This window comes from Serratia montpellierensis (assembly GCF_020858655.1).
Lineage (GTDB): Bacteria > Pseudomonadota > Gammaproteobacteria > Enterobacterales > Enterobacteriaceae > Serratia > Serratia montpellierensis.
In genome coordinates, this window is record NZ_VOSN01000021.1 from 65571 (window position 1) to 177419 (window position 111849).

General features: G+C 60.7%; 113 protein-coding genes, 1 tRNA gene, 1 other RNA gene and 1 riboswitch (1 of these 116 cut by a window edge). Of the genes, 56 read left to right on the plus strand and 59 right to left on the minus strand.

Going from position 1 to position 111849, the window contains the following annotated elements:
- Positions 1 to 43 precede the first annotated feature (43 nt).
- Positions 44 to 826 carry a 4,5-DOPA-extradiol-dioxygenase gene (gene ygiD / locus FUU19_RS20950; RefSeq protein WP_230489646.1) on the minus strand — a complete coding sequence of 261 codons (783 nt, stop codon included), beginning with the start codon at positions 824 to 826 and terminating at the stop codon, positions 44 to 46.
- A 325-nt stretch (positions 827 to 1151) separates the two neighbouring features.
- Here ygiD and FUU19_RS20955 point away from each other — a divergent pair, with 325 nt between their 5' ends.
- Positions 1152 to 2684, plus strand: a complete 1533-nt coding sequence (locus FUU19_RS20955) for an alkaline phosphatase (protein WP_230489647.1) — start codon at positions 1152 to 1154, stop codon at positions 2682 to 2684.
- Positions 2685 to 2737: 53 nt separating this feature from the next.
- Here the strand turns inward: FUU19_RS20955 and ribB are convergent, their stop codons facing one another.
- Complete coding sequence (ribB, locus tag FUU19_RS20960; RefSeq protein ID WP_004937218.1) at positions 2738 to 3391, minus strand: 3,4-dihydroxy-2-butanone-4-phosphate synthase; 654 nt, start codon at positions 3389 to 3391, stop codon at positions 2738 to 2740.
- A gap of 109 nt (positions 3392 to 3500) precedes the next feature.
- Positions 3501 to 3661, minus strand: a riboswitch (FMN riboswitch).
- Between the two features lie 144 nt (positions 3662 to 3805).
- Between ribB and ubiK the strand changes: the two genes are divergently transcribed.
- Positions 3806 to 4081 carry a ubiquinone biosynthesis accessory factor UbiK gene (gene ubiK, locus FUU19_RS20965; RefSeq protein WP_141972512.1) on the plus strand — a complete coding sequence of 92 codons (276 nt, stop codon included), beginning with the start codon at positions 3806 to 3808 and terminating at the stop codon, positions 4079 to 4081.
- Between the two features lie 51 nt (positions 4082 to 4132).
- Here ubiK and hldE read toward each other — a convergent pair whose 3' ends face one another.
- The 3 genes from hldE to FUU19_RS20980 all read right to left on the minus strand — a co-directional run bounded on the left by hldE (position 4133) and on the right by FUU19_RS20980 (position 9831).
- Entirely contained in the window at positions 4133 to 5563 is a 1431-nt protein-coding gene (gene hldE / locus FUU19_RS20970) for a bifunctional D-glycero-beta-D-manno-heptose-7-phosphate kinase/D-glycero-beta-D-manno-heptose 1-phosphate adenylyltransferase HldE (RefSeq protein ID WP_141972510.1), read from the minus strand.
- A 77-nt stretch (positions 5564 to 5640) separates the two neighbouring features.
- A complete protein-coding gene (gene glnE, locus FUU19_RS20975) occupies positions 5641 to 8478 on the minus strand; it encodes a bifunctional [glutamate--ammonia ligase]-adenylyl-L-tyrosine phosphorylase/[glutamate--ammonia-ligase] adenylyltransferase (protein ID WP_230489648.1) in 2838 nt (945 codons plus the stop codon).
- A 45-nt stretch (positions 8479 to 8523) separates the two neighbouring features.
- Positions 8524 to 9831, minus strand: a complete 1308-nt coding sequence (locus FUU19_RS20980) for a CYTH domain-containing protein (RefSeq protein WP_202670290.1) — start codon at positions 9829 to 9831, stop codon at positions 8524 to 8526.
- A gap of 278 nt (positions 9832 to 10109) precedes the next feature.
- Between FUU19_RS20980 and FUU19_RS20985 the strand changes: the two genes are divergently transcribed.
- Both FUU19_RS20985 and FUU19_RS20990 read left to right on the plus strand, forming a co-directional pair.
- Positions 10110 to 10730, plus strand: coding sequence for a TIGR04211 family SH3 domain-containing protein (locus FUU19_RS20985; protein ID WP_019453078.1), 621 nt, complete (start codon positions 10110 to 10112; stop codon positions 10728 to 10730).
- 122 nt (positions 10731 to 10852) lie between these two features.
- The gene (locus FUU19_RS20990) at positions 10853 to 12097 is read left to right on the plus strand and encodes a multifunctional CCA addition/repair protein (protein ID WP_230489649.1); all 1245 of its coding nucleotides are present in this window, start codon (positions 10853 to 10855) and stop codon (positions 12095 to 12097) included.
- A 39-nt stretch (positions 12098 to 12136) separates the two neighbouring features.
- On the opposite strand, the gene bacA is transcribed toward FUU19_RS20990, so the two are convergent.
- Both bacA and folB read right to left on the minus strand, forming a co-directional pair.
- Positions 12137 to 12961, minus strand: coding sequence for an undecaprenyl-diphosphate phosphatase (bacA, locus tag FUU19_RS20995; RefSeq protein WP_025160107.1), 825 nt, complete (start codon positions 12959 to 12961; stop codon positions 12137 to 12139).
- Positions 12962 to 13093: 132 nt separating this feature from the next.
- Positions 13094 to 13453 (minus strand): bifunctional dihydroneopterin aldolase/7,8-dihydroneopterin epimerase, encoded by a 360-nt coding sequence (gene folB, locus FUU19_RS21000; RefSeq protein ID WP_004937203.1) that lies wholly within the window; start codon positions 13451 to 13453, stop codon positions 13094 to 13096.
- A gap of 107 nt (positions 13454 to 13560) precedes the next feature.
- On the opposite strand from folB, the gene plsY reads away from it, so the two are divergent.
- Complete coding sequence (gene plsY, locus FUU19_RS21005) at positions 13561 to 14205, plus strand: glycerol-3-phosphate 1-O-acyltransferase PlsY (RefSeq protein WP_202670289.1); 645 nt, start codon at positions 13561 to 13563, stop codon at positions 14203 to 14205.
- A 30-nt stretch (positions 14206 to 14235) separates the two neighbouring features.
- Here plsY and tsaD read toward each other — a convergent pair whose 3' ends face one another.
- A complete protein-coding gene (tsaD, locus tag FUU19_RS21010; RefSeq protein ID WP_049198481.1) occupies positions 14236 to 15249 on the minus strand; it encodes a tRNA (adenosine(37)-N6)-threonylcarbamoyltransferase complex transferase subunit TsaD in 1014 nt (337 codons plus the stop codon).
- Positions 15250 to 15574: 325 nt separating this feature from the next.
- Here tsaD and rpsU point away from each other — a divergent pair, with 325 nt between their 5' ends.
- The 3 genes from rpsU to rpoD all read left to right on the plus strand — a co-directional run bounded on the left by rpsU (position 15575) and on the right by rpoD (position 19674).
- Entirely contained in the window at positions 15575 to 15790 is a 216-nt protein-coding gene (rpsU, locus tag FUU19_RS21015) for a 30S ribosomal protein S21 (protein ID WP_001144069.1), read from the plus strand.
- Between the two features lie 136 nt (positions 15791 to 15926).
- Entirely contained in the window at positions 15927 to 17675 is a 1749-nt protein-coding gene (gene dnaG / locus FUU19_RS21020) for a DNA primase (protein WP_025304325.1), read from the plus strand.
- Positions 17676 to 17832: 157 nt separating this feature from the next.
- Positions 17833 to 19674 (plus strand): RNA polymerase sigma factor RpoD, encoded by a 1842-nt coding sequence (gene rpoD, locus FUU19_RS21025; RefSeq protein ID WP_025304326.1) that lies wholly within the window; start codon positions 17833 to 17835, stop codon positions 19672 to 19674.
- A gap of 74 nt (positions 19675 to 19748) precedes the next feature.
- On the opposite strand, the gene mug is transcribed toward rpoD, so the two are convergent.
- Positions 19749 to 20237 (minus strand): G/U mismatch-specific DNA glycosylase, encoded by a 489-nt coding sequence (gene mug, locus FUU19_RS21030; protein WP_141972500.1) that lies wholly within the window; start codon positions 20235 to 20237, stop codon positions 19749 to 19751.
- A gap of 146 nt (positions 20238 to 20383) precedes the next feature.
- Here mug and FUU19_RS21035 point away from each other — a divergent pair.
- Together FUU19_RS21035 and aac(6') are read left to right on the plus strand one after the other, a co-directional pair.
- Positions 20384 to 20459: transfer RNA gene (locus FUU19_RS21035), tRNA-Ile, on the plus strand.
- 122 nt (positions 20460 to 20581) lie between these two features.
- Positions 20582 to 21022, plus strand: a complete 441-nt coding sequence (gene aac(6'), locus FUU19_RS21040) for an aminoglycoside 6'-N-acetyltransferase (RefSeq protein WP_230489650.1) — start codon at positions 20582 to 20584, stop codon at positions 21020 to 21022.
- Here the strand turns inward: aac(6') and FUU19_RS21045 are convergent, their stop codons facing one another.
- Positions 21023 to 21739 carry an HPP family protein gene (locus FUU19_RS21045; RefSeq protein WP_230489651.1) on the minus strand — a complete coding sequence of 239 codons (717 nt, stop codon included), beginning with the start codon at positions 21737 to 21739 and terminating at the stop codon, positions 21023 to 21025.
- Between the two features lie 171 nt (positions 21740 to 21910).
- Here FUU19_RS21045 and yfcF point away from each other — a divergent pair, with 171 nt between their 5' ends.
- Positions 21911 to 22546, plus strand: a complete 636-nt coding sequence (yfcF, locus tag FUU19_RS21050) for a glutathione transferase (protein ID WP_079451626.1) — start codon at positions 21911 to 21913, stop codon at positions 22544 to 22546.
- A gap of 73 nt (positions 22547 to 22619) precedes the next feature.
- Here the strand turns inward: yfcF and FUU19_RS21055 are convergent, their stop codons facing one another.
- The 3 genes from FUU19_RS21055 to FUU19_RS21065 are packed head-to-tail and all read right to left on the minus strand — an operon-like array spanning position 22620 to position 26652.
- Complete coding sequence (locus FUU19_RS21055) at positions 22620 to 23861, minus strand: aromatic amino acid transport family protein (RefSeq protein ID WP_043142048.1); 1242 nt, start codon at positions 23859 to 23861, stop codon at positions 22620 to 22622.
- Between the two features lie 58 nt (positions 23862 to 23919).
- A complete protein-coding gene (locus FUU19_RS21060) occupies positions 23920 to 25374 on the minus strand; it encodes an NAD-dependent succinate-semialdehyde dehydrogenase (RefSeq protein WP_230489652.1) in 1455 nt (484 codons plus the stop codon).
- 12 nt (positions 25375 to 25386) lie between these two features.
- Positions 25387 to 26652, minus strand: a complete 1266-nt coding sequence (locus FUU19_RS21065; RefSeq protein WP_048234933.1) for a 4-aminobutyrate--2-oxoglutarate transaminase — start codon at positions 26650 to 26652, stop codon at positions 25387 to 25389.
- Positions 26653 to 26773: 121 nt separating this feature from the next.
- Here FUU19_RS21065 and pdxR point away from each other — a divergent pair, with 121 nt between their 5' ends.
- Positions 26774 to 28264, plus strand: coding sequence for a MocR-like pyridoxine biosynthesis transcription factor PdxR (pdxR, locus tag FUU19_RS21070; protein ID WP_230489653.1), 1491 nt, complete (start codon positions 26774 to 26776; stop codon positions 28262 to 28264).
- A 15-nt stretch (positions 28265 to 28279) separates the two neighbouring features.
- Here pdxR and FUU19_RS21075 read toward each other — a convergent pair whose 3' ends face one another.
- Positions 28280 to 29899 carry an ABC-F family ATP-binding cassette domain-containing protein gene (locus tag FUU19_RS21075; protein ID WP_230489654.1) on the minus strand — a complete coding sequence of 540 codons (1620 nt, stop codon included), beginning with the start codon at positions 29897 to 29899 and terminating at the stop codon, positions 28280 to 28282.
- 307 nt (positions 29900 to 30206) lie between these two features.
- Here FUU19_RS21075 and FUU19_RS21080 point away from each other — a divergent pair, with 307 nt between their 5' ends.
- Entirely contained in the window at positions 30207 to 32228 is a 2022-nt protein-coding gene (locus tag FUU19_RS21080; protein WP_230507343.1) for an oxidoreductase, read from the plus strand.
- 193 nt (positions 32229 to 32421) lie between these two features.
- Here the strand turns inward: FUU19_RS21080 and rlmG are convergent, their stop codons facing one another.
- Positions 32422 to 33561 carry a 23S rRNA (guanine(1835)-N(2))-methyltransferase RlmG gene (gene rlmG, locus FUU19_RS21085; protein ID WP_230489655.1) on the minus strand — a complete coding sequence of 380 codons (1140 nt, stop codon included), beginning with the start codon at positions 33559 to 33561 and terminating at the stop codon, positions 32422 to 32424.
- A gap of 149 nt (positions 33562 to 33710) precedes the next feature.
- On the opposite strand from rlmG, the gene FUU19_RS21090 reads away from it, so the two are divergent.
- The 5 genes from FUU19_RS21090 to sstT all read left to right on the plus strand — a co-directional run bounded on the left by FUU19_RS21090 (position 33711) and on the right by sstT (position 38701).
- Positions 33711 to 34217 (plus strand): M48 metallopeptidase family protein, encoded by a 507-nt coding sequence (locus FUU19_RS21090; protein ID WP_122016770.1) that lies wholly within the window; start codon positions 33711 to 33713, stop codon positions 34215 to 34217.
- Positions 34218 to 34267: 50 nt separating this feature from the next.
- On the plus strand, positions 34268 to 35248 hold the full coding sequence (locus FUU19_RS21095; protein WP_230489656.1) for a Gfo/Idh/MocA family protein: 981 nt from the start codon (positions 34268 to 34270) through the stop codon (positions 35246 to 35248).
- Between the two features lies 1 nt (position 35249).
- Positions 35250 to 35981: a glutamine amidotransferase gene (locus FUU19_RS21100; protein ID WP_230489657.1), complete on the plus strand. Its 732-nt coding sequence runs from the start codon at positions 35250 to 35252 to the stop codon at positions 35979 to 35981.
- A 252-nt stretch (positions 35982 to 36233) separates the two neighbouring features.
- Entirely contained in the window at positions 36234 to 37202 is a 969-nt protein-coding gene (locus FUU19_RS21105) for a TerC family protein (protein WP_288400076.1), read from the plus strand.
- 263 nt (positions 37203 to 37465) lie between these two features.
- On the plus strand, positions 37466 to 38701 hold the full coding sequence (gene sstT / locus FUU19_RS21110) for a serine/threonine transporter SstT (protein ID WP_230489658.1): 1236 nt from the start codon (positions 37466 to 37468) through the stop codon (positions 38699 to 38701).
- A gap of 53 nt (positions 38702 to 38754) precedes the next feature.
- On the opposite strand, the gene FUU19_RS21115 is transcribed toward sstT, so the two are convergent.
- The 3 genes from FUU19_RS21115 to FUU19_RS21125 are packed head-to-tail and all read right to left on the minus strand — an operon-like array spanning position 38755 to position 41902.
- Positions 38755 to 40242 (minus strand): UxaA family hydrolase, encoded by a 1488-nt coding sequence (locus tag FUU19_RS21115; RefSeq protein ID WP_202670281.1) that lies wholly within the window; start codon positions 40240 to 40242, stop codon positions 38755 to 38757.
- Positions 40243 to 40262: 20 nt separating this feature from the next.
- On the minus strand, positions 40263 to 41675 hold the full coding sequence (uxaC, locus tag FUU19_RS21120) for a glucuronate isomerase (RefSeq protein ID WP_141972434.1): 1413 nt from the start codon (positions 41673 to 41675) through the stop codon (positions 40263 to 40265).
- Positions 41676 to 41734: 59 nt separating this feature from the next.
- Positions 41735 to 41902, minus strand: coding sequence for a hypothetical protein (locus tag FUU19_RS21125; protein WP_185742346.1), 168 nt, complete (start codon positions 41900 to 41902; stop codon positions 41735 to 41737).
- Positions 41903 to 41979: 77 nt separating this feature from the next.
- Between FUU19_RS21125 and FUU19_RS21130 the strand changes: the two genes are divergently transcribed.
- From FUU19_RS21130 to FUU19_RS21180, 11 genes are all read left to right on the plus strand, one after another.
- Entirely contained in the window at positions 41980 to 43278 is a 1299-nt protein-coding gene (locus FUU19_RS21130; RefSeq protein WP_141972432.1) for an MFS transporter, read from the plus strand.
- A 118-nt stretch (positions 43279 to 43396) separates the two neighbouring features.
- Positions 43397 to 44173, plus strand: coding sequence for a transcriptional regulator ExuR (gene exuR, locus FUU19_RS21135; protein WP_025304350.1), 777 nt, complete (start codon positions 43397 to 43399; stop codon positions 44171 to 44173).
- A 186-nt stretch (positions 44174 to 44359) separates the two neighbouring features.
- Positions 44360 to 44806 (plus strand): hypothetical protein, encoded by a 447-nt coding sequence (locus FUU19_RS21140; protein ID WP_060424701.1) that lies wholly within the window; start codon positions 44360 to 44362, stop codon positions 44804 to 44806.
- Between the two features lie 136 nt (positions 44807 to 44942).
- On the plus strand, positions 44943 to 45623 hold the full coding sequence (locus FUU19_RS21145) for a DedA family protein (RefSeq protein WP_049198505.1): 681 nt from the start codon (positions 44943 to 44945) through the stop codon (positions 45621 to 45623).
- Positions 45620 to 45994 carry an EnvZ/OmpR regulon moderator MzrA gene (gene mzrA / locus FUU19_RS21150; protein ID WP_004937130.1) on the plus strand — a complete coding sequence of 125 codons (375 nt, stop codon included), beginning with the start codon at positions 45620 to 45622 and terminating at the stop codon, positions 45992 to 45994. Before FUU19_RS21145 ends, mzrA begins: the two co-directional genes overlap by 4 nt.
- 241 nt (positions 45995 to 46235) lie before the next feature.
- Positions 46236 to 46607: a DUF1090 domain-containing protein gene (locus FUU19_RS21155; protein ID WP_033636105.1), complete on the plus strand. Its 372-nt coding sequence runs from the start codon at positions 46236 to 46238 to the stop codon at positions 46605 to 46607.
- A gap of 164 nt (positions 46608 to 46771) precedes the next feature.
- A complete protein-coding gene (locus FUU19_RS21160; RefSeq protein ID WP_004937125.1) occupies positions 46772 to 47077 on the plus strand; it encodes an ElaB/YgaM/YqjD family protein in 306 nt (101 codons plus the stop codon).
- Positions 47078 to 47079: 2 nt separating this feature from the next.
- Positions 47080 to 47481, plus strand: coding sequence for a phage holin family protein (locus FUU19_RS21165; protein ID WP_015379160.1), 402 nt, complete (start codon positions 47080 to 47082; stop codon positions 47479 to 47481).
- Positions 47478 to 47765 (plus strand): YqjK-like family protein, encoded by a 288-nt coding sequence (locus FUU19_RS21170; protein WP_004937121.1) that lies wholly within the window; start codon positions 47478 to 47480, stop codon positions 47763 to 47765. Before FUU19_RS21165 ends, FUU19_RS21170 begins: the two co-directional genes overlap by 4 nt.
- Before the next feature lie 294 nt (positions 47766 to 48059).
- Entirely contained in the window at positions 48060 to 48455 is a 396-nt protein-coding gene (locus tag FUU19_RS21175; RefSeq protein ID WP_004937119.1) for a DoxX family protein, read from the plus strand.
- Positions 48456 to 48525: 70 nt separating this feature from the next.
- A complete protein-coding gene (locus tag FUU19_RS21180; RefSeq protein WP_141972430.1) occupies positions 48526 to 49512 on the plus strand; it encodes a glutathione S-transferase family protein in 987 nt (328 codons plus the stop codon).
- A 51-nt stretch (positions 49513 to 49563) separates the two neighbouring features.
- On the opposite strand, the gene FUU19_RS21185 is transcribed toward FUU19_RS21180, so the two are convergent.
- Complete coding sequence (locus FUU19_RS21185; RefSeq protein WP_004937113.1) at positions 49564 to 50460, minus strand: LysR family transcriptional regulator; 897 nt, start codon at positions 50458 to 50460, stop codon at positions 49564 to 49566.
- A 107-nt stretch (positions 50461 to 50567) separates the two neighbouring features.
- On the opposite strand from FUU19_RS21185, the gene FUU19_RS21190 reads away from it, so the two are divergent.
- A complete protein-coding gene (locus FUU19_RS21190; RefSeq protein WP_230489659.1) occupies positions 50568 to 51269 on the plus strand; it encodes a pirin family protein in 702 nt (233 codons plus the stop codon).
- A gap of 57 nt (positions 51270 to 51326) precedes the next feature.
- Here the strand turns inward: FUU19_RS21190 and rnpB are convergent.
- An RNA gene (rnpB, locus tag FUU19_RS21195) (RNase P RNA component class A) lies at positions 51327 to 51704 on the minus strand.
- Between the two features lie 41 nt (positions 51705 to 51745).
- A complete protein-coding gene (gene rsmI, locus FUU19_RS21200) occupies positions 51746 to 52609 on the minus strand; it encodes a 16S rRNA (cytidine(1402)-2'-O)-methyltransferase (protein ID WP_004937108.1) in 864 nt (287 codons plus the stop codon).
- 62 nt (positions 52610 to 52671) lie between these two features.
- Here rsmI and FUU19_RS21205 point away from each other — a divergent pair, with 62 nt between their 5' ends.
- Genes FUU19_RS21205 through dolP form a run of 4 tightly spaced genes read left to right on the plus strand, consistent with a single transcriptional unit; the run spans position 52672 to position 56288 of the window.
- Entirely contained in the window at positions 52672 to 54711 is a 2040-nt protein-coding gene (locus tag FUU19_RS21205) for a penicillin-binding protein activator (RefSeq protein ID WP_230489660.1), read from the plus strand.
- Positions 54708 to 55061: a YraN family protein gene (locus FUU19_RS21210; protein WP_094300729.1), complete on the plus strand. Its 354-nt coding sequence runs from the start codon at positions 54708 to 54710 to the stop codon at positions 55059 to 55061. Before FUU19_RS21205 ends, FUU19_RS21210 begins: the two co-directional genes overlap by 4 nt.
- 51 nt (positions 55062 to 55112) lie before the next feature.
- The gene (gene diaA / locus FUU19_RS21215; protein WP_004937103.1) at positions 55113 to 55703 is read left to right on the plus strand and encodes a DnaA initiator-associating protein DiaA; all 591 of its coding nucleotides are present in this window, start codon (positions 55113 to 55115) and stop codon (positions 55701 to 55703) included.
- A gap of 9 nt (positions 55704 to 55712) precedes the next feature.
- Entirely contained in the window at positions 55713 to 56288 is a 576-nt protein-coding gene (dolP, locus tag FUU19_RS21220; RefSeq protein WP_004937101.1) for a division/outer membrane stress-associated lipid-binding lipoprotein, read from the plus strand.
- Positions 56289 to 56328: 40 nt separating this feature from the next.
- Here the strand turns inward: dolP and mtgA are convergent, their stop codons facing one another.
- From mtgA to mnmL, 4 genes are all read right to left on the minus strand, one after another.
- A complete protein-coding gene (gene mtgA, locus FUU19_RS21225) occupies positions 56329 to 57060 on the minus strand; it encodes a monofunctional biosynthetic peptidoglycan transglycosylase (RefSeq protein WP_141972422.1) in 732 nt (243 codons plus the stop codon).
- The gene (gene elbB / locus FUU19_RS21230) at positions 57057 to 57710 is read right to left on the minus strand and encodes an isoprenoid biosynthesis glyoxalase ElbB (protein WP_060448034.1); all 654 of its coding nucleotides are present in this window, start codon (positions 57708 to 57710) and stop codon (positions 57057 to 57059) included. Before elbB ends, mtgA begins: the two co-directional genes overlap by 4 nt.
- A gap of 237 nt (positions 57711 to 57947) precedes the next feature.
- Positions 57948 to 60287, minus strand: a complete 2340-nt coding sequence (arcB, locus tag FUU19_RS21235) for an aerobic respiration two-component sensor histidine kinase ArcB (RefSeq protein WP_141972420.1) — start codon at positions 60285 to 60287, stop codon at positions 57948 to 57950.
- A gap of 92 nt (positions 60288 to 60379) precedes the next feature.
- Positions 60380 to 61318 carry a tRNA modification radical SAM protein MnmL/YtqA gene (gene mnmL / locus FUU19_RS21240; RefSeq protein ID WP_141972418.1) on the minus strand — a complete coding sequence of 313 codons (939 nt, stop codon included), beginning with the start codon at positions 61316 to 61318 and terminating at the stop codon, positions 60380 to 60382.
- 691 nt (positions 61319 to 62009) lie between these two features.
- Here mnmL and gltB point away from each other — a divergent pair.
- The 3 genes from gltB to FUU19_RS21255 all read left to right on the plus strand — a co-directional run bounded on the left by gltB (position 62010) and on the right by FUU19_RS21255 (position 68548).
- Complete coding sequence (gene gltB / locus FUU19_RS21245) at positions 62010 to 66470, plus strand: glutamate synthase large subunit (RefSeq protein ID WP_230507345.1); 4461 nt, start codon at positions 62010 to 62012, stop codon at positions 66468 to 66470.
- 14 nt (positions 66471 to 66484) lie between these two features.
- A complete protein-coding gene (locus FUU19_RS21250; protein ID WP_141972414.1) occupies positions 66485 to 67903 on the plus strand; it encodes a glutamate synthase small subunit in 1419 nt (472 codons plus the stop codon).
- A 165-nt stretch (positions 67904 to 68068) separates the two neighbouring features.
- Positions 68069 to 68548, plus strand: coding sequence for a hypothetical protein (locus tag FUU19_RS21255; protein ID WP_141972412.1), 480 nt, complete (start codon positions 68069 to 68071; stop codon positions 68546 to 68548).
- 64 nt (positions 68549 to 68612) lie between these two features.
- On the opposite strand, the gene sspB is transcribed toward FUU19_RS21255, so the two are convergent.
- The 5 genes from sspB to zapE form a co-directional block, all read right to left on the minus strand.
- Entirely contained in the window at positions 68613 to 69113 is a 501-nt protein-coding gene (sspB, locus tag FUU19_RS21260; RefSeq protein WP_004937084.1) for a ClpXP protease specificity-enhancing factor, read from the minus strand.
- Between the two features lie 5 nt (positions 69114 to 69118).
- Positions 69119 to 69760, minus strand: a complete 642-nt coding sequence (gene sspA, locus FUU19_RS21265) for a stringent starvation protein SspA (RefSeq protein ID WP_025304366.1) — start codon at positions 69758 to 69760, stop codon at positions 69119 to 69121.
- 325 nt (positions 69761 to 70085) lie between these two features.
- Complete coding sequence (rpsI, locus tag FUU19_RS21270; RefSeq protein ID WP_004937080.1) at positions 70086 to 70478, minus strand: 30S ribosomal protein S9; 393 nt, start codon at positions 70476 to 70478, stop codon at positions 70086 to 70088.
- Positions 70479 to 70493: 15 nt separating this feature from the next.
- Positions 70494 to 70922: a 50S ribosomal protein L13 gene (gene rplM / locus FUU19_RS21275; protein ID WP_004937079.1), complete on the minus strand. Its 429-nt coding sequence runs from the start codon at positions 70920 to 70922 to the stop codon at positions 70494 to 70496.
- 264 nt (positions 70923 to 71186) lie between these two features.
- Positions 71187 to 72314, minus strand: coding sequence for a cell division protein ZapE (gene zapE, locus FUU19_RS21280; protein ID WP_197833744.1), 1128 nt, complete (start codon positions 72312 to 72314; stop codon positions 71187 to 71189).
- Between the two features lie 231 nt (positions 72315 to 72545).
- Between zapE and zapG the strand changes: the two genes are divergently transcribed.
- From zapG to degS, 3 genes are all read left to right on the plus strand, one after another.
- Positions 72546 to 72947 (plus strand): Z-ring associated protein ZapG, encoded by a 402-nt coding sequence (gene zapG, locus FUU19_RS21285; protein ID WP_004937074.1) that lies wholly within the window; start codon positions 72546 to 72548, stop codon positions 72945 to 72947.
- 175 nt (positions 72948 to 73122) lie between these two features.
- Positions 73123 to 74493: a serine endoprotease DegQ gene (gene degQ, locus FUU19_RS21290; RefSeq protein WP_230489662.1), complete on the plus strand. Its 1371-nt coding sequence runs from the start codon at positions 73123 to 73125 to the stop codon at positions 74491 to 74493.
- An 88-nt stretch (positions 74494 to 74581) separates the two neighbouring features.
- Positions 74582 to 75640 carry an outer membrane-stress sensor serine endopeptidase DegS gene (gene degS / locus FUU19_RS21295; RefSeq protein WP_019453130.1) on the plus strand — a complete coding sequence of 353 codons (1059 nt, stop codon included), beginning with the start codon at positions 74582 to 74584 and terminating at the stop codon, positions 75638 to 75640.
- 71 nt (positions 75641 to 75711) lie between these two features.
- Here degS and murA read toward each other — a convergent pair whose 3' ends face one another.
- The 7 genes from murA to mlaF all read right to left on the minus strand — a co-directional run bounded on the left by murA (position 75712) and on the right by mlaF (position 80523).
- Positions 75712 to 76971: a UDP-N-acetylglucosamine 1-carboxyvinyltransferase gene (gene murA, locus FUU19_RS21300; protein ID WP_004937068.1), complete on the minus strand. Its 1260-nt coding sequence runs from the start codon at positions 76969 to 76971 to the stop codon at positions 75712 to 75714.
- 55 nt (positions 76972 to 77026) lie between these two features.
- Positions 77027 to 77281, minus strand: coding sequence for a BolA family iron metabolism protein IbaG (gene ibaG / locus FUU19_RS21305; protein WP_025304370.1), 255 nt, complete (start codon positions 77279 to 77281; stop codon positions 77027 to 77029).
- A 140-nt stretch (positions 77282 to 77421) separates the two neighbouring features.
- Positions 77422 to 77724, minus strand: coding sequence for a lipid asymmetry maintenance protein MlaB (mlaB, locus tag FUU19_RS21310; protein WP_141972406.1), 303 nt, complete (start codon positions 77722 to 77724; stop codon positions 77422 to 77424).
- Positions 77724 to 78353: a phospholipid-binding protein MlaC gene (mlaC, locus tag FUU19_RS21315; protein WP_141972404.1), complete on the minus strand. Its 630-nt coding sequence runs from the start codon at positions 78351 to 78353 to the stop codon at positions 77724 to 77726. Before mlaC ends, mlaB begins: the two co-directional genes overlap by 1 nt.
- 14 nt (positions 78354 to 78367) lie before the next feature.
- Positions 78368 to 78916 carry an outer membrane lipid asymmetry maintenance protein MlaD gene (gene mlaD, locus FUU19_RS21320; protein WP_073532022.1) on the minus strand — a complete coding sequence of 183 codons (549 nt, stop codon included), beginning with the start codon at positions 78914 to 78916 and terminating at the stop codon, positions 78368 to 78370.
- 4 nt (positions 78917 to 78920) lie between these two features.
- On the minus strand, positions 78921 to 79703 hold the full coding sequence (mlaE, locus tag FUU19_RS21325; RefSeq protein WP_004937059.1) for a lipid asymmetry maintenance ABC transporter permease subunit MlaE: 783 nt from the start codon (positions 79701 to 79703) through the stop codon (positions 78921 to 78923).
- A gap of 4 nt (positions 79704 to 79707) precedes the next feature.
- Positions 79708 to 80523, minus strand: a complete 816-nt coding sequence (gene mlaF / locus FUU19_RS21330; protein WP_230489664.1) for a phospholipid ABC transporter ATP-binding protein MlaF — start codon at positions 80521 to 80523, stop codon at positions 79708 to 79710.
- 303 nt (positions 80524 to 80826) lie between these two features.
- On the opposite strand from mlaF, the gene FUU19_RS21335 reads away from it, so the two are divergent.
- The 11 genes from FUU19_RS21335 (at position 80827) to npr (ending at position 88861) form a co-directional block, all read left to right on the plus strand.
- Positions 80827 to 81804 carry a calcium/sodium antiporter gene (locus FUU19_RS21335; protein ID WP_025160120.1) on the plus strand — a complete coding sequence of 326 codons (978 nt, stop codon included), beginning with the start codon at positions 80827 to 80829 and terminating at the stop codon, positions 81802 to 81804.
- Positions 81805 to 81820: 16 nt separating this feature from the next.
- A complete protein-coding gene (gene kdsD, locus FUU19_RS21340; protein WP_049198526.1) occupies positions 81821 to 82807 on the plus strand; it encodes an arabinose-5-phosphate isomerase KdsD in 987 nt (328 codons plus the stop codon).
- 17 nt (positions 82808 to 82824) lie between these two features.
- Entirely contained in the window at positions 82825 to 83379 is a 555-nt protein-coding gene (kdsC, locus tag FUU19_RS21345) for a 3-deoxy-manno-octulosonate-8-phosphatase KdsC (RefSeq protein WP_021505108.1), read from the plus strand.
- A complete protein-coding gene (lptC, locus tag FUU19_RS21350) occupies positions 83376 to 83954 on the plus strand; it encodes an LPS export ABC transporter periplasmic protein LptC (RefSeq protein ID WP_016930209.1) in 579 nt (192 codons plus the stop codon). The genes kdsC and lptC overlap by 4 nt, the downstream gene beginning before the upstream one ends.
- Positions 83923 to 84462: a lipopolysaccharide ABC transporter substrate-binding protein LptA gene (gene lptA / locus FUU19_RS21355; protein ID WP_141972400.1), complete on the plus strand. Its 540-nt coding sequence runs from the start codon at positions 83923 to 83925 to the stop codon at positions 84460 to 84462. Before lptC ends, lptA begins: the two co-directional genes overlap by 32 nt.
- 6 nt (positions 84463 to 84468) lie before the next feature.
- On the plus strand, positions 84469 to 85194 hold the full coding sequence (lptB, locus tag FUU19_RS21360) for an LPS export ABC transporter ATP-binding protein (protein ID WP_004937040.1): 726 nt from the start codon (positions 84469 to 84471) through the stop codon (positions 85192 to 85194).
- Positions 85195 to 85246: 52 nt separating this feature from the next.
- Entirely contained in the window at positions 85247 to 86680 is a 1434-nt protein-coding gene (rpoN, locus tag FUU19_RS21365; protein ID WP_197833743.1) for an RNA polymerase factor sigma-54, read from the plus strand.
- A 23-nt stretch (positions 86681 to 86703) separates the two neighbouring features.
- On the plus strand, positions 86704 to 86991 hold the full coding sequence (gene hpf, locus FUU19_RS21370) for a ribosome hibernation promoting factor (RefSeq protein WP_004937038.1): 288 nt from the start codon (positions 86704 to 86706) through the stop codon (positions 86989 to 86991).
- 155 nt (positions 86992 to 87146) lie between these two features.
- Positions 87147 to 87608, plus strand: a complete 462-nt coding sequence (ptsN, locus tag FUU19_RS21375; protein ID WP_016930212.1) for a PTS IIA-like nitrogen regulatory protein PtsN — start codon at positions 87147 to 87149, stop codon at positions 87606 to 87608.
- A gap of 129 nt (positions 87609 to 87737) precedes the next feature.
- Positions 87738 to 88592: an RNase adapter RapZ gene (rapZ, locus tag FUU19_RS21380; protein WP_015379177.1), complete on the plus strand. Its 855-nt coding sequence runs from the start codon at positions 87738 to 87740 to the stop codon at positions 88590 to 88592.
- Positions 88589 to 88861 (plus strand): PTS phosphocarrier protein NPr, encoded by a 273-nt coding sequence (gene npr / locus FUU19_RS21385; RefSeq protein WP_004937034.1) that lies wholly within the window; start codon positions 88589 to 88591, stop codon positions 88859 to 88861. Before rapZ ends, npr begins: the two co-directional genes overlap by 4 nt.
- A gap of 43 nt (positions 88862 to 88904) precedes the next feature.
- Here npr and FUU19_RS21390 read toward each other — a convergent pair whose 3' ends face one another.
- The 10 genes from FUU19_RS21390 to FUU19_RS21435 all read right to left on the minus strand — a co-directional run bounded on the left by FUU19_RS21390 (position 88905) and on the right by FUU19_RS21435 (position 97717).
- Positions 88905 to 90821 carry a BglG family transcription antiterminator gene (locus FUU19_RS21390; protein ID WP_141972396.1) on the minus strand — a complete coding sequence of 639 codons (1917 nt, stop codon included), beginning with the start codon at positions 90819 to 90821 and terminating at the stop codon, positions 88905 to 88907.
- Between the two features lie 51 nt (positions 90822 to 90872).
- Positions 90873 to 92087, minus strand: coding sequence for a lactonase family protein (locus tag FUU19_RS21395; RefSeq protein ID WP_230489666.1), 1215 nt, complete (start codon positions 92085 to 92087; stop codon positions 90873 to 90875).
- A 94-nt stretch (positions 92088 to 92181) separates the two neighbouring features.
- Entirely contained in the window at positions 92182 to 92922 is a 741-nt protein-coding gene (gene dagF, locus FUU19_RS21400; protein ID WP_033648993.1) for a 2-dehydro-3-deoxy-phosphogluconate aldolase, read from the minus strand.
- The gene (locus tag FUU19_RS21405) at positions 92919 to 94037 is read right to left on the minus strand and encodes a DgaE family pyridoxal phosphate-dependent ammonia lyase (protein WP_141972390.1); all 1119 of its coding nucleotides are present in this window, start codon (positions 94035 to 94037) and stop codon (positions 92919 to 92921) included. The genes dagF and FUU19_RS21405 overlap by 4 nt, the downstream gene beginning before the upstream one ends.
- A complete protein-coding gene (locus tag FUU19_RS21410) occupies positions 94021 to 95160 on the minus strand; it encodes an amidohydrolase/deacetylase family metallohydrolase (RefSeq protein WP_230489667.1) in 1140 nt (379 codons plus the stop codon). Before FUU19_RS21410 ends, FUU19_RS21405 begins: the two co-directional genes overlap by 17 nt.
- 63 nt (positions 95161 to 95223) lie before the next feature.
- Positions 95224 to 95874, minus strand: a complete 651-nt coding sequence (locus tag FUU19_RS21415) for a DUF4310 family protein (protein ID WP_004937013.1) — start codon at positions 95872 to 95874, stop codon at positions 95224 to 95226.
- Between the two features lie 11 nt (positions 95875 to 95885).
- A complete protein-coding gene (locus FUU19_RS21420) occupies positions 95886 to 96662 on the minus strand; it encodes a DUF4311 domain-containing protein (RefSeq protein WP_004937006.1) in 777 nt (258 codons plus the stop codon).
- 30 nt (positions 96663 to 96692) lie between these two features.
- Positions 96693 to 96989: a DUF4312 family protein gene (locus tag FUU19_RS21425; RefSeq protein WP_047729783.1), complete on the minus strand. Its 297-nt coding sequence runs from the start codon at positions 96987 to 96989 to the stop codon at positions 96693 to 96695.
- The gene (locus FUU19_RS21430; protein ID WP_004937000.1) at positions 96989 to 97354 is read right to left on the minus strand and encodes a glycine-rich SFCGS family protein; all 366 of its coding nucleotides are present in this window, start codon (positions 97352 to 97354) and stop codon (positions 96989 to 96991) included. Before FUU19_RS21430 ends, FUU19_RS21425 begins: the two co-directional genes overlap by 1 nt.
- A gap of 36 nt (positions 97355 to 97390) precedes the next feature.
- Positions 97391 to 97717, minus strand: coding sequence for a glycine dehydrogenase (locus FUU19_RS21435; protein WP_373275471.1), 327 nt, complete (start codon positions 97715 to 97717; stop codon positions 97391 to 97393).
- Positions 97718 to 98161: 444 nt separating this feature from the next.
- Here FUU19_RS21435 and rnk point away from each other — a divergent pair, with 444 nt between their 5' ends.
- Positions 98162 to 98572 carry a nucleoside diphosphate kinase regulator gene (rnk, locus tag FUU19_RS21440; RefSeq protein ID WP_004936993.1) on the plus strand — a complete coding sequence of 137 codons (411 nt, stop codon included), beginning with the start codon at positions 98162 to 98164 and terminating at the stop codon, positions 98570 to 98572.
- A 37-nt stretch (positions 98573 to 98609) separates the two neighbouring features.
- Here the strand turns inward: rnk and FUU19_RS21445 are convergent, their stop codons facing one another.
- The 3 genes from FUU19_RS21445 to FUU19_RS21455 are packed head-to-tail and all read right to left on the minus strand — an operon-like array spanning position 98610 to position 101723.
- On the minus strand, positions 98610 to 99398 hold the full coding sequence (locus FUU19_RS21445) for a sulfite exporter TauE/SafE family protein (protein ID WP_197833739.1): 789 nt from the start codon (positions 99396 to 99398) through the stop codon (positions 98610 to 98612).
- A complete protein-coding gene (locus FUU19_RS21450; RefSeq protein WP_230489668.1) occupies positions 99391 to 100272 on the minus strand; it encodes a formyltransferase family protein in 882 nt (293 codons plus the stop codon). The genes FUU19_RS21445 and FUU19_RS21450 overlap by 8 nt, the downstream gene beginning before the upstream one ends.
- Positions 100269 to 101723, minus strand: a complete 1455-nt coding sequence (locus FUU19_RS21455; protein ID WP_230489669.1) for an FAD/NAD(P)-binding protein — start codon at positions 101721 to 101723, stop codon at positions 100269 to 100271. The genes FUU19_RS21450 and FUU19_RS21455 overlap by 4 nt, the downstream gene beginning before the upstream one ends.
- Positions 101724 to 102006: 283 nt before the next feature.
- On the opposite strand from FUU19_RS21455, the gene FUU19_RS21460 reads away from it, so the two are divergent.
- Positions 102007 to 102789, plus strand: a complete 783-nt coding sequence (locus FUU19_RS21460; RefSeq protein WP_230489670.1) for an AraC family transcriptional regulator — start codon at positions 102007 to 102009, stop codon at positions 102787 to 102789.
- A gap of 4 nt (positions 102790 to 102793) precedes the next feature.
- Here the strand turns inward: FUU19_RS21460 and cybC are convergent, their stop codons facing one another.
- Both cybC and pmbA read right to left on the minus strand, forming a co-directional pair.
- Positions 102794 to 103180 carry a cytochrome b562 gene (gene cybC, locus FUU19_RS21465; RefSeq protein WP_197780890.1) on the minus strand — a complete coding sequence of 129 codons (387 nt, stop codon included), beginning with the start codon at positions 103178 to 103180 and terminating at the stop codon, positions 102794 to 102796.
- A 138-nt stretch (positions 103181 to 103318) separates the two neighbouring features.
- On the minus strand, positions 103319 to 104659 hold the full coding sequence (gene pmbA, locus FUU19_RS21470; protein WP_230489671.1) for a metalloprotease PmbA: 1341 nt from the start codon (positions 104657 to 104659) through the stop codon (positions 103319 to 103321).
- A 179-nt stretch (positions 104660 to 104838) separates the two neighbouring features.
- Here pmbA and yjgA point away from each other — a divergent pair, with 179 nt between their 5' ends.
- Positions 104839 to 105387, plus strand: coding sequence for a ribosome biogenesis factor YjgA (gene yjgA / locus FUU19_RS21475; RefSeq protein ID WP_230489672.1), 549 nt, complete (start codon positions 104839 to 104841; stop codon positions 105385 to 105387).
- Positions 105388 to 105417: 30 nt separating this feature from the next.
- On the opposite strand, the gene FUU19_RS21480 is transcribed toward yjgA, so the two are convergent.
- The 5 genes from FUU19_RS21480 to aaeX form a co-directional block, all read right to left on the minus strand.
- Positions 105418 to 105717, minus strand: coding sequence for a barstar family protein (locus tag FUU19_RS21480; RefSeq protein WP_141972376.1), 300 nt, complete (start codon positions 105715 to 105717; stop codon positions 105418 to 105420).
- Between the two features lie 5 nt (positions 105718 to 105722).
- A complete protein-coding gene (locus tag FUU19_RS21485) occupies positions 105723 to 106190 on the minus strand; it encodes a ribonuclease (protein WP_141972374.1) in 468 nt (155 codons plus the stop codon).
- Positions 106191 to 106470: 280 nt separating this feature from the next.
- A complete protein-coding gene (gene aaeB, locus FUU19_RS21490) occupies positions 106471 to 108438 on the minus strand; it encodes a p-hydroxybenzoic acid efflux pump subunit AaeB (RefSeq protein WP_230489673.1) in 1968 nt (655 codons plus the stop codon).
- The gene (gene aaeA, locus FUU19_RS21495; protein WP_230507347.1) at positions 108438 to 109376 is read right to left on the minus strand and encodes a p-hydroxybenzoic acid efflux pump subunit AaeA; all 939 of its coding nucleotides are present in this window, start codon (positions 109374 to 109376) and stop codon (positions 108438 to 108440) included. Before aaeA ends, aaeB begins: the two co-directional genes overlap by 1 nt.
- A gap of 7 nt (positions 109377 to 109383) precedes the next feature.
- Positions 109384 to 109587 carry a p-hydroxybenzoic acid efflux pump operon protein AaeX gene (gene aaeX / locus FUU19_RS21500; protein ID WP_004936952.1) on the minus strand — a complete coding sequence of 68 codons (204 nt, stop codon included), beginning with the start codon at positions 109585 to 109587 and terminating at the stop codon, positions 109384 to 109386.
- 314 nt (positions 109588 to 109901) lie between these two features.
- Between aaeX and aaeR the strand changes: the two genes are divergently transcribed.
- Positions 109902 to 110813, plus strand: a complete 912-nt coding sequence (gene aaeR / locus FUU19_RS21505; RefSeq protein WP_230489674.1) for an HTH-type transcriptional activator AaeR — start codon at positions 109902 to 109904, stop codon at positions 110811 to 110813.
- On the opposite strand, the gene FUU19_RS21510 is transcribed toward aaeR, so the two are convergent.
- Positions 110804 to 111148, minus strand: coding sequence for a hypothetical protein (locus FUU19_RS21510; protein WP_197769544.1), 345 nt, complete (start codon positions 111146 to 111148; stop codon positions 110804 to 110806). The two genes, aaeR and FUU19_RS21510, sit on opposite strands and share 10 nt — an antisense overlap.
- Positions 111145 to 111420, minus strand: a complete 276-nt coding sequence (locus FUU19_RS21515) for a zinc ribbon domain-containing protein (RefSeq protein ID WP_060434671.1) — start codon at positions 111418 to 111420, stop codon at positions 111145 to 111147. The genes FUU19_RS21510 and FUU19_RS21515 overlap by 4 nt, the downstream gene beginning before the upstream one ends.
- Before the next feature lie 207 nt (positions 111421 to 111627).
- Between FUU19_RS21515 and uriH the strand changes: the two genes are divergently transcribed.
- Positions 111628 to 111849, plus strand: partial view of a uridine-preferring nucleoside hydrolase UriH gene (uriH, locus tag FUU19_RS21520; protein ID WP_141972354.1) — the 5' end (the start) only. Its footprint extends 720 nt past the window's final position; 222 of the gene's 942 nt are visible here — the first part of the coding sequence; it begins with the start codon at positions 111628 to 111630; its stop codon lies off the right edge, out of view.

A 111849-nucleotide genomic window follows, 5' to 3' on the forward strand; every position in this document is an offset into this window, starting at 1 on the left:
TGCTAACTGACAAGCATTACAGTCTCTGACCGGCGTTTTTTCTTTACCCTACCTGCACCGACAGCATGCTCAGCGCCCCCATTTCGATACCGTCGATCGGCACGCTGATGGCTTCTTTTCCATCCCAGCCGCCGAGCACGTACAGCAACGGCAGATAATGCTCCGGCGTCGGATTCGACAACGCCGCGCCCTCATGGCGCATGAAATCCACCAGCGGGTGGTTGTCGCCCCGATAGCGCAGGTTATCCCGGACAAAGTTATTGAACGATTCCGCCCACGGGTAAGCGCTGGTATCGCCCTGCCATTTCACCATGCGCAGGTTGTGCACCACGTTGCCGCTGGCGACGATCATCACGCCCTCATCGCGCAGCGCAGCGAGTTTGCGGCCCAGTTCATAGTGATAGGCTGCCGGCTGCGTGCCGTCGACGCTGAGCTGCACCACCGGGATATCGGCATTGGGATACATCTTGATCAAGACGCCCCAGGTACCGTGATCCAACCCCCACTCACCGAGATCCGCCGTTACCGGCACCGGCGCCAGGATTTGCTGCAGCTGCGTGGCCAGCGCGGGAGAGCCCGGCGCCGGATAGCGGGTATCAAACAGCGCCTGCGGGAACCCGCCGAAGTCGTGAATGGTTTTGGGTTTTTCCATCGCGGTGACCGCAGTGCCGCGGGTGTACCAATGCGCGGAAACCGCCACGATCGCCTTCGGACGCGGCAATGACTCACCCAACGCACGCCATGCCCGGGTGTAACGGTTGTCTTCCAGCACGTTCATCGGGCTACCGTGGCCAAGAAACAGTGCAGGCATACGAGAGGTGTTCATAGGGGGATCCTTAGTTCAAATTGTGCTATGGCGTTACATTACGCGCTTTGACGCAGCAACACAGCCGGATAACCGTGATGAAGATATTCAATAAATTTGAAATAAAAGCCGAAAAAATAGGCTGGCAAACAAAAAGTTAAAAAATGCATATTTTTCAAATAATTAATAATCAACGTGAATACCATGGCATTACTGCCACACAGATCTAATTTGTGAACAATTTATGTACTTTTTGTTAACACAATCTATACACTCCTCCTTCAGTCGACAGGGTGTTGGCAGCCCGTCGGCGCTACGGGAATCACGTCTCACCAAGGAGGAATTCATGTTCAGACTCACACTGGCAACCCGCCTGGCGCTTTCCATGACCTTGTTCGCCACGGGGGCAGTCGCCGCCGACGCGGTGGACAACGCGCCGCTGACGCAGCGCGAAGACCCTTACTTCCTTCAGGCGCAAGCCCAGCTGCAACAGCGGCTGAAGCAGACGCCAAACACCAACCGTGCCAAAAACGTCATTCTGGTGGTCGGCGACGGCATGGGATTTTCCACCGTGACCGCCGCCCGCATTTTTGAAGGGCAGCAGCGCGGCGTGGACGGTGAGTCCAACGTGCTGGCCTGGGAGGCCTTCCCCTATCTGGCGGCGGCCAAAACCTACTCCGCCGACGCCCAAATCACCGACTCTGCGCCCAGCGCGGTGGCGATGACCACCGGCGTCAAAACCATCAACGACCTGATGGGCCTCAACCATACGGCTACCCTCAACAATTGCGAGGACCAGCAAACCAAGGGCGTCACCACGCTGTGGGAGATGGCCGCAACGCTCGGCATGGCCACCGGCGCCGTGACGACCGCGACCATCACCCACGCCACGCCGGGCGCTACCTATGCCCATATCGCCAACCGCGACTGGGAATCCGACGCCAAAATGCCGGCAGATGCTCTGGCCGCAGGCTGCCGCGACATCGCGCGCCAGCTGGTGGAAATGAAGTACGGCAACGGGCTGAACGTGGCGATGGGCGGTGGGCGCGCCAACTTCCTGCCCGACAGCGTGAGCGATCCGGAATATCCCGCCAAAACAGGCGCCAGAAAGGATGGCCGCGATCTGACGCAGGCCTGGCTGCAGCGCTACGGCGAGCGTGGGCAATACGTATGGAATCAGGCGCAGTTCGATAAAATCGAGCCGGGTAAGGTCGACCACCTGTTGGCCCTGTTCGAACCATCACACATGAACTTCGAGCACGATCGGCGGCAAGACGCGGCGGGAGAACCTTCACTGGCAGAGATGACCGGCAAGGCCATCGATATTCTGGCCAAGAACCCCGAAGGCTACCTGCTGCTGGTGGAGGGTGGACGCATCGATCACGGCAGCCACAACGGTAACGCCTACCGTACGCTGAGCGACGCGGTCGCCCTGAACGAGGCGGTGAAAACCATCGTCGACAAGGTCAATCTGGACGAAACCCTGGTGATCGTGACCGGCGATCACAGCCACACGTTGACCATCGCCGGCTATGCCAAGCGGGGCAATCCTATCCTCGGCATTTCCGTCGGCGTCGACGGCAAACCACGGCTGGGCAGCGACGGCAAGCCTTACACCACCGTCGGCTTCGCCAATGGCCCCGGCGGCACAATCCCGCTGGCCGAACGCCCGACATTGACCATGGAGCAGGCCACCGCGCCCGACTTTATTCAGCCGGCGCTGGTGCCGCTGAAAAGCGAGACGCATGGCGGGGAAGATCTCGGCATCTACGCCATCGGCCCCTGGGCCCATCTGTTCCAGGGTACGGTAGAAGAGAACTACACTTTCCACGTGATGAATTACGCCAGCCGCATCGGCGAACGCCTGTCAAAACGGTAGCCACAAAAAAAGCCGCGTAACGCGGCTTTTTTATCGTTGAAAGCGGCTGGCTATCAGCTGGCTTTTTTCTCGTGCGCCTGGCGGTAGGCCACCAGATCTTCGATGGTCAGCACCACCATGTCGTGCTGTTTGGCGAAGGTAATCACTTCCGGCGCATGCGCCATGCTGCCATCGTCGTTGGTCAGTTCACACAGCACGCCGGCAGGTTTAAAACCGGCCATGGAAACCAGATCGATGGTCGCTTCGGTGTGGCCGCGACGGCTCAGCACGCCGCCCGGCTGCGCACGCAGCGGGAACACGTGGCCCGGACGGTTCAGGTCGCTCGGCTTGGCGCTGTCTGCCACCGCCGCGCGGATGGTGGTCAGGCGATCGGAAGCGGAAACCCCGGTGGTCACGCCCTGCGCCGCTTCGATGGTCACGGTAAAGGCGGTCTGGAACTGGCTGGAGTTATTGGTCACCATCATCGGCAGTTCAAGCTGCTGACGGCGTTCTTCGGTGATGCACAAGCACACGATACCGCTGCCGTGGCGAATGGTCAGCGCCATCTGCTCAACGGTCATGGTTTCCGCGGCGAAGATCATATCACCTTCGTTTTCACGGTTTTCATCATCGAGCACCATTACGCCGCGCCCGTTGCGCAGTGCGTCAATCGCGCGTTCAACGCGTTCTGTCGGCGTGCCGAAGTCTGAAAGTAGCGTCTGATTCATGGTAAAAAACCTCATTAAAAATTATGGATTACCAGAACCAGGGCGATCTTGAGGAGTAGCTAGCAATAGCTAAAAAAATAACGCAAGCGGGCGCATGCCCGGCAGATACCGTTACTCTCTCCCATCCGGACTATAACCGTCGGCCCCGGAATTACACCGGATCTGCTGACCTCTAACCGGCCCTGACAGGCTGCCTGAGCGCTCGCGGGCTTTCACCGTAGAAGGTGATTTACCGCCGGTGGGGACTTTCACCCCGCCCTGAGAATAAGCAGGATGACTATAACGCTAATGGGTAGGCAGGGCAATTGGCAAAAGCACAATTCGGCCACGCGCGGCGAATGCGCTTAATGGTTTATCCGGCGGGCAACTCGCATTACACTAGCGGCAGCTATTAAACTCTGAAAGGGATACGCCATGATTGACCCGAAAAAAATTGAACAAATCGCACGCCAGGTTCATGAGTCCATGCCTAAAGGCGTTCGTGAATTCGGGGAAGACGTTGAGAAAAAAATCCGTCAGGTCCTGCAGTCGCAGCTGACCCGCCTGGATTTGGTTAACCGCGAAGAGTTCGACGTGCAGACTCAGGTGCTGCTGCGCACCCGCGAGAAGCTGGCGCTGTTGGAACAGCGCATGGCCGAGCTGGAAAGCAAGCTGAGCGCGGTGCCGGCGGCCAAGCAGGAAGACGAGTAATTCCCGCCAAGGGCGCGCACCGCGCGCCCTTGTTCTTTACGTCGCCCAGCGTTAGCCGCGCCCGTCTTTGATCGCTTTGATGATGTTGGTGGTCGACAGGCCGTCTTCAAAGTTCAGCACTTTGACATCGCCGCCGTTGGCCCACACTTCCGCACTGCCGGCAATCTCTTCCGGTTTGTAATCGCCGCCTTTCACCAGCAGATCCGGCAGAATGTCGGCGATCAAGCGCTGCGGCGTGTCCTCTTCGAACGGCACCACCCAATCCACCGCTTCCAGCGCGCCCAGCACGATCATGCGATTCTCCAGCGCGTTGACCGGGCGTGTTTCCCCTTTCAGGCGCTTGGTCGACGCATCGCTGTTCACCGCCACGATCAGGCGATCGCCCAGCTTGCGGGCGTTGGCCAGATAAGAGACGTGGCCGGCATGCAAAATGTCGAAGATGCCGTTGGTCATCACCACTTTCTCGCCACGTTGACGCGCCTGCGCCACGGCGTTTTTCAACTGCGCTTCGGTCATCACGCCAAAACCGGTTTCGGCCCGGCCGCGCACCGCGTTTTCCAGCTCGATAGGCGACACGGTGGAGGTACCTAGCTTGCCCACCACCACGCCGGCGGCGGCGTTGGCCAGGAAACAGGACTCTTCCAGCGAGTTACCGGCGGCCAGCGAGGCGGCCAGCACGCCGATCACGGTGTCGCCGGCGCCGGTCACATCAAATACTTCCTGCGCCTGGGTCGGCAAGTGCAGCGGTTCAACGCCCGGCTGCAGCAGCGTCATACCGTGTTCTGAACGGGTGACCAGCAGCGCCGACAGCTCGAAATCCGCCACCAGCTTCATGCCGCGTTCCACCAGTTCGGCTTCATCCTTGCAGTGGCCCACCACCGCTTCGAACTCGGACAGGTTCGGCGTCAGCAGCGTCGCGCCGCGATAGCGCTCGAAATCGGAGCCTTTCGGATCGATCAGCACCGGCACCTTGGCGGCGCGCGCCAATTGGATCATGCCCTGCACCTGGCTGAGCGCGCCCTTGGCGTAATCGGACAGCACCAACGCCCCGATCTGCGGCAGCGCCTGCTGAATGCGCTCCAGCATCGGCTGCGGATCGACGTTGGAGAAGCCTTCTTCGAAGTCGAGACGGATCAGCTGCTGGTTGCGCGACAGCACGCGCAGCTTGGTGATGGTCGGATGGGTCGGCACCGAGACGAAATCGCAGCGCACGTTGACTTCATTCAGCTTGGCGCTCAGCGCCCGCGCCGCATCGTCAATGCCGGTCAGGCCCACCAAGCGGGAAGTGGCGCCCAGCGAAGCGATGTTCATCGCTACGTTAGCCGCGCCGCCGGGACGCTCTTCGATGGTATCGACCTTGACCACCGGCACCGGGGCTTCCGGTGAAATGCGGCTGGTCGGCCCATACCAATAGCGATCCAACATGACGTCACCGACCACCAGCACACCGGCGCGGCGAAAATCAGGCAGCGTAACTTTCATCCGATAACTCCAAAAAAGTACAAAATTTTAGTGGCGCAGATATTACCACAGACCGCCGGAATACCCGCAAAAAGGTATCAATCCAGCCATTTGGCCCAGCTAACGCGCACCTGATCGCGCTCGGCGGCGAACAGCCCGCTGCCGACCTTGCCGGAATGCTCCTGCAGCGCCAGATGGTGGATCTCGTCGCGCATGGTGACATAGGCCTGGGTCAGCGCGCGCGCCTCCTCTTCCGGCATGATGTCGTAATTGGCCATCAGCTCGAAGATGCGCACGTTGTCCGACCAACGCGTCAGCCGCGGTTCACCCGGCGCATAGCGTAAGACCAGATATTGGGCGATAAATTCGATGTCGGTAATGCCGCCCTCATCGGTTTTGATATCAAACAGATCGCGCTGCTTGTTGCCGAGATGATTGCGCATCTTTTCACGCATCTCGCGCACTTCGCGCTTCAGGATCTCCGCATCGCGCGTCTTGCACAGGATCTCGCGCCGGATCGCGTCGAACTGCTGATGCAGCGCCGGATCGCCATGCACGATGCGCGCGCGCACCAGGGCCTGATGCTCCCAGGTCCAGGCTTCGTTTTGCTGGTAGTCGGCGAACGCCTCGACGGTGCTGACCAGCATCCCCGCGGCGCCGGAAGGCCGCAGGCGGGCGTCCACCTCATACAAAATACCGGAGGAGGTGCGGGTGCTGAACAGATGCATCACCCGCTGCGCCAACCGCAGGTAGAACTGACGGCCGTCGATGCAGCGCTCGCCGTCGGTCATCACCTCCGGCGGGCAATCCAGCAGGAATACCAGATCGAGATCGGAACTGTAACCCAGCTCCCAGCCGCCCAGCTTGCCGTAGCCGATCACCGCAAAACCGCGCCCTTCGCGCTCCTGCAGATGGGTCGGCTGGCCGTAGCGCGCCACCATGTCGCTCCAGGCCTGCTGCACCACCGCGTCGATGATCGCCTCCGCCAGATAAGTCAGGTGGTCGCTCACTTTCATCACCGGCAGCGCGCCGGCGATATCCGCCGCGGCGATGCGCAGCTGCTGCGCCTGCTTGAACTGGCGCAGCGCCTCCAGCTTTTGCTCTTCGTCGTCTTCCGGCACCCGCAGCAGGTACTGACGCAGCTCGCTGCGGTAGGCGTCCAGCGCCACCGGCTGATAAAGCGTGGCCGGATCCAGCAGTTCGTCCAGCAACAGCGGGTAACGCGACAGCTGGTTGGCGACCATCGGCGACGCGGCGCACAGGCGGATCAGATGGCTGAGCGCCGCGTGATACTCCACCAGCAGCTCGAGGTAGGTGGTACGGGTGACAATGCTCAGCAGCAGCTGCGCCAGCCGCACCAGCGCGGTCGGCGCGTCCTGCCGCGGGCACACCTCCGCCAGCAGGCGCGGCATCAGCTGATCGAGCACGTCGCGGCCGCGCGGGCCGATGGTGCGTTTGTCGACGTCATGGCGGAAATCGGCGATGGTGCGCAGCATCTGTCGGCGCCCCTCTTCATCGAGGTGCGGCGTCAGCGGCGCCAGCTCGTTTTCCTCCAGCGCGTCCTGCCACAGGCTGTGGTAGTGCTGATAGTCGGGATCTTCGCCGACATCCGGGCTATCGTCGCCGATCAGGTCGTCGAACACCGCACGCACCGCCTGCATGTGTGCGTCCAACGCCGCCATCAGCGCCGCCCAATCCGCCAGCCCCATGCCGTAGGCCAGCCGCGCCTGATCGAGCGCATCCTGCGGCAACGTCTGGGTTTGCTGATCGCCGATCGCCTGCAGCAGATTCTCCAGCCGCCGCAGGAACAGGTAGGCGGCGCTCAGCGCCCGCACCTGCTCGGCCTCCAGCAGCCCCAGTTCACCCACCGCCTGCAGCGTCGGCAGCAGCGAACGCCCCTGCAGCGCCGGCTCGCGGCCGCCGCGGATCAGTTGGAATACCTGGGTAATGAATTCGATTTCGCGAATGCCGCCAGCGCCCAGTTTGATGTTGTCCTTCAGGCCGCGACGCCGCACTTCACGGGCGATCATGCCCTTCATGTTGCGCAGCGACTGGATGACGCTGAAATCGATATAGCGGCGGAACACGAACGGCCGCAGCGTTTTGCGCAGCTCCTGGCTGTAGGCGTCTTCCGCCCCGCCCATCAGGCGCGCCTTCACCATCGCATAGCGCTCCCAGTCGCGCCCCTGCTCCTGATAATAATCTTCCAGCGCCGCGAAACTCATCACCAACGGGCCGCTGTCGCCGAACGGCCGCAGCCGCATGTCGACGCGATAGACAAAACCGTCGATGGTCGGCTGATCCAGCGCCTTGATCAGCCGCTGGCCGAGACGGGTGAAGAACTGGGCGTTGTCCAGCTCGCGCCGTCCGCCTTGGGTCTGGCCGTTTTCCGGGTAGGCGAAGATCAGATCGATATCCGACGAGAAGTTCAGCTCGCCGCCGCCCAGCTTGCCCATGCCGAGGATCAACAGCGGCTGCGGTTCACCGGCGGCGTTGCACGGCGTGCCCCACTCGCGGCAACAGGTTTGGTACAGCCAGTCGCGCGCGCTGACGATCAGCGTCTCCGCCAATCCGCTCAGCTGCAGCAGCGTTTCTTCGGTCGAACACAGCCCCTGCGCCTGCGCCCAGGCGATGCGCACCAGCGTTTCGCGGCGAAACAGACGCAGCGTGCGCATCAGCTGCGCCTCATCACGCACCTCTTCCAGCTCGTCCTGCAGCCAGGCGGCGTAGTGTTGCCACTCGCCGGGCGTCGGCGGCTGTTCGCGCAGCGTCGCCAGCCAGGCCGGCTGGGCAAGCAGCGCGTCGCTGACGAAGTCGCTCGACGCCAGCACCCACTGCTCCTGTTCGTTAAAGACGCTGTCCACGCCGTGAACTTCCTGAAAACGCTGCACAACCTGCTGTGCCTGAGCCTGTAACGCGGCTGAAAGTGGCGACATAGTGTATGACCCGTTCTGCGGCCCACGGCTGGCGGGCCGGCTGGATTAACGAAGCGCGCCGTTTAACCAGAATGGCGCATGCGATAAGGCCTGTTTACGGCTGGCTTCATACCAGCCCTGGCGGCGCTCGCTCAGCGCCGCCTGCAGTTCGCGCCAGGCCTCGATATAAGGCCCGGTCTGCTCGTCGGGGTAGGCGCCCGACAGCAGGACCAGCGCCGAAATCTGACGCGTCAGGCGCGGCAATTGTTCCAGATATTCGTCTTCGTTCAGCATACGGCTGAAGGCTTCTTTCAGCTCCGCACCGCTGCGCCCCAGCATGATGTCGCTGAAGCGTTTGAAAGAACCGTCCAGCTTGGCCTGCCCTTTGGCGTCGATAAACGGCCGCCAGGCGCCGCTCACCAGCCATGATGTGAGCGCTAACTTACATTGCAGGTAGGTGGCGCTATAGCACAGGGTCTCTGGTTGCGCAGCTTTGTCCGCCAACAGCGGTTCGAGCTCGGTCAGGCGGGCGCGCAGATCGGCGCTGGCCTTGCGCGGCACCAGGCCGCCGAAGATCACCAGCGCCTGGCGGATCGTGCCGACCGCTTCGATGACCGCCCCGCGCGCCTGCGCGTCGCCGCGCAGCCACAGCTCCTCGTGGTATTGCCAGTGGCTCAGCGCCAGTTCGAAGGCGGCGATCATCCCCTGCTCCACGGTCGCCTTCGCCGCCGGCTTCAGCACCTGCAGCGAGCGCACCTCGCGCGGCGGATTGCCCTGCGCCAGGTGGTAACCACGCGCCGCCTTGCTCAGGCTGCCCTGACGCAACCCGTCATGAGCCGCCAACTCACCGGCTAATGCCAGCAGATCGGCGGTATTGCCGTTCAGCAGTTCCAGCTCTATCTCACTCAGGGCTTCGCTGAGGTCGCCGGCGCGCACCTCACCCTGGTCCAGGCCAATCTCGATCTCGCTTTGGCCGTAAGTAACCACCCACTTCTCGCGCACGAAATCGGTACGGAACAGCGGTTGCAACGCCTGCTGCAGCGCCGCGATATCGCAATCCTGCGGCCAGATGTCGGCAGGAAACTGTGCCAGCGCCAGCTGCGGTTCGGTAATAGCGACGTTGTATTCCGGACGCTGGTGCAGGCCGCCCACCACTTTACCGGCGGTTTTGATGGTCATCTCATAACGATCGTCGAAACCGCGAATGCGCAGCCCCATATCGTGACGGCGCAGGACGTTGTCGGCCGTTTCGAAGTAAATGTTGGTCAGCTTTTGCGGCGCGGAATGCTGATGCGGCCAGGCGGCAAGCCATTGCGGCAAAGCGGCCACCGCTTGCGGCGCGGCGATAAATTTCAATTCAATTTCAACGGTCATAATTCTTTAACACCAATAAGTTACGCATTCACGTCTGTTTCAGCACGGCGCGCTCGGCCCGCCGTATGCTGCCCAATGACGCACAGTTGCCGTTATCTTACCGCGATTCCCGGCGCCTTAACCCTGCTAACTGTAGAAAAAACCTGTTACGTTATAAAACGCTGCGCAACTCACAGAATTAGCCACAGTAAGATAGTTCTCATTCCGGTTTTGGCGTTGCGTCGTCAGACTGAACGCTCTACTATCGTTCCATAAATTCACCCAGAAACGATGAACTAATGCAGAAATTACGCCTGATTTGCCTTGCCGCGCTGAGCTTCAGCATCACTTGGGCCGCACATGCCGAAGATAAACGCTATATCTCCGATGAGTTAAGCACTTACGTCCATAGCGGCCCAGGTAATCAGTACCGTATTGTCGGCACTCTGAACGCCGGTGAAGAAGTCACCCTGCTGAGCGTCAACGACAGCACCAACTACGGCCAGATCCGCGATCCGAAAGGCCGCACCACCTGGATCCCGCTCGACCAGCTCAGCCAGACGCCAAGCCTGCGCACTCGCGTGCCCGAGCTGGAACAGCAGGTGAAAACCCTGACCGACAAGCTGGCCAACATCGACAACACCTGGAACCAGCGCACCTCGGAAATGCAGGAGAAAGTCGCGGGCAGCGACAGCACCATCAGCAGCCTGCAGAAGGAAAACCAGGATCTGAAAAACCAGCTGGTGGTCGCGCAGAAGAAGGTCAACGCCGTTAACCTGCAGCTCGACGACAAGCAGCGCACCATTATTCTGCAGTGGTTCATGTACGGCGGCGGCGTTGCCGGCGTCGGTTTGCTGCTGGGCCTGCTGTTGCCGCACCTGATCCCGCGCCGCAAGAACAACAATCGCTGGATGAACTGATCTCAGTATCGTTCAGTTTGAGTATGGGCGCCTGCGGGCGCCCTTTTCATTGGTGCCGACATCCCGCGGCCAATTCATGTAATCTGATAGACAGAGCCTTACACGATATTCAGGAGTCAACAGTGCAGATTTATCTGGTCGGCGGCGCCGTTCGCGACAGCCTGCTCAACATCCCGGTGGTCGATCATGATTGGGTGGTGGTGGGCGCCACGCCGGCGGAGCTGCTGGCATTGGGCTATCAGCAGGTCGGCAAAGATTTCCCGGTGTTCCTCAACCCCGATTCTCATGAGGAGTACGCGCTGGCGCGCACCGAGCGCAAATCCGGCCAGGGGTACACCGGTTTTACCTGCTATGCCGCGCCGGACGTGACGCTGGAAGAAGATCTGCTGCGGCGCGATCTGACCATCAACGCCATCGCCCGCTCCGCCAAAGGGGAGCTGATTGACCCATACGGCGGCGTGGCCGACCTGCAGGCGCGCGTGCTGCGCCACGTTTCCGACGCTTTCGGCGAAGATCCGCTGCGCGTACTGCGCGTGGCCCGCTTCGCCGCTCGCTTCGCCCACCTGGGTTTTCACATCGCCGACGAAACGCTCGCGCTGATGCGCCAGATGGCGCACGGCGGTGAACTGGCTGCGCTGACCGCCGAACGCGTCTGGAAGGAAACCGAAAAGGCGCTGCAAAGCCAGAGCCCGCAGGTCTATTTTCAGGTGTTGCGCGACTGCGATGCGCTGGCGGTGCTGTTCCCGGAAATCGACGCGCTGTTCGGCGTACCGGCCCCCGCCAAGTGGCACCCGGAGATCGACACCGGCGTACACACGCTGATGGCGCTGGCGATTGCCGCCCGCCTCACGCCGGAGGTGGACGTGCGCTTCGCCACGTTGTGCCACGATCTTGGCAAAGGATTGACGCCAAAAGAGTTCTGGCCGCATCACCACGGCCACGGCCCGGCGGGCGTGCAGCTGGTCGAGGCGCTGTGCCAGCGGCTGCGGGTGCCCAACCCGGTGCGCGACCTGAGCAAGCTGGTGGCCGAGTACCATGATTTGATCCACACCGTGAACAAGCTGCGGCCGGAGACCCTGCTGAAGCTGTTCGACGCCATCGATGTCTGGCGCAAACCCCAGAGGCTGGAGCAGATGATCCTGACCAGCGAAGCAGACGCGCGCGGACGCACCGGCTTTGAGGAGAATCCTTATCCGCAGGGCGACTATCTGCGCCAGGCATATCAGGTGGCGAACGCGGTATCGATTAAAGAAGTGGTGGCCAGCGGGCTGCAGGGCACCGCGATCCGCGACGAGCTCAAACGCCGTCGCCAGCAGGCGCTGGCCGACTGGAAGCTCAGCCAAACGATTATCAAGGATCAGGCATAAAAAAACCCCGCAGAGCGGGGTTTTTTCTTGGTATCGGGCTTACAGGAATACCATATAAACCACGGCTGCCACGATAAAGCGGTAGATGGCGAACGGCACGAACGAGATGCGTTTGATCAGCGACAGGAAGGTCTTGATTGCAATCAGCGCCACCACGAAGGCTGTAATGAAACCGACGGCAAACATCGGCAGATCGCCCCAGGTCAGGAAGTGCAGGCTCTTGTACAGATCCAGGCCGCTGGCGCCAATCATCATCGGCACAGCCAAAATGAAGGAGAACTCGGACGCCGCATAGCGGTTCACGCCCACCAGCATGCCGCCGGCGATAGTGGAACCCGAACGGGAGAAGCCCGGCCACAACGCCAGACACTGGAAGCAGCCGATCATGAACGCCTGGCGGTAGGTGATGTCATCCAGCCCTTCCGCGCTCGGTTTCTTCGGCTTCAGCCATTCCGCCGCCAGCAACAGCAGGCCGCCGACCACCAACGCGTACATCACGTTTTTCGGCGCGAACAGCGACTTGATGAAATCATGGAAGGCCAGGCCCAGCACCACCGCCGGGATCATCGCCAGCAGAATGTGCCCCAGCTTCAGCTGACCGCTGGTTTTGCCCTCGTGCTCCACCGGCTTGCCGCCGAAATGGATGCCGATCAGGCCGAACAGCCGGCGCCAGAACATCACAACGACGGCCAGGATCGACCCCAGTTGGATGATGACTTCAAAGGTTTTGGCTTTGTCGCCGGTAAAGCCCAGCCACTCGCCAACGATAATCATATGCCCGGTGGAAGACACCGGCAGAAATTCGGTTAACCCTTCGACAACCCCAAGAACAAACGCAATAAACAGTGAATGCATGTCAGCCATGTGCTTCGCTCACCCTATAAAATAACGGCTATCACATAAAAAAGCGGCAGTGCTTAAAGACAATGCCGCTAAAACAATTCTCAGGATTAAGACCAGGTTAACGGTCTTTCGTTGCAAGCAGATGACATAAAATCATGCGGGACGAGTGCCGCGCTCAATGATCACGCCGACCCGATTGGCATGTGCTACAGCGCCCGGTTTGCTGACCTTAATACGGACCCAGGGGGAATTGAAGCGCTGAAGCAAAATTTCAGATATTTCCTCTGCCACCCGCTCCACCAGCGCAAAACGGTTCGACTCCACGTGCTGGATCACGGCGTCGCTGACGTCGGCATAGCTCAGACAGTCAGTTACGTCGTCGCTGGCGGCGGCCGGCCGGTTATCCCAGCCCATTTCGATATCGAACACCAGCTTCTGACGAATGCCCTGTTCCCACTCATAAACGCCAATGGTGGTAATTACGGTAAGCTCTTCAATAAATACGATATCCATCACGTCATTCTCTGTTTTTGGCCTTGCCGGATACCACTTCCAGCGGAATGTGCGTATTATCCATAGATGTTGCGAGTAAAACGACCATTATTAAACGGAACCGCGTTATGAGTGCTACCGCGCTTGGCATGATTATCTTCGCGTATCTGTGCGGCTCGATTTCGAGCGCGATCCTGGTTTGCCGGATCGCCAGGCTGCCGGACCCGCGTGAGCATGGCTCAGGAAACCCCGGGGCGACCAACGTCCTGCGCATCGGCGGCCGGCTGGCGGCGGCGGCGGTGCTGGTGTTCGATATTCTGAAAGGGATGTTGCCGGTCTGGCTGGCCTACAAACTTGATGTACCACCGCTGTACCTCGGCCTGACGGCGATCGCCGCCTGTCTGGGGCACATCTATCCGGTGTTCTTCCACTTCCGCGGCGGTAAGGGTGTGGCGACGGCGTTTGGCGCCATCGCGCCTATCGGCTGGGATCTGACCGGCCTGATGACCGGCACCTGGCTGCTGACGGTGCTGCTCAGCGGCTACTCTTCGCTCGGCGCCATCGTCAGCGCGCTGATCGCCCCGTTCTACGTCTGGTGGTTCAAACCGCAGTTCACCTTCCCGGTAGCGATGCTCTCCTGCCTGATCCTGATGCGGCATCACGACAATATTCAGCGCCTGTGGCGCGGCCAGGAAGGCAAGATTTGGGGCAAATTCCGCAAGAAGAAAAACGACGCGGATGCGGATAACGGCGATCGGCCGAAAGACGAATAACAGAAGGGCCGGATTATCCGGCCCTTTGCTTTATACCGCAGGCAGTTCCGCCAGCGGCCAGCGCGGCCGCACCGAAACGCTCAGCTCCGGGCTGGCGCCGCTCTTCAGGCGCACCATGCCGGCATAGGCGATCATCGCGCCGTTGTCGGTGCAAAATTCCGGGCGGGCATAGAATACTTCCCCACCACGCTTGTGCATCATCTCCGCCAGCTTGGCGCGCAACGTGCGGTTGGCGCTCACGCCGCCGGCCATCACCAGACGTTTGAAGCCGGTTTGCTCCAGCGCGCGTTTGCATTTGATCGCCAGCGTATCCACCACCGCATCTTCGAAAGCACGGGCGATGTCGGCACGCGTCTGATCGTCGTTGCCGTTGGAGCGAATGGTGTTGGCGGCGAAGGTTTTCAACCCGGAGAAGCTGAAGTCCAGCCCCGGACGATCGGTCATCGGCCGCGGGAAGGTGAAGCGCCCCGCCGTGCCCTGCTGCGCCATCTTCGACAGCATCGGCCCGCCGGGATAATCCAGGCCGAGCAGCTTGGCGGTTTTGTCGAACGCTTCGCCGGCGGCATCGTCGATCGACTCGCCCAGCAGTTCATACTCACCGATGCCGGTGACGCTGATCAGCTGAGTGTGGCCGCCGGAGACCAGCAGCGCGACGAACGGGAACGCCGGCGGGTTGTCTTCCAGCATCGGCGCCAGCAGGTGGCCTTCCATGTGGTGCACCGGCACTGCCGGCACGTTCCAGGCGAACGCCAGCGCGCGCCCCACGGTAGCGCCGACCAGCAGCGCGCCCACCAGGCCCGGCCCGGCGGTATAGGCCACGCCGTCGATGTCGGCCGGGGTCAGGTTGGCCTCTTTCAGCGCCGCCTGAATCAGCGGCACGGTTTTGCGCACGTGATCGCGGGAGGCCAGTTCCGGCACTACGCCGCCGTAGTCGGCGTGCAGCTTCACCTGGCTGTATAATTGGTTGGCCAACAAACCGGTTTGATCGTCATACACTGCAATTCCGGTTTCATCGCAGGACGTTTCTATACCCAGTACTCGCATTACATTTCCCATCATTCACGTGCGGCCGCCAGTCTACCACATTCCGCCGCATTTACCGCCGGTGCCGCGCATCTTGTCACCGGCCCGCACCTATGTCGATGATTCATCCAGAAAATGCCCAGGCGATTAAACACGAGCATTTTTTTCTGATTAGTCTATAATCAGCGCCCGGTGCAAAATTGCGCACGTTGCAGCAGAGCGACGCGGGTTTCAATTTGCGGTGATGCTTTACAAAGCAGCATCCATTGGAGTAAAATTCCGCACCATTTTGAAAAGGCTGGCGCTTGGCCAGCAACAAACCGAATTTTATTGAGGTGAGAGGCACATGCCGGTAATTAAAGTACGTGAAAACGAGCCATTTGACGTTGCTCTGCGTCGTTTCAAACGCTCTTGCGAAAAAGCGGGTGTTTTAGCTGAAGTTCGTCGTCGTGAGTTTTATGAAAAACCAACTACCGAACGTAAACGCGCTAAAGCTTCTGCTGTGAAACGTCACGCGAAGAAACTGGCTCGCGAAAACGCACGCCGCACTCGTCTGTATTAATTCTTCGGGGGCAACCCCACCGCGTGAATTTCTGATTTTCAAAATCGCGCAGACCGAGTAGTTGCATACGAAGGCCGTGCTTTCCGAAAGGAATGCGCGGCTTGTTCTCGTTTATAGGCTAATGAAGTAAGGGCTTATGGCTGGACGAATTCCGCGCGTATTTATCAATGACTTGCTGGCTCGCACCGACATCGTCGATCTGATCGATGCCCGCGTGAAGCTCAAGAAGCAAGGCAAGAACTACCACGCGTGCTGTCCGTTCCACCACGAAAAGACGCCTTCCTTTACCGTTAATGGCGAAAAGCAGTTTTATCACTGTTTTGGGTGTGGTGCGCACGGCAACGCCGTCGACTTTTTGATGAATTACGACCGACTCGAGTTTGTCGAAACCATCGAAGAATTGGCGACCATGCACGGGCTGGAAGTGCCTTACGAAGCGGGCACCGGGCCAACCCAGATCGAACGCCATCAGCGCCAGAGCCTGTACCAACTGATGGAACAGCTCAGCGCGTTCTATCAACAGTCACTGCAGCAGTCCTCCGGGGCGCCGGCGCGCAGCTATTTGCAGCAGCGCGGATTAAGTGACGACGTTATTCGCCATTTCGCCATCGGCTTCGCGCCGGCGGGATGGGACAACGCCCTGAAGCGTTTCGGCCGCGACGCCGACTCGCGCCGCGCATTGAACGATGCCGGCATGCTGGTGACTAACGATCAGGGGCGTTCGTATGACCGCTTCCGCGAACGGGTGATGTTCCCCATCCGCGACAAGCGCGGGCGCGTGATCGCCTTCGGCGGCCGCGTGCTGGGCGACGGTATGCCGAAGTACCTGAACTCGCCGGAAACCGAAGTTTTCCATAAGGGCCGCCAGCTGTACGGCCTGTATGAAGCACAGCAGAACCACCCTACCCTCCAGCGGCTGCTGGTGGTGGAAGGGTATATGGACGTGGTGGCGTTGGCGCAATTCGGCATCGATTATGCCGTCGCCTCGCTCGGAACCTCGACGACGGCTGAACACATTCAGCTGCTGTTCCGCGCTACCGACAACGTCGTCTGCTGTTACGACGGCGACCGCGCCGGCCGCGAAGCGGCCTGGCGGGCGCTGGAAACCGCGCTGCCGTACCTGAACGACGGGCGCCAGCTGCGGTTCATGTTTTTGCCCGACGGTGAAGACCCGGACACCCTGGTGCGCAAAGAAGGTAAAGAAGCCTTCGAACAGCGAATGGAGCAGGCGCAGCCGCTGTCCACGTTCCTGTTCGAAAGCCTGCTGCCGCAGGTGGATCTGAGCAGCCCGGACGGGCGCGCCAAGCTGAGCACGCTGGCGCTGCCGCTGATTACTCAGGTGCCGGGCGAAACGTTGCGCTTGTACCTGCGTCAGGAGCTCGGCAACAAGCTGGGGCTGCTGGACGACAGCCAGCTCGACAAGCTGATGCCCAAGCAGGCGGAAAATGCGAATCCTTATCAGGCGCCCCAGCTAAAACGCACAACCATGCGTATACTGATAGGGTTACTGGTGCAAAATCCGCAGTTGGCTACACTTATCCCTTCGCTTGAAGGGTTGGAGCAGACTAAACAGGCGGGATTGCCGCTGTTCGTCGAACTGGTGCAGACCTGTTTGGCGCAGCCGGGCCTGACGACCGGGCAATTGCTGGAGCTGTATCGCGACAACAAATTCAGCCAGCAGCTTGAAACCTTGGCGACATGGAACCATATGATCGTTGAGGACATGGTCGAACAGACCTTTTTGGATACGTTGGCCAGCCTGTACGACTCGGTACTCGAGCAACGGCTGGAAACGCTGATCGCCCAGGCCAGAACGCGCGGCCTGAGCCCGGAGGAACGTGAGGAAGTCCGTTCTCTCAACCAGGTTTTAGCGAAGAAAAACTGAATACCAAACGGCTTAAGTGCCGATAATTGCGAGGGCAGAGCCCTGCACAGTGCCGCCATAGTGGGCCGCGGCGATAACGAAAACGCCCCAAATGCTATTGTTGGCGGTTTCGCCGACCGACACCAACCTAAATACTCTGAAGTGTGGATACCGTCTTATGGAGCAAAACCCGCAGTCACAGCTGAAGCTACTTGTCACCCGTGGTAAGGAGCAAGGCTATCTGACCTATGCTGAGGTCAATGACCATCTGCCGGAAGATATCGTCGACTCCGATCAGATCGAAGACATCATCCAGATGATTAACGACATGGGCATCCAGGTGATGGAAGAAGCACCGGACGCCGATGACCTGCTGCTCGCCGAAAACTCGAACAGCACGGACGAAGATGCGGAAGAAGCCGCCGCACAGGTTCTGTCCAGCGTGGAATCCGAAATCGGCCGCACCACCGACCCGGTGCGCATGTACATGCGCGAAATGGGTACCGTCGAACTGCTGACGCGCGAAGGCGAAATCGACATCGCCAAGCGCATCGAAGACGGCATCAACCAGGTGCAGTGCTCGGTTGCCGAATACCCGGAAGCCATCACCTACCTGCTTGAGCAGTACGATCGCGTCGAAGCGGGCGAAGCGCGCCTGTCGGATCTGATCACCGGCTTCGTCGATCCTAACGCGGAAGAGGACATCGCCCCTACCGCGACCCACATCGGTTCTGAACTGTCGAGCGAAGAGCAAGACGACGACGAAGAAGATGAGGACGCCGAAGACGACGACACCGAAGACGACAACAGCATCGATCCTGAGCTGGCGCGTCAGAAGTTCGCCGAGCTGCGCGATCAGTATGAAGCGACGCGTCTGGTGATCAAAAAGAACGGCCGCAGCCACGCCAGCGCAGCGGACGAGATCCTGAAGCTGTCTGAAGTGTTCAAGCAGTTCCGCCTGGTGCCGAAGCAGTTCGACTTCCTGGTCAACAGCATGCGCACCATGATGGACCGCGTTCGCACCCAGGAACGCATCATCATGAAGCTGTGCGTTGAACAGTGCAAAATGCCGAAGAAAAACTTCGTCACCCTGTTCGCCGGCAACGAAACCAGCGATTCCTGGTTCGAAGCCGCACTGGCGATGGCCAAGCCATGGTCGGAAAAGCTGAAAGACGTGGCTGAAGACGTGCAGCGCAGCCTGCAGAAACTGCGTCAGATCGAAGAAGAAACCGGCCTGACCATCGAGCAGGTCAAAGACATCAACCGTCGCATGTCGATCGGTGAAGCGAAAGCCCGCCGCGCGAAGAAAGAGATGGTTGAGGCCAACCTGCGTCTGGTTATTTCCATCGCCAAGAAATACACCAACCGCGGCCTGCAGTTCCTGGATCTGATCCAGGAAGGCAACATCGGCCTGATGAAAGCGGTAGACAAGTTCGAATACCGCCGCGGCTACAAGTTCTCGACGTACGCCACCTGGTGGATCCGTCAGGCTATCACCCGCTCCATCGCCGACCAGGCGCGCACCATCCGTATTCCGGTGCATATGATTGAGACCATCAACAAGCTCAACCGTATTTCACGCCAGATGCTGCAAGAGATGGGCCGCGAGCCGACGCCGGAAGAGCTGGCCGAGCGCATGCTGATGCCGGAAGACAAGATCCGCAAGGTGCTGAAGATCGCCAAAGAGCCAATCTCGATGGAAACGCCGATCGGCGACGACGAAGATTCGCATCTGGGCGATTTCATCGAGGATACCACCCTCGAGCTGCCGCTGGATTCCGCGACTTCGGAAAGCCTGCGTTCCGCTACCCACGACGTGCTGGCCGGCCTGACCGCGCGCGAAGCGAAAGTGCTGCGCATGCGTTTCGGCATCGACATGAACACCGACCACACGCTGGAAGAGGTAGGCAAGCAGTTTGACGTTACCCGTGAGCGTATTCGTCAGATCGAAGCCAAGGCGCTGCGCAAGCTGCGTCACCCAAGCCGCTCCGAAGTGCTGCGCAGCTTCCTGGACGACTAAGTCCGGCTGCCGTACCAAAAACAAAAACCCCGGCCTGCCGGGGTTTTTTTATGCCCTGAATATGCCCCGCCGCATCATTGCAACGCCAGGAACAGCTCGCGATAGCTGGCGGTAAGCTGCTCCAGCGTGGCGCGGTTCAATCCGCTGGGGTTAGGCAATACCCACACCTCGGTTTCCCCCAGCATCAGCGCCTGCTTGCCCCAGGGCGCGTTTTTCACCCCGAAGGCGGTGGTGAACGCCTGCTTGCCCAAAATCGCCAGCGCGCGCGGCTGATAGCGCAGGATTTTCTCTTGCAGCGCCTCACCGCCGCTGCGCAGCTCGTCGCGCGACAGCTCGCTGGCCGCCACCGTCGGGCGCGCCACCAGCGCGGTAATGCCGCAGCCGTTATCCTTCAGCTGCTGCCACTGCTCCGGCGCCAGCTGGCGCTCGGTAAAGCCGGCCTGATGGATCACCTTCCAGAAGCGATTGCTGCCGTTGGCGAAAGGGTAGCCCTGATGGGCGGAAGAAAGGCCGGGGTTGATGCCGCAAAACACCACCCGCAGGTTAGGCGCCAGAAGTTCCATGAGTGTCGTGAGTCCATTACAGGAATTTACTGCGGTTATCGCAAAATCCGCCAGCAATTACAACAGGCTAGAACTGTGCAGAAAAGCAACATACGGGCGGGTAACAGTAGACCGATGCTTAAGGATTCCCTATAATCTCGCGGCTTGGCCCCTTAGCTCAGTGGTTAGAGCAGGCGACTCATAATCGCTTGGTCGTTGGTTCAAGCCCAACAGGGGCCACCAAATTTTAGCTGTTTTCACAGCCTTACAAGCCATCCTGTCCGGGATGGCTTTTTTGTTTCCCGCCGCCGTGCCACACTTCCCTCTCGGCATACCTGATTTATTCCGACTCATAAGGACCCCGCATGATCGTCAACTGCGACCACGACAACCTCGACGCCTGGCTGGCGCTGCGCTCGGCGCTGTGGCCCACCTGCCCGTTGGAAGAGCACCGCGCGGAGATGCGCGAGATACTGGCTTCGCCGCACCACACCGCGTTTATGGCGCGGGGGCTGGACGGCGCTTTCGTTGGCTTTGCCGAGGTCGCACTGCGCTACGATTACGTCAACGGCTGCGAATCGTCGCCGGTGGCGTTTTTGGAAGGGATTTTTACCGTCGAGCGCGCCCGCCGCCAGGGCTGGGCGGCGCGTCTGATCGCGCAGGTGCAGGAGTGGGCCAAGCAACAGGGGTGCAGCGAGCTGGCGTCGGATACCGACATCGCCAATCTGGACTCCCAACGCCTGCATGCGGCGCTGGGCTTTGCCGAAACGGAACGGGTGGTGTTTTACCGCAAAACGCTGGGCTGATCAGGCGATCTTGCTTTGCCGCTGATGCGCCAACTGCTCGGCGCGCAGCAGGATCTCCTGCAGATCGTCCTCGTCGATATCGAACAGATCCCCCTCCATCAGCGCCTCGTGCAGATCGGCGCGGGTGATGGAAACGGCATCGATCGGCAGATTGGCCGGCTTGGCCTCCGCCGGCGCCAGCGCGTGCGGGTAGCGTCGCCCGGCCAGGTTATTGAACAGAATGGCCAGCGCCGCCAGCAGCACCGAGTTCAGCAGCACCGGGTACAGTACGAAGTCATAGCCCATCTGGTGAATGCCGGGGCCGCCGAGGATGGCGGTCAGCGCCACCGCGCCGCCGGGTGGATGCAGGCAACGCAGCTTGAACATCAGGCCGATGGCCAGCGCCGCCGCGACGCCGCAGGCCAGGCCCGGATCGGGGATCAGCAGACCGGCGCTGACGCCCACCGTCGCCGCCACCGCATTGCCGCCGACGATCGACCAGGGCTGCGCCAGCGGGCTGTTGGGCACGCCGAACAGCAACACCGCCGAAGCGCCCATCGGCGCGATAAACCACAGGTTCACCTCACCCAAAATGAAGTGGCTGATCCAACCGGCGAGCATCAGCCCCAAACCGGCGCCGACGCTGGAAATCAGCATCTCTCGCTTGCCCACCGCCAGCGGGTGCGGCCACAGGCGCGCGCATCCCACTTTTACTCGTTCTATCCACTGCGTCTTCATGTTACCCAATACGGCTCAATTCACTTGTTGGCAACAAATATATCACATCACCCTGAAGGAACTCACGGCGCCGTAAACCGCGCCGCTCAAGAACTTTTAGGCTAACAGATTGATTTTTAGCCTCCCCTCGACAATGATGAATGTTCCCCCCTTAACCCCGAGGAACCGCCGATGTCTCAACCGATCACCGAGCTTTATACCGACAGTGAATTTTTCAGCCCGTACGCCATGTCCGCCTTTGTCGTGCTGACGGAAAAAGGCATTCCGTTCACCGTGAAGCCGGTGAATCTGGCGAAAGAAGAGAACAAAGAGGCGGCCTACGCGGCGCTGTCGCTCACCCGCCGGGTGCCGACGCTGGCGATCGGCGAGTTCCAGCTCTCGGAGTCTTCGGCGATCGCCGAATACCTGGAAGACATCCATCCGGCCCACGCCGTGTACCCGCGTGACGTGAAGCTGCGCGCCAAGGCGCGCGAGATCCAGGCCTGGCTGCGTAGCGATCTGCTGCCGATCCGCGCCGAGCGCTCTACCGAGGTGGTATTCAACAACGGCAAGTTCCCGCCGCTGTCCGAAGCCGCGCAGGAGGCCGCGCGCAAGCTGATCGCCGCCGTGGAAAAGCTGCTGAGCCACGGGCAGGATAATCTGTTCAGGGAGTGGTGCATCGCCGACACCGATCTGGCGCTGATGCTCAACCGGCTGGTGATGCACGGCGATCCGGTGCCGGAGCGCGTGCGCCACTATGCGCACAAGCAGTGGCAGCGCCCGTCGGTGCAGGCGTGGCTGGCATTGTCGGAAAAACGGCGCGCCTGAGAAAAAAATCGGCGGCCACGACGCCGCCGTTCTCAATGCCGAGAAACAACATCACTGCTTGAGGGAAGGCAAATCACCATCCAGAGGGCAGATAGCCTAACAATGAAGCGATGGCGTACACCGCGCTGGCCAGATACAGCAACACAATGCTGACCTGCAGCAACGGGTGCGTGATCCAGTTGCACTGCCAGCGCGGGGTCTGGTCGCCCTGTTTGCGCGCGCCGCGCAGGATCAGCATCGGCATGATCGACAGGATCACCCCGCTGAACACCCCGGCGAAGTAGAGCGCGTTGACGAACGACACTAGGCCGCTGTAGGCCAGCACGAACGGCGGCACCACCACCAACAGCAGCACGCCGAAGCGGCGCAGCGGCAGCTCGTCATTGCCCAGCCGAAACTTGTCGAAAATATTGGTCAGGAAGCTGCCGCCCAATCCCCAGTACGAGGTCAGCATCGCGCACAGCGCGAAGATGTTGGCGGAGAAGAACGCCCACTGCCCCAGCGCCTGGCCCCAGGAAATGGTGGCCACGTCGGAGATGTCATCCAGCCCGCTGAGCGCGATCACCGACATCGGCACCGCCGCCAGCAAAATGAAGGTCACCACCATGCCGACGATGATCGCCTTCGGCAGTTGCTCCGGCTTGTCGGCGAAGCCGCGCGCCATCTCCGGCACGATGTACTGCGCCGAGAAGCAGAACACCACCACGTTGAACACCGGCACCATATAGCGCCAGTCGCCGTCCAGCAGGTTGCGCATCTGGGTAGTGTCTTTCAGCAGCGTCGCCGCCACCAGCGCGGTCAGCATCACCACCATGCCGATGCTGATAAACTTCTCGCCGCGGCCGATCGCTTTCAAACCGAGGTACAGCACGCCGGCGGCGGGCACGAAGAACAGCAGGCTGCCCAGCGCCGGCGAGATGCCGAACAGCGATTGCAGCAGCTTGCCGCTGCCGGTCATGTAGGCGGTAAGCGCCCCGACGCTGTTGACGCACACCGAAGCGAACATCAGCCAGGCGCCCAGGCCGCCGACATAGCGCTTCGCCAGCCCGCTCAGTTGCAGATGTGCGCGGGTGCGCAGCGTGGATTCGGCGACGTACAGCATGGTGATGGTGGTCAGGCTCCCCACCAGCACCAGCCAGAACAGCAGCGGCAGGAAACCGGCCTTGCTGGAGGCGTAGGCGATGGAGAGCACCCCGGCGCCGATGTTGGTGCCGACGATCATCGCCACCCCTTCGAGGAAACTTAACGATTTGGCGGGTGCAGGTGCTCGCACCCCGGCGGCAAGCGCCGGAGAAACAGAGATATTATCAGACATGCATCATCCTTTATCGCCCGGCGACGCTGGCCGCCGGGATGGGTTAACGTCCTGACGCTCAACAGCTCACATCGATACACAGGTATTTCAGCTCCAGATATTCTTCTATCCCGTAGCGCGATCCTTCACGCCCGAGCCCTGACTGTTTCACGCCGCCGAACGGCGCCACTTCGTTGGAAATCAGCCCGGTGTTGATGCCGACCATGCCGTACTCCAGCGCTTCCGGCACGCGCCATTGACGCGCGGCGTTCTGCGTGAACAGGTAGGCGGCCAGGCCGAATTCGGTGTCGTTGGCCATGGCGATGGCTTCCGCTTCATCATGGAAGCGAAACAGCGGCGCCACCGGCCCGAAGGTCTCTTCTTTGGCAAAGCGCATCTTCTGCGTTACGCCGGTCACCACCGTCGGCTGGAAGAAGGTGCCGCCGAGCGCGTGCGGCTGGCCGCCGGTGGCGATCTGTGCCCCTTTGATCAGCGCGTCGTCGATATGGCTCTGCACCTTCGCTACCGCATCGCTGTCGATCAGCGGCCCCTGGGTGGTGCCTTCCTGGCTGCCGTCGCCGACTTTCAACTGCTCGACCGCCGCCACCAGTTTCTCCGCCAGCCGCTCGTAGATGCCGTCCTGCACGTAGATGCGGTTGGCGCAGACGCAGGTCTGGCCGCTGTTGCGGAACTTGGAGGCCATGATGCCCGCCACCGCCGCGTCCAGATTGGCGTCGTCGAACACGATGAACGGCGCGTTACCGCCCAGCTCCAGCGACAGTTTCTTGATGCTCGGCGCGCACTGCGCCATCAGGATGCGGCCAACCTCGGTCGAACCGGTAAAGCTCAGCTTGCGCACCACCGGGCTGTCGCACAGCACCTTGCCCACCTGCGCCGCTTCGCCGGTCACCACCTGCAACACGCCGGCGGGAATACCGGCGTCCTGCGCCAGCTTGGCCAGCGCCAGCGCGGTCAGCGGCGTTTGCTCGGCCGGTTTGACGATGATGGCGCAACCGGCCGCCAGCGCCGGCGCCACCTTGCGGGTGATCATGGCCGCCGGGAAATTCCACGGGGTGATGGCCGCGCACACGCCGATCGGCTGCTTCACCACCACCAGACGCTGCGAAGCCTGCGGCGCCTGCAATACCGCGCCGTCCACCCGCTTGGCCTCTTCGGCGAACCAGGTGATGAACGACGCGGCGTACGCCACTTCGCCGCGCGCTTCCGCCAGCGATTTGCCCTGCTCGGCGGTCATCAGCTGCGCCAGATCTTCCTGTGCGGCCAGCACCTTGTCGGCCCAGGCCAACAGCAGCGCGGAACGCTGCTTGGCGGTCAGCTGTTTCCACTCGTTTTGCGCCCGCTGCGCCGCCGCGATCGCCTGCTGGGTTTCCTCTTCGCTGACCAGCGGAATGCTGGCCAGTTCGGCGCCGGTGGCCGGGTTGATCACCGCTTCGCGCTTGCCGCTCAGGGCATCGCACCATTCGCCGTTGATCAGACACTGGCTGCGCAGCAGCTCGGGATTATTCAATTTCATGCCGTTCGCTCCTTAGTGAGCCAGCGCGCGGGACAGGATGCCCATCGCCTTGGTGAACTGATCGTCCGGGATGGTCAGCGGGTACAGGAAGCGGATCACGTTGCCGTTCACGCCGCAGCTCAGCAGCAGCAGCCCTTCCTCCATCGCCTTCTGCTGCACCTGACGGGTGATATCGGCTGAAGGTTTACCGGTAGCCGGATCGTTGAACTCCACCGCCACCATCGAGCCTTGCGCGCGCACATCGGCGATCGCCGGGCTGGTTTTGCGCGCCTGCTGCAACACTTCCACCAGGTGCTGCCCCAAGCGCTGGGCGCGCTGACACAGCTGCTCTTCGTCGATCACGTCCAGCACCGCGTGCGCCGCGGCCACCGCCAGTGGGTTACCGGCGTAGGTACCGCCCAGCCCGCCCGGCGCCGGCGCGTCCATCACCTCGGCGCGGCCCGCCACCGCCGACAGCGGCATACCGCCCGCCAGGCTTTTCGCCATGGTGATCAGATCCGGTTTAACGCTGTAGTGCTCCATAGCGAACAGCTTGCCGGTACGGGCGAAGCCGGTCTGCACTTCGTCGGCGATCAGCAGAATGCCATGCTGGTCGCACAGCGCACGCAGCGCCTGCATGAATTCGGCCGGCGCCACGTTGAAGCCGCCTTCGCCCTGCACCGGCTCCAGCACAATGGCCGCCACCTGCTTGGGATCGATATCCGCTTTAAACAGGCGATCCAGGCTGTTCATCGCGTCTTCGGTGGTCACGCCGTACAGCGCGTTCGGGTACTGGCCGTGAAACACCGAGCCGGGGAATGGGCCAAAGCCCAGTTTGTAAGGCGCCACTTTGCCGGTCAGCGCCATGGTCATATAGGTACGGCCGTGGAAACCACCGCCGAAGGTGATCAAGCCCGGACGGCCGGTGTAAGCGCGGGCGATCTTCACCGCGTTTTCCACCGCTTCCGCGCCGGTGGTGAAGAAGGCGGTTTTACACGGGCCGGCGATCGGCGCGCGCTGGTTGATGCGCTCCGCCAACGAAACATAGCTTTCGTAAGGAACGATCTGATAGGCGGTGTGGGTGAAAGCCTGCAACTGCTTTTCAATCGCGGCGATCACCTTTGGGTGGCGGTGGCCGGTGTTCAGCACGGCGATCCCCGAGGCGAAGTCGATCACTTCTTTGCCTTCCACATCCCACAGCGTGGCGTTCTCTGCGCGCTCGGCGTAAAAACCACACATCACGCCCACTCCGCGCGGGGTGGCGTCCTGACGGCGTTGGTTCAATTCTGCGTTTTTCATGCTGTTCTCTCCGGTCGGTGCCAGTTACACGTTTCGTTCACATTCGTGAAACAATGCCGTTTATTTACACAGGATGTGGCCCTATAATCGAGTGCCAGTTACGAATAATTGAGGGATCCAATTGCGCTCATTGAGTGGTGATCTGTTGCTGCAGCGCCTCGGCGAGCAGCCCGATGACAAGCTGCACAAGCGGCTTTACAACGCGATCCGCACCAGCATTCTCGACGGCAGCCTGCCGCCCTCCAGCCGCCTGCCCGCCTCACGCGATCTGGCGCAGGAGCTCAGCCTGTCCCGCAACACCGTGTTAACCGTTTATGAACAACTGCTGGCGGAAGGCTACGTGTCGGCGCGTGCCGGCAGCGGCACCTTCGTCGCCGACACGGTGCCGGACAGCTGCCTCTCCACCGGCGGCGTCCCGGCGGACGGCAGCGGGCAACCGCGCCGCGTCGAACTGTCGGAACGCGGCGCCACGCTGCTGCACCACGCCAGCGCCAGCCCCAAACAGTGGGGGGCATTCATTCCCGGCGTGCCCGACGTCAACGCCTTTCCCCATCAGCTGTTCAGCAAGATCCAGGCACGCCTCAGCCGCCGCCCGGCGCCGCAGCGGCTGACCTACAGCAATCAGGGCGGCAGCCCGGAGCTGCAGCATGCGTTGGTGGAGTATTTACGGGTGGCGCGCTCGGTGCGCTGCTCGCCGGAACAGATCCTGATCACCGAAGGCATCCATCAGGCGATCGATCTGGTGACGCGCATGTTGTGCAATCCGGGGGATGACGCCTGGATCGAAGAGCCGGGCTATTGGGGGATCCGCAATATCCTGCGCATCAATGCGCTGAACATCTGCCCGCTGGCGGTGGACGAGGCCGGGCTGGTGCCGCCGGAGCAACCGACCACCCCGCCGCGGCTAATCTTCGTCACCCCGTCACACCAGTATCCGCTCGGCTCGGTGATGAGCCTGGCGCGCCGCCAACGGCTGCTGGCGCTGGCGCGCAACGCCGGCGGCTGGATCGTCGAGGATGACTACGACAGCGAATTCCGCTTTTCCGGCCAACCGATCCCGGCGTTGCAAGGGCTGGAGGCCGATGCGCCGGTGATTTACATCGGCACCTTCAGCAAAACGCTCTACCCGGCGCTGCGCCTCGGCTATGTGGTGTTGCCGCCGCCGCTGGTGCAGGCGCTGAAAACCGCCCACGCCGAGCTGTACCGCGGCGGGCACCTGCTGATCCAGAGCGCGCTGGCGGAGTTTATTCAAGAGGGGCACTACACCGCACATATCCGCCGCATGCGGTTGCTGTACGCCCGGCGGCGCGCCTTCCTGACCGGATTGATCGAACAGCATCTCGGCAAACAGGCGCTCAGCGAATTCAACAGCAACGCCGGATTGCACCTGATCCTCAACCTGCCGGACGAGGCCGACGACGTGGCGATCGCCGCCGCCGCCGGCGCGCAGGGGGTGCTGGTGCGGCCGCTGTCGCGCTACTACATGCTGCCCAACCGCCGGCGCGGCCTGCTGATGGGGTTTGCCTGCGTACCGGAAGAGCAGATGGCCGCGGCCTTCACCCAGCTGCTGGCCTGCATCAACACGCCCGAGGTGAAAAAGGCGGCCCCCTAGGGCCGCCTTCGCGCGTTACCAGGCCTGAAGCCGCCAGCCGTCCATCTGTCGCTGCAGACGGTGTGTCGGCCGCAGCGCCTGCAGGAAGTCTTCGTCGTGCGACACCACCAGCATCGCGCCGGGGAAATCCGCCAGGGCGGTTTCGATCGCCAGCGACGACGCCAGATCCAGGTGGTTGGTCGGCTCGTCCAGCAACAGCAGCTGCGCCGGTTGTCGCCGCCACAGCGCACAGGCCAACGCCGCCTTGAGCCGTTCGCCGCCGCTCAGCGAGCCCAGCGGCAGCGCGATGCGATCCGCGCCAAGCTGCAACTGCGCCAACCGGGTGCGCAACGCGCCTTCCGCCAACGGTGAATCCTGCAGCCCCAGATGCTCCATCACCGACAGATTCGGGTCGAGCTGCGACAGGGTTTGATCGAGGTAGGCCGTCGACAGCGGGCAATGACAATGGCCGGAAAGCGCCGTCAGCTGACCGAGAACGGTCTTCAGTAAGGTGGACTTGCCACAGCCGTTGGGGCCGGTCAACGCCACGCGCATCGGGCCGTCGATACGCAGATCCAGCGGCGGCGCGCTGACGAACGGCAGCTGCAGCTGCTCGAGCACCAGCACCTGCTTGTTCGCGCTCACTTCGCTGCCCGGCAGCGCCAGCAACACCGGCTGCTCCTCTTCCACCCGCTGATAGGCTTCGCGCACCGCCGCATCGAGGCTGTCGCGCTGATCCTGATGCTGTTTGCGCAGCGTGCCAAGGCTCTCCTTCGCCGCCGACTTGTAGGCCACCCGCTCAAAAGAGGCGATATTCAGCGTATCGACGACGCGCAGCGTTTGCGCCGAGCGCCGCTGGCTCATGTCGTGCTCTTTCTGCTGGCGAGCGCGGGTGCGGCGACGCTCCTCGCGCGCATGCTCCAGATCGGCGCGCGCCGCCTGCTGTTCCGTGTCGCGCTGGCGCCGGTAGTCATCGTAGTTGCCGCCGTAGCTGCGCAGCGCACCGGGTGTCAGTTCGACAATGCGCTCCATGCGCGCCAGCAGCTGCCGGTCATGGCTGGCGATCAGCAGCCCGCCGCGCCACTGATCCAGCTGCTGATACAGCCAGGCACGCCCGACGCTGTCGAGGTGGTTGGTCGGTTCGTCCAGCAGCAGAAAATCCGCTTCGCCCAGCAACGCGCCGCACAGCGCCGCGCGCATCCGCTCGCCGCCGCTCAGAGAGCTTGCGGATCGCAACGGATCGAAGGCCGGCAGCCCGGCGGTGACAAAGGCGTTTTGCAGACGATCGTTGAGATCCCACCGCCCTTCCAGACGATCGATATCGTCCGCTAGCGGCTGCCCCTGCTCGAGACGCGCCAGCGCGGCGAACACCTCGCCATAGCCCAGCAGCTGGGCCAGCGTGGTGTCCGCGGCGATCTCCGGCTGCTGCGCAACGTAAGCCAATGCGGCATGGGATTCGACGTGCCCGTTACCCGGCCGATCCCGCCCGGCGATCAGACGCAGCAGCTGAGTTTTGCCGACGCCGTTGCGCCCCACCAGGCCGCAGCGCTGCCGATCGAAAGCGAGATCCAGCGGGCCGAACAGCGTTTCGCCGTCAGCAAATTGGCAGGTCAGTTGATGTAAAACGAAATAAGGGGACTGCGCAAAATGAGCCATAAGCACTCCTGAATGAGATCAAAACATCCCCACAGGGCGCGAGAGCGCACAGCGTGGGACCAGATATCAACAGGTGTGGGTGTTCATTTTCGGTTATGGCTCCGCAGAGAGAAGGAATTTACAACGCGCAAAGGTTAACCGATCTTTTGTTCGTTATGCAAACAGAGTCTGAGATTCATGACGTCTATCACATTCGGTGCAACGCAGATTCCCAAGCGGCGCGACAACGGCTAGATTTATCTCATCCGACCACTTGTGTTCACATAATTATAACAACGGGCCCCGATTTCACCCGATGGAGAGTGCAATGAGCAATTACCCTCACCTGCTGGCGCCGCTGGATCTCGGCTTCACCACCCTGAAAAACCGGGTGCTGATGGGATCGATGCATACCGGCCTGGAAGAGCTGCCCGACGGCCCGCAGCGGCTGGCCGCGTTCTATGCCGAGCGCGCCGCCGCCGGCGTGGCGCTGATCGTCACCGGCGGCATTGCCCCGAACGAACAGGGCGTGGTCTTTCGCGGCGGTTCGATCCTCAACAGCGAGGAGCAATTGCCTCATCACCGCCCGGTGACCGAAGCCGTCCACCGGGCGGGCGGCAAAATTGCGCTGCAGATCCTGCACACCGGCCGCTACAGCTATCAACCCAAGCTGGTGGCCCCTTCCGCGCTGCAGGCGCCGATCAACCCGTTTACGCCGAGCGCGCTCAGCACGGCAGACATTGAGCAGACCATCGCCGACTTCGCCCGCTGCGCGGCGCTGGCGCAGCAGGCCGGCTATGACGGCGTTGAGGTGATGGGATCCGAAGGCTACCTGATCAACCAATTCTTGACGACGCGCACCAATCAGCGCGACGACCAATGGGGCGGCAGCTTCACCAACCGCATGCGGTTCGCCGTCGAGACCGTCAGGGCGGTGCGCCAGGCCGTGGGCCCGGAATTCATTCTGATCTACCGGCTCTCGATGCTCGATCTGGTGGAGGACGGCTCCAGTTGGCAGGAGATCGAACAGCTGGCGCTGGCGGTCGAACAGGCGGGCGCCACGATCATCAATACCGGCATCGGCTGGCACGAAGCGCGCATCCCGACCATCGCCACCATGGTGCCACGCGCCGGGTTCAGCTGGGTGACCCGCAAGCTGATGGGCAAGGTCAGCATCCCGCTGATCACCACCAACCGCATCAACGATCCGGCGGTGGCCGAGCAGGTGCTGGCGGACGGCTGCGCCGACATGGTGTCGATGGCGCGCCCGTTCCTCGCCGACGCCGCCTTTGTGCAGAAAGCCGCCGAGGGGCGCGCCGACGAGATCAATACCTGCATCGGTTGCAACCAGGCCTGCCTCGACCAGATATTTGAAGGTAAGCTGACCTCCTGCCTGGTCAATCCGCGCGCCTGCCGCGAAACCGAAATGCCGTTGACGATGGCGGAGAAACCGAAAAAGCTGGCGGTGATCGGCGCCGGCCCCGCCGGGCTGGCGTTTGCCACCACCGCCGCCAGCCGTGGCCATCAGGTGACGCTGTTCGACGCCGCCGATCTGCTCGGCGGCCAGTTCAACATCGCCAAACAAATCCCCGGCAAGGAAGAATTCCATGAAACCCTGCGTTACTTCCGCCGCCAGCTGGCGCTGCGTGAAGTGACGGTCAGGTTGGGCGTCAAGGTCGAGGCGGCGGATTTAAGCGAATTCGACGAAGTGATCCTCGCCTGCGGCATCGTGCCGCGCACCCCGGACATCCCCGGCATCGGGCACGCCAAGGTGCTGAGCTATCTGGACGTGCTGCGCGATAAAAAACCGGTCGGCCAGCGCGTGGCGATCATCGGCGCCGGCGGCATCGGCTTCGACACCGCCGAGTACCTCAGCCAGCACGGCGTATCCAGCAGTTTGGACCAGGCGGAATTCAACCGCGAATGGGGCATTGATGGCCGCCTTGAGCAACGCGGCGGGCTGGCGGCGCAAGGCCCGCAGGCGCCACGCGCCGCGCGGCAGATCTACCTGTTGCAGCGTAAAACCAGCAAGGTAGGCGAAGGCCTGGGGAAAACTACCGGTTGGATCCACCGCGCCAGCCTGGCAATGCGCGGCGTGAAGATGCTCAATAGCGTCAACTATCGGCTGATCGACGATGAAGGGCTGCACATCACCCGCGCCGAGCAGGAAAGTTGCCTGCCGGTGGACACGGTGATCGTCTGCGCCGGGCAGGAGCCGCGCCGCGAATTGCAGCAGCCGCTGCTGGCGATGGGGAAAACCGTGCACCTGATCGGCGGCGCCGACGTGGCCGCCGAGCTGGACGCCCGCCGTGCGATCGATCAGGGTACGCGGCTGGCGATGTCACTGTAAAAAAAGGGGCGCCCGGCGCCCCTGATATTGATGACAAACCTCATCCCCATGCCGGGTAGGCAGAGACCAGCGAAAAGAAAACAAGGAAAATCAATTTATTGATTTTCGGCTGATAACCACAAAGGGGGAAAAACCACGCTTTTTCCCCCTTTGTCTACAGACTGAGGGGCGCCCGGCGCCCCTTTTTATTCACTCAGCGACGCGCGCCGGATTTCACCGCTTTCAGGATCACGAACTTCTTGTTCGAGGCCACCAGCGTGCAGTTGCCGAACAGACGCTTGAGCTTGTGATGGTAGTCAAGGTGACGGTTGCCGACGATGCGCAGTTCGCCGCCCACCTGCAGGCAGCGCTTGGCGTCGCAGAACATCTGCCAGGCGGTATGATCGGTAATGGCGTGCTGCTGGTGGAACGGCGGGTTACACAGCACCGCCTGCACGCTTTCGCGCTCGATGCCCGCCAGCGCGTTGTTCACCTCAAACTGACAGCGATCCAGCTCTTGCGGCAGGTTGTGCTCCACATTCAGCTCGCTGGAAGCCACCGCCATGTAAGATTCATCGACGAAGGTCATCTGCGCTTCCGGGTTTTGCGCCAGCGCCGCCAGGCCAATCACGCCGTTGCCGCAGCCCAGATCGATGATATGGCCGTTCAGGCCACGCGGCAGATGATCCAGGAACAGGCGCGCGCCGATATCCAGGCTGCCACGCGAGAAGACGTTGGCGTGGTTGTGGATCAGCCAATCGGTGCCGTCCAGCGTCCAGTTGGTGGTTTCCGCTGCCGCCGGCGGGACGATGTCCGCCGCCTGACAGAAGATCAGGCGCGCTTTCTTCCACGCCAGGCTGGTGCGCGTCGGGCCCAGCACCTTTTCAAACAGCTGCATCGTCGAGGTATGCACGTCGCGCGCCTTGGCGCCGGCGACGATCAGCGTGTCTTCGGTCACAACGTGGCGCAGCGCGCGCAGCTGCTGCTCCAGTAGAGCCAGCGCCTTCGGCACGCGAATCAGCACCACCGCCGGCGCCGCCGGCAGCTCGGCCAGGCTGTCCAACAGGGTGACCTGTTCAGGATCCAATCCGTTGAGCTTCAGGTTGTGACGCGTCGCCAGCTGGCTCATGTACGAGTCGCTGACGCTGTAAGGGCGATGCGCGTGCAGCGCACAGGCCAGGGTGCCGAAGTTATCGTTGAAAATCAGCACCGGGCGGCCGCCGATATCTACGTTTTCAAGCTGTTGCAGCAGATATTCGTCCGCCGCTTCCCACGCCTGCAGCTGGGTGGATTCTTCCTGTTGGGGATAACGCTCCAGCTCAAGTTGCTGTGTTCCCAGATCGAGTTGGCTCATTGCCCCTCCTGACTGATAAAATTTGGGCTGTTTATCCCCTAAAAACGCCCGTCAGTAAAATGTTTTTTCGGATAAATTGCGTATGTCAGGATTTGAGCGAAAAAACAGCATAGAATGACCGGCTGAATGGCCGTTGATACGGAACAAGAATGTCTGAATTGACCTACCTGCAAGGCTACCCAACGCATCTGCAAAGCCAGGTGCAACAACTGATCCACCAAAACCGACTGGGAGACGTGCTGCTGCAGCGCTATCCGCAGGTGCACGACTGCACCACCGATAAGTCGCTGTATCAGTTTACCGTCGATCTGAAAAACCAGTATCTGCGCAACGCCCAGCCGCTGAGCAAGGTGGCCTACGACAGCAAGATCCACGTCATGAAGCACGCGCTTGGCCTGCATACCGCCATCTCACGCGTGCAGGGCGGCAAGCTGAAGGCCAAGGCAGAAATCCGCGTGGCGACGGTGTTCAAAGTCGCGCCCGAGCCCTTCCTGCGCATGATCGTGGTGCATGAGCTGGCACACCTGAAAGAGAAAGATCACAACAAAGCGTTCTACAGTCTGTGCTGCCATATGGAGCCGAATTACCACCAATTGGAGTTTGATACCCGGCTGTATCTGACGCACCTTTCGCTGTTCGGCGAGCTGTATGCATAGCGAGTGAGGGCGTGATAATCTGCGGTTTTAAGCCTGGACCGGAGCTCGCCATGATTCGCTTTGCCGTCGTCGGCACCAACTGGATAACGGAACGTTTTATCGATGCCGCCCATGAAAGCGGCAAACTCACGCTGAGCGCCGTGTATTCACGCTCGCTGGAACAGGCGCAGGCGTTTGGCGCCAACTATCAGGTCACGCAGTTTTTCGACTCGCTCGAGGCGATGGCCCAGTCCGACGCCATAGACGCGGTGTATATCGCCAGCCCCAACGCCCTGCACTGCCCGCAATCGCTGCTGTTCCTGCGCCATAAAAAGCACGTGATCTGCGAAAAACCGCTGGCCTCCAACCAACGCGAAGCGGAACAGCTGGTAGCCTGCGCGCGGGAAAACCAGGTGGTGCTGTTCGAGGCGTTCAAAAGCGCCTATCTGCCGAATTTTCTGGCGCTGCAACAGGCATTGCCGAAAATCGGCCGGCTGCGCAAAGCCTTCATCAACTATTGCCAATACTCTTCGCGCTATCCGCGCTACCTGGCCGGCGAGAATCCCAACACCTTTAACCCCCAGTTCTCCAACGGCTCGATCATGGACATCGGCTACTACTGCCTGGCCAGCGCGGTGGCGCTGTTCGGTGCGCCGCAGTCGGTGCTGGCCAGCGCCACGCTGCTCGATACCGGCGTAGACGCCCACGGCACCGTCTGCCTGAACTACGGCGATTTCGACGTCACGCTTTCCCATTCCAAGGTCAGCGACTCGGCGATCCCCAGCGAGATCCAGGGAGAGGAAGGCACGCTGATTATCGACAAGATTTCCGAGTGCCAGGGCGTGGCACTGACGCCGCGCGGCGGCAACCGCCAGGATCTGAGCCAACCGCAGCACATCAACACCATGCTGTATGAAGCACTGGCCTTTGCCAAGCTGATTGAGAAACGTCAGGTGGAACATCCGGGGCTGGAGAATTCGCTGATCGTCGCCCGCCTGCTGACCGACATCCGCCGCCAGACCGGCGTCGTCTTCCCCGCCGACGGAGAATGAGATGAAACCGCTGCTCGTGATGCAAACCGGCGACGCACCGCAGGCCATTCGCCAGGAACTGGCTAACTTTGAAGGTATGTTCCTGCAACAGGGCAACATCGACGCTGAACGCGCGCACATCGTGCATCTGCCCGCCGGCGAGCGGCCGTTGCCGCCGGCCGCCTATTGCGGCGTGGTCATCACCGGCTCGCCAGCGATGGTGACCGAACGGCTGCCGTGGAGCGAGGAAGCCGCCGAATGGCTGCGTCAGGCGATGGCGCTCAAACTGCCGCTGTTCGGTGTCTGCTACGGCCACCAGCTGTTGGCCTACGCACTCGGCGGCGAAGTGGGCTATCACCCGCAGGGTATGGAGGTGGGTACGCTGGAGATCGAACTGCTGCCCGCCGCGGCCGAAGACCGGCGGCTCACCCTGCTGCCGCCGCGCTTCAAAGCCAACCTGATCCATTCGCAGAGCGTACTGACGCCGCCCGCCGGCGCGCAGACGCTGGCGCGTTCGCAGCAGGATGCGCACCAGATCCTGCGCTATGGCGATCATGCCCTGACCACCCAGTTCCACCCGGAATTCAACGGCGCGGTGATGAGCCAGTATCTGCAGTGGCTCGGCGAACTGCATCCCGAGCAGCAGGCCCGCTATCAACAGCAACAACAACAGGTTAGCGACACGCCGTTCAGCCGCCTGCTGCTGCAGGGATTCGTCGTCAGCCTCGGCGCGCAAAAAGCGATGGCCAGCTAACGCGATTCACGTTGACCGCCGACACATTTTGCATTACTTTCTGCTCTGCAAAGGGGAGTAACTTCATTGCCGGTCAATCGTCATTACGATGCGCAAGCATCCGGTTACCGGGCAACCTGATGTCAAAGGTGTAATCACCTTCATCAACGTTGTAAGTGAGACCTTGCCGGAAGGCGAGGTTTGCTTGCAGCGTTCACAGAGCGGCTGGCGTCTTCCGACGTTGGCCGTTTTTGTTTTTGAAGGATACCTCTGATGATGAATTCCGTTGGCACACCGTGGTTATGGGGCAGCTTCGCCGCCGTCATAGTCGTGATGCTCGCAATCGACCTCCTGTTGCAGGGCCGTAAAGGCGCGCACACCATGACCCTGAAGCAGGCCGCCAGCTGGTCGCTGGTGTGGGTCAGCCTCTCTCTGCTGTTCAATTTCGGTTTCTGGTACTACCTGAATGAAACCGCCGGGCGCGCCGTCGCCGATACCCAGGCGCTGGCCTTCCTGACCGGCTACCTGATCGAAAAAGCGCTGGCGGTGGATAACGTGTTCGTTTGGCTGATGCTGTTCAGCTACTTCGCCGTGCCGGCCAACCTGCAGCGGCGGGTATTGATTTACGGCGTGCTGGGCGCGATCGTGCTGCGTACCCTCATGATCTTCGCCGGCAGCTGGCTGGTCAGCCAGTTCCAGTGGCTGCTGTATCTGTTCGGCGCTTTCCTGCTGTTCACCGGTATCAAGATGGCGCTGGCGAAGGAGGATGACTCGGCGATCGGCGACAAGCCGCTGGTGAAATGGCTGCGCAGCCGGCTGCGCATGACCGACAGCCTGGAAGGCGAGCGCTTCTTCGTGCGCCGCAACGGCATCCTGTTCGCCACCCCGCTGGTGCTGGTGCTGATCCTGGTCGAACTGAGTGACGTGATCTTCGCGGTAGACAGCATCCCGGCGATCTTCGCCGTGACCACTGACCCATTCATCGTGCTGACCTCTAACCTGTTCGCCATCATGGGCCTGCGCGCCATGTACTTCCTGCTGGCCAACGTGGCGGAACGTTTCTCGATGCTGAAATACGGCCTGTCGGTGATCCTGGTGTTTATCGGTATCAAGATGCTGATTATCGACGTCTTCCACATCCCGATCGGCCTATCGCTCGGCGTGGTGGCGGGCATCCTGACGCTCACTTTGGTGATCAACGCCTGGGTCAATCATCGCAACGATCGTCTGGCCAAGAAATAACCACAATCTGTTATCCGGGGCGCTAGTCGCCCCGCGATTGTTTGGCAATTCCCCCAAAACGCCAAACGTTATTGCGATCACACAAATGTAAACAGTATGTTATCAAGTGTTGATCCGCGCTCAGAATTTCACCCTCGCCTCTTTCCAACCTCATTCGATTACTGAATACTGATTCGGCAAACACACTTAGTTACAGAATCATATAAAGCTGCCCGGCGTCGTTCCCGCCGCGGCGGCCAGATAACATCAGGAAGAGAAGCACTATGCAAAAACTACTACAAAGGATTACTCAGGGCAGCCTGGTCAAACAAATCATGGTCGGCCTGGTGGCCGGCATTCTGGTGGCGCTGGTTTCGCCGGCGGCCGCAGCGGCCGTCGGCCTGCTCGGCACCCTGTTCGTCGGCGCGCTGAAAGCGGTAGCGCCGCTGCTGGTGCTGATACTGGTGATGGCATCGATCGCCAACCATAAGCAGGGACAGAAAACCAACATTCGCCCCATTCTGTTCCTCTACCTGCTGGGCACCTTCGCCGCGGCGCTGGTGGCGGTCCTCGTCAGCTTTATCTTCCCTTCCACGCTGGCGCTGACCACCGGCGCGACCGACATCACCCCGCCAGGCGGCATCGTGGACGTGATGAAAGGCCTGCTGCTGAGCGTAGTGGCCAACCCGTTCCATGCGCTGATTAACGCCAACTACATTGGCATTCTGGCGTGGGCCGTCGGGCTGGGGCTGGCGCTGCGCCACGCTTCCGACACCACCAAGGGGCTGATCAACGACATGTCCCATGCGGTTACGCTGGTGGTGCGCGCGGTGATCCGCTGTGCGCCGCTCGGCATCTTCGGCCTGGTAGCTTCCACGCTGGCGGAAACCGGCTTCGGCGTGCTGTGGGGCTACGCCCAGTTGCTGATGGTGCTGCTCGGCTGCATGCTGCTGGTGGCGCTGGTGCTCAACCCGCTGATCGTTTACTGGAAAATCCGCCGCAATCCGTATCCGCTGGTGTTCGCCTGCCTGCGCGAGAGCGGCGTGACCGCCTTCTTCACCCGCAGCTCAGCCGCCAACATTCCGGTGAACATGGAGCTGTGCAAGAAGCTGAACCTGAATGAGGACACCTACTCGGTTTCTATCCCGCTGGGCGCCACCATCAACATGGCCGGCGCGGCGATCACCATCACCGTGCTGACGCTGGCGGCGGTGAACACGCTGGGCATCGCGGTGGACGTCCCGACCGCCCTGCTGCTGAGCGTGGTGGCCGCCCTGTGCGCCTGCGGCGCCTCCGGCGTGGCCGGCGGCTCGCTGCTGCTGATTCCGCTGGCGTGCAACATGTTCGGCATTCCGAACGACGTGGCGATGCAGGTGGTAGCCGTCGGCTTTATCATCGGCGTGCTGCAGGATTCGGCGGAAACCGCCCTCAACTCCTCCACCGACGTGCTGTTCACCGCCGCCGCCTGCCAGGCGGAAGACCAACGGTTGGCGAACGAAGACCCGCTGAAGGTGCGTTAATCCCGCCTTGCTTCATAAAAAAGGCGCTCCTTAGAGCGCCTTTTTCGTCAGCCTTACAGCGTCACTCCACTTTTAAAGATCGCCAGCTCGCGGAAGTCGTTGGTTTCATTACGCGCCGGGCGGCCGTTGGCGATCTCGACAATCAGATCGACGAAGCGGCCGAGCAAGGTCTCCATCGCCACGCCGTGGATCAGCCCGCCGGCGTCGAAATCGATCCAGTGCGGCTTCTTCGCCGCCAGCTCGCTGTTGGTGGCCAGCTTCACCGTCGGCACAAAGCCGCCGTACGGCGTACCTCGCCCGGTGCTGAACAGCACCATATGGCAGCCGGCACCGGCCAGCGCGCTGGTCGCCACCGCATCGTTGCCCGGCGCGCTGAGCAGATTCAGCCCCGGCACACGCAGCCGCTCGCCGTATTTCAGCACGTCTACCACCTGGCTTAGCCCCGCTTTTTGGGTGCAGCCGAGCGATTTCTCCTCCAGCGTAGTGATGCCGCCGGCCTTGTTGCCCGGCGACGGATTCTCATAAATTGGCTGTTGATGGGCGATGAAATAGCGTTTGAAATCGTTGATCATATCGACGGTTTTGTCGAAAGTTTCCCCATCGCGGCAGCGGCTCATCAGAATGCGCTCGGCACCGAACATCTCCGGCACTTCGGTCAGCACCGTGGTGCCGCCGTTGGCGATCACGTAATCAGAAAACAGCCCCAGAAGCGGGTTGGCGGTAATGCCCGACAATCCGTCCGAACCGCCGCACTCCAGGCCGAACTTCAGCTCGCTCAGGCGGCCCGGCTCGCGGCGATCGTGGCGCATCTCCCGGTACAGCTCGTGCAGCAGCGCCAACCCGGCCTCCACCTCGTCATCCTGCTGTTGGCACACCATAAAACGCAGCCGCCGCTCGTCCTCTATCTCCAGCGTGGCGCGAAAGGCATCCACCTGATTGTTCTCGCACCCCAGTCCGATCACCAGCACCGCGCCGGCGTTGGGATGACGCGCCATGTTCTGCAGCATGATGCGGGTGTTGGCATGATCCTGCCCCAGCTGCGAGCAGCCGAACGGATGGCTGAACAGATGCACGCCGTCGATCCCCTCCGCCTGCGTTTGCTGCAAAAAGCGCTGCTGGATCTGGCGGGCGATGCCGTTGACGCAGCCGACGGTCGGCACGATCCACAGTTCATTACGGATCCCCACTTCGCCGCCGGCCCGACGGTACAGCTGCACCTCGCGATCCGCCGCCTGCGGCGGCAGCGCCGGGAACTGCGGCTGGTAACGGTAGCTGTCCAGATCGCTCAGGTTGGTTTTGGCGTTTTGCGAATGAATATGCTCTCCAGGCGCAATGGCCGCGAGCGCATGGCCGATCGGCTGGCCGTATTTGATGATGTCCTCACCCTCGGCAATCGGGCCGAGCGCAAACTTGTGCCCGCGCGCCACCGGCTGCGCCAGCGGAACGGATACGCCCGCCAGCTCAACCGTTTCTCCGGCCGCCAGGTCGCGCAGCGCTACCGCCACGTTATCCTGCTCGTGAATCTTTATCGTACTTTGCATAAACCGATCCCAGATAACGGCTACGCCAGGTCAATGGCGAAATAGTCTTTGGCGTTGTCGAAGCAGATGTTTTTCACCATCTCGCCCAGCAGCGCGATATCGGCCGGCGCTTCGCCGTCCGTTACCCAACGACCGATCATCTGGCAAAGAATGCGGCGGAAGTATTCATGACGCGTGTACGACAGGAAACTGCGACTGTCGGTCAGCATGCCGACGAAGCGGCTCAACAGCCCGAGCTGCGCCAGCTGCGTCATTTGGCGCTGCATGCCATCCTTCTGATCGTTGAACCACCAGCCGGAGCCGAACTGCATCTTGCCCGGCGTGCCTTCCCCCTGGAAATTGCCGATCATGGTGCCGATCACTTCGTTATCGCGCGGGTTGAGGCAATAGAGAATGGTTTTCGGCAGGCCGCCCTGCCGCGCCTGGGCATCCAGCAACCGCGACAGCGGCTCCGCCAGCGGCCGATCGTTGATCGAGTCGAAGCCGATATCCGGCCCGACGGCGGCCAGCATGCGGCTGTTGTTATTACGCAGCGCGCCGATGTGATACTGCTGCACCCAGCTGCGGCGCCGGTATTCGCCGGCCAGGAACAGCAGCACCGCGCTTTTGAACTGCGCGCTCTGTTCCGGCGTCGGCAGCTCACCGTTCAGGCGACGCAGCAGGATCGCATCCAGCGTCGCTTCATCGGCCTCACCGAACACCACCACGTCCAGCGCATGGTCGGCCACCTTGCAGCCGTGGGCGGCGAAGTGATCCATGCGCTTGTACAGGGCGTCGCACAGCGTGCTGAAGCGGCCGATGGCGGTGTCCGCCGCCGCCTCCAGCTGCCGCAGATAGTCGTTGAAGCCGGGCGCATCGATGGCGAAGGCTTTGTCCGGCCGCCAGCTCGGCAGCACCTTGATATCGAAGCTATGATCCTCGGCGATCGCCCGATGGTGGCGCAGATCGTCAATCGGATCGTCGGTGGTGCCGACCATTTTCACGTTCATCTGCCGCATGATGCCGCGCGCACGAAACTCATCCTGCGCCAGCAGCGCATTGCCGCGCTGCCAGATCTCATCCGCCGTGCTCGGCGACAGCAGCGTTCCGGTGATGCCGAACGGCCGGCGCAGCTCCAGATGCGTCCAGTGATAGAGCGGGTTGCCGATGGTGTGCGGCACCGTGGCGGCCCAGGCGTCGAATTTCTCGCGATCGCCCGCATCGCCGGTGCACAGCCGCTCTGCCACGCCGTTGGTGCGCATCGCCCGCCATTTGTAGTGATCGCCCCGCAGCCAGATATCGTACAGGTTGCTGAAGCGGGTATTCTCCGCAATCTGCTGTGGCGGCAAATGGCAGTGGTAGTCGAAAATCGGCTGCTGCGCCGCGTAGTCATGGTACAAACGCCGGGCAAATTCGCTGTCCAGCAGGAAATCTTCGCTCAAAAACGTCGCCATCTCGGGCTCCTTACCTTACTTACTTGCCGTGCGGCACAGGGATCGAATCACAAAAGTTATCACACCAATTTTAGCGAGCGTCCAGCAAATTTTTCCCGCCATCTGCCGTTTTGCTGTCCTTCAATCCCTTTTTCGCTCAGTTTTACGGCAAATTTGCGGCATAAACGCCCTATTTCACCGGCGACAGTATCGCTCAGGCGAATAATTCCTTTTGTGATATCACTCAACTTTTAAACCTGTATGACAGGTTATTGTCTCGCCAGCCGCATCGCCGGCCATACCTTCAAACGGGGAGACATTTCGGATGCGTAAAATTAAAGGGTTACGCTGGTACATGATCGGGCTGGTGACCGTCGGCACCGTGCTGGGTTACCTGACCCGCAACGCCATCGCCGTGGCGGCGCCGACGCTGGAAGATACGCTGCACATCACCACCCAGCAGTATTCCTATATCGTCGCCGCCTATTCCGCCTGCTACACCGTGATGCAGCCGGTGGCGGGCTATGTGTTGGACGTGCTCGGCACCAAGGTCGGTTACGCCATGTTCGCCATTCTTTGGGCGGTGTTCTGTATGGGCACCGCGCTGGCCAACAGTTGGGGCGGACTGGCGCTGGCGCGCGGCGCGGTCGGCATGGCCGAGGCGGCGATGATCCCCGCCGGGCTGAAGGCCAGCAGCGAGTGGTTTCCGGCCAAAGAGCGTTCGATCGCCGTCGGCTATTTCAACGTCGGTTCGTCGATCGGCGGCATGATCGCCCCGCCGCTGGTGGTCTGGGCCATCGTGGCGCACAGCTGGGAGATGGCGTTCATCATCACCGGCGTGCTGAGCCTGATCTGGGCCATCTGCTGGCTGCTGTTCTACAAGCACCCGAAAGATCAGAAGAAACTGAGCCAGGAAGAGCGCCGTTACATCCTCGAAGGCCAGGAAGCGCAGCACCAGACCTCTAACGCCAAAAAGATGTCCGCCTGGCAGATCCTGCGCAACCGCCAGTTCTGGGGCATCGCGCTGCCGCGCTTTCTGGCGGAACCGGCCTGGGGCACCTTCAACGCCTGGATCCCGCTGTTCATGTTCAAGGCCTACGGCTTTAATCTGAAAGAGATCGCCATGTTCGCCTGGATGCCGATGCTGTTCGCCGATCTCGGCTGCATCGTCGGTGGTTATCTGCCACCGCTGTTCCAGAAGTATTTCAAGGTCAATCTGATCGTCTCGCGCAAGCTGGTGGTGACGATGGGCGCGGTGTTGATGATCGGCCCCGGCATGATCGGCCTGTTCACCAGCCCTTACGCGGCTATCGCGCTGCTGTGCGTCGGGGGCTTCGCCCATCAGGCGCTGTCCGGCGCGTTGATCACCCTCTCTTCCGACGTGTTCGGCCGCAATGAGGTGGCAACCGCCAACGGGCTGACCGGCATGGCGGCCTGGACCGCCAGCACGCTGTTCGCCCTGGTGGTCGGCGCCCTGGCGGACACCCTCGGCTTCAGCCCGCTGTTCGCCGCGCTGTCGGTGTTCGACATTCTCGGCGCCATCGTCATCTGGACGGTGTTGCAAAACCGCCCGGCCGCCGAACCGCAACCCGCCGCGCTGCAGCCCACCCCGGCGCGCAGCTGATCCCCCGCCCGGCCGCTGCGCCGGGCCCCTTGCTCCTCTGGCAGCGGTGCCGAATAAGTGGTATAACAAATCCGATGGCCACGCGCCCCTTCCCACCGCACCGTATAGAGCATTCACTATGGAATTCACTGAAACCAGACGCCTGTACCAGCAACTGGCCGCCGAGCTGAAGCAACGCATCGAAAGCGGCCGTTATCCGGTAGGCGACAAACTGCCGGCCGAGCGATACATCGCCGAAGAGATGAATGTCAGCCGCACCGTGGTGCGCGAGGCGATCATCATGCTGGAAGTCGAAGGCTATGTGGACGTGCGCAAGGGATCCGGGATCCACGTGGTGTCCAACCAGCAAAAACACCTGGTGGTGCCGGGCGACAGCATCGAGTTCGCCACCGCCGGCCCGTTTGAGCTGCTGCAGGCGCGCCAACTGATAGAAAGCAACATCGCCGAATTTGCCGCCACCCAGGTGACCAAGCAGGATATCGTGCAACTGATGGAGATCCAGGAGCATGCCCGCAAAGAGGATCGTTTCCGCGACTCGCAGTGGGATCTGAAGTTCCACGTGCAGGTGGCGCTGGCCACCCAGAACACCGCCATGGCCACCATCGTGGAAAAAATGTGGGTGCAGCGGGTCAACAACCCTTACTGGAAGAAACTGCACGAGCATATCGACGAACGTTCGATCGCCAGCTGGTGCGACGATCACGATCAGATCCTCAAGGCGCTGATGCGCAAAGATCCTTACGCCGCCAAACTGGCGATGTGGCAGCACCTGGAAAACACCAAGCAGATGCTGTTCAACGCCACCAGCGACGACTTCGAATACAACGCCGATCGCTACCTGTTCGCCGAGAATCCGGTGGTGCATCTGGATGGCGTGGGCCACGAGCCGAAATAGCCACGGCGGTCAAAAACCGTCGGCTTATGTCAGGTAATGTAAAATCCGCTGAATCGATGCCGGAACCGCCGTTTGCCGTGTACTATTTCACCGTCGGCAACGTAGATTTCCCTGTTGCCAATCGTGCTATTTTGGTAGAGTTAGCCCACTTTTTTACCCATTGCTGCGGGGGCGGGACGCGAATAAATGCGCTGGTTGTTTGCCATGCTGATTGCTGTTTTCTGCTGGACCGGTTCGGTCTCCGGCCAACAGCTATGCGTGGCGTCACCCAAGCCAACCCCCAGTGCGCTGAGCAGCCTGCCGCTGCTGGCGGAGCCGGCGCTTTCCCCCTATGATCATGTGTATCGGGCGCCGGCCGAAGCGCGCCGCAAAGCCCCCGGCAAGCTGCCGCTGCTGCTGCCCAGAGCGCACTCTTTCCCCGGTTCGCTGCTCGCGTCCTCCCTGACGGCACCGGTCTATACCCTGGCCGCAGAGCCGGGCTACCGAATTCGTTTCCCCCGCCAGGACACCCCGGCCCCCAACCGGCTTGCCCAGGTCGACTGGACGCTGGACGCCTCCAGGCAACAGAGCCGGCAGGCCGGCTGGAAAGAAAGCAACATGCAGTACCGTGGCACGCTGACTTACCACCTATGACCGGTGTCGCACCGCTTAGAAACCTTAAAGCAACGCCGTTTCATCGTTATCAGCATTCAGGATCGCCGCGCGCTTTCAGCCCACGCCCGCTCCGCCGCTGAGATAAAAATAAACAATGACGTTTTAGGAACACCGGATGGATATCATTAAAGAACTGATACATGCCTTGTGGCAGCAGGATTTTGAGACGCTGGCGAACCCTTCGTTGGTGTGGACCCTCTACATTCTGCTGTTCATGATCCTGTTTTTGGAAAACGGCCTGCTGCCGGCCGCTTTCCTGCCGGGCGACAGCCTGCTGATCCTGGTTGGCGTGCTGATCGCCAAAGGCACCATGGGCTTCCCGCTGACCATCGTCATCCTGACCGTCGCCGCCAGCCTGGGGTGCTGGGTCAGCTATATACAGGGCCGATGGCTCGGCAATACGCGAACGGTGCAAGGCTGGCTTTCGCACCTGCCGGCCCACTACCATCAGCGCGCTCACAACCTGTTCCACCGCCACGGGCTTTCCGCCCTGCTGGTCGGCCGCTTCCTGGCCTTCGTGCGCACCCTGCTGCCGACCATCGCCGGCCTGTCCGGCCTGAGCAACGCGCGCTTCCAGTTCTTCAACTGGATGAGCGGCCTGCTGTGGGTCTTGATCCTGACGACGCTGGGCTTCGCGCTGGGGAAAACCCCGGTGTTCCGCAAGTATGAAGATCAGCTGATGTTCTGCCTGATGATGTTGCCGCTGGTGTTGCTGGTGGTCGGGCTGGTCGGCTCGCTGATCGTGCTGTGGCGCAAAAAACGCGCCGGCAGCCAGAATCCGGGGAAAGGGGCGTGACAGCAAAGCGCCCGCGCTGGCAATACGTCTTGATGATCGCGCTCGCCCTGCTGGCGTTGGCGACGCTGTTGGTGCCCTGCATGGTGCGCACCGAGAGCGAGCTGCGCATTCGCGCCAGCCAGCAAGGGCTGTCGCTGCCCGACGGTTTTTACGTCTATCAGCGCCTGGATGAGCGCGGCATCCGCATCAAAAGCATTACGCCGGAAGGCGATGGCCTGGTCATCCGTCTGGATTCGCCGGAGCAGCAATTGCTGGCGCGCGAAGCGCTGCAAACCATCCTGCCGCCCGGTTACCACATCGCGTTGAGCGAGTCCCCCGTGCCGTCGCATTGGGTACGCGAATTTGCGCGTTCCCCACTCAATCTGGGATAATCCCCTTCATATGAAGGGGTTTCCTTTCATTGCCATTATCTTCATTTTCATTCGCATCGATTAGCTCAAAAATCAATCAGTCTGCACTAAGTCACGGCTGATTCTTTGGGGGCACGCCGGTTTCATGACTATGCTGAAGGGTAACTTCAGCCGGCGATGAACGCCCTCCTCTCGCGCTGCCGCCTTCGGCAGTCAGGAAAGCGGATGCCTGTTCAGGCATCCCATGAAAAGGAACTGAAAGATGAAATTACGCCATTCACTGTTACTGCTGTTGCCACTCTGTACGCTGCCGGCGCTCGCTTCGGCCGCTGAGGGCGGCTGCGCCGCCAAAGCGCAAGACATCCAGCAGCAAATCGACTACGCCACCCAACACGGCAACACCCACCGCGTGGACGGGCTGAAAAAAGCGCTGAGCGAAGTGCAGACTCACTGTACTGAAGCCGGCCTGCAGGCCGAACGCCAGAAAAATATCGCGGAGAAGCAGCGCAAGGTCGACGAGCGCCGGCAGGAACTGAAAGAAGCACAGCAAACCGGCAAGCTGGACAAGGTCGCCAAGAAGCAGCAAAAGCTGGCGGAAGCGCAGGCTGAGCTGAAACGCGCCCAGGCGGAATAATTTTTTTACACTAGCGGATTTATCGATGAGAGCCCCATCACACGGGATTTCTTAAGCATATGGAATTGATGCCTGGTGTTATCTGCTGGCCATCACCCCTTTGCTCCGGCGAAAAAATCCGCTATGTTAAAAGTCTGTCGAAATAAACGTTAAGGAATAATCACATGGCACATGATTCAAATGCAGAAAATTTACGCGCTGAACTGAAGTCCTTAGCCGATACGCTGGAGGAAGTGCTGAACTCCTCCACCGACAAGCCGAAAGCTGAGCTGGAGAAGCTGCGTTCGAAAGCGGAAGGCGCGCTGAAAGAGACCCGCGCTCGCCTGAGCGACGCCGGTGACAAGTTGGCTTCGCAAACCAAACAGATCGCCGGCCAGGCCGACGACTACGTGCGCGACAACCCGTGGACCGGCATCGGTATCGGCGCGGCGGTCGGCGTTGTGCTGGGCGTGCTGCTCGCGCGTCGCTAATCATGGCTGAACAACCGCAAGTGCGCGCGCAGGGCCCCGCTAAAGGGGTCCTGGATATCGGTCAGCGCATCATCACGATCCTGGTCGGCATGGTGGAAACCCGTGTCCGACTGGCGGTGGTCGAGCTGGAAGAGGAGAAAGCCAATCTCATTCAGCTGCTGATCATGGCCGGTATGACGCTGCTGTTCACCGCCTTCGGTTTGATGAGCCTGCTGATCCTGATCTTCTGGGCCATCGATCCGGTCTACCGGCTGGTGGCGCTGGGTGCCACGACCGGCGTGCTGCTGTTCCTGGCCGTGGTCGGCACCATCTGGACGCTGGTCAAGGCCCGTCGCACCACGCTGCTCGGCGCCACGCGCAAACAGCTGGAACTCGACCGCGCCGAACTGGAGCGCGAGCCATGAGCCGCCGCCGCTATCTGGAATGGAAAAAAGAGAGGCTGATTCGCCAGATCCAGCAGCAACGCCTGGATCTGGCCGAACACAAGTCTCTGTGGCTGGAAAAGACCGAGCGCATCGACCGCGGCTGGCAGACGGTGTTTGGCCTGCGCCGCTATCTGGTGCTCGGTTCCAGCGTCATGGCATTGTACGGCATCCGCCACCCCAGCAAGATGATCCGCTGGTCGCGTCGCGCTTTCGGCGCTTGGAGCGCTATCCGTCTGTTTAAAAAGACCTTCTCCGCCAAGTAAGCCCCACGTTTTTCCTTCAAACATCCTGTTGCTCCGCCCTCGTTTTCCCCCTAAAACAGCGCCGCTTATCCCGAGGGCCGGGCAACCTGCTGACTGGCGGCAATTTATTAGCACGCTAAAGATTCAGATTTTTTGAAAAATTACGACAGTTTTACTTGCTAACAACCTGAGCACTTCCCGCTTAACATTCACTCCATCAATTCGAGACGGAGCGGACAGGGTAAGAAACCCGCTACACCGCCCGTTGATATGACTACCGCCGAACAGGCGCACAAAAACACTTTGGAGTAGATGATGAAAAAATTAGAAGATACAGGTTTGCTGGTTGCTCGTATTCTGATGCCAATCCTGTTTATCGTGGCAGGCTACGGCAAAATGGGTGACGCTTATGCCGGTACCCAACAGTACATGCAATCGATGGGCGTGCCTGGCTTCTTGCTGCCGCTGACCATCCTGCTGGAATTTGGCGGCGGTCTGGCGATCCTGTTCGGTTTCCTGACCCGCACCGTGGCGCTGTTCACTGCCGGTTTCACCATTCTGACCGCGCTGCTGTTCCACACTGACTTTGCGGAAGGCGTAAACCAGCTGATGTTCATGAAAAACCTGACCATCGCCGGCGGCTTCATCGTGTTGGCGGTCGCAGGCCCAGGCGGCTTCAGCATCGACCGTCTTCTGAACAAGAAATGGTAATCTAAACTGTCATTCAGGGCCCGGCATGCCGGGCCCTGTCGCTTTTCACTCGGACACCAAGGAGATTCCCATGGGACAACTCGTCGATGGCGTTTGGCAAGACATCTGGTATGACACGAAATCTACCGGCGGCCGTTTCAAACGTTCAACCGCTCAGTTTCGCAATTGGGTGACCGCCGACGGTCAGCCGGGCGAACACGGCGCGGGCGGCTTCCAGGCCGAAGCGGGCCGTTATCACCTGTACGTTTCCCTCGCCTGCCCCTGGGCGCACCGCACGCTGCTGATGCGCAAACTGAAAGGGCTGGAGCAGATCATTCCGGTCTCGGTGGTGCACCCGCTGATGCTGGAAAACGGCTGGACCTTCGGCCAGGATTTTCCTGAAACCACCGGCGATCCGCTGTATCACGCCGACTTCCTGTACCAAATCTACCTGCGGGCCGATCCGCACTACAGCGGGCGCGTGACCGTGCCGGTACTGTGGGATAAACAGCGGCAAACCATCGTCAGCAACGAATCCGCCGATATCATTCGCATGTTCAACAGCGCGTTTGACGGCGTGGGCGCTCGGGCGGGGGACTACTACCCGACCGCGCTGCGCGGCAAGATCGATGAGCTGAACGGTTGGATTTACGATCAGGTGAACAACGGCGTGTACAAGGCCGGTTTCGCCACCAGCCAGGAAGCCTATGACGAAGCGGTCAACGGGGTCTTCAACGCGCTGGAGCGCCTGGAGCAGATCCTGGGGCAGCATCGCTACCTGACCGGCGATCGGCTGACCGAAGCCGACCTGCGTCTGTGGACCACGCTGGTGCGTTTCGATCCGGTGTACGTCACCCACTTCAAGTGCGACAAACACCGCATCAGCGACTATCTGAACCTGTACGGTTTCCTGCGCGACATCTACCAGATGCCGGGCATCGCCGAAACGGTCAGCCTGCCGCACATTCGCAACCACTACTACCGCAGCCACGCCACCATCAACCCGCACGGCATCATTTCCATCGGGCCGGCGCAGGATCTGGACGAGCCGCACGGCCGCGACCAGCGCTTCGGCTAAGGCAAAAAAAATCCCCTTGCCGCCCGGCAAGGGGATGTCATCCCACCAACGTTAACGCTGTGCGAACAGGCGCGGAATTTCGCGCAGGAACCAGGCTTTCGCCTCCCCCATGCTGTCGCGCCGCCAGGCCATGATGATATCGGCTTCGCGGCTGTATTCCGGCCCCACCACGCGCAGCCGCCCGGCTTCGATATCTTTCTCCACCATCGGGTACGGCATGGTCGCCACCCCCAACCCGGCCAGCAGCGCCAGACGTTTGTCTTCAATGGTGCTCACCGTCAGACGCTGCTGCTTATCCAGCAGCTGTACGGTCAACACCGGGCGCTCGCGGGCGGTATCCGCCACCGCGATGCCGCGGTACTTCACGCGGGTCACCTCGGATAATGGCTCCGGCTCCTGGTGGATCGGGTGATCCGGCGCGGCAACGTAGACACTCATCACCTTGTACAGTTTGCGGGTGTTGATCTCCGACGACGCGCGAAAATGCATGTCCGGCGCGATCACGATGTCGGCGCGCCCCTGCTCCAGCCGTTCCCAGGCGCCCGCCAGCACCTCGGTGAAAATCGACACCTGGGTGTTGGCCTTCAGCGCCAGTTTGTCCACCAGCGGGAACAGCAGGCTCGGCGGCGACAGCGCTTCGCTGACGATAGTCAGGTGAGTTTCCCAACCGCGCGCCAACGCCTCGGCGTCGGTGGTCAGCTTGTCGGCCGCCTCCAGCAACACCCGCCCGCGCTCCAGCAACATGCGCCCCACATTGGTGAACTTGGTGCGGTGGCCCGAACGGTCGAACAGCACCACGTCCAATTCTTCTTCCAATTTTTGCATGGTGTAGCTGAGCGCCGACGGCACCCGGCCCAATTCGTCGGCGGCCGCGGCGAAGCTGCCGCGCCGGTCGATCGCGTCCATCACTCTCAGCGCTTCAAGCGTGAGCGCCCGATCTCTGGCCATCACATCCCTCTGTCAGGAAATTTGAATATGCCGACCAGATTAACTGGCTAACAATCCGACGTCCAGATGCTTACCATTTGGATAATGAATTTAGAGAGCCGATTGCCATGATTACATGCAGAACAGCACAACAATGCGGGCAAGCTGACTTTGGTTGGCTGCAGGCTCGCTACACCTTTTCCTTTGGTCACTACTTCGATCCCAAACTGATGGGCTACGCGTCGCTGCGGGTGCTGAATCAGGAGGTGCTGGCGCCGGGCGCGTCGTTCCAGCCGCGCACCTATCCCAGCGTGGATATCCTGAACCTGATCCTGCAGGGCGAGGCGGAATACCGCGACAGCGACGGCAACGCCGCGCGCGCCAAAGCCGGCGAAGCGCTGCTGCTGGCCACCCAGCCAGGCCTGAGCTACAGCGAACAGAACGTCAGCAGCGATACGCCGCTGACCCGCCTGCAGCTGTGGCTGGATGCCTGCCCGGAACGCAACAACGAGCGCGTGCAGCGCCTGGCGCTGCCGGCGGCGGGCAACCTGCTGCTGGCCTCGCCGGACGGCGAGCAGGGCAGCCTGCAGCTGCGCCAGCAGGTCTGGATCCACCATCTCGATCTGCAGCCGGGCGAAGAACACACGCTGACGATTAACGGACCGCGCGCCTATTTGCAGTCGATTCACGGCACCATCGCCGCCACCGGCGAGCGCCACGACGAACAGCGTCTGACCTGCGGCGACGGCGCCTTCGTGCGCGAGGAGAATCGCCTGACGATCCGCGCCGAGACGCCGCTGCGCGCGCTGCTGATAGACCTGCCGGTGTAAGCCGGCCGGAAAACGAAAAACCCCGCGCAACTGGCGTTGCGCGGGGTTTTCTTTTGTCGAGGGAGTTGACCGGTAAGCCGGGTTCTGTCGTGGACAGTCATTCCTCTAGGCCAGCAATCGCTCACTGGCTCAAGCAGCCTACCCGGGTTCAGTACGGGCCGTACCATGTGAACCCCTATTTGGCCTTGCTCCGGGTGGAGTTTACCGTGCCACGAACTGTTGCCAGCCGCGCGGTGCGCTCTTACCGCACCCTTTCACCCTTACCTGATCCCGCTTGCGCGGGCCATCGGCGGTTTGCTCTCTGTTGCACTAGTCGTAGGCTTGCGCCTCCCAGGCGTTACCTGGCACCCTGCCCTATGGAGCCCGGACTTTCCTCCCCTCCATCTGTCTCCCCGAAGAGGACGGCAATGAAGCGGCGACTGTCTGGTCAACTCCGGCGCGGATAGTAGCGTCGCGGCGGCGGCAGGTCAACCGCTTTACGGTTGTTGTTGCTCCAGCGCGTGCTTATACAGCGCATTTTTCTTCACGCCGTGGATTTCCGCCGCCAGCGCCGCCGCCTTTTTCAGCGGCAGCTCTTTTTGCAGCAGCGCCAGCGTGCGCAGCGCCTCGAGCGGCAACGCATCCTCCTGCGCCTTGTGGCCTTCGACGATCAGCACCATCTCACCGCGGCGGCGTACTTCATCTTCCTGCACCCACGCCAGCAGCTCACCCACCGGCGCCCCGTGGATAGACTCCCAGGTTTTGGTCAGCTCGCGCGCCAGCACCACATAACGCTGCGGGCCCCAGACGGTGACCATGTCCTGCAAACTTTCCAGCAGGCGGTGGGTGGATTCGTAGAAAATCAGCGTGCGCGGTTCCTCCGCCAGCGCCATCAGCGTATCCTTGCGCCCCTTGGTTTTCGCCGGCAGGAAGCCTTCATAGCAGAAACGGTCGGAGGCGACGCCCGCGGCGCACAGCGCGGTAGTGGCGGCGCAGGCGCCCGGCAGCGGCACCACGCGAATGCCGGCCTCACGGCAGCGGCGCACCAGGTGGTAACCGGGATCGTTGATCAGCGGCGTGCCGGCATCGGACACCAGCGCGATGCTCTGGCCTTCCTGCAGTTTCGCCAGCAGTTGATCGGCCTTTTGCTGTTCGTTGTGGTCATGCAGCGCGAACAGACGCGCGTTGATCGCGAAGTGTTGCAACAGCAATCCGGTATGGCGCGTGTCTTCCGCCGCGATCAGATCAACGCTTTTCAGTACCTCTAACGCGCGGTGGGTGATATCGCCCAGATTGCCGATTGGAGTGGGCACCACATACAGCGTTGATGCAGAAATGACTGATTGTTGGTGTTGATTCATTGTTTCATCCGGGTTGCCGATTTAATATTGAGCATCTTGAAAAAAACATCACTGGATACAGTATGCTTTCCTCAACATTCGTTCGTACCAAAGCAGGGCGTTCCAAGCCTGTCCGACTTACCGCAGTCATCGCGGCCGCCCTTTTCCTGGCAGGCTGTCCAAGTCGGGCCCCGCAAACGCCGCCCGCCAATATACAGGACGAAGCGAGCGCCAGCTCCGATTACTACCTGCAGCAGTTGCAGCAAAGCAGCGATGATAACAAGGCTGACTGGCAATTACTTGCTATTCGCGCCTTGCTGCGTGAAGGAAAACTGCCGCAGGCCGGCGACCAGTTGAACCAGCTGCCGAAAAACCTCAGCGGTGCGCAGCAGACTGAACGCCAGTTGCTGACCGCCGAACTGCAGATCGCCAACAAGAGCTACGTCAGCGCCCGCAGCACGCTGGGCCACCTGGACAGCGGTTCGCTGTCGCCGAATCAGAAGGTGCGCTACTACCAGGCGCAGATCGCCGCCAATCAGGGCAAAGCGTCGCTGCCATTGATCCGCGCCTATATCGCTCAGGAGCCGTTGCTGACCGGCAAACCGCACCAGGACAATCTGGATCAAACCTGGCAGGCGCTGCTGCAGCTGACGCCGCAGGAGATGAACAGCCTGGTGATCAACGCCGATGAGAACGTGCTGCAAGGCTGGCTGGATCTGCTGCGCGTCTATCAGGACAACAAGCAGGATCCCGATCTGCTGAAGGCCGGCATCAAAGACTGGCAGAACCGTTATCCGAAAAACCCGGCGGCCAAAACGCTGCCGGCTCGCCTGAACCAGGTGCTGAACTTCACCCAGGCCTCCACCTCGAAAATCGCCCTGCTGCTGCCGTTGAACGGCCAGGCGAAAGTGTTCGCCGACGCCATCCAGCAAGGTTTCGAAGCGGCGAAAAACGGCGGTTCCATGCCGGCGCCGCAGCCGCAAGCCGCGCAACCGGCCAGCGTGCCAGCCCCAACGGCGCAGGCCGATCAGGCTGCCGCGGGTGACATCAACGCCAACGGCGCGGTCAGCCCTTCGGCGCAAGAGAGCCAGCCTGCCGTGACCGCCGCGCAGCCGGCGGCGCCGTCCAGCGCGCCGGTAACGCCGCTGCAGGCCGCCAACGCGCAGGTCAAAGTGTACGACACCACCAGCCAGCCGCTGGCCGCCTTGCTGAGCCAGGCGCAGCAGGATGGCGCCACTCTGGTGGTCGGGCCGCTGCTGAAAGAGAACGTCGATCAGCTGTCCGCCAGCACCACCACGCTGAACGTGCTGGCGCTCAACCAGCCGGAAACGCCGAAGGACAACCTGAACATCTGTTACTTCGCCCTGTCGCCGGAAGATGAAGCGCGCGACGCCGCACGCCACATCTGGGAACAGCAGAAGCGTCAACCGCTGCTGCTGGTGCCGCGCGGCGCCTTCGGCGATCGCGTCGCCAAGGCCTTTAACCAGGAATGGCAGAAGCAAGGCGGGCAAACTGTGCTGCGTCAGGACATCGGCTCCGCCGGCGAACTTCGCCAGATGGTCAACAGCGGCGGCATCCGCATGACCGGCACGCCGATATCGAGCGCCCCGGCGCCGCAGAGCGTGACCATCGCCGGGCTGACCATTCCGGCACCGCCGAGCGACATCCCCGCCGCGACCGGCGGCAGCGTCGACGCGGTGTATATCGTCGCCACCCAGTCTCAGCTGACGCTGATCAAACCGATGATCGACATGGCCACCAGCTCGCGCGGCAAGCCGGCGATGTACGCCAGCTCGCGCAGCTACCAGGCCGGCGCCGGCCCGGACTTCCGTCTGGAAATGGAAGGCCTGCAGTTCAGCGACATCCCGCTGCTGGCCGGTTCAAACCCTCAGCTGTTGCAGCAGGCCAGCGCGCGCTTCCGCAACGACTACTCACTGGTGCGCCTGTATGCGATGGGGATGGATGCCTGGACATTGGCCAACCACTTTGCTGAAATGCGCCAGCTGCCGGGCTTCCAGGTTTCCGGCACCACCGGTACGCTGAGCGCGTCGCCGAACTGCGTGATCAACCGCAAGCTGCCTTGGCTGCAATACCGTCAGGGTACGGTCGTTCCGGTCTCTTGAACCCACGCGCCTCCGGGGCGGGCTATGAGTTACTGGCCCGCCGTCACCTGGAACACGCCGGGCTCACCTTCTGCGCCGCCAACGTCGCAGTGCGCGGCGGTGAGCTCGACCTCATCATGCGCGACGGCGCCACCTGGGTGTTCGTCGAAGTGCGCTACCGCCGCAACGACGCCTTCGGCGGCGCGGCCGCCAGCGTCACCTTTCGCAAACAACAGCGGTTGCTGCATGCCGCCGCCGTCTGGCTGGCGGGGCGCGGAGCCAGTTTTGACACATCATCTTGCCGTTTTGATGTTTTGGCCATTACCGGTAGCCAGTTAGAATGGATACCCAACGCCTTCAATGCGGATTAATCGGGGTTTTGCGGCGCAGACCGGCCCTTTGACTTAGTGGATTAATACAACGTGCTGGATAGAATTAAAGTCTGTTTTACCGAAAGCATCCAAACCCAGATCGCAGCGGCGGAAGCATTGCCGGACGCCATTTCCCGCGCTGCGATGACGCTGGTTCAATCCTTACTCAACGGCAACAAAATCCTGTGCTGCGGCAACGGCACCTCGGCGGCCAACGCGCAGCACTTCGCCGCCAGCATGATCAACCGTTTTGAAACCGAGCGCCCCAGCCTGCCGGCCATCGCGCTCAACGCCGACAACGTGGTGCTGACGGCGATCAGCAACGATCGGCTGCACGACGAAGTGTACGCCAAGCAGGTGCGCGCACTCGGGCACACCGGTGACGTACTGCTGGCGATTTCCACCCGCGGCAACAGCCGTGATATTGTGAAAGCGGTCGAGGCGGCCGTCACGCGCGATATGACCATCGTCGCGCTCACCGGCTACGACGGCGGCGAGCTGGCCGGGTTGCTCGGCCAGCAGGATGTCGAGATCCGCATCCCGTCGCACCGCAGCTCGCGCATTCAGGAAATGCATATGCTGACCGTAAACTGCCTGTGCGACCTGATAGACAATACGTTATTCCCCCACCAGGACGATTAAGGAACTGAGATGAAGCTAAAAGCCACATTTGCAGTGCTGTCCAGCGCCCTGCTGTTGCAAGGCTGTATCGCCGGCGTCGTCGTCGGTAGTGCAGCCGTCGCAACCAAAACCGCCACCGACCCGCGCAGCGTCGGGACCCAGGTGGATGACGGCACGCTGGAAGCCAGGGTCGAAAGCGCCCTGAGCAAAGACCAGCAGTTGAAGAAAGATGCCCGGGTGGTCGCCACCGCCTATCAGGGCAAGGTGCTGTTGACCGGCCAGTCGCCTAACGCCGATCTCACCGCGCGCGCCAAGCAGATCGCCATGGGCGTGGAAGGCACGACCGAAGTGTATAACGAGATCCGTCAGGGCACGCCGGTCAGCCTGAGCACCGCGTCCTCCGACACCTGGATCACCACCAAGGTGCGTTCGCAGCTGCTCACCAGCGATACGGTGAAATCGTCCAACGTGAAAGTGACTACCGAAAACGGCGAAGTGTTCTTGCTGGGCCTGGTCACGCAGCAGGAAGGGCAGTCTGCGGCGCAGATCGCCAGCCAGGTCAGCGGCGTGAAACACGTCACCACCGCCTTTACCTATGTGAAGTAATCCGTTCTGGTGGGAGCGGCACCGTGCCGTTCCCGCCCGTTTAATCCAGCTTGTTCTCGCTTAAAAACGTTTCCCCACCCAGCTGCCGCATCTGGCGCATGATCCACTGCTGTCGCTGTATCACATAACCGGACGGCGCATCGGCCCTGAAGCGATGCGGATTCGGCAATACCGCCGCCAACAGCGCCGCTTCCGCCGCGCTGAGCCGTTTGGCCGGCTTATGGAAAAAGCGTTGTGAAGCCTCTTCAACGCCAAACACCCCGTCGCCGAACTCGACGATGTTCAGATACACCGTCAGAATGCGCCGCTTGGTCCACACCAGCTCGATGCCCGACGTCAATCCGGCCTCCAGCCCTTTGCGCAGCCAGCTGCGGCCATCCCACAGAAACAGGTTCTTGGCGGTTTGCTGCGACAGCGTGGACGCACCGCGGATGCGCGTCGGGCGCTTCTCGTTGTGGCTGAGCGCCTTTTCAATGGCCGCCACGTCGAAGCCCCAATGGTCTGGAAACTTCTGATCCTCCGCCGCCATCACCGCCAGCGCCATTTGCGGCGAGATGTCGTCCATCGACACCCAGTCCGAATGGGCGACGTAACCGAAATCGCCGCTCAGCCAGGCGCTGACTTGCCGCTCCACCATCACGGCGGAAAACGGCACCGGCAGGAAGGCGAAGGCCACAATACCCAACACCCACAGGCCGAGAATCGCGATGACGCCGCGCTTCAGCCAATACCACGGGCGCAGCCGCCGCCATCCGCCGAGCGATTTTCTCATTCAGCCAGTTCCAGCACCCGCGCCACCAGCTTATCGATGCCGAGGGCCGCCTGCGCGATCGACGGCGCCAGCATATAGGCCGGCGTGGTCACGATCTTGTGCTCGCTGTCCACCACGATGTCGTCCACCGGGCAAATCACCGGCTCGCCGCCCATGGCGTCAATCACTTCTCCCAGGTCCGGATCGTTGCCAATGGTCAGCCGCGCTTGTTGATCCAGCAGTTTCGGCAACAGCGCCGGCGCGATGCACATCAGGCCAATTGGTTTGTTGGCCTTATGCATCTCGCGCGTCAGACGCGCCAAATCTTCATCGACCCAACATTCCGCGCCGGCTTCGGCGAAATTGCTGAGGTTCTTGGCGGCACCGAAGCCGCCGGGCACGATCAGCGCATCCAGCTGCGCGGCCTCCGCCAGCGCCAGCGGCTGCACCGCACCGCGGGCAATGCGCGCCGATTCAATCAGGACATTGCGCGATTCCGCCATCTCCTCACCTGATAAGTGATTAATAACATGGCATTGTGGCTTATCAGGCGCAAAGCACACCGCCTGCGCGCCGGCACGGTCCAACGCCAGCAGTGTCAGCACCGCTTCATGGATCTCCGTACCGTCATAAACGCCGCTGCCGCTGAGGACGACACCCACCTTTTTCATCACTCTTACTCCTGTCGCTGCTGTCAACTGGTTCGTGCTCGGAGTTGACAAACACTAATCTACATCACACATTTTAATGAATCTTCTAACAAGAGCGCTTACATTTGCTATGTTGTTGGCTGTATGATGTTTAGGAATTCGCTACAACCTGCTCGACCAGAACACTGAAACCAATACGCAGGTTCACAATTTCCCTGGTGTTGGCGCAATATTCGCGCACCCCGGCTTAGGTCGGGGTCATTTTTTTTCAGCGTTCTCTACCCAAGCCCGCAGTACCTGCACGTCGTTGCGCCACTCTTGCTTCAACTCATCCACCCAATCCTGCACGTTATCCCACCAGGCCGGCAGCGTCGGCGTTTGAATCTGTTGCGCCAGCTGCTGCAGGTGGCGCAGACCGACCGAACCGGCGGCACCCTTGATCTTGTGCCCTTCCTCGGTGATGCCTTTCTGATCGCGCGCCGTCATGTTGGAATCCAGCACCGCCAGATAGCCCGGCATCATCTGTTCGAACATCTCCAGGCTTTGGTGGATCAGCTGCGGGCCAACCAGGTCCATGTACTGTTCCAGCATCGCGGTATCGAGTAACGACTCATTAATCTGCATCGCCTTGTGCTCCGTTTTCTTTGAAGTGTGAGAAGGTTGATGATCCCAATAGTGTTTGATGACCTGGGTCAACGCCGGCACCGACAGCGGCTTGCTCAGCACATCGTCCATGCCCGCCTCGAGGTACTCTTTTTTGTCTTTCAGCACGTTGGCGGTCAGGGCCACCAGCGGCGGCAGCGCCTGCCCGGCGTAGCGCTCGCGCAGTACCCGGGCGATGTCCAGCCCGGTCATGTCCGGCAGCTGAATGTCCAGCAGCACCAGATCGAACTCGTCCGGGTCGAACATCGCCAGCGCGTCGTGGCCGTTCATCGCCACCTCGACGCTGTTGCCCAGCTTTTCCAGCACCGAACGCGCCACGATCACGTTCAGCTCGATATCCTCCACCAGCAGGATGTGCAGCGCCGGCAACGGCAGCTCCTCTTCCTCCGGCGCCGCGCTGGCGGCTTCCTGCACCGCCGGCGCCTGAATGGTCAGGGTGAAGCAAGAACCGTGCCCTTGTTCGCTGCGTACGGTGATGTCGCCACCCATGCTCTGCGCCAGTCGCTTGGAGACCGCCAGCCCGATGCCGGTGCCGGTGGCCGGGCGGCCGCCGCGCTGATCTTTCACCTGGTAATACATGGCGAAGATCTTGTCCTGCTCGTCCTGCGGGATGCCCATGCCCGAGTCTTCCACCTCGAACACCAGCTTCTCCTGCGCCTCGCGCCGCACGCGCACCACGATTTGCCCCTGCTGGGTGAATTTCACCGCGTTACCGATCAGGTTCCACAGAATCTGCCGCAGGCGCGTACCGTCGGTCACGATCTGCTGCGGCAGCGGCGTCTGCGGCTCCATGATGAACTGCAGCCCTTTCGGCTGTGCCAACAGGCCGGAGAGGTTCTCCAGATCCGCCAGGAAGCCGGTAAAGTCCACCGGCTGGTTGTCGAGCTGCACCTTGCGCCGCTCGAGCTTATCCATTTCGATAATGTCGTTGAAGATATTGCCAAGGGTGATGGCGCTGACGTGAATGGTCTTCAGGTATTTCAGCTGCTCGTCGTTCAATTCAGTATCGAGCAAAATGCGGCTCAGGCCGACGATGCCATTAAGCGGCGTACGCAGCTCGTGGCTGATCGTGGAGATAAAGGTAGTCTTCTCCCTGCTGGCGTTCTCCAGCGCGTCCTGGTAGCGCTTACGCTCGGTAATATCGCGGCCGAAGCCCATCAGCCCGTGGCGTTTGCCCACCCGGTCGTAAAACGGGACCTTGCGTAGCTCGAAACAGGCCTTGCGGCCGTCGGGATACACCAGCCACTGTTCGTAGGTCAGCGAGACGTTGTGGCGGAACACCTTCTCGTCGGTCTCAATGACCTTTTCGGCGATCTCCTGGCCGTAGACGTCGAACGGCGTCAGGCCGATCAGCTGCTTCTCACTCTTGCCGGTCAGCAGCTCCATCGCGCGGTTGCAGCCGGAAAATTCTTTGTCTTCGTTGCGGTAGTAGACCAGATCCGGCGAGGCATCGAGGAAGGAACGCAGCAGCGCCGATTGCTGGCCCAGCTCAATCTGCGCCAGTTCACGCTGTTCCATCTCTTCCGTCAGCTTCTCCATCACCTGCAGGCGCTCTTCTTCCGCCTTGATGCGATCGGCGATCTCCTGGTTCAGCTGGCTGATATTGTCTTTGAGCTGCTGATTGAGCTCCAGATCGCGGTGGCGCATCTCTTCCAGCTTGTCCACCAGCCGCGCCAGCCGCTGGCGCGACTCCTCCAGCTGCTCCACTACCACCGAGAGGAAGTAGACCGCCCACGGGGTGATCAACAGGCCGAAGAAGATCGAACGCACCACGTCGATGCTTTCCACTTCGCCGCGCAGCAGCATGGTCACCGCCATCTGCACCACCATCGCCAGCACCACCAGCGCCGAGGCCAGCAGCAGCGAGAAGCGCACCAACCCCAGTTTCACCATTAAATCGACGTAGTACTGGGCCAACACCCGGATTTGCTTCATAGCGGCTCCCATCAGACACAATCTTTTGAATCATACCGTAAAACCGCGGTGAGATAAGGCGGCAAACGCCGAAGTGTGGCAAAGATTGCACTTCAGAGCGGCATTCCAGGGCGGTAGCGCCGCTTTTCATCCAGCGCGCTGCCCTGCCCGCCGTATTGCTGCAGATAAGCGCCCACCGCCTGCATGCCGCTCCAGCGGTTTTCGCACCACAGCGGCGCCAGCAACGTGGGCCGGCGGGCGCTGGCGGACAGGCGGTGATACACCACCTCGCCAGGCGTGTGGCGGATCATCTCCCCGGCGCTGGCGGCGTAGTCTTCCAGCGCCAGTTCGGGCAAACGCCCGGCGCGCCACGCGCGGGCCAGGGTACTGCCGGTAACGACGTGCAGCGGATGCAGCTTGATGCCATCCACGCCGGACGCCACCACCCGCCGCAACGTGAGCAGATGATCGCGCCGGGTTTCTCCCGGCAGTCCGACGATCAGATGGCAGCACACCTTCAGTCCGCGCTGTCGGGCCCGTTGCGCCGTCTGTTGATAGCAGCGGAAGTCATGGCCGCGGTTGATGCGCTTCAGTGTTTTATCGTGCGCCGTCTGCAGCCCCAGCTCCAGCCACACTTCATAGCCCTCGTCACGGTACCCCGTCAGCAGATCCAATGCGGCGGGCGGCACGCAGTCCGGCCGGGTGCCGACGCACAGGCCGACCATCTCGCTCTGCGCCAACGCTTGCCGATACATCGACGCCAGCAGTTCGACCTCCGCATAGGTGCTGGTATAGGCCTGGAAATAGGCCAGATAGCGCCGCGCCCGGTTGACCCGTGCGGCCTGCTGCGCCAGCTGTTCGGCGATGCTCTGCCGCTGCATCGCCTCATCGGCGAACGAAGCGACGTTGCAGAACGTACAGCCGCCGCGCCCCAACGTACCGTCGCGGTTAGGGCAGCTGAATCCGCCGTGCAGCGTGAGTTTATGGATCTTTTCGCCATAGCGGCGCTGGAGATCTGCGCCAAACATATTGACTAATTGCGGCAACTGCATAATCTTGGTGATTCTCTGTGTTCAAAGCCGCGATGCTAATAAGAAACGGCTTTTCCCGCGATGACAGAGATCAACGCTTTCCCCGCAAGGCGCCACCAGGCATAACTATTCACCATAAACGCAAATCAATTCACTATAATTCTGATGAATTATTCTAATCGTCGCGCAACCGTTAACGGCAATATGACAATGCGGTGAAAAACAGTGACAAACATCAACAAAGAAATATCTTATAGAATAAAATTCTGCTATTACCCCTCGCACTAGCATGGTGCAGAGATTAAGGGGTTGCACTATAGTGAGACAGCTCACACTTCTGTGGGGATCGGCGTTGCCCCACGATAGTGCAAAAATGCATTAAATTCTTTATATTTCAAACAAATAAACATCATCAATTCGATAAGAATCTATCTTAAGCCCACATTTGACCTGCGAATTCTTTCTCGCTAAGTTGGAAGTCCGCTGGAAGCTTTCTGGACGGGCAAACGTCTCGTCATATTTATGCAGTAATTGAAGACTCCCTCTTAAAACAAGTCCTATACCACTTGTGAGACCGTCACGAGAGGCCATTGATGGAGGGCGGAAAAGCAGATTGGCGGGGTTAACTTGCTGATTGGACTTCTGCCTGAAATTGGGAAGCCCCCTCGCAGTAGGTTGTGAGAGTCACGCAGAGCCTGGGGAGGTTCACGATATGTTGTACGATAAATCCCAAGAGAGGGACAACTGTGGTTTCGGCCTGATCGCCCACATAGAAGGCGAACCTAGCCACAAGGTGGTGCGCACCGCCATTCACGCGCTGGCCCGCATGCAGCACCGCGGCGCGATCCTGGCCGACGGCAAGACCGGCGACGGCTGCGGCCTGTTGCTGCAAAAACCCGATCGCTTCTTCCGCATGGTGGCGGAAGAACGCGGCTGGCGTTTGGCCAAGAACTACGCCGTCGGCATGATGTTCCTCAGCCAGAATGAAGAGGAAGCGCGCCTCAGCCGCCGCATCGTGGAAGAAGAGCTGCAAAACGAAACGCTGTCGATCGTCGGCTGGCGTGAAGTGCCGACCAACCCGGACGTGCTGGGTGAAATCGCCCTCTCCTCCCTGCCACGCATCGAGCAAATCTTCGTTAACGCCCCGGCCGGCTGGCGCCCGCGCGATATGGAACGCCGCCTGTTCGTGGCGCGCCGCCGCATCGAGAAACGCGTGCAGGACAACAGTTTCTACGTCTGCAGCTTCTCCAACCTGGTGACGATCTATAAAGGCCTGTGCATGCCTGCGGATCTGCCGCGCTTCTATCTCGATCTGGCGGACCTGCGCCTGGAATCGGCCATTTGCCTGTTCCACCAGCGCTTCTCCACCAACACCGTGCCGCGCTGGCCGCTGGCTCAGCCGTTCCGCTACCTGGCGCACAACGGCGAAATCAACACCATCACCGGCAACCGCCAGTGGGCGCGTGCCCGTACCTACAAATTCCAAACGCCGCTGATCCCGGATCTGCAGGCCGCCGCGCCGTTCGTCAACGAAACCGGCTCCGACTCCAGCTCGCTGGACAACATGCTGGAGCTGCTGTTGGCGGGCGGGATGGATCTCATTCGCGCCATGCGTCTGCTGGTGCCGCCGGCCTGGCAGAACAACCCGGACATGGATGGCGATCTGCGCGCCTTCTTCGACTTCAACTCGATGCACATGGAGCCGTGGGACGGCCCGGCCGGCATCGTGATGTCCGACGGCCGCTACGCCGCCTGTAACCTCGATCGCAACGGCCTGCGCCCGGCGCGCTACGTGATCACCAAAGACAAGCTGATCACCTGCGCCTCCGAAGTCGGCATCTGGGATTACCAGCCGGATGAAGTGGTTGAAAAAGGCCGCGTCGGCCCCGGCGAGCTGATGGTGATCGACACCCGCAGCGGCCGCATTCTGCACTCGGCAGAAACCGACAACGATCTGAAAAGCCGCCATCCGTATAAAGAGTGGATGGAGAAAAACGTCAAACGCCTGGTGCCGTTCGAAGATCTGCCGGACGATCAGGTCGGCAGCCGCGAGCTCGACGACGCGCAGCTCGAAACCTACCAGAAACAGTTCGGCTACAGCAGCGAAGAGCTGGATCAGGTGATCCGCGTGCTGGGCGAGATTGGCCAGGAAGCCACCGGTTCGATGGGCGACGATACCCCGTTCGCCGTGCTCTCCAGCCGGCCGCGCATCGTTTACGACTACTTCCGCCAGCAGTTCGCGCAGGTCACCAACCCGCCGATCGATCCGCTGCGCGAAGCGCACGTCATGTCGCTGGCCACCAGCATCGGCCGTGAAATGAACGTGTTCTGCGAAGCCGAAGGCCAGGCGCACCGTCTGAGCTTCAAATCGCCAATCCTGCTGTACTCCGATTTCAAACAGCTCACCACGCTGGAAGGCGAATACTATCGCGCCGAGACCCTCGATCTGACCTTCGATCCGCAGCAGCAGGATCTGGAGCAGACCATTCGCGCCCTGTGCGACGAAGCGGAACGTAAGGTGCGCGAAGGCGCAGTGCTGTTGGTGCTGTCCGACCGCGCCATCGCGCCCAGCCGCCTGCCGGTACCGGCTCCGATGGCCGTTGGCGCCGTGCAAACCCGCCTGGTGGAGAAAAGCCTGCGCTGCGACGCCAACCTGATCGTTGAAACCGCCAGCGCCCGCGATCCGCACCACTTCGCCGTGCTGCTCGGCTTCGGCGCGACCGCCATCTACCCGTACCTGGCCTATGAAACCCTGGCCAAGCTGGTGGACAGCCAGGCGATCGACAAGAAATACCGCGACGTGATGCTGAACTACCGCAACGGCATCAACAAAGGCCTGTACAAGATCATGTCCAAAATGGGCATCTCGACCATCGCCTCTTACCGCTGCTCCAAGCTGTTCGAAGCGGTCGGCCTGCACCGCGATCTGGCGGATCTGTGCTTCCAGGGCGTGGTCAGCCGCATCGGCGGCGCCAGCTTCAGCGATTTCCAGCAGGATCTGCAGAACCTCTCCAAGCGGGCCTGGCTGAAACGCAAGCCGCTGGAGCAAGGCGGCCTGCTGAAGTTCGTGCACGGCGGCGAATACCACGCCTACAACCCGGACGTGGTGAACTCGCTGCAAAAAGCGGTGCACAGCGGGGAATACAGCGACTATCAGGCCTACGCCAAGCTGGTGAACGAGCGGCCGGTCGCCATGCTGCGCGATCTGCTGGCCATCACGCCGAAAGGTGAACCGATCCCGGTCGATCAGGTCGAACCGGCGGAGTCGCTGTTCAAACGCTTCGACACCGCGGCGATGTCGATCGGCGCACTGAGCCCGGAGGCGCACGAGTCGCTGGCGATCGCCATGAACGGCCTCGGCGGCTTCTCCAACTCCGGCGAAGGCGGCGAAGATCCGGCGCGTTACCGCACCAACAAGGTGTCGCGCATCAAGCAGGTGGCCTCCGGCCGCTTCGGCGTGACGCCGGCCTACCTGGTGAACGCCGACGTGATCCAGATTAAGGTGGCGCAGGGCGCCAAGCCGGGCGAAGGCGGCCAGCTGCCGGGCGACAAAGTCACTCCGTACATCGCCAGATTGCGTTATTCGGTGCCGGGCGTAACGCTGATCTCCCCGCCGCCGCACCACGACATCTACTCGATCGAAGATCTGGCACAGCTGATCTTCGACCTGAAGCAGGTCAACCCGAAGGCGGTGATCTCGGTGAAACTGGTGTCCGAACCGGGCGTCGGCACCATCGCCACCGGCGTGGCGAAAGCCTATGCCGATCTCATCACCATCGCCGGTTACGACGGCGGCACCGGCGCCAGCCCGCTGTCCTCGGTGAAATACGCCGGCTGTCCGTGGGAGCTGGGCCTGGTGGAAACCCAGCAGGCGCTGGTGGCCAACGGCCTGCGCCACAAGATCCGCCTGCAGGTGGACGGCGGCCTGAAAACCGGCGTGGACATCGTCAAGGCGGCGATCCTGGGCGCGGAAAGCTTCGGCTTCGGCACCGGGCCAATGGTGGCGCTGGGCTGCAAATACCTGCGCATCTGCCATCTCAACAACTGCGCGACCGGCGTCGCGACCCAGGACGACAAGCTGCGCCGCGATCACTACCACGGCCTGCCGGAACGCGTGACGAATTACTTCCAGTTTATCGCGCGTGAAACCCGCGAGATCATGGCGCAACTGGGCGTGAGCCAACTGGTGGATCTGATCGGCCGCACCGAGTTCCTGACCGAGCTGGACGGCATCTCTGCCAAGCAGAACAAGCTGGATCTGTCGCCGCTGCTGAAAACCGCCACGCCGCATCCGGGCAAAGCGGTGTACTGCACCGAAAGCAGCAACCCGGCGTTCGACAAGGGCCTGCTGAACAAAGAGCTGCTGGCGCAGGCGCAGCCGTACATCGAAGCGAAGCAGGGTAAAACCTTCTACTTCGACATTCGCAACACCGACCGCTCCGTGGGCGCCATGCTGTCCGGCGCTATCGCCGACGTGCACGGCGATCAGGGCATGGCGGCCGATCCGATCAAGGCGCACTTCTCCGGCACCGCCGGGCAGAGCTTCGGCGTCTGGAACGCCGGCGGCGTCGAGCTGACCCTGACCGGCGACGCCAATGACTATGTCGGCAAAGGCATGGCCGGCGGCAGCATCGCGGTACGTCCGCCGATCGGCTCCGCCTTCCGCAGCCATGAAGCCAGCATCGTCGGCAACACCTGCCTGTACGGCGCCACCGGCGGCAAGCTGTTCGCCGCCGGCCGCGCGGGCGAACGCTTCGCGGTGCGCAACTCCGGCGCCATCACCGTGGTGGAAGGCATCGGTGACAACGGCTGCGAATACATGACCGGCGGCATCGTCTGCGTCCTGGGTAAAACCGGCATCAACTTCGGTGCGGGCATGACCGGCGGCTTCGCCTACGTGCTGGACGAAGACGGCGAGTTCCGCAAGCGCGTGAACCCGGAGCTGGTGGAAGTGCTGGATGTCGATCAGTTGGCGATCCATGAGGAGCACCTGCGCGGCCTGATCACCGAACACGTGCAGGCGACCGGCTCTTCCCGCGCGGAAGAGATCCTGGCCAACTGGCCGGAATGGGCGCCGAAGTTCGCCTTGGTCAAACCGAAGTCCAGCGATGTCAAAGCGCTGTTGGGTCACCGTAGCCGTTCCGCAGCCGAGCTGCGGGTGCAGGCGCAGTAAGAGGTAGGTCATTAATGAGCCAGAACGTTTACCAATTTATCGACCTGCAGCGTGTTGATCCGCCAAAGAAACCGCTGAAGATCCGCAAAATCGAGTTCGTCGAGATCTACGAACCGTTTTCGGAAACCCAGGCCAAGGCCCAGGCGGACCGCTGTCTGTCCTGCGGTAACCCGTATTGCGAGTGGAAGTGCCCGGTGCACAACTACATCCCGAACTGGCTGAAACTGGCCAACGAAGGCCGCATCATGGAAGCGGCGGACCTGGCGCATCAGACCAACAGCCTGCCGGAAGTGTGCGGCCGCGTATGCCCGCAGGATCGCCTGTGCGAAGGCTCCTGCACCCTGAACGACGAGTTCGGCGCAGTCACCATCGGCAATATCGAGCGCTACATCAGCGATAAGGCCATCGAAATGGGCTGGAAGCCGGACATGTCGCACGTGCAGCCGACCGGCAAGCGCGTGGCGATCGTCGGTGCCGGTCCTGCCGGGCTGGCCTGCGCCGACGTGCTTACCCGCAACGGCGTCAAGGCGGTGGTGTATGACCGTCATCCTGAAATCGGCGGCCTGCTGACCTTCGGTATCCCGGCCTTCAAGCTGGAAAAGGAAGTGATGGTCAAACGCCGGGGCATTTTCAGCGAGATGGGCATCGAGTTCCAGCTGAACACCGAAGTGGGCAAAGACATCAGCATGGAGACCTTGCTGAGCGAGTACGATGCGGTGTTCCTCGGCGTCGGCACCTATCAGTCGATGCGCGGCGGCCTGGAGAACGAGGAGGCGCAGGGCGTGTACGACGCGCTGCCATTCCTGATCGCCAACACCAAGCAGCTGATGGGGTATGAAACCGAGCAGCACGAGCCTTACGTCAGCATGGAAGGCAAGCGGGTGGTGGTGCTGGGCGGCGGCGATACCGCCATGGACTGCGTGCGCACCTCGGTGCGTCAGGGCGCGACGCAGGTCGTCTGCGCCTACCGCCGCGACGAAGCCAACATGCCGGGTTCCAAACGCGAAGTGAAGAACGCGCGGGAAGAAGGGGTGGACTTCCAGTTTAACCTGCAGCCGCTGAGCATCGAGCTGAACAGCGCCGGCCGCGTGGCCGGGGTGAAAATGGTGCGCACTCAGCTGGGCGCACCGGATGCCAACGGCCGTCAGGCGGCGGAGCAGGTGCCGGGTTCCGAACACGTGATCGACGCCGACGCGGTGGTGATGGCGTTCGGCTTCCGCCCACACCGTATGGACTGGCTGGCGGCGCACGACGTGCAGCTCGATAAACAGGGCCGCATCCTGGCACCGGAAGGCAGCGACAACGCGTTCCAGACCAGCAATCCGAAAATCTTCGCCGGCGGCGACGCGGTGCGCGGTTCCGACCTGGTGGTGACGGCGATCGCCGAAGGCCGCAAGGCGGCAGACGGCATCATGAACTACCTGGAAGTGTAAACCTCCCGCACCACCAAAGGCCCGACACATTGCCGGGCCTCTGTTTTTAGCCTGCCACGCTTTGTAACAACCTCCCCCCACCTCACCGCTTCAACACGCTATAGTATTGAGTTAGCACCATTGCGGGGCGCGGCTGCGCCTGATACCGAGATAAGGATAGCGAACATGAAATGCTCCATTTCCCTGTTGGCCGGCGCACTGCTGGCCGTCAGTTTCAGCGCTTCAGCCATGGCGCCGGATTCGCAGGAGGTCGGTTATAATATCGAAGCGCGCGGCGCGCGGCCGGTCGTGGCTCAGTTGGGCAAGGCCGGGCAGTTTAACGCCGTGGAAAACAGCATCCGGCTGGGGGACGACAGCTGGATTGCCCTGGCCCCCAAGCTGGCCGGCGGCGGCAATCCCGGCTTTACCGCCGGCATCAAATCGGCCCTCTCCGCAGCCCTGATCTACAATCCGGCGGCGGTGTTGCAGGCGCTCAACAAAGGCAACGATCTGCCACTCAATGACATTTGCACCGCGCCGCCGGAAGTGCAAGGCGACACCGCCATCACCAGCTTCCGCCAGCGCGCAACCCGTGCCCTCTCTACCGTGCGCGTAGGCGATCTCAGCGCGCCGCGCGATGCCTGCATTGCCGCCTTGAAAGGCTGATCCGCTTCTACCGGGCAAAAAAAAAAGCACCCCATGGGGTGCTTGTTCGTTTGTGCTCGCGGGATTATTTCACCACGCGCAGCGCCGGGCGGCCACCGCGCGGCGGCTGTGGCGGTTCGTCGTCCGGACCGTTGTCTTCTGCGGTATCCGGGCGATCGCCGTCGATCACCGACATCAAGGTTTCCGAAGGGATCGTCTCATTGTCCAGACCTTCAAACACGCCTTCGCTCTCGTCGTAGGCGGCTTCCGGTTCGAACATCGTGCCGGCGCCGTTTTCACGCGCATAAATCGCCAGTACGGCTGCCATCGGCACCGAAACCTGACGCGGCACGCCGCCGAAACGTGCGTTAAACTGCACGTCTTCGTTGCCAAGCGCCAGGTTGCCCACCGCGCGCGGCGCGATATTCAGCACGATCTGGCCATCACGCGCGAACTCCATCGGCACCTGAACATCCGGGCGAGTCACGTCGACCACCAGGTGCGGCGTCAGCTGGTTATCCAACAGCCAGTCGTAGAACGCCCGCAGCAGATACGGGCGACGCGGCGTCATCTGAGACATGTCCATCGCGCTTAGCCCCGGGTTTGCAGGCGCATTTCACGCTCGGCTTCGGTCAGGGAAGCCAGGAAAGCGTCACGTTCGAAGACGCGGGTCATGTAGCCTTTCAGCTCTTTAGAGCCGGCGCCGCTCAATTCGATGCCCAGCTGCGGCAGACGCCACAACAGCGGTGCCAGGTAGCAATCCACCAGGCTGAACTCTTCGCTCATGAAATACGGCGTCTGGCCGAAGATAGGCGCGATCGCCAACAGCTCTTCACGCAGCTGACGACGGGCGGATTCCGCTTCCTGACCGCTGCTCTTCTCGATCTTGTCCATCAGCGAGTACCAGTTCTTCTCGATGCGCAGCATCATCAGACGGCTCTCGCCACGGGCAACCGGGTAAACCGGCATAAGCGGCGGGTGTGGGAAACGCTCATCCAGGTATTCCATGATGATGCGGGATTCATACAGGGTCAGTTCGCGATCGACCAGCGTAGGCACCGTCTGGTAAGGATTGAGGTCAATCAGATCTTGCGGCAGGTTATCCATTTCGACCTGCTCGATCTCGACGCTGACACCTTTCTCCGCCAGTACGATACGTACTTGATGGCTAAAAATGTCGGTCGGGCCAGAGAACAGCGTCATTACCGAACGTTTGTTGGCAGCGACAGCCATGAAAACCTCCAAGTTATCTAGAAAATACTGCGAATAGCCAACTGACAGGCTGCTATCCTGAATAATCTTGCCGCAGGCCGGCAGCACGCAGCGCGACCCGAGCCCATGAAAAACCGGCCCAGGAGGTCAACTGCACGGCGAACAGGCGCAAAAGTGGGTGATAGTTTACCAGATTTTGCTTGTTTTGTGGGGACGGTGCGGTGAATTCATGTTGAATTGTCTGATATGCCACAGATTTTAGTCGGGGACGGCGGATTTCAGGCATAAAAAAACCCGGTGAAGCACCGGGTTTTTTGCGTAAATCGCACTGCCGAAGCAGCGAAAATTAACGCTTGGAGAACTGCGGACGACGACGTGCTTTACGCAGGCCGACTTTCTTACGTTCAACCTGACGAGCGTCACGGGTGACGAAGCCAGCTTTACGCAGTTCAGAACGCAGAGTCTCATCGTACTCCATCAGTGCACGGGTGATACCGTGACGGATAGCGCCAGCTTGACCGGAGATACCACCACCTTTAACGGTGATGTACAGGTCCAGTTTGCCAACCATGTCGACCAGCTCCAGCGGCTGACGAACTACCATGCGGGCAGTTTCGCGACCGAAGTACTGTTCCAGGCTGCGCTGGTTGATAACGATGTTACCGTTGCCCGGCTTGATGAAGACGCGAGCGGCGGAGCTTTTGCGGCGACCAGTGCCGTAGTATTGATTTTCAGCCATTGCCATTAATCCCGATTAAATGTCCAGAACTTGCGGTTGCTGTGCCGCGTGATTGTGCTCGGTGCCCGCGTAAACTTTCAGTTTACGGAACATAGCACGACCCAGCGGGCCCTTTGGCAGCATGCCTTTAACCGCGATTTCAATCACGCGCTCAGGACGGCGGGCAATCATCTCTTCAAAGGTCGCTTGCTTGATACCACCGATGTGGCCGGTGTGGTGGTAGTACACTTTGTCTGTACGCTTGTTGCCGGTTACAGCAACTTTGTCAGCGTTCAGAACGATGATGTAATCACCGGTATCCACGTGCGGGGTGTATTCCGCTTTATGCTTGCCGCGCAGGCGACGAGCCAGTTCAGTAGCGAGACGGCCTAAAGTTTTACCATCTGCATCAACAACGTACCAGTCGCGTTTTACGGTTTCTGGTTTAGCTGTAAAAGTTTTCATTAGAAAGCTTACCCAATAATTAGTTACACGTTGGTGAACACCCAAACGCTCGAAAACAGTTGAGGCTCACACGACCATACAAGTCCAGCAAACCTACCCCTTCGAATAGCCATTGCCGGCACTATAAAGTTTTTGGGAAAAAAAACTTTGTTGTAACGTGGGGTCGCAAGATTATAGAGAAGTCGCTCACAAAGATCGAACGGTTTTTGAATAGAAAATAAATTTATCGCCGGCGGCGGGCAACCGGCGATAGGCCCGACGGGCTCAGGGCAGATGCGGCAGCTTGAGGTACTCTTCACTCTGCATTTCCTGCAGGCGCGACAGGCAGCGCTGATACTCGAACTTCAGCCGCTCCCCCTGGTAGATCTCGAACATCGACACCTCGGCACCGATCACCAGCTTGACGTGACGCTCGTAGAATTCGTCCACCAGCGCCAGGAAACGGCGCGCGGTATTCTCTTTCAGCGGCCCCATCACCTGCACATTATACAGGATCACGCTGTGATACAGCCGCGACAGCGCAATGTAGTCCAGTTGGCTGCGCGCCTCTTCGCACAGCGTGTGGAAATCCACCGCCAGCACGCCGTCCACCGAACGAATCGCCTGCAGCGGCCGATGGTTGATCTGCAGCATCGGCGCCTCCTCCCCCGCCTTGCCCGCCAGCTTGACGAACATCCGGTCCAGCGTTTCGCGCGTCTGGTCGCTCAGCGGCGTCAGGTAGAGGTGCGCCTGGGTCAGAGTACGCAGACGATAATCGATACCGGCGTCGACGTTCATCACGTCGCAGTACTCATTGATCAGATCGATAGCCGGCAGGAAACGCGCCCGCTGCAGACCGTTGTGGTACAGATCGTCCGGCGGGATGTTCGACGTGGCCACCAGCGTGATGCCGCGCGCGAACAGCGCCTGCAGCAGCGTGGCCAGTAGCATGGCGTCGGTGATGTCGGACACGAAGAATTCGTCGAAGCACAACACATCGGTCTCGGCCTTGAAGCCGTCGGCGACGATTTCCAGCGGGTTTTCCCGCCCTTGCAACTCGGTCAGTTCTTCATGCACCCGCAGCATGAAGCGGTGGAAGTGCAGACGCATTTTGCGATCGCCCGGCAGGCTGTGGAAGAACATGTCCATCAACCAGGTTTTGCCGCGCCCGACGCCGCCCCACATATACAGCCCCTGCACCGGACGCTGCGGCGCCGTTTCGCCGCCCTTGCCCAGCAAGCGATTGAGCTTGCCGCGCAGCCCGCCGGTCGGCGCGCTCGCCGCAGGCTTTTGCAGCAGGGCCTGATAAATGCGATCCAGTTGAGTAACGGCCCGACGTTGAACCTCATCGGCCTGATATTCCCCCGCGTCCAGCGCCTGCTGGTAGCGAGATAACGGTGATAGTGCCTGCATCTGTTCGATGTTCCCTAAGAACGCTTAGAAATTATTTAGCCAACGTTGGCGGCAAGTTGATGCCGATTCGCACCGTTATCGCCACAAATGCCCGCTGCGGGCGCCGCTGAAAACCCTGTAAAAATTAGGTGGAAGCGCATCAGGATTCCACTCGGACAAGGTTAACGGTTATAGTGGATATTATTAAGTGAAAAATCCCTGCGGAACAACGAAGTCAAAATAGGAGTCATCATGACCTGGGAGTATGCGCTGATTGGTTTGGTCGTCGGTATCGTGATTGGTGCGGTGGCGATGCGTTTTGGCAACCGTAAATTACGTCAACAACAAGTCCTGCAGAACGAATTGGACAAGAGCAAAACCGAGCTGGAAGAGTACCGTCAGGAGCTGGTCGGCCACTTTGCCCGCAGCGCCGAGCTGCTGGACAACATGGCACGCGATTATCGTCAGCTGTATCAGCACATGGCGAAAAGCTCCAACAACCTGCTGCCGGACCTGCCGATGCAGGAAAATCCGTTCCGCTATCGCCTGACCGAAGCGGAAGCAGACAACGATCAGGCGCCGGTGGAAATGCCGCGCGACTATTCGGAAGGCGCCTCCGGCCTGCTGCGCGGCCAAAGCGCGCGCCGCGACTAATATCCCTTCGCCCGCGGGGCCACCCGCGGGTTTTCCCCCGTTTACCGTCTTGACCTTCCCTCGTATTACCTTTACTGAACTTTGCACGCAAATTCACGGTCTTACCCTTCACTATGACAAGGTGATTGCCTTATCATCAAATTTTCATCGGCAGGTATTGAGAGAGTTATCATCAATGAAGAAAAAGTCTTTAATTCTTAGTGCATTGGCAATTAGCCTCGGCCTGACGCTCAGCTCCGTACCGGTGGCCAACGCGGCCCTGCCCGTTGCCGTTCCGGGGCAGCCGCTGCCGAGCCTGGCACCGATGCTGGAAAAAGTCCTGCCCGCCGTAGTGAGCGTGCATGTCGCTGGCACTCAGGTGCAGCGTCAACAGTTGCCGGAAGAGTTCAAACGCTTCTTCGGCCCTAACTTCCCCGGCCAACAGCAGAGCTCCCGCCCGTTTGAAGGGCTGGGTTCCGGCGTCATCATCGACGCCACCAAAGGCTATGTGCTGACCAACAACCACGTCATCAACAACGCCGATAAAATCCGCGTGCAGTTGAACGACGGGCGCGAGCTGGACGCCAAGCTGGTTGGCCGCGATGAGCAATCCGATATCGCCTTGCTGCAGCTCAGCGACACCAAAAACCTGACCGCCATCAAGATGGCCGACTCCGATCAGCTGCGCGTCGGCGACTTTGCCGTCGCGGTCGGCAACCCGTTCGGCCTGGGCCAAACCGCTACCTCCGGCATTATCTCGGCGCTGGGGCGTTCCGGCCTGAATCTGGAAGGGCTGGAAAACTTCATTCAGACCGACGCCTCGATCAACCGCGGTAACTCCGGCGGCGCGCTGGTTAATCTGAATGGTGAGCTGATCGGCATCAATACCGCCATTTTGGCACCGAGCGGCGGCAACGTCGGCATCGGCTTCGCTATTCCGAGCAATATGGCGCAGAACCTGAGCCAGCAGCTGATTGAATTCGGCGAAGTGAAACGCGGCCTGCTGGGCATCAAGGGCAGCGAAATGACTCCGGATATGGCCAAAGCCTTCAACACCGACGCACAGCGCGGCGCCTTCGTCAGCGAAGTGTTGCCGAAATCCGCCGCCGCCAAGGCCGGCATCAAGGCCGGCGATATTCTGGTTTCCGTCGACGGTAAACCGGTGAGCAGCTTCGCTGAGCTGCGCGCCAAGGTGGGCACCACCGCGCCGGGCAAAACCCTCAAAGTGGGCCTGCTGCGCGACGGCAAACCGCAGGAAGTCTCGGTCACGCTGGACAACAGCGAGAGCGCCTCGACCAATGCCGAAACGCTGTCGCCGGCGCTGCAGGGCGTTTCCCTCAGCAACGGTGCGCTGCCGACTGGCGACAAAGGCGTGAAGGTGGAAAACGTGGACAAAGGCTCGACGGCGGCGCAAATCGGCCTGCAAAAAGGCGACGTGATCATCGGCGTCAACCGTCAGCGCGTGGACAGCATCACCGCGCTGCGCAAGGTGCTGGAAGCCAAACCACCGGTGATGGCGCTCAATATCGTACGCGGTAACGAAACCATTTATCTGCTGCTGCGTTAATTTGTGCAAAAACCGGGCTCGGTGACATACTGCGCCCGGTTAACTCATGCTATCCTCCGAGCATCGTTCACCACACCACGAAAACTCCATGTTTGCTAAGCTCTTGCGTTCTGTCGTTATCGGTCTCATCGTTGCCGGCCTGCTGTTGGCTGCCCTGCCCATGCTGCGCTCTTCCAACGGCCTGTTTGCAGAGAAAACCGAGAATACCAGCGACGAAACGCCTGTGAGCTACAACAAGGCAGTGCGCCGCGCCGCGCCCGCCGTGGTGAACATCTACAACCGCAACCTGAACGGCGCCGCCAACGTGCTGTCGCTCGGTTCCGGCGTGATCATGAACGAACGCGGCTATATCATCACCAACCGCCACGTGATCAAAGACGCCCAGCAGATCACCGTGGTATTGCAGGATGGCCGCCGCTACGAAGCGCTGCTGGTCGGCTCCGACGGCCTGACCGATTTGGCGGTGCTGAAGATCGATCCCGGCAATTTACCGGTGATCCCGACCAATAAAAATCGCGTTGCCCACGTCGGCGACGTGGTGCTGGCAATCGGCAACCCGTATAACCTGGGGCAGACCGTCACTCAGGGCATCCTCAGCGCCACCGGGCGCATCAGTATGAGCACCACCGGCCGCCAGACGTTCCTGCAGACTGACGCCTCAATCAACCGCGGCAACTCCGGCGGCGCGCTGGTCAACTCGCTGGGCGAGCTGATCGGCATCAATACCCTGACCTATGACAAAATCACCGACGGTGAAACGCCGGAAGGTCTCGGCTTTGCCATTCCGATTGAACTGGCCACCAAAATCATGGACAAGCTGATCCGCGACGGCCGCGTTATCCGTGGCTATTTCGGCATTCAGGGCAAGGAGATCATTCCGCTGCGCTCCTCCAATTCCGGCATCGATCGCCTGCAGGGCATCATCGTGACCGAAATTACGCCGAACGGCCCGGCGAGCAGCGCCGGTTTCCAGATCAATGACATCATCATCAACGTGGATAACAAACCGGCGGTATCCGTGCTGGAAACCATGGACCAGGTCGCGGAGATCAGGCCGGGCACCGAGATACCGGTTATCGTACTGCGCGACGGCAAACGCATTACGCTGAAAATGACGGTGGGTGAATTCCCGGAAGACAGTAATTAAAAAAGGGCCGGCATTGATAGCCGGCCCTTTGATTTTCATCCTGCCGACGCAGCCGCGCCGGCGCTAATGACTTACTCGCCTTTCACGCGTTCGATGTTCGCACCCAGCGCGCGCAGCTTGTCTTCAATACGCTCATAGCCGCGATCGATGTGATAGATGCGATCGACGACGGTCACCCCGTCGGCGATGCAGCCGGCGATCACCAGGCTGGCGGAAGCGCGCAGATCGGTCGCCATCACCTGAGCGCCGGACAGCTGCTCAACGCCGTGGCAGATCACGGTGTTGCTCTCGATTTCCGCGTGCGCGCCCATGCGGATCAGTTCCGGCACGTGCATGAAGCGGTTTTCGAAGATGGTCTCGGTGATGACGCCGGTGCCTTCCGCCACCAGGTTCAGCAGGCTGAACTGGGCCTGCATGTCGGTTGGGAAACCCGGGTGCGGCGCGGTGCGCACGGTGACCGCTTTCGGGCGTTTGCCGTGCATGTCCAGGCTGATCCAGTCTTCGCCCACTTCGATATCGGCACCGGCTTCGCGCAGCTTGGCCAGCACCGCATCCAGCGTATCCGGACGGGTGTTGCGGCACATCACTTTGCCACCGGAAACCGCAGCGGCGATCAGGAAGGTGCCGGTCTCGATGCGGTCTGGCAGCACGCGATACACGCCGCCGCCCAGACGCTCGACGCCTTCGATGGTGATCTTGTCGCTGCCGGCGCCGCTGATCTTAGCGCCCAGCGTATTGAGGAAGTTGGCGGTATCGACAATTTCCGGCTCACGCGCGGCGTTCTCGATAACGGTGGTGCCGGTCGCCAGGGTCGCGGCGCTCATGATGGTTACGGTCGCGCCCACGCTCACCTTGTCCATGACGATGTGCGCGCCCTTCAGACGGCCCTCGACGGACGCCTTGACGTAGCCTTCTTCCAGTTTAATCTCGGCACCCAGTTGCTCCAGGCCGGTGATGTGCAGATCGACCGGACGCGCGCCGATCGCGCAGCCGCCCGGCAGGGAAACCTGGCCACGGCCGAAGCGCGCCACCAGTGGCCCCAGCGCCCAGATGGAAGCGCGCATGGTTTTCACCAGATCGTAAGGGGCGCAGAACTCGTTCACGCCGCTGGCGTCCACGAAGACCGAACCGTTGCGCTCAATCTTGGTACCCAACTGGTTGAGTAGTTTAATGGTGGTGTCGATGTCCTTCAGCTTAGGGACATTCTGCAGCTCGACCGGCTCTTCCGCCAACAGGGCGGCGAACAGGATCGGCAGGGCGGCGTTTTTGGCACCGGAAATAGACACTTCACCGCTCAGGCGGGTCCGACCCTGCACACGAAATTTATCCATCTGACTACTCTCTGTTATCTAATCTGAAGCTGCCCGCCCGGCAGGGCAAACAGCCTTAAAATCCGTTGAGTTTGCGGTCTCGCTGCCACTCTTCAGGGGTGTACGCCTTGATAGACAAGGCATGAATGCGGTTGTCCGCAATGTATTCCATCAGCGGTGCATAAACCGTCTGCTGTTTTTTGACGCGGCTCATGCCGGCGAACAGTTCACCGACCACGATCGCTTGAAAATGGCTGCCGTCGCCCGTCACATGTGCTTCATCCAGTGCCAATGCCTGCATCAGCACGTCTTTAATCTCATTGGTTTCCATAGTATCCAGTTCTGCCGCTAAAGGATCATAAACAGCCTAGTATCTTAGTGGAATACGATGTTTTCTTAAACTAAAGAAAAAGCCCCTGCGTAACAGGGGCTTTGTATCGTTTTACCACGCAAGGGCGGCGAAAAACGCCGCTAACCGGCGGTATCGACAGGCATTATCGCCTGCAGGTTGTAGAGCGCGATCAGCGTTTTCAGGCGCTCGGTGGCACCGAAAATTTTCAGCGCGACGCCGCGTTGGCGCTGCTGTTCCTGCAGATGCAGCAACAGCGCCAGCCCGGCGGAGTCCACGCGCTGCAGTTGCGCCACGTCGATCGCGGTTTTATCCGCCATCAGCGCGTCGCGCTGCCGCCACAGCGGCTGCAGCGTTTCCCGGTCCAATTCACCGCGCAGGATCAGCGTCTGCTGCTCTGATTCGAAGCTGAGCGCTGCCGACATCAGTTTTTCTTATCCAGCGTGATAGGCTGCGCCGCGGCGGCCTGCAGCTGTTTGGTCAGGCCGTCGATGCCCTGAGTACGCAGCGTGGACGCCCACTCGTTCTGCTTGGTGGTGATCATGCTGACGCCTTCGGCGATCATGTCATACGCCTGCCAGTAGCCGGTTTTGCTGTTCTTGCGCCATTGGAAATCCAGACGTACCGGCGGGCGGCCGCCGTTGTCGATGATGGTGACGCGAATAGCCACGATGTCGGCATTGCCCAGCGGCTGTTCAGGCGCGATCTGGTAAGTCTGGCCGTGGTACATCGCCAGCGCCTGGCCGTACGCCTGCTCCAGGTAAGACTGGAAGGCGGTGAAGTAAGCTTCGCGCTGCGCAGGCGTCGCGTCTTTGTAGTAACGGCCCAGCACCAGCGCACCGGCGTATTTCACCTGCACGAACGGCATCAGTTCCTGATGCACGATGGCACGCAGGTAGTTCGGGTCCTGCTTGATCTTCGGCTGTTCGTTCTTCAAACGGCTGAAGGTCTTCTGCGCCGCGTCTTGCATCATGCTGTAAGGATTGGTTTGGTCGGCTGCGCTCGCCAGCGGTGCAACCACCAGCAGAGCCACCATCAGTAAACGTTTAAACATGCAGGTATCCTCTCTTAATGATTTGGAACAGCGGGTTGCGGTGCGGCGCCGGCAGCCGGCTCAGCGGCCGCGTCTCCCGGTTTGGCGCTGTCCTGACCGCCGCTTTTATACAGGAACTGGCCGATCAGATCTTCCAGAACCATGGCTGATTTGGTGTCCTGAATGGTGCCACCGTCTTTCAGAATGGTGGTGCCCATGTCAGGATCTTCGAAGCCCACGTTAAGCGCCAGATATTGCTCGCCCAGCAGGCCGGAGGTGCGGATCGCCAGCGAGCTGGTATCCGGGATTTGGTCGTACTTTTTCTGGATATCCAGCGCCACGCGCGGCGTATAGGTTTTCGGATCGAGCTCGATGTCCGCCACGCGGCCGATCACCACGCCGCCAATCTTCACCGGCGAACGCGGTTTCAGGCCGCCGATGTTGTCAAACGTTGCGTAAACGCGGTAGGTCGGCTCGCTGCCGATCGATTTAAGGTTCGCCACCTGCAGGCAGATAAACACGATGGCGCACAGCGCGATCAGCATAAATGCCCCAACCCAGATTTCACTCTTCTTCGTTTGCATCGAATCAATTCCCAAACATCAGTGCTGTCAGCACGAAATCCAATCCCAACACCGCCAGTGACGAATGCACCACGGTACGCGTCGTCGCCCGGCTAATCCCTTCAGAGGTAGGCACGGCGTCGTACCCGTTGAAAATAGCAATCCAGGTTACGGTAATGGCGAACACCACGCTCTTGATCAGGCAGTTGAGCAGATCTTTTTTCCACTCCACGGCGCCCTGCATCGCCGACCAGAAGAAGCCGCTGTCGATGCCCTTCCAGTCCACGCCGACCACCGAGCCGCCCCAGATGCCGATCGCCACGAAGATGATGGTCAACAGCGGCATGCTGATCAGCCCCGCCCAGAAACGCGGTGCCACGATGCGCCGCAGCGGGTCGACCGCCATCATTTCCAGGCTGGAGATCTGCTCCGTCGCCTTCATCAGGCCGATTTCCGCCGTGAGCGCGGAACCGGCGCGGCCGGCGAACAGCAGCGCCGTCACCACCGGCCCCAGCTCGCGCAGCAGCGACAGCGCCACCATCATGCCGAGGCTGGCCTCGGCGCTGTAGGTGGTGAGCACGATATAGCCCTGCAGGCCCAGCACCATGCCGATGAACAGCCCGGAAACCATGATGATCAGCAGCGACTGCACGCCAACGCTGTAGAGTTGTTTCAACAACAGTGGCCACTGCTTGCCGGGTTCCGGCCGGCCAATCAACGCGTTGAACAGCATCAACCCGGCGCGGCCGAAGCTGGCGCTGGTGTTGATGCCACTGCGCCCCAACGACGCTAACGCTCTTAATAACATGAGCTTATTTACTCCCTAAGCCTAGCAGTTCGGTCTGATAATCCCCGGCCGGATAGCGGAACGGCACCGGCCCATCCGCTATACCATCCAGGAACTGGCGCACGCGCGCATCAGGATTGTTCTGCAATTGCTGCGTGGTGCCTTCGGCGATCACTCGGTGATCGGCCACGATGTAGGCGTAATCGGCGATGCTCAGCACCTCCGGTACGTCGTGCGACACCACGATGCAGGTAATGCCCAGCGCATGGTTCAGTTCGTCGATCAGCTTGACCAGCACCCCCATGGTGATCGGATCCTGGCCGACGAAAGGCTCGTCGAACATGATCATCTCCGGGTCCAGCGCAATCGCACGCGCCAACGCCGCCCGGCGCGCCATGCCGCCGGAAAGCTCATTGGGCATCAGATGGGCCGCGCCGCGCAGCCCTACCGCTTCCAGCTTCATCAGCACCGTGCTGCGCAGCAGGGGTTCAGGCAGGTTGCTGTGCTCGCGCAGCGGGTAGGCCACGTTTTCGAATACGGTCAAATCGGTAAACAGCGCGCCCGACTGGAACAGCATGCTCATCTTTTTGCGCGCGTCGTATAGCTGACGGCGGGACAACGCGGGAATGTTGTCGCCGTCAAACCAAATTTCCCCGCGGTCCGGGGCCAGCTGACCGCCGATCAGACGCAGCAGCGTGGTTTTGCCGATGCCCGATGGCCCCATGATCGCCGTGATCTTACCGCGAGGCACCGTCAGGTTGATGTCTTCAAATATCCGTCGGTCGCCGCGCGAGAAGCTCATGTCGCGCACTTCGACCAAATTATCTGCCTTTTGGAGCATGTTAATGGACCCTTTACGACTCATCTTTTGCTGAATCTACCCGTGATGTTAAAGCAATGGGCACAATCCGTCTCATCTTTACAAAAACTTACTGCCATTTCGCAACCAATGGTGCCATTGGTTTTACTTTTTCGCGCCACCCGGTCAAAATTGGCGCCATAACGAAAAAAAACGAAAGTGTTCAACTATTAGCCGGGAAAAACCGTTGCTGTGGCTCTCACGCGCGCAACGGAGGGCAAGCAATACCGCCGCATTGACGGCTTTAACCAACGAACCGGGATAATACCCGACAAAGGACCCTGCATGTTTCTCGCGATAGCATTATTAATCGTTGGTTTATTTCTACTGGTGTACGGTGCAGATCGCTTAGTTTATGGTGCTGCCGTGATTTCCCGCTCGCTTGGCGTGCCGCCGTTGATCATCGGCATGACCATCGTCGGTATCGGCACGTCGCTGCCGGAGCTGATTGTGTCGACCACCGCCGCGCTCAACGGGCAGATAGATATGGCCGTCGGCAACGTATTAGGTTCCAACATCACCAACATTTTATTGATCCTGGGCGTGGCGGCGCTGATCCACCCGCTGGCTGCGCGCTCCGAGATACTGCGGCGCGAACTGCCGCTGATGTTAGCGGTCACAGTATTGTGCGGTTTCGTGTTGATGGACGGCACGCTGAGCAGGCTGGACGGTGTGCTGCTGCTGGCCGCCGCCGCGGGCTTCATCCTGCTGATGCTGAAAATCGCCCGGCTGGCGCAGCGCGAGGGCAGCGACAGCCTGACCATGGAGCAGATCGCCGAACTGCCGCAGGACAGCAGCAATACCGTGGCGGTGCTGTGGCTGGTGCTGGCGTTTATCATTCTGCCGCTCTCTTCCAGAATGGTGGTCGATAACGCGACGGTGATTGCACACTATTTCGGCCTGAGCGAACTGGTGGTCGGCTTGACCATTATTGCCATCGGCACCAGCCTGCCCGAACTGGCCACGTCCATCGCCGGGGCGCTGAAGGGCGAGGATGATATGGCGATTGGTAATATCATCGGCTCCAATATTTTCAACACGGTGATCGTGCTGGGCGTACCCGCCCTGCTGTCGCCGGGTAGCGTGGATGCCGCCGCCTTCCAGCGCGATTACTGGGTGATGCTGGCGGCCAGCGTCCTGCTGAGCGTGCTGTGCATCGGCCGCAAGCATCGCATCGGCCACCTGGCGGGCGCGCTGTTATTATGCGGCTTTATTGCGTATCTTGCGGTGCTGTTCTTTAACCCTTTCAGTACTTTCGGCTAAACCGACGGGAATGAGTATGTCGAACATTGAGTTGCAACCGGGCTTCGATTTTCAACAGGCCGGCAAAGAAGTGCTGCAGATAGAGCGTGAAGGGCTGGCTCAGCTCGACCGCTACATCAACGCAGACTTCACCCGCGCCTGCGAAACGATCGCCGCCTGCGGCGGCAAAGTGGTGGTGATGGGCATGGGCAAATCCGGCCATATCGGCTGCAAGATCGCCGCGACCTTCGCCAGCACCGGCACCCCCTCATTTTTCGTTCATCCGGCGGAGGCCAGCCATGGCGATTTGGGCATGGTCACCCCGCAGGACATTGTGCTCGCCATCTCCAACTCCGGTGAGTCCAGCGAGATCCTGGCGCTGATCCCGGTGTTGAAACGTCAGCAGATCACCCTCATCTGTATGACCAACAATCCGGAAAGCTCGATGGGCAAGGCGGCGGATATCCACCTGTGCATCAAGGTGCCGCAGGAAGCCTGCCCGCTGGGGCTGGCGCCGACCACCAGCACCACCGCCACGCTGGTGATGGGCGATGCGCTGGCCGTCGCGCTGCTGAAAGCGCGCGGTTTCACGCCGGAAGATTTCGCGCTGTCGCATCCGGGCGGCGCACTCGGCCGCAAACTGCTGCTGCGGGTTAGCGATATCATGCACAGCGGCGACGAAATGCCCCACGTCAGCGCCGACGCCTCGTTGCGCGATGCGCTGCTGGAAATTACTCGAAAAAATCTGGGCCTGACGGTGATTTGCGACGATCTGATGAAAATCGCCGGCATCTTCACCGACGGTGACCTTCGCCGGGTGTTCGACATGGGCATCAACCTGCACGAGGCGAAGATTGCCGACGTCATGACGCCGGGCGGCGTGCGGGTGCGCCCCAATATTCTGGCGGTCGATGCATTGAACCTGATGCAACAACGCCACATCACCGCGCTGCTGGTTGCCGATGGCGACCAGTTGCTGGGTGTGGTACATATGCATGACATGCTGCGCGCCGGCGTCGTTTAATTAAGGAATAGAACGGAATGGGTATGGTAGAAACCTGCTACGGGCCGGTAGAACAAGAGGTTATGGCGCGTGCCGGGAACATCCGCCTGTTGATTTGCGACGTTGACGGCGTGCTGTCGGACGGCCTGATCTTCATGGGCAACAACGGTGAAGAATTGAAGGCGTTCAACGTGCGCGACGGTTACGGCATCCGCTGCTTGAAAACCTCGGACATCGAGGTGGCGATCATCACCGGACGCTCCGCCAAGCTGCTGGAAGACCGCGCGCAGACGCTCGGCATCACCCATCTGTATCAGGGGCAATCCGATAAGCTTTTGGCCTTCCGCGAACTGTTGGATAAACTGTCGTTAACGGCGGATCAGGTCGCCTATATCGGCGATGACCTGATCGACTGGCCGGTGATGGCGCAGGTCGGCCTGGCGGTCGCGGTGGCGGACGCCCACCCGCTGCTGACGCCGCGCGCCCACTACGTCACCCGCATTGCCGGCGGCCGCGGCGCGGTGCGCGAACTGTGCGACATCATTCTTTTGGCTCAAAATAAGCTGGAGGACGCCAAAGGGCTGTCGATATGAGTAAAACCAAACTGTGGATCACCATCCTGTTGACGGTGATCGTTCTGGCGCTGATCGGCTGGAACATGACGGACTTCAGCGACGACACGGCCCCTGGCCCGGTCAACGATCAGGATCCGACCTACCAGAGCCAGCACACGGTCACCGTGGTGTACAACCCGGCCGGCAAGCTGAATTACAAACTGGTGGCGGAAGACGCGAAGTATTACACCGCCGGCGAGCTGAGCTGGTTCACCCAGCCGGTGATGACGCTGTTCGATGAGAATGCGGTGGCCACCTGGTCAGTTCGCGCCGATCGCGCCAAACTGACTAAAGACCGGATGCTGTATCTGTATGGTCACGTCGAGGTAAACAGCCTGACCACCACCTCGCAGCTGGAAAAAATTAAGACGGACAACGCTCAGGTAAACCTGGTCACCCAAGACGTCACCTCCGATGACGAAGTCACGCTTTACGGGACCAATTTTACCTCTAACGGCATGAAAATGCGTGGGAACCTGCGGACCAAAACCGCTGAGCTGATTGATAAGGTTAAGACCAACTATGAAATTCAGAACCAAAAAACAACTCCGTAACCTGTTGCTCGGCAGCTTAGTTTTGGCCGCCAGCGCCCCCGCTCTGGCGCTGAAATCCGACTCCAGCCAGCCGGTCAGCATCGACTCGCTCAAGCAGTCGTTGGACATGCAAAGCAACGTCAGCACCTTCACCGACAACGTGGTGATCAAACAGGGAACCATCGATATTCGCGCCGACAAGGTGGTCGTCACCCGCCCGGGCGGAGATCAGAATAAGACCTATATTGAAGCGTTCGGCAACCCGGTAACCTTCTACCAGATGCAGGACAGCGGCAAGCCGGTCAAAGGCCACGCGCAAAAAGTGCGCTACGACGTGGCGACCCAGCTGGTGACCCTGACGGGCAACGCCTATCTGGAGCAGCTCGACAGCAACGTGAAAGGCGATCGCATCACCTATCTGGTGCAACAGCAGCAAATGCAGGCGTTCAGCGACAAAGGCAAACGCGTGACAACGGTTCTGGTACCGTCGCAGTTGCAAGACAAAAACGGGCAAAAAAAGAGTAACTAATCACTTATGGCAACACTCATCGCAGAAAACCTGGCGAAAGCCTACAAGGGCCGTAAAGTTGTCGAAGACGTCAGCCTGAAAGTGAAATCCGGCGAGATCGTCGGCCTGCTCGGGCCGAACGGCGCCGGTAAAACCACCACCTTCTACATGGTGGTCGGCATCGTGCCGCGCGACGCCGGGCGCATCGTGATCGACGAAGAAGACATCAGCCTGCTGCCGCTGCACGCCCGCGCGCGCCGCGGCATCGGTTACCTGCCGCAGGAAGCGTCGATCTTCCGTCGCCTGAGCGTGTACGACAACCTGATGGCGGTGCTGGAGATTCGCCCCGACCTCACCAGCGAACAACGCGAAGACCGCGCCAAAGAGCTGATGGAAGAGTTCCATATCTCCCATCTGCGCGACAGCCTCGGCCAGGCGCTGTCCGGCGGCGAACGCCGCCGCGTCGAAATCGCCCGCGCGCTGGCGGCCAACCCGAAATTCATTCTGCTGGACGAACCCTTCGCCGGGGTGGATCCGATTTCCGTTATCGACATCAAAAAAATCATCGAGCACCTGCGTGACAGCGGCCTGGGCGTGCTGATCACCGACCACAACGTGCGCGAAACGCTGGACGTGTGTGAACGCGCCTACATCGTCAGCCAGGGCAAACTGATTGCCCACGGCACGCCGGATGCTATTCTGGCCGACGAGCAGGTAAAACGCGTTTATCTGGGCGAAGAGTTCCGCCTCTGAACGCCGGCGCGCCCCGCGGGGCGACACCGTTAACGGAAGTAGACAGAAGACTATGAAGCAAGGTTTGCAACTCAGGCTCAGCCAACAGCTGGCCATGACTCCTCAGCTCCAGCAGGCGATCCGCCTGCTGCAGTTGTCCACGCTTGAGCTTCAGCAAGAGATCCAGCTGGCGCTGGAGAGCAATCCGCTGCTTGAACAGACCGATCTGCACGACGAAATCGACGCCAAAGAAACCCAGGAGACCGAGGGGCTCGATACCCGCGAGGCGCTGGAACAGAAAGACATGCCGGAAGAGCTGCCGCTGGACGCCACCTGGGATGAGATCTACACCGCCGGCACGCCGTCCGGCACCGGCACCGACTACAGCGACGACGAGCTGCCGGTCTATCAGGGCGAGACCACCCAAACGCTGCAGGATTACCTGATGTGGCAGGTGGATCTAACGCCGTTCTCCGATACCGACGCCGCCATCGCCACCTCCATCGTCGATGCGGTGGACGACACCGGCTATCTCACCGTGCCGCTGGAAGACATTCTGGAAAGCCTGGGCGACGAGAACGTGACCCTCGATGAAGTCGAGGCGGTGTTGAAGCGCGTGCAGCGTTTCGACCCGATCGGCGTCGCCGCGCGCGATCTGCGCGATTGCCTGCTGGTGCAGCTCTCCCAATACGCCAAAGACACCCCTTATCTGGCCGAAGCGCGGCTGATCATCAGCGACCATCTGGATCTGTTGGCCAACCACGACTTTCGCAGCCTGATGCGATCAACCCGGCTAAAAGAAGATACACTGAAAGAAGCGATGCTGCTGATTCAGTCGCTCGATCCGCGCCCGGGGCAGTCGATCAATACCGGCGAATCGGAATACGTGATCCCGGACGTGCTGGTGCGCAAGACGCAGAACACGTGGACGGTCGAGCTCAACGGCGACAGCGTGCCGCGTTTGAAGATCAATCAGCAGTACGCCGCGCTGGGCAACAGCGCCCGCAGCGAAGCCGACGGCCAGTTTATCCGCAGCAACCTGCAGGAAGCCAAGTGGTTGATTAAAAGCCTGGAGAGCCGCAACGAAACGCTGCTGAAGGTCACCCGCTGCATCGTCAGCCAACAGCAGGCGTTCTTCGAGCAAGGCGAAGAGTTTATGAAACCCATGGTGCTGGCGGATATCGCCCAGGCCGTGGAGATGCATGAATCGACGATCTCGCGCGTCACCACGCAGAAGTTTCTGCACAGCCCGCGCGGCATTTTCGAATTGAAATATTTCTTCTCCAGCCACGTGAATACCGACAGCGGCGGCGAAGCCTCCTCGACGGCGATCCGCGCGTTGGTGAAGAAATTGATTGCGGCGGAAAACCCCGCCAAACCACTCAGCGACAGCAAGCTGGCCACCCTGCTCTCCGATCAGGGGATCATCGTGGCGCGGCGCACCGTCGCCAAGTACCGAGAGTCTTTGTCCATCCCGCCGTCGAACCAACGCAAACAGTTGGTTTGACCTCTATTGAGAAGGAAGACACTATGCAGCTCAACATTACCGGACACCACATCGAAATCACCGATCCGTTGCGCGAGTTCGTGAACAACAAGTTCGCCAAACTCGAACAGTATTTTGATCGCATCAATCAGGTGTATGTTGTATTAAGTGTGGAAAAAGTGCAGCAAATTGCGGAAGCAACGGTGCACGTGAATGGAGGCGAGTTGCACGCCACCTCGGAAGACGAGAATATGTATGCCGCAATTGATACGCTGATCGACAAATTGGCACGTCAATTGAACAAACATAAAGACAAATTGAAGCAACACTGACACCCTAACCCATTCCGTGAGGTTGCCGCCGTCGCAGCCTCGCCCTTCGGCGCGTGACCCGCATGGGTGACGCGCCGAACGGTAATCAGGGTTAAAACCGACGAAAAACCGCCTTGCCGGGTGCGCCCGGCGGCGCGGTTTTAAGTGAAGATGAGATGAACAACGAATATATGCAATTAAGCTCGGTGTTAAACATCGAGTGCACCAAAAGCTCGGTACACTGCACCAGCAAAAAGCGGGCTTTGGAAATTATCAGCGAACTGGCCGCCAAACAGCTCAATCTGCCTTCGCAGGTGGTGTTTGACGCGGTTCTCACCCGGGAGCGCATGGGCAGCACCGGTATCGGCAACGGTATCGCCATTCCCCACGGCAAACTGGAAGAGGACACACTGCGGGCCGTTGGCGTGTTTATCCGTCTCGACCAACCCATCGCTTTCGACGCTATCGACAACCAGCCGGTCGACCTGTTGTTCGCGCTGCTGGTGCCTGCCGATCAGTGCAAAACCCATTTGCATACCCTGTCGCTGGTCGCCAAACGCCTGGCCGACAAGACCGTATGCCGCCGCCTGCGCGCCGCGCAGAGCGACGAAGAACTTTACCAAATCATCACCGAGTGATGCCCGGCCGGCGTGACTTCCAGCCCGGATAACGCTACTGTTTCACGATGATGGATCCGGCTGCGGCCGGAATAACAAAGTTTCCACCGGTGGCGATGAACGCCGCCGCGATGCCAGGGGAGTTGCCACATGGTGCTGATGATTGTCAGCGGCCGTTCCGGTTCCGGAAAATCCGTCGCCTTGCGGGCGCTGGAAGACATGGGTTTTTACTGCGTTGACAACCTGCCGGTGGTGCTGCTGCCGCAGCTCGCCAACACGCTGGCGGAACGCAATATCTCCGCGGCGGTCAGCATCGACGTACGCAACATGCCGGAATCGCCGGAAGTATTCGAATACGCGATGACTCAGCTGCCGGACAGCTTCTCGCCGCAGTTGCTGTTCCTCGACGCCGATCGCAACACGCTGATCCGCCGTTACAGCGACACCCGCCGCCTGCACCCGCTCTCCAGCAAAAACCTGTCGCTGGAAAGCGCCATCGACGAAGAGAGCGATCTGCTCGAACCGCTGCGCTCGCGGGCTGACCTGATTATCGATACCTCGGAAATGTCGGTGCACGAACTGGCCGAAATGCTGCGCACCCGCCTGTTGGGCAAGCGTGAGCGTGAGCTGACCATGGTGTTCGAATCCTTCGGCTTCAAGCACGGCATTCCGATCGACGCCGACTACGTGTTCGACGTGCGCTTCCTGCCGAACCCGCACTGGGATCCGAAGCTGCGGCCGATGACCGGTCTGGACAAGCCGGTCGCGTCGTTCCTCGATCGCCATACCGAAGTGCACAACTTCATCTACCAGACCCGCAGCTACCTGGAACAATGGCTGCCGATGCTGGAAACCAACAACCGCAGCTACCTGACGGTCGCCATCGGCTGTACCGGCGGTAAACACCGCTCGGTGTACGTGGCGGAACAGCTGGCCGATTACTTCCGCTCACGCGGCAAGAACGTGCAGTCGCGCCACCGCACGCTGGAAAAGCGTAAACAATGACGGTCAAACAGACGGTTGAAATCAAAAACAAGCTGGGCATGCACGCGCGCCCGGCGATGAAACTGTTCGAGCTGGTGCAAAGCTTCGACGCTGAGGTGATGCTGCGCAACGAAAGCGGCACCGAGGCCGAAGCCAGCAGCGTCATCGCGCTGCTGATGCTGGATTCCGCCCAGGGCCGGCATATCGAAGTCGAAGCGACCGGCCCCGACGAAGTCAACGCGCTGGCGGCGGTGGTCGAGCTGTTCAACTCCGGGTTTGATGAAGATTAGCCGCTAAGGGCGCGCCCTTGCGCCTCCCCATATCATCTCCCACTCAACTTCGGCTCAGGCAGTCCAGCGCCACCGCTTTAAAGCTGTCGAAGCTGTCGCTGCCCAACAGGCGGCTCATTGAGCGTTCACGCACGAAGGTAACGAACAGCTCGTAGATCGCCATCGCCTCTTCATAGTCGCTCTTGCTGATCGCCAGCAGGAAAATCACGTGCGCGACCTCGCCTTCACCCCAGGCGACGCCCTGCGGCGCCAGCAGCGTCACCACCACGGTTTTTTTGGCCAGCAGCCCCAGCGAGTGCGGCAGCGCGATGCCCTCGCCCAGCAGCGTGGAGACGATCGCCTCGCGTTCGACCAGCGACGGATAAAAATCCGCGCCGACGTACCCCTCCCGCTCCAGTTGGCCGCACACCCGGCTGAACAGCTCCGCCTGCGTCAGCGGCTCGTTGAGCACCATGAAATGCTCGGCGTCGAAGAACTTCTCCAGCATGTACGGTCTGGTGCGATCCACCAGCACCAGCTTGCCCAGTTGCTCCAGCTGGTAATCGGTCGGGAACGGCGACATCACCACCACTGGCTTGTTCTTTTCGCCGATGCGGGCGTTGGAAATCACGAAGTCTTCGTCGATATGTGCAAGCATCTCGTAATCGCGCAGTGAGACGATGCGCGTCATCACCAGCTGCGGATATTTGCGCGCAATCTGCGCCTGGATCATGCGCACCGTCGAGTTGCCGGTATCGCACACCAGCATCACCTGTGGGTGCCGTTCATAACCGATGTTGTAATGCCGCTCCAGCCCCACACCGATGTGCAACACCAGATAGCCTATCTCGTTCTCGCTCAGGGTATAGGGGGTGTATTTGCCCCAGCTGGAGACCGCCGCCAGCGTCACGTCGTAAGCCATCGGATAGTGCTGCTTGATATTGGCCAACAGCGGATTGGGGATATTGATCTGGTATTTCACCCGCGTAATCATGGTCTTGATATGGGTGAGCAGATCGGCCCGCAGCTGCTCGTCGCCCTGCAGGTTGTAGTTATAGTGCGCGTTGATGTAGGACAGGATGTAGTCCACCAGCGCTTCTTCATCGTCGGCGTTGATCTCGGTCGGCTGCACGTCCTGCACGCGCCGCGCGGCGATGTTGACCCGCAGATAGGCCTCTTCGGCCATCGAGATCTCTTTGCCGGAGGCCGCACGCAGCTCCGACGCCAGGCGGGTCGACACCTGACGCACCGCGTCGTCGCCGTCCTCCACCTCGAAGTCCGGCAGCGGATAGCCGTCGTTAATGCGCCGCAGCGCCACCGCGCAGTAGAAGATCAGGTACTGTTCGCCCTCGTCGGTCAGGCGAATGGCATATTGCGACAGCAGCGGGTGCAGCAATCCGGCGAACGCCGCTACCTGCGGCTGCAGCAGGATCTCGTTGTTGAGCAGCGGGTTCTCGGCATCGGCCAGCTGCAGCTGGAACAGCAGATCGGTGAGGCAGGCACGGATCGCCATCTCGGCGCCGAACAGCTTCATGCCGTAGCGCGGCTTGGTTTCGATCGTCAATTGATAGTGCGCCAGGCGCTCTCTCACCTCAGCCATGTCGTTTTGCAGCGTGCCGCGGCTGACGAACCATTCGTCGGCCAGATCCTCCAGTTTGAGGGAAAAGGCTGAGGTCAAAAAACGCACCAGCAGATAATGCACCCGCTCCTGCGCGCTGCGCGGGGTGGCGTGCTTGCGGCGCTCCTGATGCTGCAGGGCGCTGAACAGCGCGGCGTTATCGACCTGCAGGCGATAGCCGGCCCCGCGGTTATGCACGAAACGCGCGCCGTATTTATCCAGGATCTCGTTCAGCGCGGTGATATCCGCCCGCACCGTGCGGGTAGACACAGCGAAACGCTTCGCCAGCTCATCCTGCGGCAAAGTCTCGGTTTGCAAAGCATCGAACAAGTAAGCCAAACGCGGGTAAGGAAATCGCACCATTCTGTGTCCGTCAATCAGGCAACCCGCCCGGTGAACCGGGCGGGCCACGGGTTACTTCGGCGGCGGCAGGAACGCCATTTGCGAGGGGCTGCCGATCGGCAGATAGCCGCCCACAAAGCTGAGTTTGCCATCCGTCGGGTTTACGCTGAAGCGGGTGACGTTATCGCTGCGCTGGTTCAACGCATACAGATAGCGGCCATCCGGGCTCAGCGCCAGCGAACGCGGATAATCGCCACGCGTCCAGGTTTCCGCCACCGGTTTCAACTCACCGCCGGCGCCCACGCTGAACTGGGCAATGCTGTTATGCAGCCGGTTGGCGACGTACAGCGTGTCGCCGTTCTTGCTGAGCGCCAGCCCCGAAGCGAAGCTGGTGCCCTGATAGTCGGCGGGCAGCGCGGAAACCGCATGCAGTTGTTTCAGAGTACCTTTTTGGCGATCAAAACGGTAGCTGGTCAACGTCGAGGCCTCTTCGTTCACCAGCAGCACGGTTTCGCCGTCCGGATGGAACACAAAGTGACGCGGACCCGCGCCGGCGGAAGAGGCGGCGATCCACGGCGGATCGTTCGGCGTCAGCCGGCCGCTCGCCGCGTCAAAGCGCCATTGGTAGATGCGATCCAACCCCAGATCGGTGGAGAACACGAACTTGCCGCTCGGATCGCTGGCGATCATATGGGCATGCGGGCCATTGTGATCGCTGATGGCGAAGCTGCCGTTCACCGCCGCCGCCGGTTTGGCCGCGCCCGCCGGGCCCTGCTGTTGCTGCACCGAGCTGGCGGCGCCCAGGCTGCCGTCCGCTTCGATCGGGAAAGCCGCCACGCTGCCGCTGACGTAGTTGGCCACCAGCAAATGCCGCCCGTCCGGCGTCGAGGAGAGATACACCGGCCCCGCCCCCTGCGAATCCACCTGGTTGAGCTGCGTCAGGCCGCCGTCGGCCGGATTGACCCGGTAAGCGGTGATGCTGCCGTGTTTGCCGCCGTTGAAATCGGCCACTTCGCTGGCGACATACAGCGTCTTGCCATCAGCGCCCAACGTCAGCTGCGCCGGATTCGGCACGTTGCTGACCAGCGTGGCGTGGCTCAGCGCACCGCTGGCCGGATCGACCTGCACCCGGTAAACGCCTTCGCCGTTGGGATTGTAGGTGCCGATATAGGCGAAATGAGATGACGTGGAATTCATTGCATCCTCAGCATGCAGCGCCGGGCCGGTCACGGCCAGCAGCGCCAGGAACAACGCGGTGCGTCGGGTTGGAGCCTGCCAGTTTCGCATAGTAATCCTCAGACCTGAGTATAGGTAACGGCGCGGCATGCCGCGCCACGGGAAAACCTTCGCCTCCCAGCGTTTACCTCATCCCATTGTGCGTTCAGCCCACCAGCTTTTTGGTCATCGCCAGCAGGGTTTTCACGTCCTGCGGACGCGTGTCGCCGCTGGCGGCGTCGATGATCGAGCTATAGATATGCGGGATCACCCGTTTCACGCCGGCCGCCAGCGCGATCTCGACGATCGGCTCGTAGTTCTCCAGATCGATGCCGCCGGTCGGCTCCAGCATAAAGTCATGTTCGGCGCAGGCCTTGGCAACGTACTGGTATTCGTCCTTGCATTTCAGGCCGCCCATCGGGAAATACTTGATGGAGCTGCCGCCCATGTCCTTCAGCAAAGCGATGGCGGTTTCCACCGGCACGATGCCGTCAGGCGCCGCGGCGCTCAAGGGGCCGGTAGAAATCTTCACCCAGCCGACGCGGCCGGTCGGCGATACCAGGCCGTTGACCACGCTGTCGTTCTGGCCCAGCAGCGCGCGGCTAGCGCCGACGCCGGTAAACACCTGGTTAACGTGCTGCGGCTGCACCTGCTGAGCGATCAGGCTGACCATCGCCGACTGTTTCGGATCGCCGGCGCCCAGGCCAACCGACAGTGCGTTTTCGATCAGGCGCGCATAGCGCAGCATGTCGGTCACCGCGCTGTCGACGTCCGGGTAGTTCTTGGAGAGCACGCCCACCAGCACATGGCCTTCCGCCGCGGCGTAGATGTCCTGCGCGTTGGCTTTGGAGCCGGCCAGCACGTTCAGGCAGACGCGGTCGCGATAGTAGTTAGGCTGCAGCTTCATGCTTGTTTCTCCGTAAACAGGTTTTTGATACAGGTAAAGACGGTCATCAGTTGCCGCTCGTCGACGCTGCGCACATCAACCTCAATCTTGCCCTCGTTGGCCTTGTAGCCGCGGAAGTAGATGGCAATATCGCCGGTTTTCAGCGCCTGGACGATGTCATAGGTCGACCGCCCCAACACCGCTTCGTCGAAGGTAATCTCGGCGCGGGCGATATCGCGGCCGGCGCTGTCCCAGACGGTCTTGGCGCTGACGCCGGTCAGGGTATTGAGGCTGTCGAGGAACGGCGTCATCCGCGCCACCATCTGTTGCCCGGTGGTTTTCTCAAGCGTCAGATAGCTTTCAATCGCCTGCGTCAGGCCGAGGATGCCCTCTTTGCCGACCTTCATCGCCCGGCCAATGCCGCCGGATTGCAGCTTCACCCACTCGACGTACTGTTTCTTGCCGATCACGAGACCGCTGGTCGGCCCCTCGATGGCTTTAGCACCGCTGTAGATCACCAGATCGGCCCCCATCTGGTAGTAACACATCAGATCTTCTTCCGCCGCGGCGTCGACGATCAGCGGCAGGTTATGCTTGCGCGCCACGACCGCCGCCTGTTCGACGGACAAAATGCTTTTCTGCACGCAGTGGTGCGATTTGACGTACAAGATCGCCGCGGTCTGCGGCGTGATGCAGGCTTCAATCTGCTCCGGCGAACATTCGTTGGCGTAACCCGCCTCCACCACCTTGCCGCCGCCCAGCGCCACCATGGTGTCCACCGGCGCGCCGAAGTTGACGTTGTGGCCGCGCGGCAGCACGATCTCGCGCGGCACGGTCACCGGCGCCGAGTGCAGGTTCACCAGCAGATTGGCGTTATCTTTGACGATCACGGCAGCCACCGACTGGGCGATGCCCGCCGAGGCGCAGGAAACGATCACCGCGTCCTCCACGTTGAGCAGATCGGCGATGTAGGCGCCGGTCTTGTTGACCAGATCCTTGATTTCGAAATAGTGGTTCAGGCCGTAGTCAACGGCGTCGATCACGTCCTGGCGCGGCGTAGAAACGCCGAGAATGGTCATGCGGCCGGAGGTGTTGATCACCTGCTTCAAACCGTATTTTTCATAAATCGAAGACATGGCTTGCCTCCCCTTGTTCGGTTAATAGGATTTCCCCGGCCACCACGGCGGCCAGCGGCACCAACAGCTGTTCGCCCTCGGCGGTTTGCCCTTCGGCGTCGGCGAAGACCTGCGGTTCCCGGCGCAGTTCAAACAGCGTGAAGTCGGCGTCATAGCCCGGCTCCAGCCGCCCTTTGCCGCTCAGCTGCAGCGCCGATGCGGCGTTCTCCGTCACGCAGGCGATCACCTGCGGCAGCGTCAGGCCGACGCTGAAGAATTTGGACATCACCGTCGCCAGGCTATGCACCGGCCCGTTCATGCGGTTGCGGCAGTAAATATCGGAGCTGATGGTGTGCGGCAAAATACCCAGCGTGATCGCCTGGCGCGCCACCTCGAAGCTGAAGCTGGCGGTGCCGTGCCCCACGTCGAGCAACACGCCGCGCCGCAGCGCGCGCTGGATAGACTCGCGCAGCGTGCCCGCCGGCGTCAGAATGCGGTTCGGTTTACCGTTGTAGCAGTGGGTGATGATGTCGCCACGGGTCAGCAGATCGGCGATCTCGTCCAGATTCGGCGGGTTGTTGCCGATATGCACCATCAGCGGCAATTGGCGATTTTCCTGCTGGATCTCTTTGGCCAATACCAGCGGTCGGGTGCCGTTCTTGCCCACTACGCTGCTGCTCATGCGCGCCTTGATGCCGATGATAAAGCCGGGGTGGTTGGCGATGGCCTGGCCGGCCTCGCGCTTGTCGATGTCCGTCAACTCCGCCAGCTCGTTCTGCCGCAGCAGGCCGATACGCGAGATGTTGAGGAAGGCGAAAACGTTGGTTTTGGCGCTGCGCGTCAGTTGATAAAAAGCGTCGATATCGTCGGCGCCGGTGCTGCCGGCATCGACCACGCTGGTGACGCCGCTGGCGATGCCGACCCGATCCGGCTCGTCATGGTAAATCGGCGAGTCGGGATAGCAGTGCACGTGCGCATCGATCCAACCGGCACTCAGGCGGCAGTTGCCCGCCAGATCCAGTTGGCGAACGGCGCTGACGTCCGCCGCCAACCGCCCCACCGAGGCTATTTTGCCGTCTTTCACCGCCAGATCGATCAGCGTATCGTCCGCCAGTCTGGCGCCTCTGATTACTAAGTCATACATACCACATTGCTCCTGTTAGCCCGGGCGCCGCCGCAGCATCGGGCGGCGCCTGGCGCAGGCCTCTTAAGAAATGGCTACCGGGAAGATCGCCCCCAGGATCATCGCGCCGAGGATCGCTCCGCCGGTGATCGGTTTACCCCAGATATAGAACAGCAGCGCGCCGAGCAGCGAACCGATGCCGATCGGGATCGAGGCGGTCATCGCCGACAGGATGATCAACGGCCCGAGGAAGCGGCCCGACGAGTTGCCCGCGCCCATCATCACGTCCGCCCCGTAGGTGGAGTTGCTCTGATTGATGGTGAATTTGCGCGCCAGGATGATCACGTAACCGATCGCCAGACCGATGATCAGGCCGGTGGCCAGCGAAGCGGCAAAGTTGGCAACCGGGAACACGATGCCGGCCCCCAAAAGCAGCGCCGGTACGCCCAGCCCGACGCCGGTCTGGATCGCGCCGCCGATATCCAGGATGCCCACCAGCGAGCCTTCGATGATGCGCGCGAACAGGAAGCTGGCGCCGAACGCCGCCACCGCGCCATACACGCCGGTATCCATCCCCGCCCGCAGCATGGAAACGAACGCCACTTCGTTAAAGGCGCCGATGCCGTACAGGTAGTACATGTGCGTCCCGGCGAACACGCCGGAGGACAGCAGGCCAACAAAAATCGGGAATGACCAGTCGGCGTACCAGAAGCCTTTTTGGGTTTGCTCTTCCATCATCCCGCTCCTTATTTACCGCTCAGGGTGTTGTGAATGGCGTCCAGCCAGCCCGGCACGCCGAGGCTGAAGGACTCGAGAACTTTCATGTCGAAGCCGCGGAAGAAGCCGCTCAGCACGAACAGCAGCACGATCACCGCCATCATGATCTTGGTGATCTTGTTCCAGCCGCTCTCTTCCACGCCTTTGCCGATCAGAATGCCCAGCACCAGGCCCGGTACGGCGTTGCCCATGATCAGCTGCGCCAGGCCGCCGAAGATGGTGCCCCAGAAGCCGGAGCGGCGCCCGGCGTCGATCGCCGCCAGCCAGAAGATCACCGGCATCACGGTGTTCACCAGCAGGTTGGCCGCCGGCACCAGCACCTTGATCGCGGTGACTTGCAGCGCGGCAGGCACGGCGGAAGCGGTGGTATTGAGGAACGCCACTACCAACATGCCGATGATGCCGCAGGCGATGGCCATTTTTTTCGGATCGTGCAGCGTTTGCGCCAGATTGCGGTTCTTGACCATCAGGGCCGCCGCGCCCCAGTGCGGGATGATGCGGTGATCGACGTCCTGCGTGAAGGAGCCCGCCGCCACGGAAGACGCCCAGGCGTTGAAGAAGAAGCCCAGACCGAATGAGAAGTGGGAAGCCGGATCGCCCTCGCAGGAGTTCAGCTCGCCCAGGGTGCGAAACGCCCCCATGCCCTGTGTTGTCGGTGCGTGGAACATGCGTGCGGCGCCGGCCCCTACGCCGACGCCCACCAGCCCACCGATAATAATCGATTTAAATAAGATGATTAAAAACATCAGTATACCCTTTCATTTATGCTAACGTTTTTATTTCGTGACGAAGACAACCTTCTCGGTATTGATAATGGTTACGTTCACGGTTATTTCCAGAGAAACGGCATAGCGCTTTCTTTCACGCGGCAAAAAGAAGAAAAGAAATTTCTCTTTAGTTATTTTCTCTTCCGCTTTCACTACGCTGACGTCCTGCGGCTCGATACGCAGCAGAATATTGTTGGTGGACTTTAATACCGCACCCTGCACATTAGCCAAGGCGGAAGCAAAAGCTTTCGCTTTGCTGTCGCCTTTACCCTCCACCTTTACCGATGTGGTATATTGCTCTTTCATTATGGATTGCCATGTTTTTTGACGTAGGCTTCCACCAGTTTCTGGCCCAGCTCTTCTTTATCCATAAAGCCGAAACCCAGCACGTTGCAGCCTTCGTTAATTGCCGTCACGCCCTCTTCCACCGAACGCATGCCGTATTTGGCTTTGTAGCCGTATTTGGTTTGCGCGGTAATCGCGCCGGCGCCGCCGCTGCCGCAAAAAGAGATGCCCAACTGCGCGTTTTCCGCTTTCATGACGTCGCCCAGTTTCATATCTGCCGCCACGCCGGGGATAACCACCGCTTTTCCGCCTGCGTTTTCAACGCCCTGGCCGACTTTTTGCCCTTTGCCCAAACGATCGCCGATCACTACGGTAATTTGACCCATGGTATTTTCTCCTGATTGAAATCGATGCGTTAACCGCTATGCGTTATTATCTTTCGCCACTTCGAAGTGCACTGACAGTAAATAGGCTTCTTCGATAGGCAATGTGTCAAACTGATTCACCACGCGCTCCGCCATTTGCATGGATTCGGCAGAGATTTCGTCGAACAACGATTTATCCACCTCCGGCAACGGCTCACCGGTTATTGAACGCAGCACCATGGCGCGAATATGCGATTCCAGCATCTGTTGCTGCACCGCATTGGTATAAATATTCTCAGCATTCAGCATCGCGGTAATATCCGCCAATACCCGAGCGGCGATCGCTCCGGCTTCGCTGACATCGGATTGTTCAATTTCTTTTATCGAAGCAGATCCATCATTCACTTTTCAGTACCCCTAGATCCTACATTAATCAGTAAGCCGTAAAGCGCATCACCTGAATAACCCGCTTTCTGTAATGTCTTTACCCTACCCCCGGTAGGATTTTCTGTGTAGACCGGTTTTTTCCAGTTTGAAGTGGAAATCGAATGACGCGCGGAGATCCATTTCGCAAAACGGCACCAAGGTGAAAAAGTCAATGAGATAACAAATAGATAACCGGGCTAACCGTTTCTTTTGCCACAATTGACGATAAAAGCCTTCGTGATCGGGATCTCTTTCTTTTCTCGCCCCAACCGCCTACTATCAATAGGACAAATCGACATTACCCACACCCCCGCTCCTCTGGCGCGGGGGTGTTGCTTTGTGTTGTTTTTCCGAATTTATGGGTGCATAGACTGGCACCCTTTGATTTGACTGGAGAGTGGAATGACCAAACCCATCATTACTATTAATGAGCTGGATGCGGAACGCCTGGATGCGCTATTGGAACAACCGGCCTTTGCCAACACCGACGTCGCCGCCGCGCTGAACGACGAGTTGGATCGCGCGGAAATCCTGCCGCCGGAGAAAATGCCGGCCAACGTGGTGACCATGAACAGCCGCGTGCGTTTTCGCGATCTGCACACCGATGAAGAGCACGTGCGTACGCTGGTTTACCCGGCATCGCTGAAAGACAGCCACGATCAGCTGTCGGTAATGGCGCCGCTGGGCGCAGCGCTGCTCGGCATGCACGTCGGCAAGCAGATCTCCTGGCAATTGCCGAACGGTGAAGAAGCGCGGATTGAAGTGCTGGAATTGCTGTACCAGCCGGAAGCGGCGGGCGAATACCACCGTTAAGCGGTTTTCAGGGCGGCATCCGGCCGCCCTTTCTGTCTCAGAGGCAGATAGCGATCAGCACGGCGATCAGCAGCAGCACGTAGATTTTGGCATGCAGCGCATCGCTCACCTTCGGCAAACAGCGCCTGGCAAACACGATCCCCGCAATCCCCGCGACCACCAGCAACCCCAGAATGTTCAGATTGACGTAACCCAGATACTGCGGCCCGCTCATCTCGTGCCACCCCAACACGATATACATCAGCGCCCCGATCACCGCCACCGGGATCGACAGCGGGTTGGCGGCGCTGACGCAATATTTCATGTCGTAACCATGGCGACGCAGCAGCGGTACGGTCATCACGCTGCCGCCCACTCCCAGCAGGGTGGCGATGCCGCCGATCAGCGGCCCCCCGCCCCACAGTGTGACGGGGGACAGTTCGGCGCGCGCCGGTTTGATCAAAAAACCCCGGCGGAACAGACAATCGGCGATGGTCACCGCCATATAGACCACAAACAGCCCGCGGATCACGCCGTCCGCCAGCAGCGAAGAGGCGAAAGCGCCCAGCGCCGCGCCGATGCCGATGAAAAAGATCAGCGGCACGATGGTTTCGCGCAGCAGGTTGCCGCTGCGCCAGTTGGTCAGCGTGGCGTAACTCGCGTTGAGGATCATCACCGCCGTCGAGGTCGCCACCGCGATATGCATCGCCTGGCCGGGCTGCTCGCCCGAGGCGGAGATCAGGTGATAGACGAAAGGCACCACCACAAAGCCGCCGCCGAAGCCGAACAGAATGGTGGTGATGCCGGTCAGAAAACCGGCACCCAATACAACCAAGGTTTCAATCATGGCCGTGCGCCCGCACGAAGTCGTCGAACCCGGCGCAGAACTGCCCCGCCAGCGGGTGGAAACGATCGCCGACGAACAGCCCCAGATACTGCTCGCGCACGGCGTCATGATCCACCAGCTCAATGCCCGCCTGTTCCGCCTGCGCCAGCGTCTGCGCGTCCGGGAAGCCCCAATAGCGCGAATCGCCCTGCTTTTCCGCCGCTATCGCTTCGCTGTGCTCCGCCCGCATCAGCTGACGCGCCAGGAAAGCGCCGCTCTGTACGCCCAACAGCATCATGTTTTCCAGGAACGACAGGTCGTGACGCAGCTCGGCGGGCAGACGGGCGATCACCGGGCCGGCGTCCCAGTGTTCATCCATTTCATGCAGCGTTACCGCACAGTCCCTGTCACCGTTCATCATCGCGCGGAACAGCGTCATCACCCCGCGATAGCGCGGCAAATCCCCCGGATGCAGGTTCCACAGCAGCTTGCCGCGTCGGCTGAAGGCGCGCACATAGTCGGCGGAGAATTTCTGATAACAGCGCAGGGAGATCACCCCATCCATATGCCCGAGGCTGCTGATAAACGCGGTGTCGTTGATGTCGAGAACGCGATGTGCTTTTACCCCGGCGGCGGCCAGGAACAGGGCCGGCGACTGATAGGCGCCGTCGCAGGCGGCGGCGTTGCGGCCCACGAACGGGAACACGAAATCGTTCAGCACTTCGCGCTCATACAGCCCCAGGCGGCGAACCGCCGGCTCCAGCGTGCGCCCGGCGCTCTTCGCCAAGGGGAAATACACCGTAAAGGCACACTCGTCCTTCAGAGCGGCGATCAGATCCTGACACACCAGCCAGGAGAAAATGTCGTTGCCGACAAAGAGCGCTACGTTTTTCATACTTCAGCCTTCTTTGCGTTGAAAATAGGGTTGTTAAACACGATCTTGCTGATATCCCGCGTGATGGATTCCATCGCCGAGGTGTAAAACAGATCGCCCTTGGCGGGCGCGCCGAGCGAGTAGAGATGCTGCTCACGGCCGCGTCGGTCGGCGATTTTCAGCGTGTGCGGGTTGCACTTCACACCGCCGAACAGGTTCTCTTGCACCAACCCGTCTTGCAGCAGCTGATGGCTCAGGCGGTTGGGCGGCAGTTGATAGGAAGGCGTGGTGCAGTTGAACAGATACTGCGCATGCACCCGCGTCTCATGGCAACGAAGAATAAACCCGTCCGTCCCCTTACTGATATCCACCAGGCCGCCGCAGGCACGCAGGCGTTGGCTCTCCAGCGCCGCCACGATCTTGCTGGCGTTCTTGAGCGGCATGGCATGCCGATTGCGCATCCAGGAGGAGTTGTAAAAGCGCATGAAGACCTGCCGGTTGTTGGCATCCATCTTGACCCAGGCGGCGCACACCGCCGGGTGGATCGCCGCCAGATAGCTGCAGATATGCTCCCGGGCAAAACGCGCGCGATCGAGACTGTCTGCCAGATCGCGATAGCAATCGCGCCTTTCCCCCAGCGCCGAGAGCACCGTCAGCCGCTCCGGCCCCGGATAGTGGCGCGCCAGCGCGGCATTGATCGCATGCACCAGCTGATGCGCGTCAATAAAATCGCTGCCGGCGACAAAGCGCCGTAGCGCCTCAACAAACGCCTCCGGCGGCGGACGCATCAGCGCCGGCTGCACGCTGGGGAACAGGCCCGAGCGCGACAGGGCGCAGATATCGGTCGCCCCCAGGCGCTCCATCAGCTCAACGATGGCATCGATCGCCGTCAGGCTGCAGCCGATTACGCCGATGCTCGAATAAGGGTTGATCGGCGGCAGATCCTGGTGGGCCTGATAAGCGATCACGCCATCCACCGGATAGAGACACTCCGGCGGGTTGTGCCCCGAACACAGCACCAGCGCATTCATCTGTTCGGCGCCGCCACAGGTGGTGGTCAGCCGGTAGCCGGCTTCTAGCGGCGCGATGGCATTCACTTCGGCGGTCACGAAATTCAGCGCGACGTTACTGTCCGCCGCCATATAAATCGTCATGTCGCGAATAAAGTCGTGATATTCCCGATACAGCCAGCGCGGCGGATAACGATCCTGGCAAAACTGCGGGAAATGCATGGCGATCCAATCAACGAAGTGCGTTTCGTCGAAAATATCCGCCGACATATTTTCCGGCGTCATATTTAATATATGGCTGTCAAAATCGCTGCTGTATGCCATTCCGCCCTTGAAGCCCTGCTTGTCGAACACCGTCAGGGAAAGCGGCCTTTTGCAATGATTAACCGACTTATTTTTTATAAAGTTATACGCAAAAGCGATCCCGGCGGCTCCGCCGCCAACCACACCGAACTTATACATGAAATATCACCTTATAGTCATTGAACTGCGCTAAGAACTATTGCTTCAGGTGTTGGAATAAAATGACGCTTTATTCCTTATTAACTTCTTGTATTGCGAGAACGAAAACCTTCGTCCCACCCCGGTGTGAAAACTTGCACGGGCTTTATGGCCGATAAAATAACGGCGCCCCGAACAAGCATTATTTTTCTGCCCCGATAGTAGGGCGGCGGCTGCTGGCTTGCTTTATATGAAGGGCCAACTATCATTGCGTTTCGGCCAATCTGCCCGCCAAAGGAAACACATGCGCAACGTCCGCATTGATGACATCGACCACGTAACGCGCACAGTGATCGCCATCGGCACCGATTATCCGCCGGGACACCTGCTGCCGATGCACAGCCACCGGCGCGCGCAGTTGCTGTACGGTGCCACCGGCGTCATGCACGTTTTCACGCAGCAAGGCAATTGGGTCGTCCCGCCGCAGCACGCGGTGTGGCTGCCGCCGCAGATGCCGCACGCGGTGAGGATGGTCGGCGTCACCACCCGCAGCCTGTACCTCGAACCCGGCGCGTTGCCCGCCGAGCGGCCGCAGGTCTGCCAGGTGGTCAGCGTCACTCCGCTGATGCGTCAGCTGTTGATGGCGGCGGTGGATATGCCGCTGGAGTATGAACAAGAGGGGCGCGACGGAGCGCTGGCGACGCTGCTGCTGCATGAGCTGGCTAGGCTGCAGCCTTTGCCGTTGCACATCCCGCTGCCCGCCGATCCTCGGCTGGGTGAGCTGTGCCACGCCTTTTTGCAGCACCCCGACGCCCACGACTCCGCGCAGCGGTGGGCGCCTCGTCTGTACATGAGCATTCGCACCTTCAGCCGCTTCTTTCGCGCGCAGACCGGCCTGCCGTTTTCGCAATGGCGCCAGCGCGCCTGCGTGGTGCTGGCGTTGGCGCTGCTGGCCGAAGGGCGCAGCGTAACGCAGGTGGCGATGGAGATGGGATATGACAGCAGCGCGGCGTTTTCAACCATGTTTCGCCGCGTGCTGGGGCAGGCACCCTCCTCCTATCTGATGGAAGATGGGCGCGACGGTTGACGAATTAGCGGAATTTCTTGTGGTTGGCGTCGCGGGTTTGCTTGAAGCCCTGCGCCAGCTGCTTCGCTTCGGCGACTTTGCCCTGACTGGCCAGCGCCAGCGCCTGATCGATTTGGCCGATCAGGGTATCCAACCCGCTGCGGAAATCTTTCATCTCCGGGCTGTCGGCGGCTTTGTCTTCCAGCTTCGGCGGAGTGCCCTGTTTGGCATCCTGCGCGGCGGCGCGCATGTTTTGCAGGCTCTGTTTGAGGGTAGCGGCGGAATCGGTATTCAGCACCGTTTTATAGTTTTCCGCCAGGGTGTCCATATCGTCGCCCAGATCGGCGGCGGCCGCCAGCGAACTGGCCGCCAGCAGCGTCAACGCCGCCAGCGCTTTCAGGGTATTCTGCATGTTTGCTCACCTTCCAGTTATTGTTTTAATTAACCCACCGTTACCATAGGCAAGGCCGGGCAAAACCGAAACCGGAGATTTGTAAGCAAGGTTGAGACGGGATAATGCGCGACCGGTAGGCACCGGCCGCGCAGAGGATCATTGACCGGCGATCTTCATTTCCGGCAGCAGCACCGAACCGCACTGAATATTGCTGCGGGTTTCGATATCGCTGCCAACGCTGACGATGTTGCGCAGCATGTCTTTCAGGTTGCCGGCGATGGTGATCTCGCTGACCGGATATTGGATCTCGCCGTTTTCCACCCAGAAACCGGCGGCGCCGCGCGAGTAATCGCCGGTGACGCCGCTGACGCCCTGGCCCATCAGCTCGGTGACCACCAGGCCGGTGCCAAGCTGTTTCAACATGCCGGCGAAGTCCGCGCCCTGCCCGGCAATGCGCCAGTTATGGATGCCGCCGGCATGGCCGGTGCTGTGCAGACCCAGCTTGCGCGCCGAGTAACTGGTCATCAACCAGGTCTGCAGCACGCCGTCCTTGATGATATCGCGCCGCTGGGTGCGCACGCCCTCGCTGTCGAACGGCGTCGACGCCAGCCCTTTCAGCAGGTGCGGATGCTCCTCTACTGTCAGCCACTCTGGCAGGATCTGCTTGCCGAGCGAGTCCAGCAGGAAGGTCGATTTGCGATAAACGCTGCTGCCGCTGATGGCGCCCACCAGATGGCCGAACAGCCCGGTGGCCACTTCGGAGGCGAACAGCACCGGCGCCTTCATGGTCGACAGTTTGCGCGGCGCGAGACGCGCCAGCGTGCGGCGGGCGCACTCCTGCCCCACCCACTCAGGGCTTTGCAGATCGCCCATCGCACGGCCGATGGTGTAAGCGTAATCCCGCTCCATATCGCCTTCCTGCTCAGCAATGACGCAGCTGGACAGCGAGTGGCGGCTGGAACAGTAGCTTTGCAGCATGCCGTGGCTGTTGCCGAACACTTTGATGCCGTAGTGGCTGTTGAAGCTGCCGCCTTCGGTGTTGGTGATGCGCTTGTCCGCCGCCAGCGAAGCCTGCTCGGCGCGTGCCGCCAGCTCGATGCCGCGCTCGGCGTCCAGTTCGGTCGGGTGGAACAGATCGAGATCCGGCGCCTCGAACGCCAGCAGATCTTTCTCCGCCGGGCCGGCGCAGGGATCTTCAGAGGTGTAACGCGCGATGTCCAGCGCCGCCTGCACGGTGCGGGCGATGGCGTCCGGACTGAGATCGGTGGAAGAGGCGCTGCCTTTGCGCTGGCGGTGATACACGGTGATGCCCAGCGCGCCGTCGCTGTTGAACTCGACGTTTTCCACTTCGCCGAAGCGGGTGCTGACGCTGATGCCGGTCGATTTGGTGACCGCCACTTCCGCCGCGTCGGAACCGGCGCGGGCCAGCTCCAGCGCCTGAGAAACGGCCTGTTCCAGCGCCTTGCGCTGTTCTGCAACTTGAGTGACTACTTTCATCAATCTGCCATAATTAATCAGAAAATCGTTGAGAAAAGTGCCGGAGCGGCGTAGTTGTGCACGCGGAGCGGCGCGCAAAAATCCTGAGATCTCTGCCGTTGAGTCTAACAGGAACCGCGTTGAATTTCGCATAAAGCCGGCAACCTGTTAGGATTAGCCTCTTTTTAACGGAGCCTACCATGAACAAACAGCCTGAAGACTGGCTCGACGATGTCCCGGAGAATGAAAACGAGGACGATGACGAGATTATCTGGGTCAGTAAAAGTGAAATTAAACGTGATGCCGAAGCGCTGAAAGACCTGGGGGCCGAAATGGTCGATCTGGGCAAAAACGCGCTGGACCGCATTCCGTTGGACGAAGATTTGCGCGCCGCCATTGAGCTGGCGCAGAAGATCAAGAAAGAGGGCCGTCGCCGTCAGCTGCAGCTGATCGGCAAAATGCTGCGCGCCCGCGATATCGAGCCGATCCAGACCGCGCTCGACAAGCTGAAAAACCGCCACAACCAGCAGGTTTCGCTGTTCCATAAACTGGAAGCGCTGCGCGACCGTCTGGTCGAAGAAGGCGATGACGTGATTCCATCGATCCTGGATCTGTATCCGGCCGCCGATCGCCAACAGCTGCGTTCACTGGTGCGCAACGCGCAGAAAGAGAAGGCCGCCAACAAGCCGCCTAAGGCTTACCCCCAGATCTTCCAATACCTGCGCGAGCTGGCCGAAGCGGCCGACTAAGCGCCGCCGCCATCCCGGGATGAAGCCGTTTCATCCCCGGTGATGGGCCGGTTCGCCGCTGCTTTCGCGGATATTGAAGCGCAGGCTGCCTTCCAGCTCTTCTTCCGCCTCTTCAAACAGCAGAATGATCGCGCCAAACCGACGCTTGCTGCGGGCATTCAGGTGGGTGAACTCGATTTCCACCGGCAGGCCGATATCGCCGGTCACCACGTCCCACAGCGCGTCGAGGTTGGCGCCAAACCCCTCGCCCAGCGCAAACTTGTGCGCGAAATCGCGGTAGAAGGCCGGCACGTCCTGGATCTGTTCAAAATCAAACTCTACTTTTGCCATCAAACTCACTCCACACGAATGAAGTTTTTGTAATGGTCGCGCGTGACGAAGATCAGACCGTCGCTCGAATACAGCAGGCGATCGGCGCCGCGCCGGCCACACTGATAATTGATGTCCGCTTCGCGCCAGACCCGGCCGCCGGCGGTCGGCAATTGTCCTTCACGGTTAGAGAATCGATCGCCGCCAATCGCCTTGCCCGGCAATACCGCACAGAGGTTGCCTGAACGGGGATCCCAACCCTGCTCACGCGCCTGCTTCTTGGTGACGTAATAGTCCGGCAGCCGCTGATGCTGCTGCAGGTAACTCACCACCGTTTGCTGCTGCGTGAGCCGGTCGATGCTCTGCCGCTGCCCCGTCTGCGCTTGTACTACCGCCGGGTTGCCGCCGATCGCACGGTGCTCGTTGCCGCGCAGCGCGCTGAAGACGGCGATGACCACGGCGATGACAATCGCCAACAGAATCCGCTTGTTCATGACATTCCCTGAAATTATGCCGCCGAAGGCGCCGCAACTCCCCCAGGCTAGTTAGGTATATAGTCGACCTGGATGAAACTAAGATGACCGGCACGTCACGTTTTCGCGGCGGCAAAGGTTTCATCCATTCATGACAATGATGCCACTTTCCAGCCGTTCTGGCACTCGGAGTCTCTCTGAAAACGGGCCGCCTCTTATGAGACGGCCCGCCGTACCAAAGACTGCTTTCAGTATAGTCAGGGAAGGCGCCGCACAACGCGGTGCAACAGGAGGGAACGCATCAATCGATCAAGGCGTGGCGATAGCGATGCAGCATGTCCGCCAGGCGTTTCACCGGCCCGGTGACGCTGAGCGGCGCCTGGTTGTCCACCAATTTTTGCTGGTACTCGTTCATTTCACCCAGCAAGCGATCGTAGTAATAGGCGCGTTTGACGTCGTTTTTGGCGGAGACCACCCGATCGGCGGTGCTGCGGATCTGGCGGTGGAAGGCCGACAGCTCTTCGCTGACCGGAATTTCCGCCCGTTGCATGCGCTGGTGGGCGATGATCAGGTTCAGCGCCAGACGATACTTGGCGATGTCGTTCGGGAACATCATCAGCAGCTGGTTAAGCTGTTGATACAGCGCAGGCAGGTGGTTCTGCCGACGGCGCGCCGCCTTGGTGGTCAGCGCCGACACCGCGCTGCTGACGAACTGGTTGAGCAACGTGCGGCCGGTGCGCTCACGCGAATTATCGCGGATCAGCAACAGCACCATCAGCCCGACGCAGCTGCCGAGGAACTGGCCGAGCGCCCCGTCGAGAAACTGGGTGACGTTGAACTCCATCGGGTTGCTCAGCACCAGAATGTTGATGGTCCCCGCCAGCAGCCCCAGCGAACCGAGCCGTCGTTTCTGCACCTCGATGCCGATGAAAAACGCCAGCAGGCCGAGGCTGAGACACAGCAGCAAAATGCTCTGCTGCGTCGCCGGCAGGATCACCATGAAGAACAGGGAACCAACCGGGATCGCCGCCAGCATGCCCAGCACGAAATCCATCGCCACCATGCGCGGCGCCGGGGTGCGCATCGCCAGCGAAGTGATTACCGCAATGATCACCATAAAACCGCTGCCGGACGTCCAACCGGTCCACAGCCACAGCAGGCTGCCGAAGGCCGTCGCCACAAAGGTGCGCAGGCCGTTGATCATTGCGTGATGCCCTTCCGCCGAGGTCGGTTTAACCACGGTTTCGTTGCTCAACACCCCCTCTTCCACCGCGCTGATGCTGCAGTTGGCGTGCACGCCTTTCGACAGCAACAGGTAGCGCGTCGCCGCGCCGCCCCAGCCGGTGATGGTCGGCAGCGTTTCCTCGGAGCGATGCGTGGTCAGCACCTGGCGCAACAGCTTCATGCGCTTGTGGATCTCCTGCGGGGTTTCCGCCGGGACCATCAGCTGCTCCCGCAGGCTTTCTTTCAGCGCGTCCGGGTGATTCAACAAGATCAGGTAGGTTTCGCAGGCCTGGGTGATCAGCGTCAGCGACAGGGTATGCAGCGCCTTCACCCGACGGTTGACCTTCTGCCAGCGCGAGGACTCCATCATCAGGTTGTTGCGCATGCCGTCCAGGGCCGTGGTGCTCTTGACCAGATTGCTCCAGGCGCGATCGATGTCTTCTTTGTCGGCGTTGCTGATACACATCTGCATCAGGCGGTATTGATCCACCAGCAGCTGATCCACCGCCCGATCGATGTCCTGCTTGATCGAACGCGGCGAGAACAGCAGATCCGCCAACACGGCGCTGACGATGCCCAGCACGATCTCACTGCAACGTTCGATGGCGAACTGCGGCGCTTCCAGCAGATGAGACTCGCTGGTGGCGACCGTCACGATGATGATCAGCGCGGTATACCCGGCCAGGCCCCAGGCGTAGGAGTTCTCGACCTTGATCAGCGAAGAGAGCCAGGTACAGAAACCGGCCCAGATGCAGCACAGCAGCAGCATCACCACCGGCGCACGGGCGGTGGTGATAATAATGATCAGGCCGACGAAGCAGCCGATAAAGGTGCCGATGATGCGCAGCCAGCCGCGGTGACGGATGGCGCCGGAGAAGGGCTCACCACCGGCGGCAAAGGCCGGGCCGGCGGCGACGATGGCGGCGGTCATCGCCGACCAGCGCGGGGTTTCCAGGTTAAGATGGAAACCGACGAACAGCGCAAACACAATCGCGAAGCTGAGTTTGAAGGCAAATCTCAGCCGGATAAAGGTTGGGCTATTCATTAGCCGAACTCACGCAGCCGGTGCATCAGGCGCACAAAAGGCGAGCCGCTGTCGGCATTGCGATCGTTCTTGCCGACGATCACCACGGTGGCGGTAGTGCCGGCCGGGTACGGATGCTGTTGGTCCTTGGCATCCAGCAGGATCTTCACCGGCACGCGCTGGGCCAGGCGCACCCACTCCAGGTTGCTGTCGATCGAGGCCAACCCTTTGTTGTTCACCGTGCTGCTGCTGTTGTTCACCGCCGCCGCCACGCTGTCGACGGTGCCGTGCATGATGCGGTTGCTGCCGAGCGGGGTGATCTCCGCGCGATCGCCCTTATTCAGGCCGTTCAGCTTGGTTTCTTCCAGATACGCCAGGATGTAGAAGGAGTCTTTTTTCACCAGCGCCACCGCCACCGACCCGCGGGTGATGTATTCACCGGCATGGACGTTGAGGTTAGTGATCCAACCATCGGCCGTCGCGGCGCGCACCGTGGTGCGTTCCAGATCGAGCTGCGCCAGCTCGCGCGCCGCGACGGCCTTCGCCAGCTGATGCTGCACGGTCTGCAGCGAATTGTTCGACTGGTCGATTTCTTCCTGCGACATCGCCTGCACGCCCAGCTTCACGCGGCGACCGGCCTCACGCCGTTTTTCCGCCGCCAGCGTTTGGTAGTAGGCGACGTCGGCGCCGGCTTCCGCCAGCGCCTGCTCATAGCGCGGCCGATCGACCACGAACAGCACCTGCCCTTTCTTCACCAGTTGGTTGTCCACCACCGGCACGTCGGTCAGCAGGCCGCTGACGTCCGGCGCGATCGCCACCACGTCGGCGGTGAACTTGGCGTCACGCGTCCACGGCGACTCGGTGTAGAACACCCAGGCTTTGAATACCGCGGCGATGCCCAGCAGCACAAGAATCAAAGTGATCGCGATTCGGGTTATTTTTATCGAAAAATTTTTCACAGCGACCTCAAACAAAAAGACATGAAATCAGATAAAACAAGCAGCAATACAGCGCGGTATTAAACAGCGCCGGATGCCAGACAAAATCGTAAATCCCCGTCGGCTGCAGCAGGCGGCGCAAGAGAAAAAACAGCGCCAGCGACACCAACAGCTCGAAAAACACCGGCGGAAACGACAGTCCGAAGATGACCATAACCGGAAGCAAACTCATCAATTTTTCCTTATTGTTCACTGCGCCGGAGGAAGACAGGCCTTGCCATTCACATTCTCTTTACATTTTAGCGTGCGCGCGCCACAAATCTTGACCAGACAGCTTGTCCAGGTCACGAACCCGAAAAAAGGTTAAACTTTGGGGCAGACATCCACGACAGGGATTGCGAGGGTGCCGGAGGAGCGGCAGGATTACGTCGCCGATCGCACTCGCACGTTGGTAAGGTCTATTCACCCGACCACGTTATATTAGCCTGCTTACTATCAAGGCATCAACAATCTGTGATCTAAATCACTTTTAAGCCAGAGTGAATAATGGAAAGATTAAAACGGATGTCGGTATTCGCCAAAGTGGTTGAGTTCGGGTCGTTTACCGCGGCCGCGCGCCAACTCGACATGAGCGTTTCATCGATCAGCCAAACCGTCTCGAAACTGGAAAATGAGCTGCAGGTCAAGCTGTTGAACCGCAGCACGCGCAGCATCGGCCTGACCGAGGCCGGCAAAATCTACTATCAGGGCTGCCGACGCATGCTGCAGGAAGTCAGCGAAGTGCATGAGCAGCTGTATGCGTTTAACAATACGCCTGCCGGCACGCTGCGCATCGGCAGCTCATCCACCATGGCGCAAAACGTGCTGGCGAACATGACCGCCGAGATGATGAAAGAGTACCCGGGTCTGACGTTCAACCTGGTGACCGGCATTCCTGCGCCGGACCTGATCACCGACGGATTGGATCTGGTGATCCGCACCGGCGCGCTGCAGGACTCCAGTCTGTTCTCCCGCCGCCTGGGGCAGATGCCGATGGTGGTGTGCGCCGCCAAAAGCTACCTCAGCCAGCACGGCACGCCGCAGAAGCCGAGCGACATGGTCAACTTTTCCTGGCTGGAGTACAGCGTGCGGCCCGACAGCGAATTTGAACTGATGTCGCCGGAGGGCATCACCACGCGCATTTCCCCGCAGGGGCGCTTCGTCACCAACGATTCCTCCACCATGATCCGTTGGCTGAAAAACGGCGCCGGCATCGCCTACGCCCCGCTGATGTGGGTGATCGAAGAGATCAAACGCGGCGAGATCGAGATCCTGTTCAAAAGCTACCATTCTGATCCGCGGCCGATCTACGCGCTCTATACCGAGAAGGACAAACTGCCGCTGAAGGTGCAGGTGTGTATCAACTACCTAACCGACTATTTCGAACGCGTGGCGGCGGTCTATCAGGGCTATCGCTGAGCGCCGCTCAAATAACGGTGCGCCAGCGCGCCCAGCAGCATCAGCGCCAGCATGCCGAGGCCCCATAGCAGCCAGACGGCGTAGCCCGTCCAGGTCAGCAGCAGAGGAAAATAGCTCGCCAGCCCGCTGCCCAGCTGTTTCAGCCACGGCAGCCAGGCATCCAGCACCGTCTGCGGCACCAGGCTCAGCGCACCGTTCACCGGCAACGATGCGTTCCCGGCCGCCTCCGCCAACGCCGGGAGCCAGGCCAGCACCCCGGCTACGCCCCAGGCCAACACGGTCCACAGCGCCATGGCGCCCAGCAGCAGCGCGAGCGTCCAACCGCCCCGGTTCACGGCACACCACCGCCGCACTGCGGGCAAAAGCGGCTGCCCGACGGCAGCGGTGCGGCGCACTGGCCGCAGGTGGCGCTCACCGCGGCAAACGGCTGACCGCAGCGGTGGCAATAACGCGCGCCCGATTTATTCACCGCCCGGCATTCCGGGCACTGCGGCCCCGGCTCGCCATGCTGGTTATAGCGGTTACCATGATGGCCCCCGCCGTGGCCCGCGCGCTGATGACCACCGTTAACACCGCCTTGCCCCAACAACCTTTTCAGTAAGCTCATCCCACCTCTCCTCTGTGCATTGACGCTGAAGCTCACTGTAAACCCTGGAGTAAACTCCAGGGTAAAGCCCGACGATGAGGATTTACGTTTCATTACATCGTAAAAGTGGCAAGGCTTTGATGCCGTTAACAAAAGCATCATCGGCATTATCCCACGTCGCCGCGCTGCGCTATGCTGCGGGAACCTCTCCCTGTATCAGGAATAACCATGAAAAAAATCATACTGGACTGTGACCCGGGGCATGACGACGCGATTGCCCTGCTGCTGGCCTGGGGCAATCCACAGATCGACCTGCTGGCGGTCACCACCGTGGTGGGTAACCAGACGCTGGACAAAGTGACGCGCAACGCGCTGGCGGTGGCGCGCATCGCCAATATCACCGGCGTGCCCTTCGCCGCCGGCTGCCCGCGCCCGCTGGTACGCAATATC

What these genes read in the sequence shown, in the direction of transcription:
- rpoD (WP_025304326.1), top strand. Translation starts at nt 17,833, where the DNA reads ATGGAGCAAAACCCGCAGTCACAGCTGAAGCTACTTGTCACCCGTGGT.
- FUU19_RS21255 (WP_141972412.1), top strand. Translation starts at nt 68,069, where the DNA reads ATGAAATGCTCCATTTCCCTGTTGGCCGGCGCACTGCTGGCCGTCAGT.
- plsY (WP_202670289.1), top strand. Translation starts at nt 13,561, where the DNA reads ATGAGTGCTACCGCGCTTGGCATGATTATCTTCGCGTATCTGTGCGGC.
- dnaG (WP_025304325.1), top strand. Translation starts at nt 15,927, where the DNA reads ATGGCTGGACGAATTCCGCGCGTATTTATCAATGACTTGCTGGCTCGC.
- mlaC (WP_141972404.1), bottom strand. Translation starts at nt 78,353, where the DNA reads ATGTTTAAACGTTTACTGATGGTGGCTCTGCTGGTGGTTGCACCGCTG.
- FUU19_RS21095 (WP_230489656.1), top strand. Translation starts at nt 34,268, where the DNA reads ATGATTCGCTTTGCCGTCGTCGGCACCAACTGGATAACGGAACGTTTT.
- FUU19_RS20980 (WP_202670290.1), bottom strand. Translation starts at nt 9,831, where the DNA reads ATGACCGTTGAAATTGAATTGAAATTTATCGCCGCGCCGCAAGCGGTG.
- aaeX (WP_004936952.1), bottom strand. Translation starts at nt 109,587, where the DNA reads ATGAGTTTGCTTCCGGTTATGGTCATCTTCGGACTGTCGTTTCCGCCG.
- arcB (WP_141972420.1), bottom strand. Translation starts at nt 60,287, where the DNA reads ATGAAGCAAATCCGGGTGTTGGCCCAGTACTACGTCGATTTAATGGTG.
- FUU19_RS21455 (WP_230489669.1), bottom strand. Translation starts at nt 101,723, where the DNA reads ATGTATAAGTTCGGTGTGGTTGGCGGCGGAGCCGCCGGGATCGCTTTT.
- rlmG (WP_230489655.1), bottom strand. Translation starts at nt 33,561, where the DNA reads ATGAGCCAACTCGATCTGGGAACACAGCAACTTGAGCTGGAGCGTTAT.
- FUU19_RS21160 (WP_004937125.1), top strand. Translation starts at nt 46,772, where the DNA reads ATGGCACATGATTCAAATGCAGAAAATTTACGCGCTGAACTGAAGTCC.
- kdsD (WP_049198526.1), top strand. Translation starts at nt 81,821, where the DNA reads ATGTCGAACATTGAGTTGCAACCGGGCTTCGATTTTCAACAGGCCGGC.
- FUU19_RS21045 (WP_230489651.1), bottom strand. Translation starts at nt 21,739, where the DNA reads ATGAAGACGCAGTGGATAGAACGAGTAAAAGTGGGATGCGCGCGCCTG.
- FUU19_RS21430 (WP_004937000.1), bottom strand. Translation starts at nt 97,354, where the DNA reads ATGGGTCAAATTACCGTAGTGATCGGCGATCGTTTGGGCAAAGGGCAA.
- ribB (WP_004937218.1), bottom strand. Translation starts at nt 3,391, where the DNA reads ATGAATCAGACGCTACTTTCAGACTTCGGCACGCCGACAGAACGCGTT.
- mtgA (WP_141972422.1), bottom strand. Translation starts at nt 57,060, where the DNA reads ATGAGAAAATCGCTCGGCGGATGGCGGCGGCTGCGCCCGTGGTATTGG.
- sstT (WP_230489658.1), top strand. Translation starts at nt 37,466, where the DNA reads ATGCAAAAACTACTACAAAGGATTACTCAGGGCAGCCTGGTCAAACAA.
- ibaG (WP_025304370.1), bottom strand. Translation starts at nt 77,281, where the DNA reads ATGGAAACCAATGAGATTAAAGACGTGCTGATGCAGGCATTGGCACTG.
- lptB (WP_004937040.1), top strand. Translation starts at nt 84,469, where the DNA reads ATGGCAACACTCATCGCAGAAAACCTGGCGAAAGCCTACAAGGGCCGT.
- mlaB (WP_141972406.1), bottom strand. Translation starts at nt 77,724, where the DNA reads ATGTCGGCAGCGCTCAGCTTCGAATCAGAGCAGCAGACGCTGATCCTG.
- degQ (WP_230489662.1), top strand. Translation starts at nt 73,123, where the DNA reads ATGAAGAAAAAGTCTTTAATTCTTAGTGCATTGGCAATTAGCCTCGGC.
- hpf (WP_004937038.1), top strand. Translation starts at nt 86,704, where the DNA reads ATGCAGCTCAACATTACCGGACACCACATCGAAATCACCGATCCGTTG.
- FUU19_RS21480 (WP_141972376.1), bottom strand. Translation starts at nt 105,717, where the DNA reads ATGGCAAAAGTAGAGTTTGATTTTGAACAGATCCAGGACGTGCCGGCC.
- murA (WP_004937068.1), bottom strand. Translation starts at nt 76,971, where the DNA reads ATGGATAAATTTCGTGTGCAGGGTCGGACCCGCCTGAGCGGTGAAGTG.
- FUU19_RS21395 (WP_230489666.1), bottom strand. Translation starts at nt 92,087, where the DNA reads ATGCGAAACTGGCAGGCTCCAACCCGACGCACCGCGTTGTTCCTGGCG.
- FUU19_RS21140 (WP_060424701.1), top strand. Translation starts at nt 44,360, where the DNA reads ATGCGCTGGTTGTTTGCCATGCTGATTGCTGTTTTCTGCTGGACCGGT.
- aaeR (WP_230489674.1), top strand. Translation starts at nt 109,902, where the DNA reads ATGGAAAGATTAAAACGGATGTCGGTATTCGCCAAAGTGGTTGAGTTC.
- FUU19_RS21425 (WP_047729783.1), bottom strand. Translation starts at nt 96,989, where the DNA reads ATGAAAGAGCAATATACCACATCGGTAAAGGTGGAGGGTAAAGGCGAC.
- FUU19_RS21390 (WP_141972396.1), bottom strand. Translation starts at nt 90,821, where the DNA reads ATGGTGCGATTTCCTTACCCGCGTTTGGCTTACTTGTTCGATGCTTTG.
- pmbA (WP_230489671.1), bottom strand. Translation starts at nt 104,659, where the DNA reads ATGAAAGTAGTCACTCAAGTTGCAGAACAGCGCAAGGCGCTGGAACAG.
- FUU19_RS21105 (WP_288400076.1), top strand. Translation starts at nt 36,234, where the DNA reads ATGATGAATTCCGTTGGCACACCGTGGTTATGGGGCAGCTTCGCCGCC.
- FUU19_RS21250 (WP_141972414.1), top strand. Translation starts at nt 66,485, where the DNA reads ATGAGCCAGAACGTTTACCAATTTATCGACCTGCAGCGTGTTGATCCG.
- FUU19_RS21060 (WP_230489652.1), bottom strand. Translation starts at nt 25,374, where the DNA reads ATGAAATTGAATAATCCCGAGCTGCTGCGCAGCCAGTGTCTGATCAAC.
- FUU19_RS21165 (WP_015379160.1), top strand. Translation starts at nt 47,080, where the DNA reads ATGGCTGAACAACCGCAAGTGCGCGCGCAGGGCCCCGCTAAAGGGGTC.
- zapE (WP_197833744.1), bottom strand. Translation starts at nt 72,314, where the DNA reads ATGCAGGCACTATCACCGTTATCTCGCTACCAGCAGGCGCTGGACGCG.
- yjgA (WP_230489672.1), top strand. Translation starts at nt 104,839, where the DNA reads ATGAACAAACAGCCTGAAGACTGGCTCGACGATGTCCCGGAGAATGAA.
- gltB (WP_230507345.1), top strand. Translation starts at nt 62,010, where the DNA reads ATGTTGTACGATAAATCCCAAGAGAGGGACAACTGTGGTTTCGGCCTG.
- FUU19_RS21065 (WP_048234933.1), bottom strand. Translation starts at nt 26,652, where the DNA reads ATGAAAAACGCAGAATTGAACCAACGCCGTCAGGACGCCACCCCGCGC.
- FUU19_RS21145 (WP_049198505.1), top strand. Translation starts at nt 44,943, where the DNA reads ATGGATATCATTAAAGAACTGATACATGCCTTGTGGCAGCAGGATTTT.
- FUU19_RS21515 (WP_060434671.1), bottom strand. Translation starts at nt 111,420, where the DNA reads ATGAGCTTACTGAAAAGGTTGTTGGGGCAAGGCGGTGTTAACGGTGGT.
- FUU19_RS21055 (WP_043142048.1), bottom strand. Translation starts at nt 23,861, where the DNA reads ATGTCTGATAATATCTCTGTTTCTCCGGCGCTTGCCGCCGGGGTGCGA.
- mnmL (WP_141972418.1), bottom strand. Translation starts at nt 61,318, where the DNA reads ATGCAGTTGCCGCAATTAGTCAATATGTTTGGCGCAGATCTCCAGCGC.
- yfcF (WP_079451626.1), top strand. Translation starts at nt 21,911, where the DNA reads ATGTCTCAACCGATCACCGAGCTTTATACCGACAGTGAATTTTTCAGC.
- ygiD (WP_230489646.1), bottom strand. Translation starts at nt 826, where the DNA reads ATGAACACCTCTCGTATGCCTGCACTGTTTCTTGGCCACGGTAGCCCG.
- tsaD (WP_049198481.1), bottom strand. Translation starts at nt 15,249, where the DNA reads ATGCGAGTACTGGGTATAGAAACGTCCTGCGATGAAACCGGAATTGCA.
- FUU19_RS20985 (WP_019453078.1), top strand. Translation starts at nt 10,110, where the DNA reads ATGCAGAAATTACGCCTGATTTGCCTTGCCGCGCTGAGCTTCAGCATC.
- rpsU (WP_001144069.1), top strand. Translation starts at nt 15,575, where the DNA reads ATGCCGGTAATTAAAGTACGTGAAAACGAGCCATTTGACGTTGCTCTG.
- rsmI (WP_004937108.1), bottom strand. Translation starts at nt 52,609, where the DNA reads ATGAATCAACACCAACAATCAGTCATTTCTGCATCAACGCTGTATGTG.
- FUU19_RS21155 (WP_033636105.1), top strand. Translation starts at nt 46,236, where the DNA reads ATGAAATTACGCCATTCACTGTTACTGCTGTTGCCACTCTGTACGCTG.
- rpoN (WP_197833743.1), top strand. Translation starts at nt 85,247, where the DNA reads ATGAAGCAAGGTTTGCAACTCAGGCTCAGCCAACAGCTGGCCATGACT.
- FUU19_RS21410 (WP_230489667.1), bottom strand. Translation starts at nt 95,160, where the DNA reads ATGTATGACTTAGTAATCAGAGGCGCCAGACTGGCGGACGATACGCTG.
- FUU19_RS21090 (WP_122016770.1), top strand. Translation starts at nt 33,711, where the DNA reads ATGTCTGAATTGACCTACCTGCAAGGCTACCCAACGCATCTGCAAAGC.
- ptsN (WP_016930212.1), top strand. Translation starts at nt 87,147, where the DNA reads ATGAACAACGAATATATGCAATTAAGCTCGGTGTTAAACATCGAGTGC.
- mlaF (WP_230489664.1), bottom strand. Translation starts at nt 80,523, where the DNA reads ATGCTCCAAAAGGCAGATAATTTGGTCGAAGTGCGCGACATGAGCTTC.
- kdsC (WP_021505108.1), top strand. Translation starts at nt 82,825, where the DNA reads ATGGGTATGGTAGAAACCTGCTACGGGCCGGTAGAACAAGAGGTTATG.
- FUU19_RS21180 (WP_141972430.1), top strand. Translation starts at nt 48,526, where the DNA reads ATGGGACAACTCGTCGATGGCGTTTGGCAAGACATCTGGTATGACACG.
- mlaD (WP_073532022.1), bottom strand. Translation starts at nt 78,916, where the DNA reads ATGCAAACGAAGAAGAGTGAAATCTGGGTTGGGGCATTTATGCTGATC.
- dagF (WP_033648993.1), bottom strand. Translation starts at nt 92,922, where the DNA reads ATGAAGCTGCAGCCTAACTACTATCGCGACCGCGTCTGCCTGAACGTG.
- mug (WP_141972500.1), bottom strand. Translation starts at nt 20,237, where the DNA reads ATGGAACTTCTGGCGCCTAACCTGCGGGTGGTGTTTTGCGGCATCAAC.
- FUU19_RS21170 (WP_004937121.1), top strand. Translation starts at nt 47,478, where the DNA reads ATGAGCCGCCGCCGCTATCTGGAATGGAAAAAAGAGAGGCTGATTCGC.
- FUU19_RS21100 (WP_230489657.1), top strand. Translation starts at nt 35,250, where the DNA reads ATGAAACCGCTGCTCGTGATGCAAACCGGCGACGCACCGCAGGCCATT.
- rpsI (WP_004937080.1), bottom strand. Translation starts at nt 70,478, where the DNA reads ATGGCTGAAAATCAATACTACGGCACTGGTCGCCGCAAAAGCTCCGCC.
- bacA (WP_025160107.1), bottom strand. Translation starts at nt 12,961, where the DNA reads ATGGCTGACATGCATTCACTGTTTATTGCGTTTGTTCTTGGGGTTGTC.
- FUU19_RS21420 (WP_004937006.1), bottom strand. Translation starts at nt 96,662, where the DNA reads ATGTTTTTAATCATCTTATTTAAATCGATTATTATCGGTGGGCTGGTG.
- FUU19_RS21115 (WP_202670281.1), bottom strand. Translation starts at nt 40,242, where the DNA reads ATGCAAAGTACGATAAAGATTCACGAGCAGGATAACGTGGCGGTAGCG.
- aaeB (WP_230489673.1), bottom strand. Translation starts at nt 108,438, where the DNA reads ATGAATAGCCCAACCTTTATCCGGCTGAGATTTGCCTTCAAACTCAGC.
- npr (WP_004937034.1), top strand. Translation starts at nt 88,589, where the DNA reads ATGACGGTCAAACAGACGGTTGAAATCAAAAACAAGCTGGGCATGCAC.
- cybC (WP_197780890.1), bottom strand. Translation starts at nt 103,180, where the DNA reads ATGCAGAATACCCTGAAAGCGCTGGCGGCGTTGACGCTGCTGGCGGCC.
- degS (WP_019453130.1), top strand. Translation starts at nt 74,582, where the DNA reads ATGTTTGCTAAGCTCTTGCGTTCTGTCGTTATCGGTCTCATCGTTGCC.
- FUU19_RS21460 (WP_230489670.1), top strand. Translation starts at nt 102,007, where the DNA reads ATGCGCAACGTCCGCATTGATGACATCGACCACGTAACGCGCACAGTG.
- FUU19_RS21080 (WP_230507343.1), top strand. Translation starts at nt 30,207, where the DNA reads ATGAGCAATTACCCTCACCTGCTGGCGCCGCTGGATCTCGGCTTCACC.
- rapZ (WP_015379177.1), top strand. Translation starts at nt 87,738, where the DNA reads ATGGTGCTGATGATTGTCAGCGGCCGTTCCGGTTCCGGAAAATCCGTC.
- exuR (WP_025304350.1), top strand. Translation starts at nt 43,397, where the DNA reads ATGGAATTCACTGAAACCAGACGCCTGTACCAGCAACTGGCCGCCGAG.
- FUU19_RS21415 (WP_004937013.1), bottom strand. Translation starts at nt 95,874, where the DNA reads ATGGAAGAGCAAACCCAAAAAGGCTTCTGGTACGCCGACTGGTCATTC.
- FUU19_RS21205 (WP_230489660.1), top strand. Translation starts at nt 52,672, where the DNA reads ATGCTTTCCTCAACATTCGTTCGTACCAAAGCAGGGCGTTCCAAGCCT.
- FUU19_RS21445 (WP_197833739.1), bottom strand. Translation starts at nt 99,398, where the DNA reads ATGATTGAAACCTTGGTTGTATTGGGTGCCGGTTTTCTGACCGGCATC.
- lptC (WP_016930209.1), top strand. Translation starts at nt 83,376, where the DNA reads ATGAGTAAAACCAAACTGTGGATCACCATCCTGTTGACGGTGATCGTT.
- lptA (WP_141972400.1), top strand. Translation starts at nt 83,923, where the DNA reads ATGAAATTCAGAACCAAAAAACAACTCCGTAACCTGTTGCTCGGCAGC.
- glnE (WP_230489648.1), bottom strand. Translation starts at nt 8,478, where the DNA reads ATGTCGCCACTTTCAGCCGCGTTACAGGCTCAGGCACAGCAGGTTGTG.
- FUU19_RS21075 (WP_230489654.1), bottom strand. Translation starts at nt 29,899, where the DNA reads ATGGCTCATTTTGCGCAGTCCCCTTATTTCGTTTTACATCAACTGACC.
- rplM (WP_004937079.1), bottom strand. Translation starts at nt 70,922, where the DNA reads ATGAAAACTTTTACAGCTAAACCAGAAACCGTAAAACGCGACTGGTAC.
- dolP (WP_004937101.1), top strand. Translation starts at nt 55,713, where the DNA reads ATGAAGCTAAAAGCCACATTTGCAGTGCTGTCCAGCGCCCTGCTGTTG.
- FUU19_RS21185 (WP_004937113.1), bottom strand. Translation starts at nt 50,460, where the DNA reads ATGGCCAGAGATCGGGCGCTCACGCTTGAAGCGCTGAGAGTGATGGAC.
- uxaC (WP_141972434.1), bottom strand. Translation starts at nt 41,675, where the DNA reads ATGGCGACGTTTTTGAGCGAAGATTTCCTGCTGGACAGCGAATTTGCC.
- mlaE (WP_004937059.1), bottom strand. Translation starts at nt 79,703, where the DNA reads ATGTTATTAAGAGCGTTAGCGTCGTTGGGGCGCAGTGGCATCAACACC.
- FUU19_RS21130 (WP_141972432.1), top strand. Translation starts at nt 41,980, where the DNA reads ATGCGTAAAATTAAAGGGTTACGCTGGTACATGATCGGGCTGGTGACC.
- elbB (WP_060448034.1), bottom strand. Translation starts at nt 57,710, where the DNA reads ATGAAAAAGGTGGGTGTCGTCCTCAGCGGCAGCGGCGTTTATGACGGT.
- FUU19_RS21405 (WP_141972390.1), bottom strand. Translation starts at nt 94,037, where the DNA reads ATGTCTTCGATTTATGAAAAATACGGTTTGAAGCAGGTGATCAACACC.
- FUU19_RS21485 (WP_141972374.1), bottom strand. Translation starts at nt 106,190, where the DNA reads ATGAACAAGCGGATTCTGTTGGCGATTGTCATCGCCGTGGTCATCGCC.
- FUU19_RS20955 (WP_230489647.1), top strand. Translation starts at nt 1,152, where the DNA reads ATGTTCAGACTCACACTGGCAACCCGCCTGGCGCTTTCCATGACCTTG.
- sspB (WP_004937084.1), bottom strand. Translation starts at nt 69,113, where the DNA reads ATGGACATGTCTCAGATGACGCCGCGTCGCCCGTATCTGCTGCGGGCG.
- FUU19_RS21450 (WP_230489668.1), bottom strand. Translation starts at nt 100,272, where the DNA reads ATGAAAAACGTAGCGCTCTTTGTCGGCAACGACATTTTCTCCTGGCTG.
- ubiK (WP_141972512.1), top strand. Translation starts at nt 3,806, where the DNA reads ATGATTGACCCGAAAAAAATTGAACAAATCGCACGCCAGGTTCATGAG.
- FUU19_RS21335 (WP_025160120.1), top strand. Translation starts at nt 80,827, where the DNA reads ATGTTTCTCGCGATAGCATTATTAATCGTTGGTTTATTTCTACTGGTG.
- FUU19_RS21175 (WP_004937119.1), top strand. Translation starts at nt 48,060, where the DNA reads ATGAAAAAATTAGAAGATACAGGTTTGCTGGTTGCTCGTATTCTGATG.
- FUU19_RS21190 (WP_230489659.1), top strand. Translation starts at nt 50,568, where the DNA reads ATGATTACATGCAGAACAGCACAACAATGCGGGCAAGCTGACTTTGGT.
- zapG (WP_004937074.1), top strand. Translation starts at nt 72,546, where the DNA reads ATGACCTGGGAGTATGCGCTGATTGGTTTGGTCGTCGGTATCGTGATT.
- rnk (WP_004936993.1), top strand. Translation starts at nt 98,162, where the DNA reads ATGACCAAACCCATCATTACTATTAATGAGCTGGATGCGGAACGCCTG.
- hldE (WP_141972510.1), bottom strand. Translation starts at nt 5,563, where the DNA reads ATGAAAGTTACGCTGCCTGATTTTCGCCGCGCCGGTGTGCTGGTGGTC.
- sspA (WP_025304366.1), bottom strand. Translation starts at nt 69,760, where the DNA reads ATGGCTGTCGCTGCCAACAAACGTTCGGTAATGACGCTGTTCTCTGGC.
- folB (WP_004937203.1), bottom strand. Translation starts at nt 13,453, where the DNA reads ATGGATATCGTATTTATTGAAGAGCTTACCGTAATTACCACCATTGGC.